99 protein-coding genes and 2 pseudogenes (2 of these 101 only partly in view) are annotated in these 115,343 nt (G+C 26.8%); 52 read left to right on the top strand and 49 right to left on the bottom strand.

Going from position 1 to position 115,343, the window contains the following annotated elements; translation table 11 throughout:
- Positions 1–749: the 3' portion of a CCA tRNA nucleotidyltransferase gene (locus AVANS_RS05695; RefSeq protein ID WP_239816926.1), read on the top strand. The gene continues 313 nt to the left of window position 1, outside the view; only the last 749 of its 1,062 coding nucleotides appear in the window; its start codon lies off the left edge, out of view; it ends in the stop codon at positions 747–749.
- The gene (locus AVANS_RS05690) at positions 742–1,212 is read left to right on the top strand and encodes a TrmH family RNA methyltransferase (RefSeq protein ID WP_239816925.1); all 471 of its coding nucleotides are present in this window, start codon (positions 742–744) and stop codon (positions 1,210–1,212) included. Before AVANS_RS05695 ends, AVANS_RS05690 begins: the two co-directional genes overlap by 8 nt.
- A gap of 137 nt (positions 1,213–1,349) precedes the next feature.
- Here the strand turns inward: AVANS_RS05690 and AVANS_RS05685 are convergent, their stop codons facing one another.
- The 3 genes from AVANS_RS05685 to AVANS_RS05675 all read right to left on the bottom strand — a co-directional run bounded on the left by AVANS_RS05685 (position 1,350) and on the right by AVANS_RS05675 (position 6,099).
- Complete coding sequence (locus AVANS_RS05685) at positions 1,350–2,381, bottom strand: cytochrome-c peroxidase (RefSeq protein WP_239816924.1); 1,032 nt, start codon at positions 2,379–2,381, stop codon at positions 1,350–1,352.
- 389 nt (positions 2,382–2,770) lie between these two features.
- The gene (locus AVANS_RS05680; RefSeq protein ID WP_239816923.1) at positions 2,771–3,520 is read right to left on the bottom strand and encodes a hypothetical protein; all 750 of its coding nucleotides are present in this window, start codon (positions 3,518–3,520) and stop codon (positions 2,771–2,773) included.
- A gap of 65 nt (positions 3,521–3,585) precedes the next feature.
- The gene (locus AVANS_RS05675; protein WP_239816922.1) at positions 3,586–6,099 is read right to left on the bottom strand and encodes an AsmA-like C-terminal domain-containing protein; all 2,514 of its coding nucleotides are present in this window, start codon (positions 6,097–6,099) and stop codon (positions 3,586–3,588) included.
- Between AVANS_RS05675 and mltG the strand changes: the two genes are divergently transcribed.
- From mltG to AVANS_RS05620, 11 genes are all read left to right on the top strand, one after another.
- Positions 6,044–6,994 (top strand): endolytic transglycosylase MltG, encoded by a 951-nt coding sequence (mltG, locus tag AVANS_RS05670; RefSeq protein WP_239816921.1) that lies wholly within the window; start codon positions 6,044–6,046, stop codon positions 6,992–6,994. The two genes, AVANS_RS05675 and mltG, sit on opposite strands and share 56 nt — an antisense overlap.
- Positions 6,995–7,076: 82 nt before the next feature.
- The gene (locus AVANS_RS05665; RefSeq protein ID WP_239816920.1) at positions 7,077–9,248 is read left to right on the top strand and encodes an NADP-dependent isocitrate dehydrogenase; all 2,172 of its coding nucleotides are present in this window, start codon (positions 7,077–7,079) and stop codon (positions 9,246–9,248) included.
- A 9-nt stretch (positions 9,249–9,257) separates the two neighbouring features.
- Positions 9,258–10,421 carry an ADP-forming succinate--CoA ligase subunit beta gene (gene sucC, locus AVANS_RS05660; protein ID WP_239816919.1) on the top strand — a complete coding sequence of 388 codons (1,164 nt, stop codon included), beginning with the start codon at positions 9,258–9,260 and terminating at the stop codon, positions 10,419–10,421.
- A 10-nt stretch (positions 10,422–10,431) separates the two neighbouring features.
- Positions 10,432–11,301, top strand: coding sequence for a succinate--CoA ligase subunit alpha (gene sucD, locus AVANS_RS05655; protein WP_239816918.1), 870 nt, complete (start codon positions 10,432–10,434; stop codon positions 11,299–11,301).
- A 42-nt stretch (positions 11,302–11,343) separates the two neighbouring features.
- Positions 11,344–11,646 (top strand): 4Fe-4S binding protein, encoded by a 303-nt coding sequence (locus AVANS_RS05650; protein ID WP_239816917.1) that lies wholly within the window; start codon positions 11,344–11,346, stop codon positions 11,644–11,646.
- Positions 11,647–11,648: 2 nt separating this feature from the next.
- Complete coding sequence (locus AVANS_RS05645) at positions 11,649–12,773, top strand: 2-oxoglutarate synthase subunit alpha (RefSeq protein ID WP_239816916.1); 1,125 nt, start codon at positions 11,649–11,651, stop codon at positions 12,771–12,773.
- Positions 12,773–13,627, top strand: coding sequence for a 2-oxoglutarate ferredoxin oxidoreductase subunit beta (locus tag AVANS_RS05640; protein WP_239816915.1), 855 nt, complete (start codon positions 12,773–12,775; stop codon positions 13,625–13,627). Before AVANS_RS05645 ends, AVANS_RS05640 begins: the two co-directional genes overlap by 1 nt.
- Entirely contained in the window at positions 13,624–14,196 is a 573-nt protein-coding gene (locus tag AVANS_RS05635) for a 2-oxoacid:acceptor oxidoreductase family protein (RefSeq protein WP_239816914.1), read from the top strand. Before AVANS_RS05640 ends, AVANS_RS05635 begins: the two co-directional genes overlap by 4 nt.
- Before the next feature lie 41 nt (positions 14,197–14,237).
- Complete coding sequence (locus AVANS_RS05630; protein WP_239816913.1) at positions 14,238–15,821, top strand: DASS family sodium-coupled anion symporter; 1,584 nt, start codon at positions 14,238–14,240, stop codon at positions 15,819–15,821.
- 116 nt (positions 15,822–15,937) lie between these two features.
- Positions 15,938–16,429, top strand: coding sequence for a flavodoxin domain-containing protein (locus AVANS_RS05625; RefSeq protein ID WP_239816912.1), 492 nt, complete (start codon positions 15,938–15,940; stop codon positions 16,427–16,429).
- 30 nt (positions 16,430–16,459) lie between these two features.
- Positions 16,460–17,407: a hypothetical protein gene (locus AVANS_RS05620; protein WP_239816911.1), complete on the top strand. Its 948-nt coding sequence runs from the start codon at positions 16,460–16,462 to the stop codon at positions 17,405–17,407.
- 357 nt (positions 17,408–17,764) lie between these two features.
- Here the strand turns inward: AVANS_RS05620 and AVANS_RS05615 are convergent, their stop codons facing one another.
- Both AVANS_RS05615 and AVANS_RS05610 read right to left on the bottom strand, forming a co-directional pair.
- The gene (locus tag AVANS_RS05615) at positions 17,765–19,711 is read right to left on the bottom strand and encodes a methyl-accepting chemotaxis protein (protein WP_239816910.1); all 1,947 of its coding nucleotides are present in this window, start codon (positions 19,709–19,711) and stop codon (positions 17,765–17,767) included.
- 168 nt (positions 19,712–19,879) lie between these two features.
- The gene (locus tag AVANS_RS05610) at positions 19,880–20,707 is read right to left on the bottom strand and encodes a prephenate dehydrogenase (protein WP_239816909.1); all 828 of its coding nucleotides are present in this window, start codon (positions 20,705–20,707) and stop codon (positions 19,880–19,882) included.
- A 66-nt stretch (positions 20,708–20,773) separates the two neighbouring features.
- Between AVANS_RS05610 and AVANS_RS05605 the strand changes: the two genes are divergently transcribed.
- A complete protein-coding gene (locus AVANS_RS05605) occupies positions 20,774–21,169 on the top strand; it encodes a trehalose-6-phosphate synthase (RefSeq protein WP_239816908.1) in 396 nt (131 codons plus the stop codon).
- Here AVANS_RS05605 and AVANS_RS05600 read toward each other — a convergent pair.
- From AVANS_RS05600 to AVANS_RS05580, 5 genes are all read right to left on the bottom strand, one after another.
- The gene (locus tag AVANS_RS05600) at positions 21,161–22,300 is read right to left on the bottom strand and encodes a tetrahydrodipicolinate N-succinyltransferase N-terminal domain-containing protein (protein WP_239816907.1); all 1,140 of its coding nucleotides are present in this window, start codon (positions 22,298–22,300) and stop codon (positions 21,161–21,163) included. The genes AVANS_RS05605 and AVANS_RS05600 overlap by 9 nt on opposite strands.
- A gap of 9 nt (positions 22,301–22,309) precedes the next feature.
- Positions 22,310–23,476: a sulfate adenylyltransferase gene (locus AVANS_RS05595; RefSeq protein WP_239816906.1), complete on the bottom strand. Its 1,167-nt coding sequence runs from the start codon at positions 23,474–23,476 to the stop codon at positions 22,310–22,312.
- Positions 23,457–24,323 carry a response regulator gene (locus AVANS_RS05590; RefSeq protein WP_239816905.1) on the bottom strand — a complete coding sequence of 289 codons (867 nt, stop codon included), beginning with the start codon at positions 24,321–24,323 and terminating at the stop codon, positions 23,457–23,459. Before AVANS_RS05590 ends, AVANS_RS05595 begins: the two co-directional genes overlap by 20 nt.
- Positions 24,304–25,473, bottom strand: a complete 1,170-nt coding sequence (gene ispF / locus AVANS_RS05585) for a 2-C-methyl-D-erythritol 2,4-cyclodiphosphate synthase (RefSeq protein WP_239816904.1) — start codon at positions 25,471–25,473, stop codon at positions 24,304–24,306. The genes AVANS_RS05590 and ispF overlap by 20 nt, the downstream gene beginning before the upstream one ends.
- Before the next feature lie 113 nt (positions 25,474–25,586).
- Positions 25,587–26,282: a LysR family transcriptional regulator gene (locus AVANS_RS05580; RefSeq protein ID WP_239816903.1), complete on the bottom strand. Its 696-nt coding sequence runs from the start codon at positions 26,280–26,282 to the stop codon at positions 25,587–25,589.
- A gap of 59 nt (positions 26,283–26,341) precedes the next feature.
- Between AVANS_RS05580 and AVANS_RS05575 the strand changes: the two genes are divergently transcribed.
- Genes AVANS_RS05575 through AVANS_RS05550 form a run of 6 tightly spaced genes read left to right on the top strand, consistent with a single transcriptional unit; the run spans position 26,342 to position 33,864 of the window.
- Entirely contained in the window at positions 26,342–27,007 is a 666-nt protein-coding gene (locus tag AVANS_RS05575) for a VacJ family lipoprotein (RefSeq protein WP_239816902.1), read from the top strand.
- A complete protein-coding gene (locus AVANS_RS05570; RefSeq protein ID WP_239816901.1) occupies positions 27,004–27,546 on the top strand; it encodes an ABC transporter substrate-binding protein in 543 nt (180 codons plus the stop codon). The genes AVANS_RS05575 and AVANS_RS05570 overlap by 4 nt, the downstream gene beginning before the upstream one ends.
- Before the next feature lie 44 nt (positions 27,547–27,590).
- The gene (locus tag AVANS_RS05565) at positions 27,591–29,807 is read left to right on the top strand and encodes an MMPL family transporter (protein WP_239816900.1); all 2,217 of its coding nucleotides are present in this window, start codon (positions 27,591–27,593) and stop codon (positions 29,805–29,807) included.
- On the top strand, positions 29,800–32,208 hold the full coding sequence (locus AVANS_RS05560; protein WP_239816899.1) for a hypothetical protein: 2,409 nt from the start codon (positions 29,800–29,802) through the stop codon (positions 32,206–32,208). Before AVANS_RS05565 ends, AVANS_RS05560 begins: the two co-directional genes overlap by 8 nt.
- Positions 32,201–33,451, top strand: a complete 1,251-nt coding sequence (locus tag AVANS_RS05555; RefSeq protein ID WP_239816898.1) for an adenylosuccinate synthase — start codon at positions 32,201–32,203, stop codon at positions 33,449–33,451. Before AVANS_RS05560 ends, AVANS_RS05555 begins: the two co-directional genes overlap by 8 nt.
- Positions 33,448–33,864 (top strand): flagellar FliJ family protein, encoded by a 417-nt coding sequence (locus AVANS_RS05550; protein ID WP_239816897.1) that lies wholly within the window; start codon positions 33,448–33,450, stop codon positions 33,862–33,864. The genes AVANS_RS05555 and AVANS_RS05550 overlap by 4 nt, the downstream gene beginning before the upstream one ends.
- A gap of 785 nt (positions 33,865–34,649) precedes the next feature.
- Here AVANS_RS05550 and AVANS_RS05545 read toward each other — a convergent pair.
- Positions 34,650–34,868, bottom strand: a complete 219-nt coding sequence (locus tag AVANS_RS05545) for a hypothetical protein (RefSeq protein ID WP_239816896.1) — start codon at positions 34,866–34,868, stop codon at positions 34,650–34,652.
- Positions 34,869–35,178: 310 nt separating this feature from the next.
- On the opposite strand from AVANS_RS05545, the gene AVANS_RS05540 reads away from it, so the two are divergent.
- Together AVANS_RS05540 and AVANS_RS05535 are read left to right on the top strand one after the other, a co-directional pair.
- Positions 35,179–35,502, top strand: coding sequence for a hypothetical protein (locus AVANS_RS05540; RefSeq protein ID WP_239816895.1), 324 nt, complete (start codon positions 35,179–35,181; stop codon positions 35,500–35,502).
- Positions 35,503–35,572: 70 nt separating this feature from the next.
- Positions 35,573–35,875 carry a hypothetical protein gene (locus AVANS_RS05535; protein ID WP_239816894.1) on the top strand — a complete coding sequence of 101 codons (303 nt, stop codon included), beginning with the start codon at positions 35,573–35,575 and terminating at the stop codon, positions 35,873–35,875.
- A 123-nt stretch (positions 35,876–35,998) separates the two neighbouring features.
- Here AVANS_RS05535 and ppa read toward each other — a convergent pair whose 3' ends face one another.
- From ppa to AVANS_RS05490, 9 genes are all read right to left on the bottom strand, one after another.
- Positions 35,999–36,514 carry an inorganic diphosphatase gene (gene ppa, locus AVANS_RS05530; protein ID WP_239816893.1) on the bottom strand — a complete coding sequence of 172 codons (516 nt, stop codon included), beginning with the start codon at positions 36,512–36,514 and terminating at the stop codon, positions 35,999–36,001.
- Between the two features lie 9 nt (positions 36,515–36,523).
- Positions 36,524–37,090, bottom strand: coding sequence for an adenylate kinase (locus tag AVANS_RS05525; protein ID WP_239816892.1), 567 nt, complete (start codon positions 37,088–37,090; stop codon positions 36,524–36,526).
- Between the two features lie 19 nt (positions 37,091–37,109).
- A complete protein-coding gene (locus tag AVANS_RS05520) occupies positions 37,110–38,720 on the bottom strand; it encodes a polysaccharide biosynthesis/export family protein (RefSeq protein ID WP_239816891.1) in 1,611 nt (536 codons plus the stop codon).
- The gene (locus AVANS_RS05515; protein ID WP_239816890.1) at positions 38,720–39,808 is read right to left on the bottom strand and encodes a capsule biosynthesis protein; all 1,089 of its coding nucleotides are present in this window, start codon (positions 39,806–39,808) and stop codon (positions 38,720–38,722) included. Before AVANS_RS05515 ends, AVANS_RS05520 begins: the two co-directional genes overlap by 1 nt.
- Positions 39,808–40,470 (bottom strand): ABC transporter ATP-binding protein, encoded by a 663-nt coding sequence (locus tag AVANS_RS05510; RefSeq protein WP_239816889.1) that lies wholly within the window; start codon positions 40,468–40,470, stop codon positions 39,808–39,810. Before AVANS_RS05510 ends, AVANS_RS05515 begins: the two co-directional genes overlap by 1 nt.
- Positions 40,467–41,228, bottom strand: a complete 762-nt coding sequence (locus tag AVANS_RS05505; RefSeq protein WP_239816888.1) for an ABC transporter permease — start codon at positions 41,226–41,228, stop codon at positions 40,467–40,469. Before AVANS_RS05505 ends, AVANS_RS05510 begins: the two co-directional genes overlap by 4 nt.
- Before the next feature lie 2 nt (positions 41,229–41,230).
- Complete coding sequence (locus tag AVANS_RS05500) at positions 41,231–42,415, bottom strand: capsular biosynthesis protein (protein WP_239816887.1); 1,185 nt, start codon at positions 42,413–42,415, stop codon at positions 41,231–41,233.
- Between the two features lie 81 nt (positions 42,416–42,496).
- Positions 42,497–43,903: a phosphomannomutase/phosphoglucomutase gene (locus AVANS_RS05495; RefSeq protein ID WP_239816886.1), complete on the bottom strand. Its 1,407-nt coding sequence runs from the start codon at positions 43,901–43,903 to the stop codon at positions 42,497–42,499.
- Positions 43,900–44,925: a glycosyltransferase gene (locus tag AVANS_RS05490; protein ID WP_239816885.1), complete on the bottom strand. Its 1,026-nt coding sequence runs from the start codon at positions 44,923–44,925 to the stop codon at positions 43,900–43,902. Before AVANS_RS05490 ends, AVANS_RS05495 begins: the two co-directional genes overlap by 4 nt.
- A gap of 38 nt (positions 44,926–44,963) precedes the next feature.
- Between AVANS_RS05490 and AVANS_RS05485 the strand changes: the two genes are divergently transcribed.
- A complete protein-coding gene (locus tag AVANS_RS05485; RefSeq protein WP_239816884.1) occupies positions 44,964–47,459 on the top strand; it encodes a CDP-glycerol glycerophosphotransferase family protein in 2,496 nt (831 codons plus the stop codon).
- Here the strand turns inward: AVANS_RS05485 and AVANS_RS05480 are convergent.
- The 15 genes and pseudogenes from AVANS_RS05480 to AVANS_RS05415 all read right to left on the bottom strand — a co-directional run bounded on the left by AVANS_RS05480 (position 47,453) and on the right by AVANS_RS05415 (position 62,722).
- Positions 47,453–47,767 (bottom strand): hypothetical protein, encoded by a 315-nt coding sequence (locus tag AVANS_RS05480; RefSeq protein WP_239816883.1) that lies wholly within the window; start codon positions 47,765–47,767, stop codon positions 47,453–47,455. The genes AVANS_RS05485 and AVANS_RS05480 overlap by 7 nt on opposite strands.
- Positions 47,768–48,728: 961 nt before the next feature.
- Positions 48,729–49,379 (bottom strand): annotated as a pseudogene (locus AVANS_RS05475) (capsular biosynthesis protein); the annotation flags it as partial.
- Between the two features lie 9 nt (positions 49,380–49,388).
- The gene (locus AVANS_RS05470) at positions 49,389–49,736 is read right to left on the bottom strand and encodes a hypothetical protein (protein WP_239816882.1); all 348 of its coding nucleotides are present in this window, start codon (positions 49,734–49,736) and stop codon (positions 49,389–49,391) included.
- An 896-nt stretch (positions 49,737–50,632) separates the two neighbouring features.
- Positions 50,633–50,935, bottom strand: coding sequence for a hypothetical protein (locus AVANS_RS05465; protein ID WP_239816881.1), 303 nt, complete (start codon positions 50,933–50,935; stop codon positions 50,633–50,635).
- A gap of 171 nt (positions 50,936–51,106) precedes the next feature.
- Positions 51,107–51,316, bottom strand: coding sequence for an HAD hydrolase family protein (locus AVANS_RS05460; RefSeq protein WP_239816880.1), 210 nt, complete (start codon positions 51,314–51,316; stop codon positions 51,107–51,109).
- Between the two features lie 14 nt (positions 51,317–51,330).
- Positions 51,331–52,062 carry a 3'(2'),5'-bisphosphate nucleotidase CysQ gene (gene cysQ, locus AVANS_RS05455; RefSeq protein WP_239816879.1) on the bottom strand — a complete coding sequence of 244 codons (732 nt, stop codon included), beginning with the start codon at positions 52,060–52,062 and terminating at the stop codon, positions 51,331–51,333.
- A complete protein-coding gene (locus AVANS_RS05450; RefSeq protein WP_239816878.1) occupies positions 52,059–53,441 on the bottom strand; it encodes a sulfotransferase family 2 domain-containing protein in 1,383 nt (460 codons plus the stop codon). The genes cysQ and AVANS_RS05450 overlap by 4 nt, the downstream gene beginning before the upstream one ends.
- 1 nt (position 53,442) lies before the next feature.
- Positions 53,443–54,030 (bottom strand): adenylyl-sulfate kinase, encoded by a 588-nt coding sequence (gene cysC / locus AVANS_RS05445; RefSeq protein WP_239816877.1) that lies wholly within the window; start codon positions 54,028–54,030, stop codon positions 53,443–53,445.
- A 9-nt stretch (positions 54,031–54,039) separates the two neighbouring features.
- Positions 54,040–55,755 (bottom strand): SLC13 family permease, encoded by a 1,716-nt coding sequence (locus tag AVANS_RS05440; RefSeq protein WP_239816876.1) that lies wholly within the window; start codon positions 55,753–55,755, stop codon positions 54,040–54,042.
- A complete protein-coding gene (gene cysN / locus AVANS_RS05435; RefSeq protein ID WP_239816875.1) occupies positions 55,752–57,125 on the bottom strand; it encodes a sulfate adenylyltransferase subunit CysN in 1,374 nt (457 codons plus the stop codon). The genes AVANS_RS05440 and cysN overlap by 4 nt, the downstream gene beginning before the upstream one ends.
- A complete protein-coding gene (gene cysD / locus AVANS_RS05430) occupies positions 57,125–58,027 on the bottom strand; it encodes a sulfate adenylyltransferase subunit CysD (RefSeq protein WP_239816874.1) in 903 nt (300 codons plus the stop codon). Before cysD ends, cysN begins: the two co-directional genes overlap by 1 nt.
- A gap of 11 nt (positions 58,028–58,038) precedes the next feature.
- Positions 58,039–60,528: a glycosyltransferase gene (locus tag AVANS_RS05425; protein WP_239816873.1), complete on the bottom strand. Its 2,490-nt coding sequence runs from the start codon at positions 60,526–60,528 to the stop codon at positions 58,039–58,041.
- The gene (locus AVANS_RS09585) at positions 60,521–60,994 is read right to left on the bottom strand and encodes a hypothetical protein (protein WP_275583442.1); all 474 of its coding nucleotides are present in this window, start codon (positions 60,992–60,994) and stop codon (positions 60,521–60,523) included. The genes AVANS_RS05425 and AVANS_RS09585 overlap by 8 nt, the downstream gene beginning before the upstream one ends.
- The gene (locus tag AVANS_RS09580) at positions 60,991–61,380 is read right to left on the bottom strand and encodes a hypothetical protein (protein ID WP_275583441.1); all 390 of its coding nucleotides are present in this window, start codon (positions 61,378–61,380) and stop codon (positions 60,991–60,993) included. Before AVANS_RS09580 ends, AVANS_RS09585 begins: the two co-directional genes overlap by 4 nt.
- On the bottom strand, positions 61,364–62,722 hold the full coding sequence (locus AVANS_RS05415; RefSeq protein ID WP_239816872.1) for a hypothetical protein: 1,359 nt from the start codon (positions 62,720–62,722) through the stop codon (positions 61,364–61,366). Before AVANS_RS05415 ends, AVANS_RS09580 begins: the two co-directional genes overlap by 17 nt.
- 257 nt (positions 62,723–62,979) lie before the next feature.
- Here AVANS_RS05415 and AVANS_RS05410 point away from each other — a divergent pair, with 257 nt between their 5' ends.
- Genes AVANS_RS05410 through AVANS_RS05400 form a run of 3 tightly spaced genes read left to right on the top strand, consistent with a single transcriptional unit; the run spans position 62,980 to position 67,740 of the window.
- Complete coding sequence (locus tag AVANS_RS05410) at positions 62,980–64,278, top strand: UDP-glucose/GDP-mannose dehydrogenase family protein (protein WP_239816871.1); 1,299 nt, start codon at positions 62,980–62,982, stop codon at positions 64,276–64,278.
- The gene (locus AVANS_RS05405) at positions 64,275–67,067 is read left to right on the top strand and encodes a glycosyltransferase (RefSeq protein WP_239816870.1); all 2,793 of its coding nucleotides are present in this window, start codon (positions 64,275–64,277) and stop codon (positions 67,065–67,067) included. The genes AVANS_RS05410 and AVANS_RS05405 overlap by 4 nt, the downstream gene beginning before the upstream one ends.
- On the top strand, positions 67,042–67,740 hold the full coding sequence (locus tag AVANS_RS05400; RefSeq protein ID WP_239816869.1) for a sulfotransferase family 2 domain-containing protein: 699 nt from the start codon (positions 67,042–67,044) through the stop codon (positions 67,738–67,740). The genes AVANS_RS05405 and AVANS_RS05400 overlap by 26 nt, the downstream gene beginning before the upstream one ends.
- A gap of 1,134 nt (positions 67,741–68,874) precedes the next feature.
- Here AVANS_RS05400 and AVANS_RS05395 read toward each other — a convergent pair.
- Together AVANS_RS05395 and aspS are read right to left on the bottom strand one after the other, a co-directional pair.
- Positions 68,875–70,797 (bottom strand): capsular polysaccharide biosynthesis protein, encoded by a 1,923-nt coding sequence (locus tag AVANS_RS05395; RefSeq protein ID WP_239816868.1) that lies wholly within the window; start codon positions 70,795–70,797, stop codon positions 68,875–68,877.
- 31 nt (positions 70,798–70,828) lie between these two features.
- Positions 70,829–72,586 (bottom strand): aspartate--tRNA ligase, encoded by a 1,758-nt coding sequence (gene aspS, locus AVANS_RS05390; RefSeq protein WP_239816867.1) that lies wholly within the window; start codon positions 72,584–72,586, stop codon positions 70,829–70,831.
- A 90-nt stretch (positions 72,587–72,676) separates the two neighbouring features.
- Here aspS and AVANS_RS05385 point away from each other — a divergent pair, with 90 nt between their 5' ends.
- From AVANS_RS05385 to AVANS_RS05325, 13 genes and pseudogenes are all read left to right on the top strand, one after another.
- Positions 72,677–73,513, top strand: a complete 837-nt coding sequence (locus tag AVANS_RS05385; RefSeq protein ID WP_239816866.1) for an NAD(+)/NADH kinase — start codon at positions 72,677–72,679, stop codon at positions 73,511–73,513.
- The gene (locus AVANS_RS05380; protein WP_239816865.1) at positions 73,510–75,030 is read left to right on the top strand and encodes an AAA family ATPase; all 1,521 of its coding nucleotides are present in this window, start codon (positions 73,510–73,512) and stop codon (positions 75,028–75,030) included. The genes AVANS_RS05385 and AVANS_RS05380 overlap by 4 nt, the downstream gene beginning before the upstream one ends.
- Positions 75,027–76,274, top strand: a complete 1,248-nt coding sequence (locus AVANS_RS05375; protein WP_239816864.1) for a response regulator — start codon at positions 75,027–75,029, stop codon at positions 76,272–76,274. Before AVANS_RS05380 ends, AVANS_RS05375 begins: the two co-directional genes overlap by 4 nt.
- The gene (locus AVANS_RS05370) at positions 76,274–77,032 is read left to right on the top strand and encodes a TatD family hydrolase (protein WP_239816863.1); all 759 of its coding nucleotides are present in this window, start codon (positions 76,274–76,276) and stop codon (positions 77,030–77,032) included. The genes AVANS_RS05375 and AVANS_RS05370 overlap by 1 nt, the downstream gene beginning before the upstream one ends.
- Positions 77,029–78,111, top strand: a complete 1,083-nt coding sequence (locus AVANS_RS05365; protein WP_239816862.1) for a lytic transglycosylase domain-containing protein — start codon at positions 77,029–77,031, stop codon at positions 78,109–78,111. The genes AVANS_RS05370 and AVANS_RS05365 overlap by 4 nt, the downstream gene beginning before the upstream one ends.
- Entirely contained in the window at positions 78,108–78,851 is a 744-nt protein-coding gene (locus tag AVANS_RS05360; protein ID WP_239816861.1) for a septal ring lytic transglycosylase RlpA family protein, read from the top strand. Before AVANS_RS05365 ends, AVANS_RS05360 begins: the two co-directional genes overlap by 4 nt.
- A 2-nt stretch (positions 78,852–78,853) precedes the next feature.
- Positions 78,854–79,330, top strand: coding sequence for an HAD hydrolase family protein (locus AVANS_RS05355; protein WP_239816860.1), 477 nt, complete (start codon positions 78,854–78,856; stop codon positions 79,328–79,330).
- 38 nt (positions 79,331–79,368) lie between these two features.
- Positions 79,369–79,821, top strand: coding sequence for an LPS export ABC transporter periplasmic protein LptC (gene lptC, locus AVANS_RS05350; RefSeq protein WP_239816859.1), 453 nt, complete (start codon positions 79,369–79,371; stop codon positions 79,819–79,821).
- Positions 79,806–80,258 carry a lipopolysaccharide transport periplasmic protein LptA gene (gene lptA, locus AVANS_RS05345; protein WP_239816858.1) on the top strand — a complete coding sequence of 151 codons (453 nt, stop codon included), beginning with the start codon at positions 79,806–79,808 and terminating at the stop codon, positions 80,256–80,258. The genes lptC and lptA overlap by 16 nt, the downstream gene beginning before the upstream one ends.
- Complete coding sequence (gene yihA / locus AVANS_RS05340) at positions 80,255–80,833, top strand: ribosome biogenesis GTP-binding protein YihA/YsxC (RefSeq protein WP_239816857.1); 579 nt, start codon at positions 80,255–80,257, stop codon at positions 80,831–80,833. Before lptA ends, yihA begins: the two co-directional genes overlap by 4 nt.
- On the top strand, positions 80,830–81,288 hold the full coding sequence (locus AVANS_RS05335; protein WP_239816856.1) for a hypothetical protein: 459 nt from the start codon (positions 80,830–80,832) through the stop codon (positions 81,286–81,288). Before yihA ends, AVANS_RS05335 begins: the two co-directional genes overlap by 4 nt.
- Entirely contained in the window at positions 81,285–83,087 is a 1,803-nt protein-coding gene (gene mrdA, locus AVANS_RS05330) for a penicillin-binding protein 2 (protein ID WP_239816855.1), read from the top strand. Before AVANS_RS05335 ends, mrdA begins: the two co-directional genes overlap by 4 nt.
- Positions 83,088–83,156: 69 nt before the next feature.
- Positions 83,157–84,118, top strand: a pseudogene (locus AVANS_RS05325) (putative transporter).
- Positions 84,119–84,132: 14 nt separating this feature from the next.
- Here the strand turns inward: AVANS_RS05325 and AVANS_RS05320 are convergent.
- Positions 84,133–84,669, bottom strand: coding sequence for a gamma carbonic anhydrase family protein (locus AVANS_RS05320; protein WP_239816854.1), 537 nt, complete (start codon positions 84,667–84,669; stop codon positions 84,133–84,135).
- Between the two features lie 54 nt (positions 84,670–84,723).
- Between AVANS_RS05320 and AVANS_RS05315 the strand changes: the two genes are divergently transcribed.
- Entirely contained in the window at positions 84,724–86,586 is a 1,863-nt protein-coding gene (locus tag AVANS_RS05315; protein WP_239816853.1) for a DUF1561 family protein, read from the top strand.
- Between the two features lie 4 nt (positions 86,587–86,590).
- Here the strand turns inward: AVANS_RS05315 and AVANS_RS05310 are convergent, their stop codons facing one another.
- Together AVANS_RS05310 and secA are read right to left on the bottom strand one after the other, a co-directional pair.
- The gene (locus AVANS_RS05310) at positions 86,591–87,349 is read right to left on the bottom strand and encodes a glycosyltransferase family 25 protein (RefSeq protein WP_239816852.1); all 759 of its coding nucleotides are present in this window, start codon (positions 87,347–87,349) and stop codon (positions 86,591–86,593) included.
- Positions 87,346–89,841: a preprotein translocase subunit SecA gene (gene secA, locus AVANS_RS05305; protein ID WP_239816851.1), complete on the bottom strand. Its 2,496-nt coding sequence runs from the start codon at positions 89,839–89,841 to the stop codon at positions 87,346–87,348. Before secA ends, AVANS_RS05310 begins: the two co-directional genes overlap by 4 nt.
- Before the next feature lie 69 nt (positions 89,842–89,910).
- On the opposite strand from secA, the gene lolA reads away from it, so the two are divergent.
- The 7 genes from lolA to AVANS_RS05270 all read left to right on the top strand — a co-directional run bounded on the left by lolA (position 89,911) and on the right by AVANS_RS05270 (position 100,174).
- Complete coding sequence (gene lolA / locus AVANS_RS05300; RefSeq protein ID WP_239816850.1) at positions 89,911–90,441, top strand: LolA-like outer membrane lipoprotein chaperone; 531 nt, start codon at positions 89,911–89,913, stop codon at positions 90,439–90,441.
- 3 nt (positions 90,442–90,444) lie between these two features.
- Complete coding sequence (gene aroB, locus AVANS_RS05295) at positions 90,445–91,476, top strand: 3-dehydroquinate synthase (protein WP_239816849.1); 1,032 nt, start codon at positions 90,445–90,447, stop codon at positions 91,474–91,476.
- Entirely contained in the window at positions 91,473–93,008 is a 1,536-nt protein-coding gene (locus AVANS_RS05290) for a mechanosensitive ion channel domain-containing protein (protein WP_239816848.1), read from the top strand. Before aroB ends, AVANS_RS05290 begins: the two co-directional genes overlap by 4 nt.
- Positions 93,009–93,017: 9 nt before the next feature.
- Positions 93,018–94,262 (top strand): tRNA (N(6)-L-threonylcarbamoyladenosine(37)-C(2))-methylthiotransferase MtaB, encoded by a 1,245-nt coding sequence (mtaB, locus tag AVANS_RS05285; protein WP_239816847.1) that lies wholly within the window; start codon positions 93,018–93,020, stop codon positions 94,260–94,262.
- Positions 94,237–95,766, top strand: coding sequence for an AAA family ATPase (locus tag AVANS_RS05280; RefSeq protein ID WP_239816846.1), 1,530 nt, complete (start codon positions 94,237–94,239; stop codon positions 95,764–95,766). The genes mtaB and AVANS_RS05280 overlap by 26 nt, the downstream gene beginning before the upstream one ends.
- On the top strand, positions 95,766–96,299 hold the full coding sequence (mog, locus tag AVANS_RS05275; protein WP_239816845.1) for a molybdopterin adenylyltransferase: 534 nt from the start codon (positions 95,766–95,768) through the stop codon (positions 96,297–96,299). Before AVANS_RS05280 ends, mog begins: the two co-directional genes overlap by 1 nt.
- A 71-nt stretch (positions 96,300–96,370) precedes the next feature.
- The gene (locus AVANS_RS05270) at positions 96,371–100,174 is read left to right on the top strand and encodes a hypothetical protein (protein ID WP_239816844.1); all 3,804 of its coding nucleotides are present in this window, start codon (positions 96,371–96,373) and stop codon (positions 100,172–100,174) included.
- Positions 100,175–100,620: 446 nt separating this feature from the next.
- On the opposite strand, the gene AVANS_RS05265 is transcribed toward AVANS_RS05270, so the two are convergent.
- From AVANS_RS05265 to AVANS_RS05235, 7 genes are read right to left on the bottom strand one after another with little or no spacing between them, the layout of a single operon-like run.
- Entirely contained in the window at positions 100,621–100,992 is a 372-nt protein-coding gene (locus AVANS_RS05265; RefSeq protein WP_239816843.1) for a flagellar basal body-associated FliL family protein, read from the bottom strand.
- Positions 100,989–102,275: an AAA family ATPase gene (locus AVANS_RS05260; protein ID WP_239816842.1), complete on the bottom strand. Its 1,287-nt coding sequence runs from the start codon at positions 102,273–102,275 to the stop codon at positions 100,989–100,991. The genes AVANS_RS05265 and AVANS_RS05260 overlap by 4 nt, the downstream gene beginning before the upstream one ends.
- Entirely contained in the window at positions 102,262–102,651 is a 390-nt protein-coding gene (locus AVANS_RS05255; RefSeq protein WP_239816841.1) for a hypothetical protein, read from the bottom strand. Before AVANS_RS05255 ends, AVANS_RS05260 begins: the two co-directional genes overlap by 14 nt.
- 10 nt (positions 102,652–102,661) lie before the next feature.
- Positions 102,662–103,825, bottom strand: a complete 1,164-nt coding sequence (locus AVANS_RS05250) for an ABC transporter permease (RefSeq protein WP_239816840.1) — start codon at positions 103,823–103,825, stop codon at positions 102,662–102,664.
- Positions 103,822–104,985 (bottom strand): hypothetical protein, encoded by a 1,164-nt coding sequence (locus AVANS_RS05245; protein ID WP_239816839.1) that lies wholly within the window; start codon positions 104,983–104,985, stop codon positions 103,822–103,824. The genes AVANS_RS05250 and AVANS_RS05245 overlap by 4 nt, the downstream gene beginning before the upstream one ends.
- Before the next feature lie 52 nt (positions 104,986–105,037).
- Entirely contained in the window at positions 105,038–106,810 is a 1,773-nt protein-coding gene (gene uvrC, locus AVANS_RS05240; RefSeq protein WP_239816838.1) for an excinuclease ABC subunit UvrC, read from the bottom strand.
- Positions 106,779–107,306, bottom strand: a complete 528-nt coding sequence (locus AVANS_RS05235; RefSeq protein WP_239816837.1) for a hypothetical protein — start codon at positions 107,304–107,306, stop codon at positions 106,779–106,781. Before AVANS_RS05235 ends, uvrC begins: the two co-directional genes overlap by 32 nt.
- A 149-nt stretch (positions 107,307–107,455) precedes the next feature.
- Here AVANS_RS05235 and nhaD point away from each other — a divergent pair, with 149 nt between their 5' ends.
- Entirely contained in the window at positions 107,456–108,751 is a 1,296-nt protein-coding gene (gene nhaD / locus AVANS_RS05230; protein ID WP_239816836.1) for a sodium:proton antiporter NhaD, read from the top strand.
- Positions 108,752–108,763: 12 nt separating this feature from the next.
- Positions 108,764–110,299: a glutamine-hydrolyzing GMP synthase gene (gene guaA / locus AVANS_RS05225; protein ID WP_239816835.1), complete on the top strand. Its 1,536-nt coding sequence runs from the start codon at positions 108,764–108,766 to the stop codon at positions 110,297–110,299.
- A 346-nt stretch (positions 110,300–110,645) separates the two neighbouring features.
- Here guaA and AVANS_RS05220 read toward each other — a convergent pair whose 3' ends face one another.
- Both AVANS_RS05220 and AVANS_RS05215 read right to left on the bottom strand, forming a co-directional pair.
- Complete coding sequence (locus AVANS_RS05220; protein WP_239816834.1) at positions 110,646–111,179, bottom strand: hypothetical protein; 534 nt, start codon at positions 111,177–111,179, stop codon at positions 110,646–110,648.
- A gap of 79 nt (positions 111,180–111,258) precedes the next feature.
- The gene (locus AVANS_RS05215; protein ID WP_239816833.1) at positions 111,259–111,903 is read right to left on the bottom strand and encodes a thiol:disulfide interchange protein DsbA/DsbL; all 645 of its coding nucleotides are present in this window, start codon (positions 111,901–111,903) and stop codon (positions 111,259–111,261) included.
- A gap of 122 nt (positions 111,904–112,025) precedes the next feature.
- Between AVANS_RS05215 and AVANS_RS05210 the strand changes: the two genes are divergently transcribed.
- The 3 genes in view from AVANS_RS05210 to AVANS_RS05200 are tightly spaced (at most 50 nt apart) and all read left to right on the top strand, a layout consistent with a single transcriptional unit that may run on beyond the window.
- Positions 112,026–112,595: a YceI family protein gene (locus tag AVANS_RS05210; protein ID WP_239816832.1), complete on the top strand. Its 570-nt coding sequence runs from the start codon at positions 112,026–112,028 to the stop codon at positions 112,593–112,595.
- Between the two features lie 50 nt (positions 112,596–112,645).
- Positions 112,646–114,583, top strand: coding sequence for a ribosomal protection-like ABC-F family protein (abc-f, locus tag AVANS_RS05205; protein WP_239816831.1), 1,938 nt, complete (start codon positions 112,646–112,648; stop codon positions 114,581–114,583).
- Positions 114,570–115,343, top strand: partial view of a M48 family metallopeptidase gene (locus tag AVANS_RS05200; RefSeq protein WP_239816830.1) — the 5' portion only. It continues 414 nt past the right edge of the window; 774 of the gene's 1,188 nt are visible here — the first part of the coding sequence; its start codon is at positions 114,570–114,572; its stop codon lies beyond the right edge, outside the window. The genes abc-f and AVANS_RS05200 overlap by 14 nt, the downstream gene beginning before the upstream one ends.

The following is a 115,343-nucleotide window of genomic DNA, read 5'->3' as shown; positions in this document are numbered from 1 at the left end:
ATAAAGGCTCTTTAAGAAGAGATTTTTGTATGAATACAATTATGATAAATATTTTTACTAAAGAAGTATTAGATTTACATAAAGGCATAAGAGATTGTAAAAAAAAGCTTATTAGAATAGTAAATTATGATACTTTTAAAGAAGACTCGCTAAGGGTTTTAAGATTTATTCAATTTATTGCAAGATTTAAATTAAAGACTAATAAAAAAGATTTAGAATATTTAAAAAAAATTGATATTTCAAATCTTAGCAAAGATAGAATTTATAATGAATTAATAAAATTATTTGAAGCAAAATATCCAGAAATAGGGCTTTATTATTTATATAAGCTTAATTTATTTGAAAAATGCTTTGGTTTTAATGTTAGTAAAGCTAGTTTTTTTTCAGTTTTAAAAAAGATTAAAGACAATAAAGCTTTAGTTTGTAAGGAAAAAAGATTTGCTTTAATGTTTTTTTATTTCATTGATTATTTTAATATATATTATCAATTAATGCCTTATAAAAAAATGCTTTTATTTTTAACAAAAGAGCCAAAAATTAGCATTATAGATGATTATAATTTATGCAAAATCGCTATTAAAATGCCCTTAAAAGAATGGTTAGGGCTTAATAAAGATATTAAAAAAAGAGCTTTAAAACTAGGAATTTATGATGATAAAATAAAAGTTTTATATGAAAACATAAGCTCAAAAGAAGAAGCATTAAAATGCGAAGAAATTGCTATCAAGGAGTATTTAAAAAATGTTTAATATAGTTTTAGTTGAGCCAAGAATTGCAGGAAATGTAGGCACAATAGGTAGAATGTGTTATAACTTAGGTTTTAAATTGCATTTAGTTGGACCGCATTTTTTGGACTTTTCAAGTAAAAAGATTATGCACGCAGGGCTTGATTATTGGGATAAATTAGAGCCTATTTTTTGGGATAATGCTAAGCATTTTTTAGAAAATAATGATATTTCAAAAATGAAATTCGCTAGCACAAAATCAAACAATGCCTATTTTAATGCTAGTTTTAGTATAGGTGATTTTATTGTTTTTGGGAGTGAGAGTTTTGGTCTTCCACAACCTGAAATTAAAGCTATTTTAGATGATAAAAATACTTTTTTAATTCCTATGAAAAGCTATGGAAGGTCGCTAAATTTAGCTCAAAGTGTAGCATTTTTAAGTGGCGAAGCTTTAAGACAAAATTATTCTAACTTTACTTTAGAATAAGCAAATTAAAACCTTAGAATTTGAATTAAAACTTTACATGAAGGATTATTAAACTTAAATTATTAAAAGCAAAATCCTAATTCAAATTCCTAATATTACGAATAGAATTAGGCTTAGGATTTTCATCCTAAGACTTTTTAATACTCTAAATCAGGCTTAATGGTTTTGTTTGTTGAAGCAGGTAGAGTAGGGTAGCTAATCTCTGGCATTTTACCTGTTAGTGATTTTAAAAACGAAATGATTAATTTAGTATCACTATCATTTATATCAATTCCTAGTTGGATTTTACCCATAGATTTTACAGCTTCTTCAAGTTCCCAAATCGCACCATTATGATAATATGGAGCTGTTAGTGCTATATTTCTTAGAGTTGGAGCTTTTATAAGTCCGTCGCTATCTCCTTTAAAATCTCCTATATTAGCGTATTGATATTTGTTAGTCACTTCAAATGCTTGAAGAGTTCCGCCAAGGTTAATTCCTGTATGACAAGCGGTGCAGCCTTTATCTATAAATAATTTTAGACCTTTTTTCTCATCATCACTTAAAGCTTTTTCATTACCATTTAAAAAATCATCAAATCTTGAAGGAGTGATTAAAGTTCTTTCAAATATTCCTATACTTGTAGCAATTAAGTCAAAATCAATTTTTACATCTTTTCCATAAGCTTGTTTAAATTCTTGAACATACTCAGGAATAGAAGTTATCTTGCTAACTACTTCGCTAGGAACTGCAGCCATTTCAACTGATGATTGAATAGGACCTTTTGCTTGATCTTGTAAATGACCTGATCTTCCGTCCCAAAACTGAGATGAGTTAAATACAGAGTTATAAACCGTTGGAGAGTTTAGATGGTGTGGGTTTGGCGACCATTTATGACCTGTGCTAGCAGGTATGCCATCTGTTCCACCAAGCCCTAGATTATGACAAGTATTACATGAGATTATGCCACTTTTTGAAATTCTAGGGTCAAAATAAAGCTTCTTACCTAACTCAACTCTTTCTTTTGTGGTTGGATATTCTACATAATCAGGTGCGTTTTGCTTGATTAATTCTTCAAGCTTTGCTTTATCGCTAGGAATTGCAACTAATCCTGCGTCTTTTGCAGCTTCTATTAAACTACTAGCATTTAAACTTGCTAATAAACTTAAAGATAACATAATTTTTTTCATTACTTTCTCCTTTTAAATAAAGTAGAAAAATTATAAAGTTTTTTAGATAATAAAAAATATTATTTATATAATTTTTTAAAAATTTATATTTTACTAATTAATAAAAAATCTTAATTACTCCATAAAAGTATTAAAATTTAAAAGAATTTGAAATAGGAATTAGAAATTATTCTTTCTCCTTTTTTAAATTTGTTTCACAATGTAAAGATTCTAATTCAGTAAATGTATAAGGGTATGCTCTTGTGTAAAGATAATATGCGTTAGATACAATATTTGCAATACTATGTATATAAATTTCATATGTTGGATATGCATTATAATAGTAAATCTTATAAACAAAAAAATAATCTCTTTCTTTGTAATTTATCGTAAAAATTCTTTGTGTAAGCTCATGAAAATCTGTTGATATTTTTATTCTTAATAGGATGATTGCAAAAATCTTTTTCTATAAACAAAATATTTCCAATTTCACCTAATAAAGCTAAGTAATTTTTATCATTTAAAATTACATCACTTATAGTTATACTTTTATGTTTTTTTATGTATTTTTTACCCTTAATTTTACTTGCAAAATAGAGCTCTCCATTTTTATCAACTTCATAAAAAGAATAACTCACATCGTTATCAACACCATAGATATTATCACGCCCTATATCTTTATAAACTTTTCTATCAAGCCCTAAATCCCAGCAGTATTTAAGAGCCTCTTTTACTTCTTGGCTTGAGTAAGGCTTAGCATCTACAATTTTTGGCTTTATTTTTATATCTTTGTATCTAAAAAAATCTTGCCAAAAATTATTTATTGATATCTCTTCACAATCTAGTGCACATTTACGCTTATAACACTCAGTTGAGTTTTCTTGAATTATTTTTATATGTTCTATTAATTCTTTAGGATAGGTTTTTGAGTTTTCAAGACTAGTGCTAAGCTCTTTTATTTTAGCTTTATAAGAACTTATAATGCAATTATTATCATCTTTACAATCACTAATATTTTTTAGAAATTCATCTTGGTCTTGCTTTATTTCTTTTGTAATATAAGGAAAGCTTTTATAAATACTATCTAGCTTTATTTTTAACTTATTTATTTGATATGAATAAATATTTGTAATTAGTAAAATAGCTAATATTTTAAGCACTTACTTTCCTTTAATATTAATTATTAGATTGTTTCGTAATTCCTAATTCAAATTCCAAAAATAAATCACCTAATTATTAAGTTTTTAGGCAAGGTTACGATATTTTTTAGCAATACAAAGGGACTTGTTAAAATATCTTTAGCTAGAGTAGTTTTATACTCAAGATTATCAAGACTTCCGCTGATTTTTAGCTGAGTTGCGATTTTATTATCCTTGCCACCTATAAAAATCTCTTTTACGATAGGAATATTGCTGATTATTTTATTTGTATTTTTTAAGGTAAAAATATTTAGAACAATATCTGCTGTTTTTGAATTAAGATTAATAATTCCTTTACCACTGCAATCAATGCTATAACCTAAGATATTTACATTTTCAATATTTATTAGGTTGTTTTTATGTTTAAACTCAATTGAGCCAAACTTAATTCCTAGACCTTTTTTTGTAAAACCAGGTTTATTTAAAGTCATAATGCTAGGAACGCTCTCAATAAACGCTATTAGATTTATATAGTTTTTTGTATTTGCTAGATATGCCCCTCTAATATTTAATAAACCCTCAAAATCATCAAGATTTTTACCATTTGCATCTAGGTCAATCTCTCCACTTATAAAGATTTCTTTATTTGTGATTTCATTTAATGTTTTGTGGCTTAGCTCTCTAATATAAGCTAAAAAACTATCTTTACTAATTTTAGCCGATAATTCTCCGCCGTTTTTAAAAGTAGCTTTTATCATAGTTTGATAATTGCTTTTATTAAGGTTTAATTTTTCAAAGTTAAGATTAAAATCTTTATAAAAAATCTTAGAATTAGTTAAATTAAGTTCTATGCTAGAATTATCGCTTTTATCATTATCTAGTTTATTTGCGTCAATTATTGCATTGTTTAAATTTATAATTGTTTTATTATTTTTTGAGCTAAGTTCAACTAATTTGCTTTTAGTTGTTATTTTTGTTTCATCTTTTTTAATGCTTATATAAAAATCATCTTTAATATATTTATAATTATTATCTAAATTATTAGGATTATTTTTATAGATATTAAAATCAAACATCGCATTAGTAATATTTACAAAAAATACATCATTTTTACTACTTAATTCAATCTCTCCATTGCTAAATTTTAAACTTTGAAGTTTTTTAGAATACGGCAACAAATCAATAATCTTGCTCTTAATCAGCAAATCATTGCCTAAATAAATCGTGGAATTTAGTTTAGGAAATTCAAGTGTTTTGGTGTTTAGATTAAGGTTTAATTTAGCACTATCACTAAAATTAAAATATTCTTTATAATCAATATTTAGATTTTTAGCTTCTATGCTTGCTAGTTTAGTTCCCGCATCTAGTTTAAAAACACCATTAGTTATTTTAATCTCGTTTGTATTTGCATCTCCTGTAACATTTACTAATTTATTATTTACGCTAACATTTACATTAGCATTAAATTTAAGATTATTAAAAGTATATGCTCCGTTTGATTTAACATTTACTAAAACATCATGTTTTTTATCATTTCTTAAGCTTATTTTTACATTTGCTTTTGAAGTTCCACTAGTTTGTTTTAAACCTAAAAATACATTATAAGCATTGATGATTTTTTCTATTCCTTCGTTATACAATACATTATTTGCTTGTATATTTATTAAAATATTAGGGCGTAATAAATTATCAAAATTAAGGCTAAAACTATCTACTTTAACATTATTTAAAGAACTTAAATTAGAGCTTGTAATGTCTAATTGCATATCATTTAATGCTAGTTTTACTTCTTTTGCATAGGCTATTGGAGCCTTATCGTTATATCTTACATTTACATTAGAAAATGTCCCATCTCCTAATGATTTTTCCAATTTATTATTTTTTATATAAAAGGCAAAGCTACCTTTAAAATTTTCAAATTTTACCCTATCTATAAGCCATTCTTTCATAATAGGCTTTAAATATTTATCAAAATGAGCCAAAGCTTTTTCTTGATTTTTAATTTCTAATTTTTCTATATCCAAAGAAAAATCATTTTTGCTATTAATTACATTTAATTTAGCATTTAAATCATTGTTTTTAGAATGCAAATAGCCTTTTATTTCTATGCTTTTTGCAATTCTTAAATCTCCATAAAAATACAAATCTTTATATCTCAAACTACTTATATTTATTAATAATTCATTTAAATATGGATTTATTATTAGATTTGTTTCAATGTCGTTGCTAGAAATATTTAAATGTTTTTGATCATAATAAACTTGTATTTTATCGCTATCATTTACTTTAATTTCTTTAATGTTTATATTTTGAAAAAATGCTAAAATTTGTTTAAATTCTTTTAAGTCTAGGATTTTTTTTCTAAGTGCATTGATGTTTATTTCTTCATTGTTGTTTGCTTTTTTGATATAAACTTTATTTGCATTTAATATTAATTTTTTATCAAGTTTTATATAAAGCTCTGTTATTTCAATATTTGGTAATTCTAAATTCCTAATTGAAATTCCGTTAGCTAATACAATTACAAAGGCAATTATTAAAAATATGAATATAAAAAGACTTTTTACTATTTTATTTATGTGTTTAGATGTTTTTTTCATCTTTATCCTAGCTATTTTGTTTTATTTATTGCAACCTGTGAAGTCAAACTCAGTAGTATATGTTCCGCAAGGCTCAAACGCAAAGATTATAACAAGTTTAAATAATACAAAATTGCAATTTAGCAAATTAGACCAATATTTATTATTATTTTTCGGACAACCTCAAAGTGGATGGATAGCAATATCAAAACCACAGCTTTTAAGATGGGAGTTTTTAAATGAACTTACGAAAAACAAAGCAGCCTTAGTAAATATTACATTAATTCCAGGCGAAACAAGTGAATATTTTTTAAGAGAAGTTGCAGCTAAAAAGCTTAACTTAAATCCTGATAAATTATTAGATGAATTATATTCTCAATCAAGTAGAAAAGAAGGAATGCTTACACCTGATACTTATTCAATTCCATTAGGTATTAGCGAAAGATTATTTATAAAATATTTACTAGATTTTACGAAAAAACGCAATGAAACAATAAGCAAAAAGGTTTTTGGAGATTATACAGAGTATAAATTTTATCGTTTTGTTATAGTTGCAAGTATTATTCAAAAAGAAGCAGCAAACGAAAGTGAGATGCCTATTGTAGCAAGTGTTATTTATAATAGATTAAATAAGGGCATGAAGTTGCAAATGGACGGAATGCTAAATTACGGAATGAATTCACATGTAAAAGTAACACCACAAATGATTAGAGAAGATAATTCAGAGTTTAATTCATATAAAAACTCAGGTCTTCCAAGTGTTTCAATTTGTAACGTTTCAACCCCTGCAATACTAGCAGCAATTTCTCCTGCTAAGACAAATTATTTATATTTTATGAGAGATAAAAAAACGGGAACTCACAAGTTTAACACAACTTTACAAGCTCACGAGCAAGAAGTAGCTAGACAAAGATAGTCTAGTTAGCTTTTTTATTCACTTACTTGCCATTTACCGAGTAGTAATACATTCCTTTAAATTCAAATTTAAAGGAGTTAAAATGAGTATTGTTTATACTTTCACAGACGAATCACCGGCACTTGCTACTCTTAGCTTTTTACCGATAGCAAAGGCTTTTTTAAAGCATGCTAATTTAGAAGTTGAAGTTGCAGATATTTCACTTGCTGCTAGAGTTATGTCTAGTTTTCCTGAGTGCTTAAATGGACAAAAGTGCGAAGATGCTTTAGCTCATTTAGGAGAGCTTGTTAAAAAAGATGGTGCTAATGTTATTAAAACACCAAATATTTCAGCATCAATCCCACAGCTTAAAGCTTGCATAAAAGAATTGCAAAGTAAAGGAATAAATGTTCCAAATTATCCAGATGAGCCAAAAAATGATGAAGAAAAGGCTATTAAAGAAAAATATGCAAAAGTTTTAGGCTCAGCAGTAAATCCTGTTTTAAGACAAGGAAACTCAGATAGAAGAAGCACAAAAGCTGTTAAAGACTATGCAAAAGCAAATCCTTATAAGACTAAAAACTTTAGTAAAGATAGTAAAAGCCTTGTAAGTTGTATGAATAGCGATGACTTTTTCTCAAATGAAAAAGCTGTTTTAGTTAAAGAAAATGGCACTGTAAGATTATTTAAAGTTGTAAATGGTGTAAAAACTGAACTAAAATCATTTGAAGTTGTAAGTGGCGAAGTAATGGATGCAACTTTTATGAATGTTGCAAAATTAGATGAATTTTATGAAAAACAAATAGAGCTTTGCAAAAAAGAAGATATTTTATTCTCACTTCATTTAAAAGCTACAATGATGAAGGTAAGTGATCCTGTGTTATTCGCTCATGCGCTTAAGGTATATTTTAAAGACTTATTTGCTGAGTTTAGTGATGAGTTTGCAAAATTAGGAATAAATCCAAACAACGGCTTAAGCGAACTTTTAAGCAAGGTTGAAAACTCAAGCAAAAAAGAGCAAATCCTAAAAAGATATGAAGAGATTTTAAATACAAGAGCTCCAATTTCAATGGTAAATTCTGACAAGGGCATAACAAATCTTCACGTTCCAAGCGATGTAATAGTTGATGCTTCAATGCCTGCAATGCTTAAAAATGGTGCTAAGTTATGGGATAAAAATGGCAATGAAATGGATACAAATGCAGTTATCCCTGATCAAACTTATGCAACTATTTACAAGGCTGTGTTAGATGATATGAGAGCAAATGGTGCAATTAATCCAAGCGTGGTTGGTTCGGTTAGCAACGTTGGTTTAATGGCTAAAAAAGCTCAAGAATACGGCTCACATGATAAAACTTTCATAGCTGACTTAGACGCTACATATCAAATAGAACTAAATGGCGAAGTTTTAATTTCACATGATGTTAAAAAAGGCGATATTTATAGAATAAATCTAGCTAAACCTGATGCGATAGCTAACTGGATAAAACTTGCAAAACAAAGATGTGAGTTAAGTGGCGAGCAAGGAATATTCTGGCTTGATAGCAAAAGAGCAAGCGATAGAATAATTATTGATTTGGTTAAAAAAGAATTAGGAGAAACTTTCTTAATCTTAAGTCCTTATGAAGCTTGCAAAAAAAGTTTAGAAATAATTAGAAGTGGTAAAAACTGCATATCAATTACAGGAAACGTTTTAAGAGATTATTTAACAGACCTTTTCCCAATTTTAGAATTAGGCACAAGTGCAAAAATGCTTTCAATTGTTCCTATGTTAAATGGTGGAGCAATGTTTGAAACAGGTGCTGGTGGTTCAGCTCCAAAACAAGTAGAACAAGTAATTACAGAAAATCACTTAAGATGGGATAGCTTAGGTGAGTTTTTAGCACTTCAAAGCTCATTAGAATTTGAAGGAAATAAAGGAAATGCTAAGGCTATGGTTTTAGCTGAAGCTTTTGATGAAGCAATTGCTTCTTATTTAAATGAAAATAAAGCACCTAGTAGAAATGCAAAAGAAAATGATAATAGAACAAGTCATGTTTATTTTGCAATTTATTTAGCAAATGCACTTGCTAAGCAAAATAAAGATGAAAATATGAAAAATCACTTCAAAAACATTGCTGAAAATCTGAATTCAAATTCTTCTAAAATTATTGAAGAATATATGAATGAAGAAGGAAAAGCTGTGGATTTAGATGGTTATTATGTTTTAGGCGAAGTAGCTGAAAAAATCATGAGACCAAGTGTTACATTTAATAATATTATAAAATCAATTTAAGGAGTAAAAATGAATATACACGAGTATCAAGCAAAAGAAATTTTTGCTAAGTTTGGTGTGCCTACATTAAAAGGTAAGGTTGCATTTAGTGTTGAAGAAGCAGTAGCTAATGCTAAAGAATTAGGTGGAAGTGTTTGGGCTGTTAAAGCTCAAATCCACGCAGGTGGTCGTGGTCTTGGTGGCGGTGTAAAAATCGCTAAGAGTTTAGATGAAGTTAAAATGTATGCTGAAAAAATCTTAGGAATGAACCTTGTAACTCATCAAACAGGACCTGAAGGAAAACTTGTTAGAAAGCTTTATATTGAAAGCGGTGCAAATATAGAAAAAGAATATTATTTAGCATTATTATTTAATAGAATGGAAGAAAAAATCACAATCATAGCATCAAGCGAAGGTGGTATGGATATAGAAAAAGTTGCAGCAGAGCAACCAGAAAAAATAGCAAAAGTTACAATTGATCCAGCAATCGGCTTTAAAATGTTTCATGGACTTGAAGTTGTAAAAGTTCTAGGACTAAATAAAGATGAAGGTAAAAAACTAATCACTTTCATTGATAAATTATATAAATTATATCTAGCAAAAGATGCTAATTTAGTTGAGATAAATCCACTTATAAAAACTGCTGAAGGTGAATTTTTCGCGCTTGATGCAAAAATGAGTTTTGATGATAGTGGTCTTTATAGAAATCCTGATATTGCAGAATTAAAAGATGAAACAGAAGAAAACCCAGCTGAACTTGAAGCTAGTAAATATGGCTTAAGTTATGTAAAACTTGATGGTGATGTAGCTTGTATGGTAAATGGTGCAGGTTTAGCAATGGCTACAATGGATATTATTAATTATAGTGGTTGCAAACCTGCAAACTTCTTAGATGTTGGTGGTGGAGCAAGTGCTGAAACGGTTGCAAAAGCATTTGAAATTATTATGAGAGATAAAAATGTAAAAGTAATCTTTATCAATATCTTTGGTGGTATCGTAAGATGCGATAGAATTGCAAATGGTGTATTAGAAGCTACTAAAACAACGCAAATTGATATTCCTGTGGTTGTTCGCCTAGATGGAACAAACGCTAAAGAAGCAAAAGAGATTTTAGACAATTCAGGTCTTAAAAATATTCACGCAGCAACAGACTTTGCAAATGGTGCTGAAATCGTAAAAAGCTTAGTAAAGTAAGGAGAAAATAATGAGTATATTGGTAAATAAAAATACAAAAGTAATAGTTCAAGGCTTTACAGGTAAAGAAGCTACATTTCACGCAGAGCAATGCATTGCTTATGGCACAAATATTGTTGGTGGTGTAACTCCGTTTAAAGGTGGAGAAACTCATCTTGGAAAACCTGTATTTGATACAGTTAAAGAAGCAGTTAGTAAAACTGGTGCTGATACAAGCTTAATTTTCGTTCCTCCGTTTGCTGTTGGCGATAGTATTATTGAAGCAGCTGATGCAGGTATTAAACTTGCAGTTGTAATTACAGAACACACTCCTGTAAAAGATATGATGTTTGCAAAAGCTTATGCAAATAAAAAAGGTATGAAAATTATAGGACCAAACTGCCCAGGAATTATTACAGCAGATGAATGTAAATTAGGAATTATGCCAGGCTTTATATTTAAAAAAGGAAATATCGGCGTAATTTCAAAAAGTGGAACATTAACTTACGAAGCAGCAAATCAAGTTGTTTTAGGTGGATACGGAATTACAACTGCAGTTGGAATTGGTGGAGATCCAATTATAGGACTTGCTTATAAAGAATTATTAGCTGAGTTTGAAAAAGATGAGCAAACGAAAGCTATTGTTATGATAGGCGAAATTGGTGGAAGCTTAGAAGTTGAAGCTGCTAAATTTATAAAAGAAAATATCACTAAGCCAGTTGTAGCATTTATTGCTGGTGCAACAGCTCCAAAAGGTAAAAGAATGGGTCACGCTGGTGCAATAGTTGGAAGTGCTGATGAGAGTGCTGCTGCTAAAAAAGAAGCTTTAAAGAGCTATGGCGTTCATGTAGTTGATTCTCCTGCAGATATCGGTAAAAAAATCAAAGAAATTTTAAAGTAATTTAAATCCTAGCCTTTGGCTAGGTAAAAGAAAGGAAAACAAATGGAAACTAACGCTCCTGTATGGGTTGATGAGAAAAGATGTAAAGCCTGTAGTATATGCGTAAGCTATTGTCCTATGGGTGTTATTGCTATGAGGGATGAGCCAAGTGCAGTGCTTGGTCAAATGATTGAAGTGGTTAATCCAGAATCATGTATTGGATGTAGAGATTGTGAAAATCACTGCCCTGATTTTGCGATTAATGTTGCTGATGCTAAGAGCTTTAAGTTTGCAAAACCTTCTCAAGAAGGCAAAGACAGAGCTGCAGCAATTAAAGCTAATAATTTTAAAAAGTTAAAGGCGTAACAATGAGAGAAGTAATATCAACAGGAAATAACCTAATAGCTCAAGCTGCAATTGATTGTGGTTGCACATTTTTTGGTGGCTATCCTATCACTCCAAGTAGTGAAATAGCTCATGAATTAAGCCATCTTTTACCAAAAAATAATGGAACATTTATACAAATGGAAGATGAAATAAGTGGAATTAGTGTTGCTTTAGGTGCTGCTATGAGTGGTGCAAAAGCAATGACAGCAAGTAGTGGTCCAGGAATTAGCCTTAAATCAGAGCAAATCGGACTTGCTTATATAGCTGAGATTCCAATTGTTATAGTAAACGTTATGCGTGGAGGACCTTCAACTGGCTTACCAACTCGTGTTGCTCAAGGTGATTTGTTTCAAGCTAAATCTCCAAGCCATGGCGATATGGCAAGTATTGCTATTGCACCTGCAAGCTTAGAAGAAAGCTATAATCTAACAATTACTGCATTTAATTATGCGAACAAATATTCAACTCCAGTGTTTTTATTAATGGATGAAACGGTTGGACATATGAATGGTAAGGCAATTTTACCTGAAATAAAAGATTTAAAAATAGAACCACGCCGTGAATTTACAGGTGATCCTAAAGAATATAAGCCATATAAAGCAGAAATGAACGAACCAGCTACTTTAAATCCATTTTTTAAAGGCTATCGCTACCATGTAACAGGACTTCATCATGGAGACATAGGCTTTCCAACAGAAGATGGAAAAATAGTTGATTACAATATGAAAAGACTTATAGGTAAGGTAAAAAATAAAGTTGATGAAATTGCATTATTTGAAGAATTTATGCTAGATGATGCAGATATTTGCATTATTGCTTATGGTAGTGTATCTCGTGCAGCAAAAGAAGCAATTACTAGACTTAGAGCACAAGGCTATAAGGTTGGTTTATTTAGACCTATTACTTTATATCCAGTGCATGAGAAAAAATTAGCTGAAGTTTGTTCAAGATTTAAAAAGATTTTAGTAACAGAGCTAAATATGGGACAATATTTAGAAGAAATTCAAAGAGCAAGTAAAAGAGATGATTTTGCTAGCTTACATAGAGCTAATGGTCGTCCTATTACTCCAAGTGAAATTGAAGCAAAAGTAAAGGAGAGTTTCTAATGTCATTTAATTATGATGAATATCTAAGAGTAGATAAAATGCCTACTCAGTGGTGCTGGGGCTGTGGTGATGGTGTTGTTTTAAAATGTATTATTAAAGCTATTGCTAAAATGGGCTGGGATATGAACGATGTTTGTATGGTTAGTGGAATTGGCTGTAGTGGTAGAATGAGCTCTTATGTAAATTGCAATACAGTTCATACTACTCATGGTCGTGCATTAGCTTATGCAACTGGTATAAAACTAGCAAATCCTACAAAACATGTAATCGTTGTAACAGGAGATGGCGATACAACTGCAATCGGTGGTAATCATTTAATCCATGCAGCAAGAAGAAATATAGATTTAACTCATATTATGATTAATAACTTTATTTATGGACTTACAAACTCTCAAACAAGCCCAATGACTCCGCAAGGATTTTATACGGTTACTGCTCAATTTGGTAATATTGACCCAAGTTTTGATGCTTGTGAGCTTGTAAAAGCTGCAGGTGCTAGCTTTATTGCTCGTGGTAATGTAATTGAAGCAAATAAGCTTGAGAATATGATTTATAAAGCAATGAGCCATGAAGGTTATAGTTTTATTGATTGCTTTAGTAACTGCCATATTAACCTAGGTCGTAAAAATAAAATGGGCGAAGCTGTTCAAATGCTTGATTGGATTAGTAATCGCTCAGTAGAAAAATCAAAATTTGATAAATTAAGCGAAGAAGAAAGGGTGAATAAATTCCCAACAGGAATTTTATATGAGAATAAAACTAAGCCTGAGTATTGCAAAGCTTATGAAGAAGTTCGCCGTGCAGCACAAGCAAATAGAATGGTAGATTTAAATGCTTTAGGAGGTGCTAAATGAAATTCCAACTAAGATTTGGTGGAGAAGGCGGACAAGGTGTAATTACCGCAGGAGAAATTTTAGCAGCTGCTTGGATGGAAAAGGGCGGAAGCAATAAAAATGGTGGTTATGCTATAAAAGCAAGCACCTATACTTCTCAAGTTCGTGGTGGTCCAACTAAGGTTGATATTATTTTAGATGATAATGAAATATTATTTCCTTATGCAGTAGAAGGAGAAATTTCTTTTATGCTTTCAACTGCTCAAAAAGGCTATGCAGGGTTTAAAGATGGCGTTTGCGAAGGTGGTATTATAGTAGTTGAACCAAACCTTGTAAAACCTAGCGAAGAAGATAGGAAAAAATTTAAAATAATTGAAATTCCTATTATTACAATAGCAAAAGATGAAGTTGGAAATGTTGCAACTCAATCAGTTGTAGCGCTTGCAATTGCTGTTTATATGAGTAAATGTATGGATATTGAAGCTGTAAAAGAAGTAATGTTAAGCCACGTTCCAGCAAAAACTCGTGATGCAAATGCTAAAGCTTATGATTTAGGTATTAAATACGCTAAAGAAGCTTTAGGAGAATAATTTAATTTCGCCCCTTAAATGGGGCTTTTTAAGGAAAACTTATGTCAAAGGACAAAATTCCATTAGCTATTTTATGTATATTAATAGCTCTTTCTTTTGTTTTTATTCCGGTTCCTGAAAGTTTAGTTTCTATAAAACAAGCAGCTTTATTAAAAGCTCATCCTGATTTTTCAAGTGAAAAAATATTTAGTTTAAGTTTAAGTGATGCTAGACTTGCATGGATTTATTTAGGTTGCTTTATAGCTACGATTTTATGTATTATCTTAAAGGTTATGCCACTTGGTGCAGTTAGCTTAATAGCTATTGCATTTGTTGCAATCAGCACAATTAGTGTGGGTGCTGATATTAGTGGTGCTGCAAGAAGCAAAGCTGCTATTAAAGATGCTTTAAGTGCGTTTTCAAATAGCTTAATTTGGCTTATAGTTATATCAATTATGCTTGCTCGTGGTATTATTAAAACTGGTCTTGGAAGAAGATTAGCGTTTTATTTTTTAAGTATATTTGGTAAAAAAACTTTAGGCATAGGATATTCAATTGCTTTAAGCGAAGTATTCTTAGCTCCTATTACTCCATCAAATACAGCAAGGGGTGGTGGTATTATTAATCCTATCGTTCAATCGATTGCTAAAGCTTTAGGTTCAGAGCCAAATAGTCCTACACAAAATAAAGCAGGAACATATCTTAGCCTTGTAAATTATCAATCAAATCCAATTACATCTGCTATGTTTATCACTGCAACTGCACCAAATCCACTTGTAGTAAAATTAATCTCAGATGCAACAAACGCAAACATTAGCATTACATGGGGGCAGTGGGCTTTAGGAATGTTTGTTCCTGGTATGTGTGCAATATTACTAATGCCTTTAGTGATATATTTTTTAAGTCCGCCTGAGCTAAAACAAACACCTGATGCAAGAGAACTTGCTAAAAAAGAATTAGCAGCTATGGGTAAGTTTAGTTTAGATGAAAAAATCATGCTTAGTATTTTTGGATTATGCTTATTTTTATGGGCTGGAATGCCTAGTAATTTTGCTAATTGGTTTGGCTTTAGCGAGTATTCAAAGGCTTTAAGTTTTGATCCTGCTAGTGTTGCTGCCCTAGGACTTGCGATTGCACTTTTAACTGGGGTTTTAAAATATGATGAATTATTAGCAGAAAAAACTGCATGGGATACTTTAGTATGGTTTGCTGCTTTAATTATGCTTGCAACTATGCTTGATAAATTAGGCTTAGCTGCGTTTTTAGGTCAAGAATTAAAATTAGCAGCTTCATCTTTAGGACTTAGCACTACTTTTATTATGATATTTTTTACCTTAGCATTTTTATATTCTCATTACTTTTTTGCTAGCACAACGGCTCATATTTCAGCGATGTTTTTAGTGTTTTATAAAACGGGGCTTGATTTAGGAGCACCGCCTATGCTATATGCTTTTATGCTAGCAGCCGCAGGAAATATTATGATGGCACTAACTCATTATGCGACAGGAACTGCACCAGTGGTTTTTGGAAGTGGTTATGTAAGTCTTAATAGATGGTGGATAGTAGGATTTATAGTAAGCGTTGTTGATATTGTAGTAATGATTTGCGTTGGCTTAGTATGGTGGAAAATACTAGGATTTTATTAATTTTTTTAAAGAATTTGAAATAGGAAATTCCTATTTCAAATTCCAAGACTAATTTAACACAAAGATTATCTTCTTTAGGCTAGAATAAAAACACAATTTAATTACAAGGAGAAATGATGAAAAAAGTTGGTATTTTTTACGCTACAAAAGGCGGCACAACAAAAGCTTTCGCAGAGCAAATCGCAGCAAAAATCGGTGCTGATGTTATAAATATTAAAGATGTTGAAATAAACGCATTAGCAGAATATAAAACTTTAGTTTTAATGAGCTCAAGCTATTTCTTTGGAGCACTTGCAGAAGATTGGGGAAGCAAGGTAAAATTATTAAATACTATTGATTTTAGTGATAAAAATGTAGCTATTGTAGGTGTTGGCGGACAAGAAAGACATCCTGATAGTTTTTGTTCGGGTGTAGCTGATTTTTATGATAAATTAGCGTTTAGTGGAGTAAGATTTATAGGTGAAGTTTGTTCAAGTGATTATAAATACACTTTCTCAAGACTTCAGCATGGAAACGCTTTAAGAGGACTTTGCCTTGATAAAGCTGATGGTGATAAAAACGAAGCAAGAATTAATGCTTGGGTTGAAAGTATCAAAAAATATTTATAATTTTAAGGAAGCTTAGCTTCCTTTTGAGTAATGAAAGCATTTTTTAAACACTTATATTTGATATTTATTTTTAGACTTTGTTATGATAAAAAAGGTAATTTTTTATTATTTTTATTTCAATTAATCTCAGCATTTTTTGTTTTTATAACTTTTTTTATAACGATTTTTTATAGCTTAGAATATATAAGCGATCATACAAAAAGCATTGATGAGCTTAAAAAGGCTGAAGGTGTATTGTATGATGTAGAGAAGATAGTTCATGAGAGAATATTTAGAATCTTTAGAAAAAGAACCTACATTATATGGCATTATAAAATGATTGATGATAATAAAAATCATAAGACCTTCATAGTAAGAGAAGATAAAAGCTATGCAAAAAATCTCATAGGGCAAAAAGTAATTATTCATTATGTTCCTAGTGTATTTTATCCAGAAATTAGGCAATTAGAATCAAATGGCTATATTTATGAGCGATACAGCGTAAGAGATGATTATGAGAATTTAAAGTATGTTTTCGCATTTTTTATATTTTTTACAAGTATTTTTTATATGCTAAATATCAAAGGAAAATACCCTAATAATTATGAATTACCACAGATAAGACATAGTATAAGGCTAAAGACTTTTAATAAATATTTTTTGATTTTATTAATGTGGTTTGTTTTTATAATTGCAGCTTTTAAATACAGCGATGAAATTATAATAATGTATTTTTTAACTATCTTAAATCTTATAATTACGTTAATTTTTGAGCTAAAATTTAATATTATTAGGCTTAATTTTTATGATGATTTTTTAGAATTTGAATGCGGATTTTGGCTTTTTAAAATCAAATCTATAAAATCATTTGATTTAAAAAATCTAATAATTACTACAAAATATTTAAAATTTAAAATCAATAAAGATGATTTAAATGATGAAGATTTAAAAGTATTTCAAGACTTTTGCCAAAACTTAATTTCTAAAAATTCTAAATAAAACAATCAAGCAAATTTCTATTTTGTAATTCTTTTTTGTTTTAACAAATAAATATAAGCTCAGAATATTTTCCTTTTATTCTTTTATATTTTTTCCAACTCTAATACTTCACTTTTTATTGTTTAGTTTGTGTGCTTGGATGTTTTGGTTGGATTGAGTTCCAAATTTATAATGATTATTAATAAATTTTACTTAAGCTTTTAAAGAATTTAAATTAAGAATTACAAACTAAGAATTTAAATTAAGAATTTGCTTTGATAATTTAAAAAGTAATTATGATTTAAATCTAAGTAGTTTATATTAAATAAAAGAAACTTCACTTAAGAAGTTTCTTTTAGCTTTTTAATGTAGTGTTTATTAAAACTTATTCTTCATTACAGATTCAACTGCACTGCTTGCCATAGAATCTACTTCATCTGATATCTTATTAGTATTATCAGCTACAACAACATTAGCACGTGTTAATTCATCTATACTGCTTATTGCTTCGTTTATTTGAGTAATAGCTTGAGTTTGTTCTTTAATGCTTTCGCTCATATCATTTATTCCTTGAGTTAATACATTAACACTAGCTTCTATTTCTGTTAAAGATTTTTGAGTACTTTCAGCTAGTTTTCTTACTTCATCAGCAACTACTGCAAAGCCACGTCCGTGCTCTCCTGCTCTTGCAGCTTCTATTGCAGCATTTAGTGCAAGTAGATTAATTTGCTCAGCAATGTCTCTTATCATAGTGATTACATTTTTAATGTCTTCTCCATTCTTAATCACTTCGTTTGATTTTTGATTTACTGCATGCATAGATGCACTCATTTCTTCTACTGCTGCTGCACTTTCTTGTAAGCTTGCTGCTTGCTTTCTTGCACCTTCGTTTATATCAATAACACTTGTTTTTAGTATTTTTGATTTTTCTTGTAGGTTTCTTGCAGTTTCAAGGTTTGTTTTTAACATATCTCTTATTTGCTTACCTAGCATATTAGTAGCAAGTTCAACCTTACCTCTAGCATTCTTTATTTCGTTTCTAAAGTCATTCTGACTATATTCATCAAAGATTTTTTCAATTGAGTTTGTATTAGCTCCTACTTTATCTTCTAAAGTATCAAGCATTTTATTTAATACATTCTTTAGTTCAATTAATTGTGGGTTTGCAGGATTTAGAGTAATTCTTGCTTTTAAATCACCGCTTTCAATTGCAGCTGCTGTTTGAACGCTTTGTTCTACTGCTTGGGTGTCTTTATCTAAAGAAGAGATTGTTCTTTCTATATTATCATTAATAGCTCTTGCCATTGCTCCGAATTCGTCTTTAGAGTTTAGGTTTATTTTACTTGCGTGTTTGGTTTCGTGATTTACTAAACTAAATACTTCTTTAAGACCTTGTTGGATTATGTCTAGTGGGCGTAGAGAGTGTTTGATTAGGAAGAACAAGAATAGTAAAATAATCACTAAAGTTGCGAAAAATAAAGTTATATTTTGCATTAAAAGTGAATTAAGAGTGGTGTTTAAATCGCTTGTTAGGTTTGTGCTACAAAACTTCCAGCCTATTGTTTTTGAATCGGTGCAAACTGCAGCCTTTTCGTCACCTTTAAAACTATAAACTACTGATTTATTATCCTTTAATTTTCCATCAATAATTCTTATAACGTCATCTTTTTTAAGCTCTAATTCTTCATTTGGATGCATTACAAACTCAAGATTTTTGTTATAAGCAAAAATTGTATTTGTATCAGAAAAATGTAGTGTTAAAACATTGTTTTTAAGTTCTTTAAATGCCATATCTCCACCAATTACTCCTATTACTTTTCCGTTTTTTGTAATTGGTGCTGATATTGTTACAACTTTTTCTTTTAATCTTTCATCAGGATATACTTCGCTACCTAAATACACTTTCTTTTCTCTAATAGCGTCTTTATACCAACCACGGCCTCTAGCATCTTGGGTTTTTACTATATAAGGCTCATCATTAAGGCTTATGTAATAAAACTTACCATTTTCTTCAAGTCCTATAAATAAAGCTGAAAATCCCGAAATACCTAGATTGCTTTTAAGCAAATCGTAAATATTTTCATCAGAATTATTTTCGCTAATCTTATTAGCTAAATTAGGTGCTAATTTGTCAATAAAATTCATTCTTGTATTAAAGTATGAATCAACATAAAGCATTGCGGCATTTAAGCCATTTTCTTTTGCTTTGTTCGTGTAAGCTAAAGAATCATTCCTTGAACTAGAATAATTCACAAAACACAAAATTACAAAGCAAATTACAAGTGGTATAGCAATTAATGCTGGAATTTTGTTTGTAAGTTTCATAAAATCTCTCCTTTTAAAAAAATACATTAATATTACAATTAAAGATTTTCATAATATTTAATGCATAAGAAATTTTAATTTGCCTAGTATAAAGGCAAATTAGCGTTTAAGGAAAATTGTTTATTTTTCTATTTTTAATTAATTTAATGTTTTAATATATAAATAATTTTATAAAATTTCTTTTAATTTATTTGCATTCTTAAGCCATTCATTTAATTTTTCAAAATCATTATTATTCATCATTTCTTTAAATTCATTTAGCTCACTTATAAATCCATCTAAAGCATTTAAAACATTTGCTTTATTTTCTTTAAATACACTTTCCCACATTGCTGGGCTACTTTTTGCAATCCTACTCATATCAGCAAATGAACCACCTGCTAGGTGTAAAATGTTTTTCTTATCTTCACAATCAAGCACATAATTTGCTAAAGAAAAGCTTATAACATGTGGAAGATGAGAGATGATTGCACTATGATGATCATGCGCACTTGCATTCATAAAAGTAATTTTCATTCCGATATTACTTAATAATTCTATGGTTCTATGTTGATGAAATACGCTTGTATGCTCGGTATTGCATAGAACACAAACTGCGTTTTTAAATAAATCAATTTTAGCAGCACTTGGGCCATTATGTTCAGTTCCTGCCATAGGATGAGCTAGGATAAACTGCTCTTTTAATTCATCATTAATTGCGTTTTGTATGCTTTCTTTTGTGCTTCCAAATTCAATAATAGTAGTTGTTTTAGGAATATCTTTTAATTGCTTTATTATTTCAATAATCGCACCAACAGGAACACATAAAAAGATTAAATCACAAGTCTTAATATCTTTAAACTCAATTATTTCATGAACTAAATTAAGTCTTAAGGCTTCTTTTTCATGCTCTTTGTTTAAATCAATGCCATAAACTCCACTTATAAATTTATTTTTCATTAAATTTAGTGCTAGTGAGCCACCTATAAGACCTAAACCTATAACAACTGCTTTCATAACTTATCCTTAATTAAGATTTTTATAGAGTAAATAATATAATATTTTTTTAAAAAAAGGAGTTTTATGTTTGATTTTATAGTGATTTTTTCTCATTTATTTACAGCTATTATTTTTGTTGGATATGTGTTTTTTGATGCAATTTTTTTAAGTAATATTAAAAATAATATAGAGATTAAAAAAGCTTATTTTAAAAGCTCAGGAATTATTTATGCTATAAGCTTTTTAATACTTATTGTAAGCGGAATTATCTTAGCTTTTAAAGAATTTGAATTCGTAAATAAGATTGCTTTTATACTTAAAATATCTTTAATTATTTTTATGTTCTTAATAACTATTCTTAGTATTTATTATGTAAAGTTTAAAAATAATAGAGAGCATTTTTTGGTAAAACACTCTCATTTAATAGCTTTGGTTTTATGTTTTTTGATAGTTTTATTGGCAAAACTACTTTTAATGTAGGTCTTTGTTTAGCTTTATAGCTTTTTTGTTAAATCCTACTTGAAGTTTTCCATTTGTTGAGTTTAATCTAAAGTGTAAAGCATTTAGACCTGATAGTTCTTTTGCTTTATAAATATTTTTTGAAAAATCAAAATTAGGATTTGCATTCTTAAGATTATCACATAATAATAATTCAACTTTACTACCTGCTAATATCGCAATTCCTGCATCTATTACACAATCATCACCTAAAACAATTCCTGTAACACTATTTGCACCTAATAAGCAGCTTTTACCAACGCTAATAGGAGTTCCATCTGTGCCACTTAATACTCCTAAAATACTTGCACCACCACCAACATCACTTCCTGCTCCAACTATTGCTGAGCTTGAAATTCTTCCTTCGCACATAACTGAACCTAGAGTTCCAGCATTAAAATTCACATAACTTGCACCTGGCATAATTGTAGTTCCATTTGCAAGATGTGCTCCTAATCTTACTTTTGAAGTATCAAGTATTCTTGTATTATCTGCTGGAATTATACTTTGTAAAAATCTTGGGAATTTATCTACAAAATCTATGATAGGATAGGTTTTACTAAATTTTAATTTTGCTTCATTTTCTCTTAAATATTCTAAATCATAAGGAATATTTCCACTCCATGCAAGATTTTTAAGCAAGCCAAACGCTCCATTTAAATTAAGCTCTCTAGGTTTAACGAATTGTCTTGATAATAAATGCAATTTTAAATATACACTTGGCATACTTTTAGGAGCTTCGTCTTTATTTATAGCTACTAAGAAAAATCTTTCTTGATCTATATTTTCTAAAGCTGCTTTTAGAGTTATTATATTTTCGTGTTTTTTACCATCATTATTAAAACATTCAAAATGCTTTAATATTTTTTCTAAATTATCTTTTGTAAGTTCTAAAACAAATTCGCTTTCATCTTTGTATTTTGCAAGGTTTAATTCTTTAAAAAACACACTAAAAGTTCCGTAATTTTGTAGATAATTAACATTTGCAAAATCTATATAAATTAGCTCTTTATTTAGCTGTGAAAAATATCCAACACCTACTGCAAATGCAAGTGGTTTGAAAAAATCTTTTTCATTTTGAACGCTTTCGCAAAAACTATTAAAATTATTCATAAATACTCCTTAAATCATATAACTTGTTTGATATAAAGTAATTAGCTCTTTATAAAGGTCTTCATCACTTCGTTTTTCAATAATACCATTGCTTGGAAACAATCCATCATAAATCATTTGAACATTTTTAAACCTATTAGGATGTAAATGTGCTAATAATTTAGCTGATATTTCTTTTCTTACTAAAACGGTTGGCGGAATAAGTCCTGAATGAAGCATTTCTCTAATCATTGAAGAGCGGTATTTTATGTGATGATGTGCTCCATGTGGGCAAGATTTTGTGCTTACCATAACATTACATTTATTGCAGAATACAAACTCAGGTAAGACAATTAATTCAAGCCCACTTTTGCGAGAAAGTTCATCAATTGCTGTGTGAGCTAAATTATTATCATAAAATAAGCCTAAACCTTGATGATTTTGTCCTATTACAAGCTTATTTGCACCAAATGAACTAGCTAATAAACATTCGTAATTTGGGTCAAGATAAGGGCTAAATAAATCAATATTTTTTAAATAAACTGGAAAAATTCTTTCAAGTGGCAAGAAATTTTTGGCGTAATACTCAAAGCATTCTCTTTTGGCTTCATAATTTAAAGAATTTGAATCATATCCTTCAACGACAAAAATAATTACTAAATCAGCTTTATCGATAGTCCATCTTAGCATTCTTTCATGAGCTCTTGTAATCGGATCAGCGTTAAGTAATAATGCTGTGATTTTTTTGGCATTATCTTTTGCTATTTTTTTATTTAATGCAAGTTTTACTTTTTTAAATTCATTATCAAATATTTCAATTTTACCTGATAAACAAGGGTTTAATTCCTTACTTAGCTTACAAGTGTTAGCATTAAAAATACTTGTATAAGCCTTATCGTTTTCAAAGGTGCAAGTTTTGGTAATTTTACCTACTATTTTATCGTTTAATTTAAGTGAAACTTCTTTATCAAATACGCAATTATTTAGATTTGAGTTTAGCTCAAAACTAGGAGAAAAGGCTAGGGTACAGGTTGAGATATTTTCGCTTATTGTGTTTGTATTAAAGGCTTTAAATACTTCTTCTTTATTTGGCAAAAACCCGTTTGTATTAAAGGAATTAATCTCAATTAAGCTTAATATACTTAGTTCTTTTTCGCTTATATTTATTTCTTTTATTTTATTTTTTATTAATTCCATATTTTCTCCTTTTTTCCCAAAGTGATTTTCTGCTAATTCCTATTTTTTTGCTAAGTTCTGTATCTGAGTAGCTTTTTTGCCAGTTTAAAATCACGTTTTTGATATAATCATCAACCGTTAAAATCTCACCTAAAGCTAAGGTGTTTTCATTATCTTCTAGCTCAATTATATTAAAGCCTTCAATATCTGCATTTCCGTTTGTATGGAATATAAAATTTTGACCCTTGCTAAGCTTTAAGATTTGCTCTAATTTTGAGCCTTTTAATACTTGAAAATTAGTAAAATATCTAATATCTCTATCGCCTACTAATAAATTATTAAGATTAAAAGAACTGCTTAAATCAGTAAAATGAATATTTATATTATGTGAAAAAGCATAGTTAAATACATAGCTATCTGCTAATATTTGTTTATTTGTTTTAATTAGGGTTGGAAAAACCATTTTTTTAGCTGCGTGTATTTTTGAATCAATTATTGATTTTATATATCCACTCAAAGCTATATTTTGTGATTTTAACTTATTGTAATTATAAAAATAATTAATTTTTCTAATTAATTCTTCTATCATAAAAGGCTTTTGAATATAATCATAAGCCCCTGCTTCAATAGGCATACTAACAGTATCACTACTAACATAAGAAACTAGCAGTAAAATTACGCTATTTTTGTGGTTTTGAATAACTTTTATAAAATTTTCTATATTTGTAGATAGTAAAATAACATCATAATATTTATTTTTTATATCTTTAAATTCATTTGCAACTTCGCAAACATAACCTGCATCATTAAGCTTTAAAGCAATGCTTTGAGCTAAATAAATTTCATTTTCAACTATTAATATCTTCATATTCGCTCCAATCAAATAGTTTCATATTCACAACTGCACTTACACTAATTCCTTCGCATCGTCCTACAAATCCTAGTCTTTCAGTGGTTGTTGCTTTTATATTAATATTTGTAATGCCTAATTCCGAATTCAAATTCCTTAACATTTCTTGTTTGTATTTTAAAAGCTTTGGCTTTTCAGCACAAATTGTAATATCTGCATTAATTAATTCATAACCATAAGCTTTGCATTTTTCATAAGCTATTTTTAGTAATTGCATAGAATTAGCATTGTGATAAGTATCATCATCGGGACTAAAAGCTTCTCCTATATCTCCTAAACCACATGCGCCTAATATTGCATCAGTTAATGCGTGAGCTACAATATCTCCATCTGAATGTGCTTTAAGAGCAAAATCATCGCTAATTTTTACTCCTGCTAAGATTAATTCATTATTTTTATTATCATCGTTTAGCTTATGACCTACATTTGAATGGCAAAACTCATGTACATCATATCCAAATCCTACGAAAGTTTCTTTACTAGCACTTGCTAGATTTAGTAATTTTAATTTTTTTAAATCACTTTTATTAGTTAATTTAAAGCTTAATTCATCACCTAAAACACATTTAATTTTGCCATTATTCGCTAGTATTGCTGAGCTTTCATCTGTGAAGTTTTTTAAATTAGCAATTTTTAAAGCTTTTGTTTTGCTAATTTGTGGGGTTTGAACTAATTTCAATTCATTTCTATTTAAATAGCATTGCTTTTCTTCGTTATAAATAGTATCAACAACTTTAATTGCAGGAAATAGATTATCATAATCTTTTGCGTGTAAAAACAACTCACTTAAAACTTTTTTACTAACATAAGCTCTTGCAACATCTGTAATTAATACATATTCGCTTTTTACTAATTCTAAGGCATTTTCAATGCTTTCAAATCTTTCTTTACCGCCTCTTACATAGGTATATTTTGGCTCTTTTAATTCATAAAATTTAACTTCATCACAAACTATTATAATTTTTGAAAAATTTGCTAATTTTTCATAAGTTCTTGCAAGGTAAAGCCATAAAGGTTCTTTGTTTATATAAAGATTTTGTTTTTTACAAGCTAAGCCAAATCTAGTAGAATTTCCAGCAGCTAATAAAATTAGCGTTGTATCAAGCATAATCATCCTTAAAATTTAATTTTGTGTTATTTTTTAACAAAATAAAATTAAAACTTATCTAAAATGTAACATTTTTTAATTTTACTTTATATATTTGTTACATATAGTAACATTTATAAGGATACTATTATTTTTTTTGCTGGAATTTGAAATAGGATTTTGTCATTTACAAAATAAGTTTTGTTTAGTTTTTTCTTATGTGCTAAGGCTTTTAGATATTGTTTATTAAATTCTAGAGTAAAATATACAAAATCATCAACTTCATTTATTTCTTTTATTATTGCATAAAATCCATTTTCGCCGTCTTGCTCAAGCTCTATAAAATTAATTTTAAAAATTAAATATATTTCATCAAATACTTTTAAATCCAAATCCTTAAGAGCGTTTATTGAAATATTTACATTGATTAAATCTTGTTCTATTTGGCATACTAGATTTATATAATTTTTATTATTTTTGATTTCTTTTATTTGTGCTTTTAATTTGTTTTGAGCTGAAGTTTTGAGATTGAAATCATCATTTAATTTATTTTTGAAAATGCAAAATTCATCATATTTATTTAGTATTTCTTTGGCAAATTCGCTTAAAACTGAGCCTTGTTTTCTTGAATTATTTAAAAATAAAGGCATTTTAGAAGCTTTATTTATTTCATCTAGGCTATCCCAAGCATTTTTGTATGAAATTCCAATATTTTTGGCTGCCTTGCTTATGCTTTTATCAATTTCAATTTGTTTTAAAAGCATAATATGTTTTTTTGTAATTTTGATATTTTCATTTAAAATAAATTCGATTTCTAGATTAATTTTCATATTTTTTTCTTAATTGTTTTTTGTTATTATTTGCCAAAAATACTAAATAGCGAGTAATTATGGTTAAAAAAATATTTCTTATATTTTTAGTGTTTGTTTCTTTAAACGCTAATGATTTTGATGATTTTGAGGCTGAATTTGAACAAAATGAAAGAGTTGATAAATTTTACTCATACAATCGCTTTATGACAGATTTTAATTACGCTGTTTATAATATGAGCTTAAGACCACTTAGTAATATTTATAATGCTATAACTCCACCTATTGTAAAAAAAGGTGTTAATAATTTTTTTCATAATTTAGGAGCGCCTTTAAGATTTATTAGTTTATATTTTAGTGGGGAATTTAAAGCAGGAACTGCTGAATTAGGAACTTTTTTAGGAAATACAATTTTAGGTTTTGGTGGAATTTTAAGACCTTATAAATATGAAAAAGAAAGTGATTTTGGCCTAATGCTTGCTAGATGGGGAGTGCCTGCTGGAGAGCATATTGTATTGCCATTCTTAGGACCATCAAATGTAAGAGACGCTTTTGTTTTACCATTTGATTATGCACTAAAGCCTAGTCTTTATTTAACTAATAATGCTAGTATTAGCGTTTCAACTTTAGGACTTGTTGATAAAACAAGTAATAATTATTTGTTGATTAATGAAGCTTATAAAAGCGTAAATCCTTATATAACAATAAGAGATTTTTACGAGAAAAATAGGAAGGAATTAGAATGAAAAAATTACTAATTGTAGCTTTAAGTATTGCTAGTTTATATGCTTATAAATTAGATACTTTTAAAGAAGATATCGCAGTAGATGTTGGTAAAATCCAAGGTATTTTTAAAAGCGAAAGTGCAAATAAAAGTCAAGATTTATTTGAGTTATTAAAGGATAATTTAGATATAGATTTAATGACAAAATTAGTTTTATCAAAATATGCTAACGAATTAAGTGCTGAAAAATTAGCAGAATTTAAGGTTATTTTTATTGAGAGATTAAAAAAGGATTTTTCAAGTAAGATTGATTTAGTAAAAGGCAGTAGCTTAGAATTAGTTAGCACAAATATTGATGATAAGAAATGCCAAGCTAATATGAAAGTAGATTACGAAGAACAAACAAAAGAAATGGTATTTAAGTTTAGAAAAGTTGCAAATGAGTGCAAATTATACGATATTGATATACTTAATACTAGTTTAATTACAAGTTATAGAGCTCAGTTTTTAGATATTATAAAACAGAGCGGAATTAATGCTTTATTTGAAAAACTTAAATGAATAAAGTAATATCCTTTCTTATAAAATATTCAAAAATTATTTTTATGATAACTCTTGCTATATGCTTAGGGTTATCATATTATTCAACAAAAATTCAAGTAGAAGCAAAATCTACAAGCTTTTTTTTAGAAGACGATAAAGATTTAAAGTTATTTAATGAAAGTATTAAGACTTTTGGTTCTCAAGATTTTTTAGTATTAGCATATAAAAGCGACAAAGATGTTTTTAACGACATAGCAAAACTGCAAGAAATAGAAAAAAAACTACTTAAAATTAAAGGTATAAAATCAACCCTTAGTATATTAAATGCACCTTTATTTTTAAGCGATGAAAAAAGCATAAATGATGGAGCAAACTTAGTTAAAGCAAAAGAAGAAATTAGCAAAAACGAATTTTATTTAGGTAATTTAGTAAGTAAAGATTTTTTAGTAGCTGATTTTTTAATATTTGCTAATAACCCTGATGAGCTTATAAAAACTCTTAAAGATTTTGCGAATGAAAATGATTTAATTTTAGGTGGAATGAGCGTAATAGCAAGCGATATGATAGCTTATGTTAAATCAGATTTATATGTATATGGAATAGGGCTTTTTGTATTATTATCATTGGCTATTTTTATATTTTTTAGAAGTTTTTATTTTGTTTTTATATGTATGTTTATATGTTTGATATCTTTATTTAGCACAACGGGAATTTTAGCCTTAATAGGGTATAACATTACGGTTATTTCAAGTAATTATGTGGCTTTAGTTTTAATAATAACTATTTCAGTAATTGTGCATTTATTATCGCACTTTTCAGAGCTTTTAAATTACAATAAATATAATGATAGAACTACCAATGTAAGACATACTTTATTAGCTAAAGCAAAGCCTAGTTTTTTTGCAATTTTAACAACCGTTGTTGGATTTTTAAGCCTTGTATTTTCAGGGATTAAGCCAATTAGCGAGCTAGGTGTTATGATGAGTATAGGAATAAGTATAAGCTTGTTTTTATGCTACTTGTTTTTACCTTATTTATTGTTAGCAAAAAAAGATTTTAAAAATGTATATTTTGCAAAAGAGCCAAAAATCTTATTATTTTGTGCTAAAACTGCGATTTACCATAGAAAAATCGTTTATTTTGTATGCTTAATTATCATAATTTTTGCTAGTATTTCTATACCTAAGTTAAGTGCTGAAAATAGCTTCGTAAATTATTTTAAAGATAGTAGCGACATTAAAAAAGGTCTTTTATTAATTGATGAAAAATTAGGTGGAACTCTACCTTTAGATGTGATTATTAAATTTAACGATGAAGATGAAAAAGAAGAAGATGAATTCGCTGAGTTTTTAGAAGATAACGATAAGTATTATTTAACTCCTTCAAAGGTTGAAGTATTAAAAAAAGTTCATAATTTCTTAAAAGAGCAAGAATATGTTGGAAGTGTTTTAAGTCTTTATTCTTTACTTGATTTTGCAAAGACAATAAATCAAGGAAAAGATATAGATGGATTTTTATTAAATATCTTACAAAACAACCTTGATGAAAGCACAAAAGCTCAAATAATTTATCCATATTACAATGAAAAAACAAAAGAATTTAGAATAGGAATTAGAATGATTGATAGCGATAAAACGCTAAAAAGAGCTAAATTCTTAAGTGATTTAAAAATTAATCTAGCAAAACTTACTCAAGATGATAATATTAATCTTCAAGTAAGTGGAGTAATGGTTCTTTATAATAATATGCTAAGTTCTTTGATTAGTTCACAAGTAGATACTCTTAATTTTGTTATATTAAGTTTATTTGCATTATTTTTAATAATTTTTAGAAATATAAGATTTAGTATTATAGGAATAATTGCTAATTTAATTCCTATTTCACTACTTTTTGCGATAATTGCATTTAGTGGGCTAAGTCTTGATTTAATGAGTATTACAATAGCTGCTATTTCAATAGGAATAGGGGTTGATGATATTATTCATTATGTTCATAGATTTAAAGAAGAAATTAAAAGAAAGCCTTTAAATGAAGCAATAATTGCAAGCCATCAAAGTATAGGTTCGGCTTTATATTATACTACTTGCACTATTGTTTTAGGGTTTTGTTTGATGATGAGTTCAAATTTTACCCCTACAATTTATTTTGGCTTACTGACTGTTTTAGTTATGATTTTATTATTATGCGGTTCTTTATTTTTATTACCATCACTTATTATAAGCTTATATTTTAAGGGATATTTTAAAAATGAATTATCAAAGAAGGATTTAAGTGCTTAAGTTTAATAATATTATTTGGTTATTAAGAAAGAATTTTTTTATTACTTTTATTCTATTAGTTTTAGTTTTATTTTTTAGTTTATATGTCAATTTTACAACGATAAATGATAAATTAACTGATAACAATAAGTTGATTTCACATAGTATTCAAAACTCTATTAAACAGCATCAAATAAGACTTGATTTATATTCTAAAGCACTTGAAATCAATCCAAGTTTAAAAAAACTTGATTTAAATACTTTTTCGGCATTTTATTATTTAAATGATGCAGGTGAAGTTATTGATAAAGTTAGTATTGATTCAAATGATCCGCTTAAAAAGTTTATTGAAATTAATTCAAAAAAATTATTTGATAAATCAACTTATGTAAGTGAATTAATAGTTACAAAAGACCAAAAAGCTAGCATTTATTTTGCTAAGAAATTAGAAAATAGTAAATATACATTTTTAGTTGCAAAATTAGAATTATTTGATTTGTTAAAAAGTGTAAATAAGTTTAATACGGATTATATTTTAGTAGATTCTTTTGGAAATGTTTTATATTCAAGTGATGTATCAAAATTAGCTTTACTTGAAAATATAAATGAGTTTAATTATTACTGGTACTTATCAGGTGTTTATCAAACAGATAGGAACTTTTCAAATATTATAAAAGAAGTAGAATATAGTGGATTTAATGTAAGAAGTTTTATTTCTATATCTGAATACTTGAATTATTATTTTATAATAAGTGCGTTTTTGCTTATTATTTTAGTAATGTATTTTTGGAATTCATATCTTGATTTTATGCTAATTAGAAAAGGTTTGGTTAAACAAGTTAAGTATTGTTATGAATTGCAAGGTGCGAGTGATATTGATGAGTTTCAAAATTTTGAATTAATTGAAGGTTCGGATTTAATTGACTTGCAAAAACAAACTGCATTTTCAGTATTAGAATATAAGGATATTAAAAAAGAATATAGAGAATTAGAACAGCGTTTAAGTTCTATGTTTAGTAAAAGTACAATTCCTATGCTTATGATTGACGCTTTTACGGGAAAGATTTTTAAAGCAAATCAATCGGCATTAGATTTTTACAATCAAAAAATTACAAGTATGTCTAAGCTTAATTTATATATGCTAGGTAAAAAAGAGCAAAAAGATTTAACCACTGATCCTATTAATTTTGCGAACAATATGCAAAACTCTATTAAAAATCAAGGTTTTTATATACAAACAGAGCATTATGTAAATGGAGAAGATTTTAAGGAAGTTAAAATATATCCTTTCGTAATGAGATCTGAGAGATTTTGTTATGATATTTTGATGATTTTAGATACTAATATGGTTAGTAAAAGTTACGAAGTTATTAAATCTCAATATGAAGCTTTGGAAAAAAGTTTTATTATTACTATGAATTTTACCTTAAAGGGTGGAAAATTAAAATTTAGAAACTGTAGCAAGAATATAGATAGGATTTTAGGATATTCAGCATCTAGTGTTGTTTATTTTAAAGACCTTTTACATGAAAGAAGCTATCAGTCTTATTTAGAATTTTTAATAAAACTTAAAAACTTAAAAGATAATAGTTTTTCAAATTATTCAAGAGTGATTGAACAAGTATTATATTTAAGACAAAACAATGGAAGATATGCAGAATTTAAAGCAAGTTTTAATATTTCAAAAGATTATAATTATGATAATAAACAATCAAAATTTTTAAATATCATAGCTCATTTAGCATTATTAAGACAAGATTTATTAGATGATGAAGTAAGAGAGCCTATATCATTTAGCGATATATACAAGCAAACAAATTCAATTATAGGTATATTTGATAAAGACTTTAAATGCTTAAATGCCAATAAAGAACTAAGAGCATTGCTTGGATTATCTAATACAAATCATCAACTATATTTAAGTGATATGATAGCTAAAAATTACGAGCAAATTGCAAGAAATATGCAAGAAGGTAAAACAAGCACATTAAAAGATATTGTTTATTTAAAAGATATTAATAACATACTTCATTCGTGCAAATTAAGCTATGTAGTTACAAAAAATTCAACAGGTGATAATATATATTGTTTAATTTTTAAAAAAGAATATGATTTAGCAGAATTAGATAATTTTATATTATTTTGTAAAGACAAGAATATAAATAATCTTGATAGCTTATATTGCGATTATTATTACAAAGTTATTGGTGGAAGAATAAATAATAATGAGTCTTTTGATAATTTAAATTATGATAAGTTTTTAAGTAATTTGAATAAAATTAATATTACTAATGAAGAATTAGAAATAAAAGTAAATTATATGAGAGAATTAGTAGAATTAATCAAGCAAAAGAATAGAGATAGAATTATGCAAAAATACGAAAACGGATATAATATTTTTATAGGAGACATTTATGAGTAAAGCTGATATTTTAGTTGGTATTCAATGGGGCGACGAAGGTAAAGGTAAAGTTGTAGATAAGCTATGTGCTAATTATGATTTTGTTTGTAGAAGTGCAGGTGGACACAATGCTGGTCATACTATTTGGGTTGATGGTGTTCGCTATGCGTTACATTTATTACCTAGTGGTATTTTACATGAGCGTTGTAAGAATGTTATAGGAAATGGTGTTGTTTTAAATCCTGAAGTTTTAATTACAGAAATGGCACAATTTGATAATTTAGAAGGTAGATTATTTATTAGTGATAGAGCTCACCTTAACTTAAATTATCACGCACAAATAGATATAGCAAAAGAAAAGTTCAAAGGTGATAATGCAATAGGAACGACAGGTAAAGGAATTGGACCTTGCTATGCTGATAAAATTTCAAGAAGTGGTCATAGAGTATGCGAGCTTTTAGAGCCTGAGAAATTATGCAATGCAATATTAAAAGATTTTGTAATGAATAAACCTTATTTAGATGCTTTAGGAGTTAGTGCTCCTGATGCAAATGAGCTTTTAGCAAACCTAAAGCGTTATAAAGAAATGTTAGCTCCATATATTTGTGATACTACAAGACTTATTTGGAAGGCTTTAGATGAAGATAAAAAAGTATTGCTTGAAGGTGCTCAAGGAAGTTTATTAGATATTGACCATGGAACATATCCGTATGTAACTAGCTCAACTACAATTGCAGCAGGTGCTTTAAGTGGTTTAGGGCTTAGTCCATATGAAGCTGGTAAATCAATAGGGATTGTGAAAGCTTATACTACAAGAGTAGGGCATGGACCATTTCCAACAGAAGATAAAACAGAGCAAGGCGAAAGAATTGGTGAAATAGGCAAGGAAATTGGAGTTAGCACAGGTAGAAAAAGACGCTGCGGATGGTTTGATGCAGTGGCTGTAAGATACACAGCTAGATTAAATGGCTTAAGTGAACTTGCTTTAATGAAGTTAGATGTTTTAGAGAATTTTGATAGCATTAAGATTTGTAAAGCTTACGAATATAATGGAGAAATTATTGATTATGTTCCAGCTGATTTAGAAAATGTAAAGCCTATTTATGAAAGTGTTGATGGGTTTGGTAAGATTTATGGTATTAGAAGATATGATGATTTACCTGCAAATGCAAAAAAATATATTGCTAAAATTGAAGAATTAGTAGGTGTAAAAATTAAAATGATTTCAACTTCTCCAGAGCGTGAAGATACTATCATTTTATGAAATTCAAGCAAATTTTAAATGTCAAAAAACAGGCTCTGCAAAATGCAGAGCTTGATTTAAATAAAGCAAAACTTAGAAAAAAATCAGTAGAAAACGAATTAGAACTTGTAAAAAACGAAATAAATAAATTAAAAGAACCAACAACCTTAAATGAAATGGTTTTAGTAAATGATTTTATACAAGTTAATCTTCTAAAACAAAGTCAGTTAAAAGAAAAATTAAACCTTTGCGATAAAGAAATAAGCCATTATAATCATCTTTACAAAAGAGCTTCGCTAGATTATGAAAAAATTAAATATTTGTATGAAGAAGAATTAAAGCAAAAGAAAAAAGCTTTAGAAAAAAAACAAGCTTTAGAATTAGATGAAATTGCTACAATGAGATTTTTTGCTAATTCACAAAGTAATAATTAAATTCTAAATTCAAGTTCTTTTTGTTAAATATGAAATTTTATTTAGCAATATTAAAAACAACGTAGTGTTTTAAATTGTGCTTAGTAGAGCAAAAATAATTTTTAGAAAAATTAGAATTTTTAAAAAAATCATACACAATTGTCTAAAAACCTAGCAAAAATCGGCGAAAACATCTATTTTTAAAGATAAAAAACCTAAAAAATAAAATTTTTTCCTTTCGGTGGGGGGGGGCGGCGAATTTTTAAAAAGTTTAAAAAAATCTAGTGGGGCGAGTTTATAAAATATGCTTTTAAATTAACAAAAAGCTATCTAAAATCGTTTTAAATATAAAAGTAGTATCTTAGTATGTTTTTGTAAAGATTTTTGATTTTAAGCGTAATTTTGAGAGAATTTTAGAAAGTTGTGAAACTGCACGGCGAGTTTTACTAAATCTCTTTAAGCTTTTGCTAAGCCGTGCTAGTTTATAATTTTCTAAGAGTTATTTTTTAAAGGTGCTTTACTTGAAGTTTTTTAAAGCTTTAAGTAAAGCGATTAGTAAAACGATTAAAATAATGTATTCTATCATTTTACACCTCCAAAGTGAAACCCAATTTTAAGTTTTTCAAACATAAAACTATTAGCTTTTTAACTTAAAGGTAACGATATTTTACCAATTTTTCCTTAAAATAAATTTAAATTTTTTATAAAATTAATCGTTTATTAACTTTAGTATGGTATGCGATTTTTTTAAGTGGGGTGGCGAATTCAAATTATTAAAATTAAAGAATTTGAATTCGGAATTAGAATTATTCTATTTTTTCAATTTCAAAAACTTTATTCTTTATATATTCATAACTTTTTGCTTTTTCATAATTGTCAAACCACGAAACAACCCAATTTGGTGGAGTTTTATCTTTTCTATTCCAATTGTAAATCGTACCTACAGGAGTATCTATTAATCTTGCAAAATCATCTAAATTAAGTCCATTTTTTTTAAGCCTATCGTTAAATTCTTTTTGAGTCATATTTTTTCCTTTTTTTGAAAATTTGTGAAGATAGTAGCATTTTTATATATATTTGTCAAATAATCAAAAATAATTAAAATATTTTGATAAATTATCTATATTTTAAGTTTAAATTAAGTTTATTATGTTACATTTCGTTCAATTTGTTTTTAAATCAATATTTTTTATAAAAATTTGATTAATTAACAAATATATATTAAAGAAAGGAGATTGTCAAATGCCGTAAAAAAACAAAAAAAGATTTTAAAACGGGTAAAGAAAACGAGTTGCCTTAAAAAGCTAAAAACCAAAACAAATAAAAGGATATAAAATGAATTATTTAGATAGAACTAAATTAAGCGTAGAAACAAGACTAGCAAGAGAAATTAAACACGAACTTGCTAGTAAAGGTGCTACTTCAAAAGTAGCTAAAAAACTTTTAGGGTTTTTTACTCAAAACAAGTTAAACATTTGCGAGTATCAAGCTAAAAACAATTTTAGCCTACATCAAGTGCTAAAAGCCGAAAAGCTAATTAGCACGGATTTAATGGTGCTTTTTAACGATGAGATATTTATTGAAAACATCTCATCTTTAAAACCAAGCGAAAACATAGAAAATCATATGTTTTCAGCAATCAAAAGGCTTTTTGCTTAAGAGCCTTTTAGCCCTTGTTACGAGCAAGGGCTTTTATTTTAAGCAAAAATTATAAATAAAAGGATAAAAAATGATTTTTCAAGCAATAGCAAAAGAAATAACCTTAATAGAAAACGAGATTGTTATAAGATATTTAAACAAAGATAAGATTTTTATAAACATAATTGACAAGCAAATAGCTTTATATCTACACGAAAAAATACAAGATGAAGATATAAACGAATTTAGCATAAAAACAATAAGCGATATAGAAAAACAAGAACTTATTAAAATAACACAATCAAAAAATAATACAAAATGCTTTTACGCAAACTTTAGCGAAAAGCAAAAAGCCGAAGATATAGTAAAAGCTTTATGTGAATTTGCAATATAAAAAAATAATATGTTTTTAATTATTTTATTTTACTTAGATTAAAGATAAGGCTTTTTATAAATAAAATTAATGGAATTTGAATTAGGAAATTAAATTTTAAAAGCAGCTAAATAGCTGCTTAGATTATTTGTAGTTTTTGATTGATTCTTCAAGTATTTTAGTAGCTTCTTCTATGCCTTTAAAGTCTTGAACTTTTACCCATTTACCTTTTTCTAATGCTTTGTAGGTTTCAAAGAAGTTTTTGATTTTTGCTAATTTGTGTGGTGCTAAATCATCTAAAGATTTAATATTATCATAGCTTGGATCAATCTTACTTACAGGAACTGCAAGCAGTTTTTCATCCATACCGCTTTCATCTTCCATAATTAAAACACCTATTAATCTGCAAGGAATCACTGCTCCTGCTTGAACTGGGTATTCATTCAATACTAGCACATCAACTGGATCGCCATCTGCTGCAAGTGTATTTGGAATAAATCCGTAGTTTGCTGGATAAAACATAGCTGAATACATAACTCTATCAACCATGATTGCTCCACTCTCTTTATCTAGTTCATACTTAATATTTGATCCATAAGGAATCTCTATAACTGCGTTTAATTTCTCTGCATTTCCACTTTTAATTTTTGTAATATCCATTTTTACTCCTTAAATTCTGTTTTTGATTTCTTTGCTCATATCAGCAACAATTTCTTCGATTGTTCTTTCGCCATTTATTTGAATATGAAGATTTTTTGCTTTATAAAAATCTAAAATATCAGCTAAAGGCTCAGTATAAACTTTCATACGATTATAGAATACTTCTTCGTTATCATCAGCACCTCTTGCACGACCTAAAACTCTATCTTTTGCTACTTGTTCGCTTACATATACTTCTATAACTGCACTTAAATTAACTTCATTTGAGCTAGCTAATTGCTCATCTAAAGCATACATTTGTTCTACACTTCTAGGATAGCCATCGATTAAAATAACATCACTAGGAGCTTTTTTAAGGGCACTCATAATTGTATTTACTACTATTTTTAATGGAACTAAATTTCCTTTTGAAATTAATTCATTAATTTGCTTACCTAATTCACTTCCACTTGCAACTTCAGCTCTTAATAAATCGCCTGTTGAATAGTGAGTGTAATTTTCATTTTTTGCGATAATACTAGCATCAGTAGTTTTTCCACTACCTGGCGCACCTATTATTAAAAATAATTTTTTCATATTTTTTCCTTTCGTAAAATTAAATATCTAAAATAACTTTTGTTGCTACTGCGATTTGATACAAGATTTGACTAATTACGCTTGTAACTTGTAGGTTATAGGTTTCAACTTTAGGTAAAACTAATATCGAATCACCTTCATAAACTTTAGAATTTTTATCCGAGCTAAATGAGCTTAAGCTAATTTTATCAGCTTTACCATTTGCATGTATTAATAATACTCTTTTTTTATCAGCTCTTGAGTTTATATCTCCTGCCATTTTTAAATAATCTTTAATTTTAAGTTTTTCTTGATGAACAAAAGCACCTGGTAAGGCAACTTCGCCTTGAATAACTACTAGATTATTTTTGCTTGGGATATTTATAATATCATCGTTTTCAAGTACGATAGATGAATATAATTTCTCATCATCTATTACTATTTGACCTTTTGGTTTAATATTTCTTGCTCTTTCAATAAATTTTAATATATTTGTAGCCCAATTATCTCTAATTTTTGCTTCTTCAGAAGTTGCTGAAGTTGTTGTAAGAGCTAGAGTTTCTAATTCTTTAAGTTGTGCTTCAATTAGCTTTTTTTGTAAGCTTGCTACACTTTTTCTATAAACTTGAACTGCTTTTATATTAGATAAATCGTTAATATTTAAAAGATCAAGTGCTTGTTGTAATGTAGTGCCTTTATCAAGAACTAATGAATGTAAGCTATTATGCTCGCCTTCTATTTTGATATTGATTTTATCAGCTGTATAATCAGGTCTAAATTCAACTTCATCAGCATTTTTTACTAAAACTTCATTAAATTCACTTTTTTTGTAAGCGTTTATAAGAAGTTTATTGTTTTCATCATAGCTTTTAATAATAGCATTTGTTGCAGTAGGCTTAGCATTTGCTAATACCGCTAAATCTTGTAAGGTTTTTAGATTAACTCCAAGTTCAAATCTATATGGCTTTAAAACATCACCGCTTACACTTACATAGCCATTTATTTGATGAACTAAGATTACATCTCCATTTTTAAACATAGAATAATCAAGTTTTCCATTTAGTAAGAAGTCATATAAGTCTATTTTTTTAACTAGTTTATTATTTCTTAAAATTTCAATATTTCTAAAGCTTCCATATTCAAGATTAATTCCGCTTGCTTTATCTATATATTGAATTAAAGAATCAGAGATAAGTCCTTCGTAAAGTCCTGGCTTATTTACATTTCCTGTAACAAAAACTGAAATATTTTGATATGTATCCATATCTGCGTATGAATAAACATTTGATTTGTAAGTTTGTTTTACTTTATTTTGTATAACATTTACTAAGTCTTTATTGCTAATACCTAATAAATGTATAACTCCAACTTGAGGTATAAAAATATTTCCTTGAGAATCAACGCTTGATTTTTGTTGCAGTTCTACTGCTCCCCAAAGCTTGATATTTATAACATCTCCTATTGCAATTTTATAATCAGGATTATAAATATGCTTGCTAAATTGTTTAAAATTACCTGAAAATAAATGAGCTCCAAAGGTATTTGATTCGGCTTTAACTTCTACATTTGTTTCTTTAGTATCTGCAAGATTTGAAACATCTACTGCAAATAAATATAAACTAGTAAATAATATAGAAAATATTTTTTTCATTAATATCTATGCTCCTCAACAATTGAATATGTAAATTTAATAATTCCAAAAATTAGTGTTAATATAAAAAACACTGAAAATACATCATAAATTACATTAGGATATACTGCAATTTCTGATAATATAGGAGATGAAATTATAATCACTTGTTTTAATTTCTTGTTAGCTTCTAGCCTTGATTTTTCATAAGATGCTAAGGCTAATTTATAAGCATCTTCAGCAAATTTTAGTTTAAAGCTAAGGTTGCTAAAATCAATTGCTAAGTAATTTAATTTATCGTTTTTATCTTTTGAAGTTAATTTATCACTTTCTTTTTTTAGCTGTGATTTTAGTGCGTTTATTTCTGATTTTAAAGCTTTAACTTGTGGAGTATTTGCATTAAGATAGCTATTTAGCGTAGCTAATTCTACTTCTTTTGCTATTATTTTTTCTTCTATTTGAGTTTTTATTGCTGATTGAGTTTTTGCTTGAGTTATTGGATCAAGCATAGAATTTGAATTCTGAAATTCATTTATTTCTTTTTGAATATTACTTAATTCAAGGTTAGCTTTTTCTAATTCTTCTTTGGCAAAATTCATTTGTTCTCTTGCTATTTTGTGTGATATTTCGTTTATGAAATTTTCGCTTTCTTTTAAAATAGTATCCGCTATTTTTTTAGCATCTTCTGGATTAAACGCACTTACACTAACGCTTAAAAGTCCAGTTAAATCATCATAAACTATTTTTATTCTGCTTTGATAATATTTTAAAAAATCTTCTTTTATATCAAGGTCTTTAAGTAATAATTCATAATCAATTTTACCTTCATACATAGATTTAATATCAATATCTTTTTGTAAAATTGTTAGCATGTCGTATGAATTTATGTATTCTTTAAGATACATTAAATCTTCTTTAGATGAGCTTGTAAGTCCTATTATTGGAATTAGGCTTGAAGTATCAGTTGAAGTGCTTGTTGATTTTACTCCTAATATTGCTGTGCTTTCATATCTAGGGCTTGCTAAAAAAGCAAAGTAAATTAGGGAAATTAAGCTTAAAAGTAAAATTATCTTAAAGCTTGTAATAAATTTTATAATTCTTTTTTTCATTAGCAACTTTCTTTATATTTATTAATACCAACTTCCACATCATCATAGATTGTGGCTGTTCCGTTTTCTAAGAAAACTATTTTATCACACCAAGTTTTTATTTCGTTAATATCATGTGAAACCATTATTACTTTAGATTTTGAGAGTTTTTCTTCATATGTTGCACGACTTTTTGCTCTAAAAGATGGATCACCAACCGCACCTGCTTCATCTATGAGATAGTAGTCAAAATCAAATGCCATACTAAGACCAAAGGAAATTCTACTTCTCATACCCGATGAATAGCTTCTAATTGGTTCATCAAAATAATCTCCAAGCTCGGCAAATTCTTTTACATATTCTATTTTTTCTTTTAATGCTTCGCCCTTATATCCATAAACACGAGCAATAAATTTTATATTATCTCTAGCACTAAGGCTTCCTTGAAATCCACCTGCAAAGCCAACTGGCCATGAAATGCTTTTATCTACTATAACTTTTCCACGATTAGGAATATCAAGACCACCTAAGATTCTAAGCATAGTAGATTTTCCAGCACCATTTTTACCCATTAGTCCGATAGAACAATTATCAGGAAAAGTGAAATTTAAATCTTTGAAAATATAGTGCCTTTTTTTATTATTTAAAACAAAGTATTTTGTAATATTTTCAAGCTTAATCATGCAGTTCCTAGCTCCACTCTTCTTTTATAATATATTCCAAGGCTAAAGAATAATAATACCAAGGTACAAAGCAAAGGATATTCAATATTTATTTGTGCTACAACAGGGTAGGTTTCAAAATAATTTTCTTTAAATAGCTCAATTATATGTAAAATTGGATTATAAGCTAGAAAATCAATAAGCTGATTAGGTATTATCCATAACGGAAAAATAATTGCAGAGCTAAAATACATTATAGCCAACAAATAATTTATTACATTCTTTATTATATCTTTACCATGGAACAATACAGCAAACAATAAACCTAGTGAAAATGCAAAAATTACAGTCCATATAAAAATTAACAGCGAATAAATTAAATTATTTGGTTTTACATTATAATCTAAGAAGTATCCAGTAATGATTATCAATATACAAAAAGCTATAAAGTAAATTATACCTTCAAGCAATGCTCTTGCCAAGAAAACATGTATGGGTCTAACTGGTTTATATGTAAATAAACTTCTGTTTGCATCAATTCCATTCATTATAAAATTAACAATATTTCTAAACATAAAAAACGGAACCATTCCTGATATTAAAAATAGTGAAAATGGAACTTGTGGCAAGACCTTATCTCTAATCATTGTAAAAATTATTAGCATAAATAAAATGTGCATCATAGGTTCAAATATAACCCAAATATATCCTAAGGTTTCATTTTTACCAAATCTAGTTTTAAGTTCCCTTAAAATAAGCGCGTTTATGATATGCCACATTTTTAATTTCCTATTTCAAATTCTTTGAAATTTAAGTAAAAGTTTGCATTATATTGATTGTTTTTTAATAAATATCCTTGAAATTTCAAGCATAAATCATAATCGCTTACAAAATTATGTGCATTTTGCCAAAAGCTATCAAGTGATTTTTTATAAACAAGTGCATCTATATCATAAATTGCATTTCCTAAAGCAATAGTAGGGCAGTTATGATAAAGTGCTTGCATTCCAACCGTGCTATTTATACAAATACAGCCTTTTGCATTTCTTAATAAAGTTGGCAAATGCCCACGATGTATATAAAATACTTTATCGCTAATTCCTAGTCTTTTTGTAAGTTCATTTATAATGTTTGTATAATCAGTATATGCTATATCTAGTGGATGATGTTTAAAGATTAAAACGCTTTTTGATTTGCTTTTAGCAAAAGATTTTATAGTTTTTACTATAAATTTTTTCATACCTTTATCTTTAAAATGCTTTCTTATCTGGCTATCATTGTGAACTTGAAGAACTGCTAAAAAGTATTTTTTATGATATTTTTTAGCTAGATTATCTACATTTTTTTCTTTAAAATAATATTTTGCTTTTCTGTAAAAATGCCTAAACCATCTAAAAAGCTCCATAACATTTAATGGTCTATGATAGTTTTTATTATTGTAAAAACAGGCGAATATTATGCTAAAAGTATAATAAATTAAGGCATATAAAGCCATTATGTTAAAGCTTGATTTAAATAGTTTTGAGTTTTCCTTATATATATTTAATTGTTTATAATCATTTTTATTTTTACTCATTAGCGAGTTTGCATTTACGCCGTTTAGCTCACATGTTATGTAATTTGGTCTTAAATAGCCTTCTTCAAATACATAGATTTTAATATCTTGTCTTTTTGCTAAATTAATTGCTATTTCATGAATTGGGCGAGTATCTCCAAATAATATAATACAAGTTATATTGTTGGTTTTATAAAAATTATCTAAGTAAGATTTTAGGTTACTTAAATTATCTTTATAATTATATTTAGATGGATAGAATACAAAGTCTCCCGCAGTAAAATTAATCTTATAAACTTTATTATTTTCAGTTAAGCATTTGCTAAATCGCTTAAAAAATGGACCTAATGGGCCTTGTAAAAATAAAATATTTTCATTATTAAATTTATTAATTAAACTACCTATATTCATACTAACTTTTCATAATATATTAATACCCTTTAAAGGGTATTTTAAAATTTAAGATTATATTTACTTAAACTTATTTAGTAATTAATTCTTAATAATTTCATTTAAAAGTTTATATGTAAAATCACTTATTTCTTTTAGATTTTCTTGGCTTACGCTTTCAAATCTAGCTACTAAATAAGGACTTGTATTACTTGCACGAAGTAATGAAAATCCGTTTTCAAATTCCAATCTTACTCCATCTATTTCAATAAGTTTAGCATTTAGATTAAGAGATTTTGTTTTTTCTTTATAAGTATTTATGATATTAAATTTATCTTCTTCTTTTACTTTTATTTTTATCTCATCACTTGAATAACTCTTAGGTAATTTATTTAAAACTCCTATAAAATCAGGATTTTTTAAATAAAGTTCAATAATTCTTAGCATAGAATAAATTGCATCATCGTATCCATAATATTTGTCATTAAAGAATACATGTCCGCTAAGTTCAGCTGCTAGGTCAATATTTTGCTCTTTTATAACTTTTTTGATATTTGAATGACCAGTTTTACACATTGTGCAAGTGCCAAGCTCATTTATTTTATCAAAAATTATTTTAGAGCATTTTACTTCGCAAAGGATTTTAGGATTTTTAATATCATTTGCAAAAAGATAACAAAGTTCATCGCCTTTTATAATCTTATCTTTTAGAATACAAACAACCCTATCAGCATCGCCATCAAAGCCAAAGCCTAGTGTAGCAGTATTTTTAACATAGCCATTTTTATAAAGTGGAGTAGGGCAAGGACTTCTAAAATCACTAAAATTAAGCTCATTTTTAATAGCAAATAGATTTTCTTCATGTGTTGGATCTGGTTCATGTGCTTTAAATTCGCCATCAAATTCACTAAAATAATGAGCATATTTGATATTTAGAGTATCTAAAATATTAGCTACTACTTTACAAGCTGCACCACTAGCTGTATCGATTGCTAGATTTAAATTAGCGTTTTTAAGATGAGCAAATTCTTTTTGTAAAAATTCAATATATTTTGTTTTTATATCTAATTCTTCATATTCAGTATCTTCAATCTTATTATCAAAATCTTTTAAGTAGAGTGCCACTTCATCATAAATATTTGCAAGTTCAGTTGCAAAAAAACTTTCTTTATTAATTGTAATCTTAAAGCCATTGTATTCTTTAGGATTATGTGACGCTGTTATCATAATATTTGCATCAATTTTGCAAGCATAATTGCTAAAATATCCAAGTGGAGTAGGAACAAGTCCTAATGAATAAACTTTGATTCCAGCTTTGTTTAGTCCATAAATTAGAGCATTATTTAAGACTTTATTGCTAAGTCTTGTATCATAACCAACACTTACACTTTTTGCATTTTTATTTAGCATAATTTTGCCTAAAATAAAACCTAAAGCCTTGGTAAAACTAGGGTTAATCTCAGTTCCAAATATCCCACGAATATCGTATTCTCTAAATATGTGTTTCATTTGTATTTCCTTATTTTAATATCTTTAAAAAATTCTTTTGGTCTAGTAATTAATTTTCTTAATTTTGATTTAAAATTTGATTTTTTATTATTTTTATCATAAGAATATAAACCTATGCTATTTTGAATATTGTATTTTTTACACAAATTTTTTAGATAACTGTCAAAATCAAATTCTTTTTCAGCTTTCCAAATATTTTTGTTTTTACTATCATATTCTTTCATTTTGCTTACTAGCAAATCTTGATTATTTGATTTTTTAAAATAAAAATTATCAAATAATGGCCTATCATGCCATCTATGAACCAAAAATAAATCTTCAAAGAATAATGGTAAAGTATAATATGCCATGTATTTTCTAAATCCTTTAAGATTTGCAACTACATTGGAGGTTTCATTAATGTAATAATCATCTGGTTTTTTTGAATGAGGATTATTTGCAATTAATCTATGAACTAGTTCCAAGTCTTCACCTCCATGCCCTTGGAAATTTATATTAAATAAACCTATATTTTTTAAATATTCTTTATTGATAATCATAACAACACCATTAAGACCTATGTTTTCTACAAATTTTCTTGAACCATCTAAATAGCTATTTTTTAATATTTGCAAATTTTTATTTGTTTCAAATTCTTTTGTTCCGGTTTGGCTTAAATATACAAAAGGAATTAAAATAAATTTTTTTATACTAGTTTCTAATTCTTGTTGTATTTTATTTGATAATTTAATGAAAAAGTTATTGTCATTTGATAAATCTATATCGTAAAATAGTATATATTTTTTACTAGAATACATTATGGCTTCATTTCTTGCTTGTGCTGGAGAAAATGGGTTTTGATATTTACTTTGTATGATTTTTATGTTTGGATAATTAGAAGTTAGTATTTTGTCTTTGCTTGCATCTGAGATTATAAATTCGTAATTTGTGTTTTTAAAATACTCAATTAGTTCTAAAGCTCTTTTATATATAAAATGATTTTTATTTTTATAACATACTGTTGATATTATACTAATTTGCATTTTTATCCTAAAATATTGAAAATTAAATAAGGTTTATTATGACATATAAATATAAAATTACGCATTTAAAAGAAGTGTTTTATGATTTAAAGATTAAATTATCTAAAAAACAAATTTTAAAATTACCTTATAAACCCTACTCAACCTACACAATAGTCTTAGCTGTTTATAATGTAGAAAAATATTTAGATGATTTTTTTACTTCAATCATAAATCAAACAATAAGGTTTGAAAAAAGTATATTTTTAATAATGGTAGATGATGGCTCAACTGATAATTCAGCTAGTATTATTAAAAGATATCAAAAGCAATATCCAAATAATATTACTTATATTTATAAAGAGAACGGCGGTCAAGCAAGTGCTAGAAATCTTGGACTTAAATATGTTAAAACTCCTTGGATAACCTTTTGTGATCCAGATGATTTTTTAGATAAAGATTTTTTTAAAAATATAGATATAGAAATATCAAAAAATAAAAATCTTGCAATGGTAAGTGCAAACATAATCTTTTATCATGAAAAAGATAATTTTTATAAAGATAATCACCCTTTAAATTTTAAATTTAAAAATAGAAAAGCTATAAAAATTAAAAATTTAGATAAAAATATCCAGCTCTCAGTTGCTACAGTTTTAATTAAAACCGAATTAATTAAAGATTTTAGATTTAATGAAGACTTAAAACCTTGTTTTGAAGATGCTAAATTTATAAATGAATATTTATTAGATAATTTAGATAAAGATGCAATTTTTATAGAAAACGCTAGATATTTTTATAGAAAAAGAGCTGATGAGAGTTCTACACTTGATAAAAAATTAAAAGATAAAAGATATTTTTTAGATGTTCCATCTCGTGGATATTTAGCCCTACTTGAGCACACACAAAACAAACTGGGATATATTCCTGATTTTATACAGCAAACTATTATTTATGATACTTATTGGATGGTAAAGGATATTGTATTAAAACCTTTAAAGGTAATTAAATTAAAAGAATACGATGAATTTATAACCATCTTTGAGAAGATTTTTTCTTTCATTGATGAAAATAATTTAAATAATTCAATTTTAGGTGGTTTTTTAAAAATAGGTATTTTAAATAAATTTAAAGATATTCAGATTGAAGCTTGTGAATGTGAATTAGAAAAATATACTAATGAATATTTGATTTTAAGCTACTGTTATATAAAAGATAGTAATGATTTTAAAATTTTTATGAATAATCAAGAATGTAAAGTTGATTTTGTAAAGATTCAACAAATTGATTTTTTCAAAGATATGTTTGTTTATAAAAAAATAATTTATATTAAAAATGATTTTAAAATCAAAAATATTGAAGTTGTTTTAGATGATAAAAAGCTCACAATAAAAGATAATAGTTTTTATAAAATAAAACAGTTATTTTATAAAAGATTTACTTCTACAAATATTATAAATGAAGGTTTTGAATTTTATGAGTATTTAAAAAACGAGCAAAATCTTAATATCAATGAAAACATTTATAAAAGCATAAAACAAAGATTGTTTTGTAAAGATAATGAGCTATGGCTATTTGCTGATAGAAAATATAAAGCAAATGATAATGCAGAGTATTTTTATGAGTATATTAAAAACAATTATCCTAAGCAAAAAATTGCTTTTGTTATAGATAAAAATTCAAATGATTTTCAAAGGCTTAAAAATAAAGGTTTTAATGTAGTTTCTAGCTATGGATTTTGGTTTAAATTAACACTTTTTAAAGCTAAAAAAATTATAAGTTCACATACTGATAATTACTTATTAAAAGGGTTTGGAAAATATACTTTATTTAATAAACATTTTATATTTTTACAGCACGGAGTTACTAAGGATAATATATCAAATTGGCTAAATTCAAAAAATATTGCGCTTATGATTACAGGTTCAATTTATGAATATAATTCTATTACAAGTGATTATTCCAATTATAAATTAAGCTCAAAAGAAGTTGTACTTACAGGAATGCCTAGGTTTGAAAAACTTATTGAAAAAAGCAGGGCGATTAAACAAGAAAAAATGATTTTGATTTTTCCTACTTGGAGAGAATATTTAGCAAGTGAGATAGATAAAAAAACATATAAAAGAAAGAAAAATGATAATTTTTATAATAGTTTATATTATAAAAATTATAAAGAACTTTTAACTAGTAAAGAATTAGAATATATGTGTAAAAATAGTGGATATAAGGTAGTTTTTATGCCTCATTTTGCAATGCTTGAGTATTTATATGATTTTAAATTATCTTCTTACATAGAAGTTATAAATATGCAAGATATTGATATTCAAGAATATCTATGTAAGGCTAGTGTTTTAATTACAGATTATTCATCAATTGCTTTTGATTTTGCTTTGCTTAAAAAGAAAGTTATATATTTTCAATTTAGCGAAGAAGAGCAGTATAACCATATTTATAATAAAGGCTATTTTGATTATCATAAGCATGGTTTTGGTAGTGTTGATTTTTATATAAAAGGCTTATATAAAAATTTATACAATGTTGTTTTTAAAAATTATTGAGTATTATCTATATCTCTTAGTATGATAAAATCTTTATTTATTTGATAATCAATCGGTATATTTTTATTATTAATTACAGTTAATTCTAAATTATTTAATACATGCGAAGAATGAAAAGCTAATAAATCACATTCATTAATATATCTAGGATCTGCTACTGGTATTCTTTTAAATATATTTGAGGATGTAAAGAAATATGTGTCATCAATTTCTAAATTTAGCATCTTTGTTTTTTCAAATTTATATAAATTAAAAAAGTTATCAATTTTCAAATCTTTTTTAAATAGTAAATCAGGTCTTATAAACATAATACAATCATAGGTAATATTAGATTTTTCAACTAAAGATAATGCTTTTTTCTTGATATTTTTTGCCTATGAGTATTTTTAGGAAGAGTTTTTATAAGCAATTCTTTTGGTTTATAAATTTCGTTAATTCCATTTCTAATACACAAATCAACATTAATTTCATTTAATTTGTTATTGAAACTATATTTTTATAATACCAAATACATAATCTGCACTCATTTAATCCCAAGTATGAATAAAAATATTAATATCATAACCGTCAATTATATTAGCATCTACTATGTGTTTATAAAAATTTATATATGTTTTTCAAACATTCTTAGATGTCCAAATAAATAAATTGCTAATTTCTTTTTTATAAAAATTTGATCATATATGCTATTATATATACTGCATTCTTGTATGTTATATAATTTCTGCAAGATATTAACTAAATCTTCATATTTATATTGATGAAATCTCGTCTTCAATTCTATTGTTGTCGGTTTGTCAACATAATTAATATAAAAACTTTTACTAAATCATGGTTTGCTTCTATTAGTCTATTTAAATTTTCTTTACCATTTATTTTAAAAGAATAATAGTTTAAACATATAGGAATTTGAATATTTTCTGTGTTTCTTTTATTAATAGACAATATATTAATTTTTTTAATTTACACTTGCCTGTATAAACAATTATTAGCTTTTTATGGTTAACACTATTTTGTATACTAATACCAATTCTTTCATTTTCATCTAACCAAGTCATTTTTTAATACAACATTGCCAGTCACTATCTGTATTAACGTTAATGTTTACTTTATTATTAACATTAATTTAGTGTTAATATCAATTCTATTAGTTTTAAAATCATTTATTATTTCATTAAAATTCATTCTTTTTCCTTTCAAGTATTGCTTCATATTCTTTTTTCTTTTCTTTGGGGTTCCACAATAAATAATTTCGTTTTGTTTTATTTAGTAGTATTTGATTATTTTTTTTTATTTTTATAAGATAGTTATATATAGGTGCTATGTAATATTCATTTTTTTTGAAGTTTCATTTTTATCTAACATTGTTTGAAAAATTTTTATAAAATCTTCCGAATTTTTAAAATAATAAAACCCACTACTGCATAAAGATGATATACATTCTTTTTCTGTTGTTTTTAAAACTAAGTTATTAGTATCAGGCAGAATAAATTACCAATTATCTCCATCTGCTTCAAAAACTTCTAAATATCCATTACAATTAGTTAAAATTTCTTTATTTGGCAACTGAAAATTCGGTCTTATTGTATCTATATTAAAAATTAAAATTTCATCTTTTATATTAGCTTTTTCTAATACTAAATGTACAGTATGTGCTTGACCTAAAGTATCAAAATCAAGTTCAATAATTTTATAAGTTTTTAAATTTAACTTTTCACATTCTTTAACAATAAAATCTTTAGTACCATAGTCTTTTTTACAAATAAATAAAAAATTACAATCATCAAAATATTTATTAAAACTATTAATCGCTTCATAAAATAAAGTATTGTTATTTATAGGAAGCATATATTTTGGTGCTTTATATCCTACTTTAAAAAATCTACTACTAAGTCCTGCCATTGGAAATATTATTGTCATGGTAATTCCTTAAATTTTTATATATAATCTTATTACGTTTGCAAGTAAGACATGTTGTTTTGTTAAATCATCACTATGAAGTGGAAGCATTGATAAAAAGAGTTGGATTGTAATAATATAAATCTCATTAATATCAAAACAATTTTGAAAAATTTCTAAAAATTTATCTTGTATTTCATTAATATTATTATCAATATATAATTTAAAATCAATTATATAATTATCATTTGTGTTTTTAAATTTTAATTCATAGTGTTTTGCTATTATAAAATCATGTAGCCCAATAATTGAATGAAATAACTTGACATAATCATATGAACTATTTCCATATGGTGTTATGTTGTTTTCAAAATCCATACCCCTAGGATCAATAGTTTTTACAGAAGCAGATTTAAAATTATATAAAATATTGCTAAAACAAAAATCTCCATGAATAAAACTATTTTGTTTTTATTCTATATAATTACTATCAATATCTTTTATAATTTCATTTATGCTAATATTTATTTTTTGATTATAAATAATATTTTTATCAAGATTAAAATTAGTCTCTGTAGAGAATTTTGCAATCTTTGTTGTGTTTTTAACTTGTAATTATAATTAATAATTTTGTTTATTGTATTGCTGTGTAAAGTATTTAGCAAATTCTTTAAGCTTGAAAATATTCTTTCTTAAGTAATTATGTTGATTTTTCCGAAAACATAAAGTTATGATAATGTGTTTAAATAAAGATATTCGGTATAGCATTTATTGTCTTTTAAATAAAAATGAGGTATATAAAGACAATTCTTTTGGTAAAGAGCTAAACCAATTTTGTTCTGCTGTTATTCTATTATCCATAGAAGAACTTTTACATACATAACCGTTTATGGTTTTCAATGAGTTAAATGCTCTTTCTGTGGTTATAGTTTTTTAGTATTGAAATAATTTGTAGCAATACCACAATCAAGCCAGGTTTGATTTATGCTCAAGTTAAAATTATATGTTTTTGAATAGTTTGATAGTGTTTGTTTGAAATCATAATTACATTTAATTAAGCATTTTAAAAAAAATAATTTATGTTCTGAATTTCAAAGAAACCATTTAGTATATCTTTAGTATTTAATTCATGATTATTTTTTATATTAAATATAGGTTTTTTATCTTTAAGTAGATAAGTCCAATTATAATTATTATTGCTTCTTGATATTCCTATGCTATTATCCAAAAATTCAAACTTTAAAAAAATGTATCTCTATGTAAAGTTTTTAAACCTATTTTAAATTTGTATCAGTTAAATTTAAGCAAATTGCTTGAGATAATGATTGTCCTAATATTAAGTTTCCATCTAGTCTTATAATATTTATTTTAAGTTCTTTTAACTTTAAGCTATCATATTTATTAAGCTTATAACTTTTTGGTATAGTTAATATAATTTTATCATTTATGTTTTTAAATAACAAGGATTGATATTCATATAATTTTTTTCCACCTATTGGCAAAAACGATGGTGGTACTTTTCCAAATTCTATTTCTAGTTCCGGATTTACATAACGAGTAGAGGTTATAATAATCATTTAAACCCCTCCCCACATATTAAAAGAATTTATATTTAATAATTATTGAATTTCTTCATAGTTTTTAGTTATAAATTCATTAGATCTAATAGCTTTATCGTCTATATAAACCCTTCATCTCCACACCATGGTTTTTATCATAAGGAACATTGTGCTTATTTAGCTATTCTATTATTTTTTTGGCAATGTGTTGACATTTATCTTACCTATACTTCCTTTATAGGTTTTCATATTTCTACTTGTATTGATAATTATTTTAAATCCCATTCTTTTATATTCTATTAGTTTTTTAAGCATTTCTTTATTAACTGGTTTATTTTCGTATTCATAATCTGTATCAATCGTTATTGTTCCATCTAAATCTACTATCAAAGTTTTCACGATTTATCTCCTATCTACTCAACTATAAAATATGGGTTTAATAATTTTTCTTTATTGTATTCTAAGGTCTTTAAAGTATTGTAATCATATACTTTTTTACCAGCTTCTTCTACTATTGCTTGTGCAGCTGCCGTATCCCATTCCATAGTATGTGCAAGTCTTGGATAACAATCAGCTTCACCTGATGCAACAAAGCAAAGCTTTAGTGAGCTTCCAATTGATATAAATTCTTTATTAAGGTTAGTGTTAATATTATTTATAAAATTTAAAGTTTCATCATTTAAATGAGATTTGCTAGCTACAATTTTATAAGTGTCATTATTTGTTATCATTGGTAATTTTATATCGTTTTTATAAGCTCCTTGATTTTGCTTAGCGTAAAATATCAAATCAAGTGCAGGGGCATAAACTATACCTAATATTGGCTTATTTTTATAAACTAAAGCTATGTTTATTGTCCATTCTTTGTTTTTGTTTATAAATTCTTTAGTTCCATCAATAGGATCAATTAGCCAACAATACTCCCAGTTTTTTCTTATGTTATAAGGTATATTTTTGTTTTCTTCCGAAATAATTGGGATGTTATATTTATCAAGGTTTTTGCATATATATTCATTTACTAGTAAATCAGCTGCCGTTAATGGACTTTTATCTTTTTTGTAATATATGTTAAAATCTTGATTAAAAATTTCTAGAGCTTTTTTACCTGCTTCTTTTACAATAAATATTATTTCTTCAATATTCATTTTTTATCCTTATTTATCATTTGTTTTTGTAATTTCTTAATATCAAAAGGCAAAGTAAATATTTTAAACTTATACCAGTTAGAAAATGAAGAAATTATAAGTTCTCCTAATTTATATTCATAGCTTTGCTTTAACTTTAAAGCTTCGATATAATCATAATATTCATATAATTTAATCCTCTTTTTTTTACTTACCCCCCCCCATATGATATGGTTTAGGTATACCAAAAATACCACAAATGGCATTGATAACAAATTAGCATTTTTTACACACTTACCTAATTTGTATGCTAAATGGCTTTGTATTCTTTGTGTAGCAGTTCCATACTCTAAAAAAGAGTTTATTACATTTTCCTTTTCTTGCAGCTTTTGTTTATTAATTGAAATGATTTTTTCTTTATCTTTTATAATTGTATTTTTATTTAAAATTTCTTTTTCAAGTTCATTTATTATATTTGTTTTTGCAAGTATAATTTTTTCCTTTTCTTCTAACTCTTGCTCAATACTTAATATTGCTTTTTTTTGTTGTTCTATTTTCTGTGTATTATTTGTGATTATTTTTTCTTTATCTTTTATAATTGTACTTTTATCTATAATTTCTTTTTCAAGTTCATTTATTATATTTGTTTTTGTAAGGATTAAAATATCTTTTTCTTTAAGTTGTTTACTTTTATAATACTCTTCTAGCATTAATTTGCTTATATGATTATTTTTAGCTTTTATTTTCGTGGTTAAGTAATTAGTGTTCGTTATACTATTTAAGAAATGATTATCTGGATCTATATCATAATCAAAAATCTGAAAATCTTTTAAATAAATATTTTTTACAATTTCATATGTTTCTTTATCATAATAAGTTCTAAAGTCATTATGTTCGCTTTTATTAGCCCATACCATGGTTCTAGTCATATTTAATATATTTAGGATTTTTTCAAAATCCGAATTTAAATTCTCATAAAATCCTACAAAATTTACTATTATTTCATCTTGTTCGTTGCATAAAAATTCGTGTTGTGGTATGAAATGGTAATATTTTAAAATTTCATTTTTTATATTTTCATTTTTTAAATCTAAAACAAAATCCCTAAAGCTTTCATATTTATTTAAATGAATTTTAGACCATTCTAAATCATTTCCACCAGCTCCACCGTTTTTTAAATAATGATAGGCTGAACACATTCTATCGTAAGGATTTCTTACAAAACCAAATGAAAAATATTGATAAAATTTATTTTTATCTTGTTTAATATAAACAATTGCTTTTTTATGACCTACTAGCCATTTATCTGTTTCAAAAATTACTCTTTCTATGCTAGTTCCTGCAACTTTAGGAACATGAATAAAAATACAGCCATATTTATCCTGAAAATCTTTAAACACTTTATTTCCTTAAAATATTATTTTGTAAATAATATATGATTTTTGCTACATTTTTTTCTAATTCGTCAACGTAAATTGTAATTTCTGCTTTATCTGGTGATTCATATGGGCTTGTAATTCCTGTAAAATTTGTAATTTCTCCATTTCTTGCTTTTTTATAAAGCCCTTTAGGATCTCTTTGTTCACAAATTTCTAAAGGTGTGTTTATATATACCTCTATAAATTCATTTTTATTTACTAAGTTTCTTGCAAATTCTCTTTCCTCTTTAAAAGGGGAAATGAAGGCGCTAATTACAATAAGCCCACTATCTAAAAATAGTTTACATAAATGTGCAATTCTTCTAATATTTTCTACTCTTGATTTTTCATCAAAACCTAAATCGCTATTTAGGCCATATCTTATATTATCTCCATCTAGCAAGTACGTGTGATAACCAAGTTCATGCAATTTAACTTCTAAAGCATTAGCTAGTGTAGATTTTCCACTACCACTTAAGCCTGTAAGCCATACAATACAAGGATTTTGATTTTTTATCATAGCTCTTTGTTCTTTTGTAATGCTTTGATTGTGCCAAGTTATATTATTCATCTTTTCTCCTTAAAAATTAAAGAAAATAGGCGTAGCAATAATAACTACTAGAGAATATATTATTGAAATAACCCAGCCTATTTTAAAAAAGTCTTGCAACTTGTATCCACAAATAGAACTAACCATTAAATGAGTTTGATAACTATGTGGAAACAAAAAAGCAGCGCTAGCACCATAGGCAACCGCAAAAATAAAAGGAGTAGGGTTTACATTAAGTGCTATTGCTGTGCTTAATGCTATAGGGAATGATAATGCAGCTGCAGCATTGTTTGTCATAATTTCTGTTAGTAGTAATGTAAAAATATAAATTCCAATAAAGCTTCCATATATTCCATATGAACCAAATATATTAGCTATAAATACACCTAAATCATTTGCAAGCCCACAATTTACTAATACTTTTGTAATAGCTAAAGATGAGCCTATTATTATAAAAATTTCTAATGGAAATTGGCGTTTTATTTCACTTAAGCTTATTATCTTAAAAGCTAGTAGTAAAATTAAAAATATTATTGAAGCTTTTAACAAAGAAATAAATTCTAAAGCAGATACAATAATGGTTATAATAAAACCAAAAAATACTATTAAACTTTTAAAATTATTTAATTTGTTATTCTGATTAATATTAGATAAAACATGGAAATTTTTCTTGATATTATCCCTGTTTTTAAAGTCTTTTCCGATACTTAAAATAAGTCTATCTCCAACTTCTAACATAGAATTACCTATTTTTGTTACATAAGAATTTCTTTTTCTAAATGAAACTATACTTGCATCAAATTTTGTTCTAAAATTACTTTCTTTAACGCTTTTACCTACCAAATTTGACTCTTGACTTATGACTACTTCAACTAATTGCAATTCATTGAGTTTTATATTTTCTTTACCTATCGATATACCTTTAAATTTATTTAAAATACTAATATAATTTATATTCCCACTAAAAATCAAAATATCATTTTCTTTTATAATCTCATCTTTACTAACTGGATTTATAGCATAATCATCTCTTTGTATTTCAAATAAGAATAAATATTCTAATTTTCTTAATTTGTTTTCTTCTATACTTTTTCCTATTAATTCGCTATTTTTTAAAACTTTTGCATTTATTATATGATTTTGTTCCATTTTATTTTCATTTTCATAATTAGGCAAAAGTTTATTAAATATAATTATACCTAAAAGACAAAATATAGATATCAATACTCCAACATAAAAAAAATCAAATATTTTTAAACTAGGTAGCTCATTTTGCACTACGAAAGAATTAACTATAAGATTTGTAGAAGTTCCTATTAGTGTCATAGTTCCACCAAGTATTGAAAAATAAGATAATGGAATTAATAATTTTGATGGTGCTTGAAATTTATTGTTTTTTATGGCCCCCATAAAACTTGCAACAACTGCGGTATTGTTTAAAAATGCAGAAATTGACATAGAAATTACACCTAGTTTTAAAAGTGAAATTATGTAGTTTTTACTAATCATTATTTTTGATAACAAGTCTATAGCTATGCTTTTTTCTACAGCAACAGAAATAAGTAAAAGCATAACCAAGGTGATTAATGAACTACTTGTATAAGACACTAACCAAGAATTTAAATCTAAATATCCTACAATGTAGTAAAAAACAGCAATAAAGCCAAACAATATTGATGGCCTTATTTTGCTAAAAATTAAAAACACTATTAATAACAAAAGAGAGCTTCCTACAACTATCTTCATATTTTTTTACACCCCCACTCAGGATAAAACTCTCTTATATAGTTATTTAGCTCAATTTCAGCTTTAGAATATTGTTTATAATTTTTACTAGTGCTTGAAATTTTTTCAATCATTCCAGCGGCTAAAGTTTGATTTGTGTATCTGTCGATTATTATAAAAGAGCCTAGAGTTTTGTTTTGTTCATAAGTTTTTACGGCAATTTTTTCTTCTAAGTCAATTTTACATAATGCTATATCATTTAAACATAATTCATCACAAGCTATATCTGAAAGAGTATTTATATCTTTTTTATATTCTATTTGATCAAATTTTATAGGAGTGATATTATTGGCTAATTTTAATAAATATCTATTTGATAATTGCATTTTAGTTTCATTCATCCAAATCACTGTAGCTAAAAAACTATCAGTAATATTTACTTTATTTTGTTTACTTGCTATTATATTACCTCTAGAAATATCTAACTCATCTTTAGTTACTAGCGTAATAGCTTCTAGATATTTTGCTTGTTCTTCTTCTTTCATGGTTTGTGCCTGTATAATGCTTTTTATAGTCGTTTGTTTATTTGATGGTAAAACCATAATCTCATCATTTATTTTTATTTTACCACTTATTACACTACCACAAAAACCACGAAAATTAGAATTAGGCCTACTTACATACTGTACAGGTAATAAAAAATCACTATCATTGGCTTTATATAGTTCTAAGGTATTTAATAGTTCAAATAAAGTTTTTCCTTTATACCATGACATATTAGGGCTTTTGTTTACAATATTTTCACCTTTTAGGGCTGATATTGGTATAAAACTAACATTTATATTGTGTTTTAAACATGGCAGAATCTCTTGATATTTCTTGCAAATATCAGAAAAAACATTTTCGTTATAATTTAATAAATCCATTTTGTTTATTGCTATAATAAACTGCTTAATTCCGAGTAGTGAAGCTATATAAGAATGCCTTTTAGTTTGTTGCATAACTCCTTTTTGCGCATCTATTAATATAATAGCTATATCAGCTGTACTTGCTCCTGTTGCCATGTTTTTTGTGTATTGTTCATGACCTGGAGTATCAGCGATTATAAATTTTCTTTTTTCAGTGCTAAAGTATCTATAAGCTACATCAATGGTAATTCCTTGTTCTCTTTCACTTTCAAGCCCATCAACTAAGAGTGCAAAATCAATATCTCCATTTGAAGTTCCATAATTTTTACTATCTTTCATTAAAGAATTTAGTTGATCTTCTAAAACCATTGAAGAATCATAAAGCATTCTTCCTATAAGTGTTGATTTGCCATCATCTACATTTCCACAAGTTATAAATCTACAAAGCTCTTTTTCTGTGTGTAATTTATTTAAAATATTCATTAAAAATACCCTTCTTGTTTTTTCTTTTCCATACTAGCTTTTTCATCAATATCAATCAATCTTCCTTGCCTTTCGCTAGTATTTGATAATAACAACTCTTGTATAATTTTTTCAATACTATTGGCATTTGAATTAATTGCACCAGTTAATGGATAACAACCAAGAGTTCTAAATCTTACTAATTCTTTTTTTGCATTATTTACTAAATTTTTAGGAACTCTATCATCATCAATTAATATTTTTGTCCCCATATATTCAGTAACTAATCTTTCTTTCGCTAAATATAAACTAGGTATTTCTATATTTTCTAATAAAATATAACTCCAAATATCAATTTCTGTCCAATTGCTAAGTGGAAAAACTCTAATAGATTCTTCTTTAGCGTGTTTTGCGTTATAAATATTCCATAATTCAGGTCTTTGACTTTTAGGATCCCATCTGTGGTTTTTATCTCTAAAAGAATATATTCTTTCTTTTGCACGAGATTTTTCTTCATCTCTTCTAGCACCACCAAATACTGCATCAAATTTATAAATATCTAGCATTTGCCTGAGTGCTTCTGTTTTTGCAATATCAGTATGCATAGAAGAGCCATGTATGAATGGTGATAAATTTAACTCATCTATTTTAGGATTTGAGTATACTATTAATTGCATACCCATTTCTTTTGCTTTTTTATCTCTAAAATCTATCATTTCTTTAAATTTCCATTTTGTATCAACATGCACTAAAGGTATTGGTGGAACCGCCGGATAAAATGCTTTTTTTAATAAATGCAACATAACCGAACTATCTTTACCTACGCTATACAACATAGCAGGATTTTCAAACTCAGCTATTACTTCTCTCATTATATAAATAGATTCAGCTTCTAACATTCTTAAATAATTACTTGCTTTCATTACGAGCCTTTTTAAAATTTAAATAAAAAATATTTCTTAAAGTTTTTAATTATTTTACTACCTAAAATATACTGTTTTGGTAAATTTATTTTATCTATTGAGATATTAGATTTGTTTAAATTAACAAAATATACTCTATTAGTTTTGTAATTTTTATAAATATTTAAATAGTCCTTAAGTACAAGTAAAAATCTTATTTTTTTTCTTTTTACCCAATATAAGTACGCTCCAATCCTATATGCTAAATGTAGTCTTATCTTTATATCATTACTGGAATTGATATTGTATGTCTTTAGTAAGTAATCGTTTATAAAAATTAGTTTTTTTATATCTTCCTCTTTATATTTAAAAAATTTCATCATTTTGATTGTTGTAGCTAAATAATATCTTAGTATCATTTTTGATAACTCAAAATAGTGTGGTTTTTTACTAAAATATTGCATTAGCAAGTATGTAGTATTGCAATATCCACTGAAATTATAATATTCTTTAGCAAGACTAATATCTTTAAATAAAAATTCATGATATTTAGCTATGTGCTTACTTGGTTTTATAGGAGCATTATTAAAATTACATGAGCTTCCGTTTCTTACTCTATAATTATAAAAGCACTTTTTGTACATTTTAATATTATTAGCTTCTAAAAACAACATAAGTCCAAAATAATGATCTTCAGCATAGCCATGTATAGGGAATTTGAAATTGAGTTTTTTCATATAATTAAAATCAATCATTCCATCTACCATAAAAGCAAATTGGCATATTTTACTATTAAGCATATTTTGTGCAAATTCTCTAGATGTAATTATATCTTTTTTTATATTGCTAAATTTACTCATTCTATTCCATTTAGGAACTTCGCCGTTATAGTCTTTATCTGCAAACATTTTAAAATCAAACCATATTATTTCACAATGTTTTATATTATTTATACATTCTTTTAAGCAGTTATATTCAATCGTATCATCACCATCAATAAACATCACATAATCAGTAACTATACTTAAACAATCATTTTTTATATTGCTTTCATTTGTGTATATTCTTATGTTTTTATTGTGTTTAAATACATAATCATTTTTATTTTGCCATATCACATTATAATTATCATACAATAATTCAAGTCCTAAATTTCTACTTTTGCTTTGCCCTTCATTTATCTTATCTATAATTATAATTCTATTATCTATATTTGCATAGTATTTTGCAATATTTAAAGTATCATCGATGCTACCATCATTAATAAGAAGTAGGTTAAAGTGCTTATAGCTTTGATTCAGTATAGAATCAATACATTCTACTAAATATTCTTGTATGTTATAAATTGGCATAATTATGCTGATTTTTTTATTTTTTAAATTTTTATTATTTTGCAATATATTCTGATTAGAGTTTTCATACTTATCTACTAATTCAGGAAGTAGATTTAAAGCTTGATTTTTTACACTTAATGGATCAATATCGTAATTATTTATTTCTTTTAGCCATCTAATTAAAGGTCTATAAAAAATCTTTATAAATTTATTTTTTAATTCATTATTGATATTTAGTCTGAAAACGTCATTATGTACTTTTATTGCAGTAATTGCCAAAGAAGCATCTTTATAATATTGCTTTGCTTTAATAATGTCTTGGTTAAACAAGTCATACAAATAAGCAACAGATTTTGAAAGATTACTAATATTTATTTTTTCATCATAAGCCATTATGCTATTTGGTCTGATTCTATAAACATAAAGTTGTTTATTAAGTATATAGATTGATTTTGCTTGTATAAATAGCATTTTGCCGTAGTAATGATCTTCATGAATAATATCATTAATAAATTCTAATTGTATATTTTGCAAATATTTTAATGACACCATACCATGTCTTCCAAACCAAAACATTCTTTTATCATTTTGCTCTAGTAAAGTTAGCCACTCGTTAGCATTTATTTTATAGCTATGTTGGATATTGTATTGTTCATGATGCGTTTTTTTATCTTGTTCTTTTACTCCATCATAAAAAAACTTAAAGTCAAACCAAACAATATCATTATCTCTAGCAACTTTAACACATTCATAAACTGCATTATTTACTAAATAATCATCAGAATCTAGATATAAAATATAATCAACATCATTTATTTGAACTATTGGTTTTTGTGAATAAATATGCTTCAATCTATGTTTATCATTATTTACGATATCTGCTTTTATTAAGCCATCTTGCAAAATGTTATTTTTTATTTGGTATTTTTTTAACAACCAATTTATTCCAACATTTCTAGCATTGCCTAATCCACCATTTTCTTTATCAATTAATATTATTCTTTTATCAATTTTGGTAAATTCTTTAGCTATGTTAAAAGAATTACAATCAGTACTACCATCATTAATTAGTATAATATCTATATTTTTATATGTCTGATTTATTACTGAGCTTATACATTCTTTTAAATAATTTTCAACGTTATAAATAGGGATGATAATACCTACTTTTATATCTTTATCATTCATTTTTATCCTTTGTAAATTTAGTATAGATATTCAAAATTAATGATCTATTTAAAATTGATAAATCTAATTGATTAAATATTTTTTCATTTATATTAATACTATTTATAAAATCATCTAATTTAATTAATCTCCCATATCTATTATATTTTTGAGCTTTTATGTATGGAAAATGATAATTATTTAATTCAGTTCTCAATACTTTATGATTTTTTGTAAGCTTTAAATTTTCAATAAATCTATTACAAATAAAATCTTTAAAATTTAAATTAGTATTTTTAATCAACCAATGATCTACGACATCTCTCAATACTAAGTTTTTATTGTATGTCTCTATATAAACTTCGTTATCTTTAATTATAAAATTTATTCTAGGTATAGAAACCACATCATAATCACTTTTTACCAAATAAAACATATTAAATAATTTTTTTGCATCATAGATATGATCACAATCAATTTTTATCATCCATTCATCCTTAGGTATGAAGTTTTTAACCTAGTTATAATAAGTAGATAATTTATTATCATATTTAATGGGGGGGGGGTAATACTAGTTTGGATATTATAAGGGTATTTATAAGCTTTAAAAGTAGGAAATTTATTGCAAAAATTTATTATAATCACTTCGCTTCCATCGGTACAGTCATTATATCCTATAACACCTCTTTGGATGGCTGGAAGTATAGAATATAAACTTTCTTCTAAAGTATTTATTTCATTGCAGATTCTAATGAAAGCCCAAGGATTTAGTTGTGATTTTGCGTCTTTGCTTCTAGCATCTAATTCAAAATAACCTTTATGTGTTGTATTAGTTTTATGATGCTTGTAATATATCTCATTTGAATTTATCATAATTATTTTTATCCTTTAATAATTTTAATCCTATAATGTAATTTCTATATGATTTAGTATTTTTAATACTTTCTTTATTTATTTTTTTTAAGAGCATTTTTGTGATTTTATTATCATAACAAAACAATAGTGTTGCAATGTATTTAAATAAATATAGGATATTAAATTTGTTTTTTGTAAAATTGTTTATGTAATTACCTAATTTATAAGCTTTTGTGTTGCTTAAAAGAATATCTATTTCATCTTGGGTTAAAACATTATTATTTTTTAAAAAATCAATGCTTTGTTTTAATTGTGTAATTGCTTGATTTTTTTCTTTTACAAAATCTACAATAAATGCTTTAGTATTAAAACTTAGTATATTATTATTATGATCATTAAAATTTTTATAAGTAAAATATTGCTTGTGATTGAAATATGTAGAAATAATATAATCATTATCTTGTTTATAGAATTTTCTTATATTTTCAATAATACCATTGTTTAATTTGTAATTATGTTTTTTATCAGTAAAATATTTGTTTATATATCTTACTATATCACCTCTTAAAGGATTTGATTTGTTATTAATAAACATCGGAAGTTCTTTGTTTAAGTATAGTAATAAATCTACACCATAGGTATCAAGCGCCTCATTGCTATTATCAATTTTATTAAAACTATCAATATTATCAATTTCAATTTTATCTAAGAAATCAGATATTAAATCTTGATTTTTAAAGTATTTTTTATCAAAAATTGTTGGAATTATATTATCTAATCCAAAAACTTCTTGCCAAATTTTTAATGTGTTTTTATGGTCACAAATAAACTGAAAATGGCTTATATTTTTTCTAAAACCATCTTTAAATTCTAAGTCAAAACTATCCTTTAACTCAAAATCAAATTTTTCATCAATTTCACTCCATTTAATTGCTTCAGAGTAAAGTGAATTAATTAATTCTCCTTGTTCTCTTAGATAGATTATTATTTTGATATCATTAATCCCTAGTTTATGCAATATTTCTTTAAGTTGTATTAGCTCTTCTTTTGTTGTTAGCCTTGAATGTATTAATTCTGAAGTAAATAAAATTTTTGTTTTTCCTTTTAATTCTTGTTTTAACTCATTGAATAGATTATTTTTATAATTATCAAAATCTTCTTTTTTTAAAATATTATTCGTAATCCTAAAAGAATCTATTTTATTTTCTTGATAAGCCAAAACTGCTAAAGGCCAATGATTAAACCCTAAAGAATTTGGAATACAAATATGTTTTTGAAGTTCTTTTTTGTTTTCTTTTATAAAATTTTGTATGCTTGTAGAGCCTGTTTTTTCAGTTCCTATGTGTAAAAATGCTTTCATAAAATGCCTTAAAATTAAAACATATATAATTTATATTTATTTAAAATTGAAAAACTATTAATTTCAATACAAATAAATCTATATCAAAACTAAACTAAAGAGCTATTAAACAATTTTTTTCTTAATTAAAGTTAATAAAAATAAATTTGTTAGTTTAATTAAAAGTCATTTATAACATAGATATATCGAGCTTTATCAAATTTGCATAAAAATAAAATTTATATTGAAAATAATAGTTTTTCAATATTTGGAGTTTTATGAATATAGTTATCATAGGAACAGGCTACGTGGGTTTGCCTAGTGGTGTTGGTTTTGCTAAATTAGGTCATAATGTTGTTTGTGTGGATGTTGATGAAAGTAAAATCAATTCTTTAAAGGAGGGTAAGCTTCCAATTTATGAAAATAATCTTGAAGAAGCATTTTTAGAAGTAGTAAATAAAAACCTAACATTTAGCACATCGTATTCTTGTATAAATGAGGCTGATATCGTTATATTAGCAGTTGGAACTCCGCAGTCAAATGATAGTGAAAAGGCTGATTTAAAATACATTTTTGCAGCAACAAACGAAATTTGTAAAAACTTAAAAGATAAAAATAAATATTTCATATTAGCTACTAAATCAACTGTTCCTGTTGGAACTGGAGATAAAATAGAGCAAATTATACATGAAATCAATTCTGATATTGATATAGTATCTTTACCTGAGTTTTTAAGAGAAGGATACGCTTTAGAGGATTTTTATAATCCTGATAGAGTTGTAATAGGAAGTAACTCCGATAAAGCAAGCGAGGTATTGAAGGAGCTATATTCTCATATAGATAATGATAAAATTTTAATAACTTCTAGAAAATCAGCTGAGCTTATCAAATACGCATCTAATTCGTTTTTAGCAATGAAAATACATTTTATAAACGAGATGGCTGATTTTTGTGAAAAAAGCGGTGCAAACATAAGCGATGTTGCACTTGGAATTGGACTTGATAGTAGAATTGGCGGTAAGTTTTTAAACGCTGGTCCTGGATATGGTGGGAGCTGTTTTCCTAAGGATACTTTAGCAATGCTTGGAATGGCTAAAGAATTTGGAGTAGGAATTTCACTAATAGAAACTACCATTAAAGGAAATAACGATAGATTTAAAAAGATTGTAAATAACATTAAAGATATGTTAAAAGATATTGATAGTCCAAAAATAGGCATTTTAGGACTTGCTTTCAAAAATGGCACCGATGATTGTAGACAAAGTCCAGCGATTGAAATTACAAAGGAATTGATTAAAAATTATCAAAATATAAATGTATATGACCCAAAGGCTAATCAAAACGCTAAAAGTATTTTAAATGAGAGTATAAATTACACAAACTCAATTTATGAATGCGCTAAAAAATGCGATTTATTAGTGGTTTTAACTGAGTGGGATGAGTTTAAGGATATTGATTTTTCAAAGCTTAAAGATTGCGTAAGAGTTAAAAAAATCTATGATACTAGAAACATAATAAACTTAAATGAAGCTAAAAAATATGGTTTTGACGTAATAAATATCGGGGTTAAGAATTGAGCCAAGAAATTATAGTGGTTAAAAACACCGAAGGCGACCCTGATACAAAAGCTAAAATTTTAATCAAAAATAAAATTGATTATACTCCAAAAGTATCAGTAATAATCCCAGTATATAACACTGAAAAATATTTAAAAGAATGTTTGGATAGCGTAATAAATCAAAGTTTAAAAGAAATAGAGATAATATGTGTGGATGATGGCTCAACCGATAATTCGCTAGAAATCTTAAAAGAATACGCAGCTAAAGATAATCGCATCACAGTCCTTGCTCAAGAAAATCTATACGCTGGAGTTGCAAGAAATGCTGGTATGATGGTAGCTAGTGGGGAATATTATCATTTTTTAGATAGTGATGATTTTGTAGAAGATAATATATACGAAAAATGTGTTGAAAACAATAAAAATTATGACATTATAATTTTTGCAAATAATGTTATTGATGAAAATACGCAAGAATTAATAAGAGTAAATAAAGCTAGCATAGATGAAAAAAATAAAAATTTTATACAAACAAATCCAAATGCCTGGAGTAAGTTATTTAATAAATGTTTTATTCAGAGTAGAAGAATAAAATTTGAAGGTTTAAAAATAGCTAATGATTTAACTTTTACTTATACAGCATTAGCTCTTGCAGATAATATAAAATACATAGATATTCCTTTAATCTCATATAGAGGTAACCAAAAACATAATTTAACAGCAAATAGAGGAGATAATATAGAATGTTTTTTTAAGGCTATACAAAAATTAAAAAACAATCTAAAAATATATAATGTTTTTCATAAATACAATAATACTTTTTATGATAGAATAAAGGCATCTTTAAATTATGAATTGAAATTTTATAAACATACTTATGATGAATTAAGACAAGTTATGTTTAAGACTTTAGATAATGAGCTATATAAGTTATTGATATGTGATTTAAAGCCAAAAATATCTATAATAATAGCAGCTTATAATGCAGAAAAATATCTCAAACAATGTCTTGATAGTGTTACAAATCAAAGCTTAATAGATATAGAGATAATTTGCGTAAATGATGGTTCAAGCGATAATTCTTTAGCTATCTTATATGAATATGCAAGACTAGATACAAGAATAAAGATAATAAATCAAGAAAACCAAGGATTATCAATTTCAAGAAATAATGCTTTAAAAATAGCAAAAGGTAAATATATACAATTTGTAGATGCTGATGATTATATAAATTTAAAAGCTTGTGAAAGAATTTATTTACAAGCTATTCAAAACGATTTAGATATTTTAATGATAGGCGGTAATAATTTTGATAATTATGGCAATATTACGGAGAGTGCTTATAATAGTTTTTTATATTTACCAAATAATTTTAAGGAAGTTTTTAATTATATTGATTGCAAAGATTTTATAACAAGGATTGCTGTTTCTTCTTGTTTAAACATTTATAAAAATGATTTTTTAAATGCTAAAAAAATCAAATGGATAGGTAAAAAAATATGTTATGAAGATAATTTATTTTTCACTGAAGCCTTATTTAAAGCAAATAGAATAGGGGTTTGTAAGGAAAAATTATATTTTAGAAGAATTCATAATGAATCTATTACACAAAATATAGAGAAAAACTTTAAAGATAAGATAGAAATAAATACTAGATTGTTTGAAATGTTATTTAAAATAACATCTAAAGAATATTTAGATTTATATATAAAATCAAGATTAAATATTTTATATAGTGATTATATAAAAATTGGCAATGAAAAATATATGTCAGATTTAAGTAATTTAGTGAACTTAATATTTAAAAAATATAACTATTCAATTCCAAATATAATGCAGTTTTTGCTTAACAAAGAAGAGTATTATTTTAAATACTTAAAATCAAGCAGAATTGACATAAAAAATTATGGTAGTAAAGACAATGAAATAAATATTATTGAAAATATTACTAATGTTAGGGCTATTTCAACTAAAAAAAGCAATGGGTTTAGTCTTACTTGTAAGACAAATAGTTTTTGTTTTCGCGCTATTAAAAGCGGAAAGTTGATAATTGATTTATTTAATACTAAGGAAGATATAACCTATAAATCAATTAAATTAAATGGTAAAAATCTTTTAAAATCTTCACTTATTTTACGAAGTGGTGATGAATATAGAATAAAAAAACGTATATGGGATGGTAAGCAGTATAAACTTGAATTTGATTGTATAAAAAACAGTGAAATTAAACTAGATATAAGAAATGTAAGAACTAACTCTAATAATATAGAGTTGATAGATAGTTTAATTAATACTAGCATAAAAACTCCTATTTGGTTTATTGATAGTAAAGGTTCAGGTTGTGTATTAGAAAACTGTAATTTTAAGGATTATTTTAAGGTTCAGATTGTTAATGATGGAGAATTAATGCTTAGGTTTATGGGGGTTGATGCAAAATTTAATAATGAAAGAATTCCATTATATGTAAATTATCAGTCAATTAAAATAAATGGAAAAGAGATTTTAAGTAATCCTATTGTGGTTTGGCATGATAAAGTTTTTGTTTATAAAAAGAAAGTAAAAAACAAAGAAGTTATAGAGATTGAAACTACAAAAAAATATTACAAATATTCAAAAAAAGAATTAAACAACATAGTTAGCAAATTAATAAATAATGATGCTGATAAATTAATCATTGATAAAGTAATAAAAATATATGAAAAAGAACAAGGCAAAGAAGAAAGTATTATCAGTAGAATTAAAGAATTTTTTAAAATGATAAACTTTAATTTAAGGAAAAAAAATGACTCAAAAAGAATTGCAAAGTAAATTTAATATTTCATACTTTACTATGAATTATCTTTTAAATATTTCAAGCAAATATAAATATATATATTTTGAAACACCAAAGGTAGCTTGTTCTACAATTAAAAGAACACTGCAGGAATTAGAAGATATACACAATGTGCCTAGAAGCCCACACGATAAAATCAATTCACCTTTAAAATCACCTTTAGATATAGAAAGTGGAGTGGAAATTTTTGATGAGTATTTCAAATTTTCTTTTGTTAGAAATCCATATACTAGAATTTTATCATGTTATTTACAAAAATTTTGTAATGACAATTTGGAAACTAGACTAAAATTTTTATCAAAATTAAATATCAATAAGGATATTAAGCTAAGTTTTAATGATTTTTTAAAAGCCTTAAAAGATATACCATATAAAAAGTATGACATACATTATATGCCACAATATTTATTGCTGGGGGGGGGTAATTTAAAATTAGATTATATTGGAAAATTTGAAAGATTTGATATAGATTTTCAAAATATTTTATTTAAAATAATAGGTGTAAATAATTTGAGTATCTCAAATATAATTTGGCATAAAACTAATGCAAACACTTTGATTGATAATTATTTAGATGATGAAAGTATTAAAATGATAAATGAGATTTATTCAAATGATTTTTTAAATTATGATTATAGTTTTAAATAATTTCGGAGACATAAATTGAATATATATTTACACATTGGAACACAAAAAACAGGAACTACAACAATACAAAAAACGCTTACAAAAAACCATGATATGCTACAAAATAATAGTATATCATACCCCAAGTCGCTTGAACAAAATACCTCTCAATGGTCAATAGTATTTTTGGGCTACAGTGATGTAAAGGATTATTATTTTTGTACAAAAAATAATATTTACAATAACGATAGTCTTGAGTAAAAATAAAAACAAATTTTAACAAATCTAGAAGATGAAATTAATAAAAATATATGCGACAATATCATTATTTCATCAGAATATATACATTCAAGATTAAATAAGGAAGAATTAATAAAGTTAAAAAATAATTTAAAATCAATTAATTTTAAAAAACCTGAAATAGAAAATGATATATTGCAAAAAATAGAGCTAAATAGGGGAGGGTAATAAAGATAAAAATTATTCTTTACATAAGGGAGCAAAATGAAGCTATTAAATCATCAATTTCAACAGCTATAAAATCTGGTAAATATTTATCAGATTTTAATAATTTTAATATGTTTTATTATTATAATTTATTTAATTATAAAGAACAAATTCTAATGTATCTTGTTATATTTGATGATGTTATTGTGTGATTATATGATAAAGAAGCTGATCTTGAAAAAGACTTTTTAAATATTTTCAATTTAAATTACCAAGAATTTGAATTGTGTTTTTTTGAAAATTCTAAGCTTGATTTAATAGGTATGAATTTATTAAATATTATAAATAAAGAATTTCCATATTTTAAAGATAAAAATAATAAAGAAAGAATAGAACTAAACCATTATATAGAGTTATATTTAAAAGAAAATAAAAAATTTTCTATAGTTTACCTAAAGAAGTTATTTATAAAAACAAAGAATATTTTGATGATATAAATGAGTTCATCTGAATAAATTATTTTAATAATAAAAAAGCTTTTTAATGATGTAAATTGTACTATAGATAAAGAGAAATTAATTTTTAATGATGATTTTAGAGAAGTTATAAATATAATATCTAATTTTTTATAGCTATATTAAAAGATAAAAATAAAAAAATAATAGAACTTGAAAATAATATAAAAAAGTAAATTTGATGTTTAGTTACTTATTTTAATATATTAATTATTAGATATTTTATAGCTAGTTTAGTTTTTACTAAGCTTTTAGTTTTAATATGTATGTATTTTGGATATAAAATGATAACTCCAGCAATTAATTCATTTATACTTAATTTTCTATTTCTTCTATATAAAATTTCTGGGGTTATGTTTTTATCAATTGTAAGACCCCAACCGGCGTAAAATGGTGCTCCGTAAGTTACTACTACTTTATCACGGATAAGTGCGTCATAGCCTGCAGTTGATGTGATAGTATGTACTTCATCACAGGCTTTTATACAACTATCAATGCTAATATCAGTTATGATTTCATCACAGTATTGGAGGATAATTTTTTCATCTTTAAGACCCTGACGATTACCAGCTACTACATCAGGATGAACTTTATAAATTATATAAGCTTCTGGGTTTTCAGCCCTAACTTGCTTGATAAGTTTTAAAGAATCATAGCCTAAACCACCACATTTTATAGATGCATCATCTTCAACTTGTGCTGGGATTAGTATTGTTTTTTGCTCTCTTTTTGGTAATTCTTTGTGTTTTAAGCAGTTATATTTAGAAAACGAATTATCTAAGATTAGTTTTCTAATTTCTTTTGCCTCTTGTATTAACTCATCGTTAAAATCAATATTTTTTAGAATGTATTCTAATCTACTAGGAGTGTTAGGATCAAAATAAATTCCTATATCATCAACAACTAATGAATATGCTTTAGTTAAATTTGAGCCAAGTCCAATTGAGCGTATGAAACCATCTTCTACTATGCTAACATTCTTAAAATACTTTTCAAGTTCATTTTTATCGTATTTTTTACCCCAAATGAATGCTTTATCATGTTGCGTAATTTTATATCGCTTTAAAGCATTTAAAGAGTTCATAAAAATTATTTTATTATTATCTGATTTAAAAAAATGTTTTGTATGAGCTCTTTTCCATAAAGAAAAACCAAAGAAAAATAATCTTCCTGAATTAGCCTTATAAATTTCTCTAAACTGAACTACAGTTTTCATAGTATCAAATATATCTGAAATCTCTTCAGAATATAGGTTATAATACTTTGTATATAAAAAATACATTGCATAAAATATTTCTTCAATACTTCTTGTCTTAATCCTACGTTCGCATTTTTGTTTATCTTTTGTAAGCCCCCATCCTGCATAAAACGGCATTCCATAACATAAGCATTCACATCCACAAAGTAAAGCTTCAAATCCCATTGTTGAAGTCTTTGTATAAACTTTTTTAAAGTTTTTAAGAAGACTTATTGGATTATAGCTATCGCTTATAATTTCACATTCTTTTGGTATTTTATTTATATTTATATCGCTTTGTTTTTTGCCGCTTAGCACATCTGGATGAATCTTTACATAAACCTTAGAGTTAGAATTTTCTCTAATCGCATCTTTTATCATATCAAGTGAATTAATATTATTAGCTAAGCCGTATTTTAAAGATAAATCATTAGCACTTTGTAAAATTACCAAAACATTATCTTTATTTCCTAATTCAAATTCTTTGTAAGCATTATTGTATTTGCTTATATTATTATCTACTAGATATTTTATAGCTTTTTTTGCTTGTTCTAATTCATCTTCGCTAAATTTATAAGTATTTAAAATATTTTCTAATCTACTTGGATTTGTAGCATCATAATAAATCCCAACATCATCAAATACTAATGAAAAGCTATTTTTATCGCTAATACCAAGCCCTAAAGAACGAATAAGACCATCTTCAAGTAAGCAAAATTTAGCATTATTTTTTTTAGCTAAATTCTCAGCTATTCTTCCACTTTCCTTTCTTCCCCAACCATAATAAATACCATTGCAGCTTGCATCACGCCAAGAAAGATTTAAAAAGTTTTTAACATTTTTACGAAGTTTATATTGTTTAAAATATCTAATAACCATAGTATCAAAAGCCCCTTTTTAGGGGCAAAAATTATTTTTTACTTTCTTTTAATGCAATGTGTAATTCATTAAGCTGAGAATAAGCAACTTTGCTTGGCGCATCAGTCATCAAGCATTGTGCTCTTTGAGTTTTAGGGAATGCTATTACATCTCTAATTGAGCTTGATTTTGTAACTAGCATTAATAATCTATCAAGTCCTATCGCAAATCCACCATGACTAGGTGCTCCATAACTTAAAGCATCTAGTAAGAAGCCAAATTTTTCTTTTTGCTCATCTTCGCTAATTCCAAGTAATTTAAATACTTTTTGTTGGATATCACTTCTATGAATTCTTATACTTCCGCCACCAAGCTCAACTCCGTTTAATACTATATCATAAGCAACAGAACTTATTTCATCAATTGGTGCATCAATATTCTTTGGCATTGTGAATGGGTGGTGCATTGCTGAATAAGTACCATCATCGTTTTGCTCAAACATAGGAAAATCAACAACCCATAAAAACTCAAATTTATTTTCATCAATGATTTTTAATTCATTTGCTAAAAATAATCTAAATCTTCCCATATAATCCAAAACAGTTTTTTTAGCACCAACGCCGAAGAACACTACATCTCCTACATTAAAATCTGCTTTTTCTTTTAAGAAATTAATAAGTTCAGCACCTTCATCATCAAAAAACTTAGTTAATGGTCCTTTTGGTCCATCCTCTTTCATTTGAATAAATGCTAAACCTTTAGCACCAAATTTTCTTACATACTCTTCAAATCCTTGCATTTGGCGTTTTGAGAAAATATTATCTCCATTTTTAACAACGATTGCTTTTACACGATTTTTCTTAGTATCCTTTGCAGGCTCACTAAAAATAGCATTATTTGATTTTGCAAAAATATGTGCTACATCAATCATTGGCATATCAAATCTTAAATCTGGCTTATCACTTCCATAGCTTTCCATCGCGTCATTATAAGTCATTCTTCTTACATTTTGTGGCATTGTTATGCCAACACTTGCAAATGTTTCTCTTAAGAAAGTTTCAGCATTTTGCATAACCATTTCTTGATCGCAAAAGCTCATCTCAACATCTATTTGAGTAAATTCAGGCTGTCTATCAGCTCTTAAATCTTCATCTCTAAAGCACTTTGCGATTTGAAAGTATTTATCAAATCCTGCAACCATTAAAAGCTGTTTGAATAATTGTGGGCTTTGTGGTAGTGCGTAAAATTCACCTTCATGCACACGAGATGGAACTAAATAATCTCTTGCACCTTCAGGTGTAGCTTTTGTTAAAATCGGAGTTTCAACTTCCATAAAGCCTAATTTTGTTAGAGCATTTCTAGCTGCTGTTGTAATAATTGAACGCTTTTTGAAATTATCTAATAATTTTGGATTTCTAAGGCTTAAAAATCTATATTTAAGTCTTAATTCTTCATTAACATTTAAATCATTTATATCAAAAGGTAGTGCTTTTGCAGCGTTTATTAATTCAACTTCTTCGCAAACTATTTCTATTTCACCAGTTTTTAGTCTTGGATTTACTAATCCTTCTCCTCTAGCTCTTATTTTACCTTTTGCGCTTATTACGTATTCATCTCTTAAAGTGCTTGCAATTTCATGAGCTTTTTTGCTAATTTCCGGATCGCATACTAATTGAATAATACCTTCTTTATCTCTTAAATCTAAAAATACAACTCCACCATGGTCACGATATGAATTAACAAAACCTGCTACAACTACTTCTTCATTAATATTTTTAATACTTAGCTCAGTGCTATAATGTGTTCTCAATTTTTTTCCTTAATTAATGATTTTTTATAAAATTATATTGTTTTTTACTCAAAAATTGTAAATTTATAATAAAAAATATAAGAAAAGATTATGAAAAATAAAGAAATTAAGAAAATTATAATATTTTGCAAACTTGGTTTAGAAGATAGTTCTGAGCTAAAACATATAAAAAATTTTTTAGAACATAAAAAAATAAAATATTCTCTATATATAAATAATAGAAAAGATAATATTAATTTTGATTTAGAAAATGTAAGTTTATTAATTTCCTTAGGCGGAGATGGAAACATTATTTCAGCTTGTAGGTATTTGGCTAATACAAATATTCCTGTTTTAGGTGTTCATGCTGGAAATCTAGGCTTTTTAACGGAGTTTCAAATCAAGGAATTTGAATTAGGAATTAGCGATTTTATAAATGGCTCTTATAAGCTTGAAAGGCCTTTTTTATTAAGCGTTCAAATAAAGTTAAAAAATGGAAAAGTCTTACAAAAATATGCTTTTAATGACGCAGTATTTAATAGAGCAAATCATTTATTATTAGCTGATATTAAGACAAGTTTTAAAGGAGAAATTTTTAATAATTATAATGCCGATGGACTTATAATCTCAACTCCAGCAGGTTCAACCGCATATAACCTTAGTGCAGGTGGTTCTATTGTATATCCACTTAGCCGTGTTTTTATGCTAACTCCTATATGTTCTCATTCGCTAACTCAAAGACCTATTGTCCTTCCTAAAAGCTTTTTTATAGATGTAATTAGTTCAAACTGCACTCTTAGTATAGACGGACAAGAAGTATTTAATAAAGATGAATTTATAAGTGCTAGAATAGGACTTAGCAATGTAAGAGCTAATATTATTAGGAAAAAAAATAGTTCTTATTTTAAAGTTTTAAATGAAAAGCTACATTGGGGAGAAATAAGATGATAGAAAGATTATATTTTACAAATAATATAACTTTTGATGAACTTAATTTAGATTTTAAAAATGGGCTTATTGTTTTTACAGGTTCAAGTGGGGCTGGAAAGTCGGTGATTTTTAAAAGCATTTTAGCAGCTTTTGGGATTTTTGAAAGCACTGCAAATCTTTTAGAAATTAGCATAGATGATAAGATTAATGATGAAAGTATAGAAAATGCTAATCCTAATGTTTTTAGAGTAAAAAAAGATAAAGTAACAAGATATTTTATAAATAATCAAGCAGTATCAAAAAAAATAATGAGCGAATTAAATGCTAGTAATATTCGTTATTTATCGGCTAAAAATTATGATGATTTTGAGCCTAGTTATTTGCTTAAAATGCTTGATTTAGTGGTTATAAAAAAAGAAGCAAATTATGAAAATATTTTAAATGAGTATAAAAATAATTTTAAAAAATTAGATGAATTAGAAAAAGAATATAATAAATTATGTGAAGATGAAAATAAAATTAATGATTTAAAAGAATTATTAAGCCTAGAAATAAAAAAGATTAAAGAAATTAATCCAAAAAAAGGCGAATATGAAAAACTTCTTGAATTAAAAACTAAATTATCAAGAAGAGATAAAATAGAGCAAGCTTTAAGCAAATCAGAAGGCATATTTTCTTATGAAAATAGTGTATTAGAATTATTAAGATTAGCTAATATTGATAGTGAATTTTTTGTAAATGCTATGAGTGAGCTAAATGATATTTTCAATGATTTAAACAATGAAAGCAGTGATTTAAATATAGAAGATATTTTAAATAGACTTGAAAAACTTCATTATCTTGTTAAAAGATATGGCAGTGTAGAAGATGCTTTGATTAGTTTAGAAGAAAAAGAAAAAGAATTAAATATTTATGAAAATATTGATTACGAAAAAAGCCATCTTGAAAAAGAGCTAAAAGTATTAAAAAACAAGCTTTTAAGCGATGCTAGAAATATTTCTAACATAAGAGCAATTTATCTTAAAGAACTTGAGTGCAAAATTAATGATTATCTAAATTTGTTATACTTAGACAAAATTGCTCTTAAGCTAGTGGAATTTGAATTAGGAATTAGCGGTATTGATAGATTTGAAATCAGCCTAAATAAAGCAGGGTTTAAAGAGATTAGTTCTGGTGAATTAAATAGATTAAGACTTGCGTTTTTAGCTAGTTTTGCTGATTTTATTGATTATGCAAATGGTTATATATTCTTAGATGAAATTGATGCTAATTTAAGTGGAAAAGAGGCTATAAGCATAGCAAATGTGATAAGTAGATTAAGCAAACATTATCAAATTTTTGTAATAACTCATATGCCTTGGATTTGTGCTAAAGCAAATCAGCATTTTTTGGTAAGTAAAGAAAACAATAAAAGCTTTGCAAGAGAGCTTAAAAAAGATGAAATTGCAAATGAGCTTGCAAGGATGATTAGTGATGAGAATATTAGTCAATCAGCCTTAGATTTTGCAAAAACCATATTAGAAGGAAAAGAATGAAATTATTATTAGTAGATGATAATAAAATGTTAGCTAAAGCAATAGCAAAAAAAGTTAGTGGAGCATTAAATTGTGAATTTGATATAGCTTATGATTTTGCAGAAGCTAAAGAATTAATAGATAACAATGAATATTTTGCTGCATTGCTTGATTTATGTTTGCCTGATGCTATGCATGGTCAAGTTGTTGATTATGCGCTTTCTAAAAAATTACCAAGTATTATTTTAACTGGTCTTGATGATGATGCTACTAGAAAAAGCTTTATGGATAAAGATATAGTTGATTATGTTTTAAAAGAAGGTAGTGAGTGTGTTGATTATATTATTGATATTATAGAACGCTTACAAAGAAACGAAAATACAAAAATAATTGTTGCAGAAGATTCAATGGCTATGAGAAATATTATTAAAAATATTCTTCAAGCTTATAAATTTCAAGTATTTCCAGCAGCACATGGAGCAGAAGCTTTAGGATACTTAGAGCAACATCCTGATGTAAAACTTATTTTAACAGATAAAGAAATGCCAGCAATGAGTGGTGAAGAGCTTATTAAAGAAGTTAGAAAAGAATATAATAAAAATCAATTAGGCATAATAGTTCTAACAGCTCACGGAAGCGATGATGTAGGTGTTAGAATGTTAAAATCAGGTGCAAATGATTTTATTCAAAAGCCATTTTCAAGAGAAAATATGATTTGTAGAATCAATAATAGTATTGATTTGATTTATTATTCAGAGCAATTAAAAGATGCAGCTGCAAAAGATTTCTTAACTAAACTAAATAATAGAAAGAGCTTTTTTGAAGCTACAAAAGATTATTATTCTAAAATAAATGATGATGTAGATTTTGCTGTTTTAATGATAGATATTGATAAATTTAAAAATATTAACGATACTTTAGGCCATGCGGCAGGAGATAGCGTAATAGTTCAATGCGGACAAACTTTACTTGAGCAAGTAAAGGGCGGAGATATGGTTGCTAGATTTGGTGGTGAAGAATTTTGCTTACTAATAAAAAATATTAAAAAAGAAGATGCTATTAAAATGGCAGTTAAAATTAGAAGCGCAATAAAATCAACTCCTGCTATTTATTTAGATAAAACAATCAACTTTACAGCTTCAATAGGTGTTGCAGTTGGCTCTAAAAAATCAGAAATTGAAGAAATGATTAAAAAAGCTGATGAAGCTTTATATGAAGCTAAAAATAACGGCCGTGACAGGGTTGAAATATACAATGGTGATTGATGTATATTATTGATACACATACGCATTTAGATGATGATAGATATGATGATATCTTAGATGAAGTTTTAACCAATGCAAGTAATGATGGGGTAAAACTTCATATAATCCCAGGTGCTGATATAAAAACTTTAAAAAAAGCTTCTAATATTGCTAATAAATACGATAATGTTTATTATGCAGCAGGGGTTCATCCTTATGATATCACTGATTTTAATTTAGATTATTTAAAAAGTTTTTTAGATGATAAAAAATGTATAGCAATAGGCGAATGTGGATTAGATTATTACAGAAGTCCTAGCGAAGAAGAAAAAGTCTTACAAAAAGAAGTATTTATTAAACAAATTGAGCTTTCAATAGAAAAAAAACTGCCGTTAATTATACATATAAGAGATGCGAGTGCTGATTCACTTGAGATTTTGAAAAGTTATAAAGAAGCTTTTGGAGTTTTGCATTGTTTTAATGCTAGCCCAATATTGCTTGAATTAAGCGATAGATTTTATTATGGAATTGGCGGTGTTTTAACATTTAAAAATGCAAAAAATTTAGTTGAAATACTTCCTAAAATTAGATTAGATAGGTTACTTATTGAAACAGATTCGCCTTATCTTACCCCACATCCTTTTAGAGGAACTTTAAATGAGCCAAAGTATTGCACATTGGTTGCACAAAAAATGGCAGAATTATTAAACAAATCAATTGAGGAGATAACAGAGCTAACAACAAATAACGCAAAAAATTTATTTAAAGGATTAATTTGAAAAAGTTTATATTATTAATAATGATAAATATTTGTTTATTTGCTAGTTTTTCGGTGGATAAATATGATAAACAAGAAAAAATTTTAAAAAGCATTGATGTAGATGTTAAATATTTGCAAGATCAATCATTCATGGAGATTTTTTATGACATGAGTGAGCGTGAGGTGCTTTATTTTACAAAAGTTTTAAATGAAGCTAATATGAATATTCCTATCATTAAAGCAATTTTAAAAAAAGAAGGCGTTCCTGATGTATTTTTATACCTTGCAATGGTTGAGAGTAATTTTAAAACAGATGCAAGATCAGGTGTAAAAGCTACTGGAGTTTGGCAGTTTATGGAGCCAACGGCTAAGAATTTTGGCTTAAGAATTGATAAATTTGTTGATGAGAGAAAAGATGTGGTTGCTGCTAGTGTAGCTGCTGCAAAATATCTACATAAATTAAAAGATGAGTTTGGCAAATGGTATTTGGCAATTTTTGCATATAATTGTGGAAATGGCTGTGTTAGAAAAGCTATTAGAAATGCGGGAACAGATGAATTAAATGCTTTGCTTGATGAAGAGCAAAAATATTTACCTAAAGAAACTAGAAGATTTTTTAAAAAGATTTTAAGCACAAGTTTAATAGCTGAAAATGATATTGCTAAATATGGAGATATTTATTTATTAAATCAAGTTATGGCTTTAAATATAGGCAAGGTTGAAATAAAACCAAATGAAAGTTTGCAATTAGTAGCAAATAAAGCAAAAATGAGCTTATCAGAATTAAAAGAATTAAATCCACAATTTAAAGGTAATTACGCACCTCCATATCCATATTATGCATATTTGCCAATAGAAAAAATAGCTAGTTATAAAGATAATAAAAGCTCAGTTAAATATGCTAAAAATAGTATAAAAAATGTTATAAGTTATAGAGTAAAACAAGGCGATACTTTATATGCAATTGCTAAGAAAAACAATGTTAGCACAAGCACTTTAAAGGCTTATAATAATTTAAAAGATGATAGAATTGGAATTAATCAAAATCTATTAATTCCTATTTTAGATTTTGATAATAGCAAGGAGGCTAAAAATTGAAAAAGTTTTTAGTATTTGCTAGTTTTCTTGCTTTATTTACTGCCTGTTCTAGCACTCCTGCTGCAAATTACGGAGTAGCTAAACCAAATACTCCTGCAACTATGAGGCCATACACTATTAATGGAAAAACTTATTATCCTAGCAAGGTAAATATAGGTGATACTGAAAGTGGAATTGCTAGTTGGTATGGACCAGGTTTTCATGGCAAAAAAACTTCTAATGGCGAAACATTCAATACTAATTCAATGACAGCAGCTCATAAAACCTTACCTATGAATACTATGGTAAGGGTTGATAATCTTGAAAACGGAAGAAGTGTAATCGTAAGAATTAATGATAGAGGTCCATTCGTAGCCGGTAGGATAATTGATTTATCAAATAAAGCAGCGCATGAAATCGATATGACAAAAAAAGGAACTGCTAGAGTAAAACTTACAGTTTTAGGCTTTGATCAAGTTAATTTTAAAAACCAAATTCCTAATTCAAATTCTAGTTTTTCACAAGCTCTAAATAGTGTAACAGGTGGCGATTTTATGATACAAATAGGAGCTTTTAAAAATTCAAGCAATGCTTATAATTTAGCTCAAAAATACGCAAATTATAAAGGTTATACAAGTAAGGTTTTAAACTCAAGCGATGGATTTTATAGAGTGTTTTTAAAAGGATTTAGAAGCGAAGAAGAAGCTAGAGATTTTATTAATTTAGCTAATTTTTTAGGTTCTTTTATATTTAGGGAGTAATTATGATTAAATTAGTAATTTTAGATGTTGATGGATGTTTAAGTGATGGAAAGATTATTTATTCTCCAAAAGCTGATTTGATTAAAGAATTTAATGTAAAAGATGGAGCAGCTATTTTAAAGGCAAAAGAACTTGGTATGAAGTTTGCAATTATTACTGGAAGAAGTTCTGATGTTGTATTAAATAGGGCTAAAGATTTAGGAATTGATTATGTTTATTGCGGCATTAAGGATAAATTAACTTGTGCTAAAAGCTTGTTAGAAGAATTAAATATAAGCTTTAATGAAGTAGCTGCGATAGGCGATTATTACAATGATTTGGATTTATTAAAAGCTGTTTTTTTACCTTTTATACCGAATGATGGTGTTAGAGTATTTGGAAGAGTTTTAAATACAAAAGGTGGAACAGGTTGTGTGCATGAAATGTTAGAAATTATTTATAAAGAAAATAATCAAACAAGGCAGTGGCTTAAGTGTTAGTAAAAACCTTTAATATTATTTTAGTTTCAATGTTATCTATGCTTTTTTTTATTATTATTCAAAAGCCTTATGAATTAGACAAGATGAATTATAAGCTAGATTTTAAAAGCCTTGAAGCTAATGATATCATAGGTTATGAGATTGATACAAAACTAAAAACTCTAGCCTATGCAAAGCAATATTACAAAATAGGCAATCAAGATAATTTATTAGATTTTGAAGTTAAAAGCTTGGATAAAGAATTAAGCGCTTTAAAAGCTACAAAAGAAAATGATGAAATAATTTTAGAAAACAAGGTAGTTTTTAAAGATAAAGAAATTAATTTAGAAAGTGATTATGTAAAATATTTAAAAAATCAGCAAATATTAAGCTCAGATACCAAAACCAAAGCCACTTATAATGGTAGTTTAATTAATGCTAATTCTTTTAAATATGATTTAAAAACACAAAAGCTTGTATTAGAAGAGGTAAATTTATGTATAGAAAAATAGTTATTGTTTTATTTTTCGTATCTAGTTTATTGGCGCAAAAAATTGAAATAAACGCAAAGTTATTTGAAGGCAGTAAAGATAATCAAACAGGTGTTTTTAGTAAAGATGTTAGTATAAAACAAGGCAATGATTTTTTAAATTGTCAAGTTTTAACAATAAAAACAAATAAGGATAACAAAATCTCAAGCTATGAAGCAAGAAATGTTACAAGCTTTTCAATTACTATGGCTGATAGTGTTTTTAAGGGTAGGGCTGATAAGATTTTTTATGATGTAAATAAAAACTCTTATGAGCTAAGTGGCAATGTAAAAATCAAAGAAAATAATAAAGAACTAGTAGCTGATTATATATATATTAATCAAAAAGATGGAACTTATAAAGTTAAGAGTAATAAAGAAAACAAACCTGTTAAATTAATATTTGAGATAGCAAAATGAATATAGTAAGTGCGAAATTTTTAATATCATGTGAAAAATATTTTCAAACACAAGAATATGATTTAAGTGAAATTGCTTTTTTGGGTCGTTCAAATGTCGGCAAAAGCTCACTAATCAATGCTTTAGCAAATCATAAAGGCTTAGCAAAATCATCATCAACACCAGGAAAAACTCAATTAATTAATTTTTTTGAAGTTACATTTGCCGATAAAAAACAATTAATTTTAATAGACTTACCGGGTTTTGGTTATGCTAGAGTTTCTAAGGATAAAAAGGCAGCTTGGAATAAAAACCTAAATGAATTTTTGCAAAAAAGAAAAGAAATAAAATGCTTTATTCATTTAATTGATTCAAGGCATGATAATTTAGACATTGATGAAGGAGTTTTTGATTATTTACAAGACTTTATAAGCGAAGAGCAAGAGTATATTAAAGTATTTACTAAGATTGACAAATTAAATCAAAGCGAATTTTCAAAATTAAAAGCTAAATATAAAGATGCTATTTTTGTTTCAAGTTCAAATAAAAAAGGAATTGATAAATTACAAGCAAAACTATATGAGTATATAAAATGAAAGAAAGATTAAATCTAAGTTATTATTTAGGTTTTTTCATTCTATTTTTTTACCAAATACTTTGCTCTATTGTGTTTTTATTACCACCTTTGTTTGGTGTATTTTTTGTTTATTTAATCATACATTTTAATAAAAAAGGCTTTGATAGGACAAGTTTATTTATAATTTTATATTTTTGTTTTATTGAGCTAACTCATGGCTTATTTTTATTCTGTACTACTATTTCGTTTTTAATTTTTTATTATTATTTTTATAATAAATTAATTTATAAATTAAAAAATAGAGATATTTTAATAATACTTTTCATAATTTTTGTATATGGATTTAATCTAATTTTAAACCTTGCATATTCATATATTTTTGAAGTAGGGCATTTAAATTACGATATTATTTTTATTTATTATATTTGTTTGGAATCGTTGCTAGCCATAGTGCTTTTTAGGGGAATTGTTTGAGATTAAAATTTGTTGTATTTGTAATACTAAGTTTTTTTATTTTATTAATAGCTAGGGTTTATTGGCTTAGTATTTATAGCAACGATTATTATGAAGAATTAGCTTTAAAAAACTCAACAAAAGAAGAACTAATAGCTCCTATTAGAGGTGCTATTTTAGATAGAAATAACACCCCTTTAGCGGTTAATCAATTAGGATTTTCTATATCGTTAAAACCTCATCTAAAACAAGATGATTTAAATAACACTATTAATAAATTACAAGAATGTTTGAGTGATATTGACTCTGAAAAAATTACTAAAATTTATAAAAGAGAAAATAGCTACTATAATCAAGATGAGATTGAAATTATTGATTTTATAGAATACGAAAGCTTAAATAAATGCTATTTTAAGCTCAATTTAGATGAAAATATTTTAATAAAAGCTAGTTTTAAAAGATTATATCCATATAATTCTTTAGCAAGTCATATTATAGGTTATGTTGCAAGAGCAAATTCTGATGATATGGTAAGTAATGATGTAGTAAAAGTTACTAAAAAAATAGGAAAAACCGGAATAGAAAAATACTATGATGAAATTCTACAAGGAACACCAGGTAAAAAAGTAACAAAGGTTAATTCTATAAACCAAGAAGTAGAAGAAATAGAGTTTAAAAAGCCTATTATGGATAATGATATTAAGCTTACAATTGATATTAGAATGCAGCAATTTTTAGACGAATTGTTTAAAAACATGAGTGGTTCAGCTGTTATTTTAAATATTGAAGATGGCTCTATTTTAGCAGCAGGTTCATATCCTGAATATAATCTAAATCCATTTGTAACAGGCATTTCTCAAGAAGAATGGGATATGATGATACAAGATTTAGACCATCCTTTCACAAATAAGATTATAAATGGTCGCTATCCTCCAGGCTCGGTTGTAAAAATGGGTGTAGGATTATCGTTTTTGCAAAGTGGAAAAATTGATGCAAGCACGACTTTTACTTGTGCAGGGACATTTAATTTTGGCGGAAGAAAGTTTAGATGTCATAATACAAACGGACATGGGGTAATGGATTTAAAATCAGCTATTAGGTCAAGTTGTGATGATTATTTTTATAAAGGAAGCTTAAGGGTTGGTATAGCTGATATTAGTGCAACCTTGTATAAATTAGGTTTTGGTAAAAAAACAGATGTGGATTTACCGCTTGAAAGTGTTGGAATTTTACCAAATAAAGCTTGGAAAAGCTCAAGATATAATCAGCCTTGGTATCAAGGAGAAACGCTAATTACTAGCATAGGTCAAGGCAATTTCTTAGCAACTCCTATGCAAGTTGCTGTTTATACTGCAAAACTTGCAAGTGGATATGAAATAAAACCACATTTTATAGATGAAATTAATAAAGAAAAAATCGTATTTGAAAAAAAGGACATTTTTACACCTAGTGAAAAGCAAGATTTAAAATATTTGCGTTTAGGAATGTTTGATGTTGCAAATAATATTAAAGGAACAGGTTATAAGCCTTTGTTAGAAAGTAAAATAACTCTAGCAGCAAAAACAGGAACAGCACAAGTAGTAGGAATATCTCAAAGCGAAAAAAAGAGAATGAAAGAAGAAAATATGGAGTATTACACAAGAAGTCATGCTTGGATGAATGCTTATGGTCCTTATGAAGAGCCAAAATACGCTGTTGTTGTATTGGTTGAGCATGGAATGCATGGGGGCGCAACTGCAGGTCCTATTGTTGCTAAAATTTTTAATAAATTATTAGAACTTGGATATATTGATGAAAAGTATATTAAAGCTAAAAAATAACAAGAATTTGAAATAGGAATTAAAACTAAATTCCTATTTCAAATTCTTTAATTTAAATCAAGGTTTATTATGTTTAAAGCTTTTTATTTTTCAAGAAAATGGGTTATTTGGGCTTGGGGTGGTAGTTTATTTATTTTATTAGCTATTTATTCTCAAACTTTATTAAATGTAGAAATTAATAACTGGTATAAAAATTTTTATAATATCTTACAAAACGCTCCACAAAATAGCACTTATGAGCAATTTATGAATGATTTGATAAAGTTTTTATTTATCGCTTTACCTTATGTGCTAATTGCTACATTAACTTCGTTTTTTTCAAGGCATTTTGCTTTTGCTTGGAGAGAAGCGATTACTTTTTCTTATCTTAAAGCTTGGCGAAAAAATAATGATTATATAGAAGGTTCATCGCAGCGTATTCAAGAAGATATATACAGATTTGCAAAAATTGTTGAGAGTTTGGGGATTGATATTATTAAAGCTTTTATGACCTTAATAGCTTTGTTCCTATTTTATATACTTTAGGAACTAATTTGGTTTTACCGTTTTTTAGCAATCAATTCGGGCTTATAATTTGGGCTTTTACAATGAGTATCGGTGGGCTTATGATATCTTGGTTTGTTGGAATAAAGTTGCCTAATTTAGAATATAACAATCAAAAAGCAGAAGCAGCATTTAGAAAAGAATTAGTATATGCAGAAAATGATAGAACAAATCATGCTTTACCTGAAACAATGCTAGAGCTTTTTACAGGACTTAAGTTTAATTACAAAAGATTGTTTTTACATTATGGATATTTTGATATTTGGCTTTATATGTATGAACAATTTATGGTTATTTTTGCTTATTTGCTTGTTGGAGAGAATTTATTTTTAGGAATTATCACTCTTGGGGTTTTAGTGCAAATTAACAATGCTTTTAGCAATGTTCGTTCAAGCTTTAGTGTGCTTACTAAAAACTGGACTACCATAACTGAATTAAGAAGTATTCATAAGCGTTTAAAAGAATTTGAAGAACATATTAATTATTAAGAGCTTTTTTGCTCTTAAATATATTTTTTACTAAGCTCTACATATTCTAAAGCTTGATTTTTAATAGCTTGTATTTCATCTTCACTTAGAGTTCTTGTTAGCTTGGCTGGTGAGCCTTGTATAAGTGAGTTTGGTGGGAAGGTTTTATTTTTTGTAACCAAAGAATTAGCACCTATAATTGAGTTTTCTCCTATATTTGCACCATCCATTATAGTGCTACCCATTCCAACTAAAACATTTGAATTAATAGTGCAAGCATGGATTATACAGTTGTGTCCTATTGTTACATTATCACCTATAATACAATCAATTTTTGGGCTAATTTCTTTGCCTTCACTATCCTTTAAAGCCCTTGCTACATGAATTGTAGAATTATCTTGTATATTTGTATTTTTACCTATTTTTATACTTGCTACATCAGCCCTAACAACAGCTCCAAACCAAATAGAAGAATTCTCATCTATAAAAGTATCGCCTATAATGCAAGAATTATAGGCGATAAAAACTTGGCTTGAAATTTTAGGATAAAAATTATCGTATTTTATTAACATTAACTCTCCTATATTATTTTTTTATTTTAATAATAACAAAAAAAAGGAGATTTGATGAAAAAGATTTTTATACTTTTTGCTCTAAGCCTTACGCTTTTTGCACAAAGTGTAGCACAAAATAGAGCAAATAAGATTCAAGACGCAAGACTTTTTGTAAAAGCTTGGGATGGTAATGTATTTTGTCTTGGGCCAAAAATAGTAGGAGATAGAACATTGCTTGCAATGTTGCCTTGCAAGGATGTTAGAACCTCAAGATATGATTTATATAAAAGATTAGCTTTTAGATTTAATGATAACTGGCTATGTGCAAGTTTAAGTGATGATATGAAAAGAAACAGAAAAACAAGTGATTATGTTGAGCTTAAGCCTTGTATTTTAAATGATGATTCTCAGTGGTTTAACATAAAAGATGAATTCAGTTTAAGTGCTTATCCTAAGACAAAAATTACAGAAAAAAACTTTTTAGTAGTTGCTACAAATAATAATTTTGGAAATAAATTAAATATATTTAAAGAAGTGATGAAAGAATGGCTAGAGGCTACTCCACCACCTGTAAATTATGCTCTTAAAACTCCGATTTATTTTCTAAATCAAACGGGCTATAAAGTAGAAAGATTTTATTTAAATAAAAACGGAGCTAGTAAAACGCCATTTAATTTTTATTATGATACCTTTACAGGAAAAATAGCTGTATATAATCCTAAAAGTGCTAGTTTTGAATGTCTTGAGAGCAATTTAAATAATAAAGACTTTACTTTTATAGGATTTAAAAAATGTAATTTTGAAGAAAGAGTTAGTAAATTTGCTTGGAATTTTAATTTATTTGAAAATTCTTTTATAGTAGATAGCAAAAATAATTTATTAGATGTTGCAAGAGGCGGAGATTTTGGTAAATTATTTATAGTAACTAAAAAATATTATAAAGAAAATTTAGCAGCTAGCAAGCAGTCAAATGGTCAATTTTTCTTTGATTCAAGTGTTTATCAAATAAGAAATTATAATGCTAAAAATGCTACATTTAGTGCTAATAAATGCGGAAATGAAAGAATATTTAAAAGAGATATTAGAAGTGATGCTTTAGCTAATTTTAATCCATTGTTAGCAAATTGGAAGGATAGACTATTAAGAATCGCAAGATCTACCGATAGTAGTGGTGATTCAAGTGGTTTATGTGGAATTTGCATGCTACAAACTTATGAAATAATTTCTTTACTTACTCATGCTTATGTTGAAAATCCTGATTTAGAAAGCTCTAATATAGGTTTATTATTTGATTATGCAGACCATACAAGTCCTTTTATCTCATTTCAAAGACATAATCCTGCATCATATAATTCAATGCAAGAAGCACTTGGTTTATGGGGAGGAGAGCTTGTGTTTGGAGAATCTTTATATTCAAGAGGTGTTAGAGCTATGTGGGCGCTTACTAGTGGAGTATTGCCTTGGCTTGAGTGGAGTTTAAGTTCTATTAGTGAAGAAGGAGAAATTGATAATCAATTAAGAAGATTATTTAGCGCTCCATTGGGATCTTTATTTATAGGATTATTAAACTTAGAAAATGGTAGAGCTCATGCTGTTCCTATCATAGCTACTAATGCAGGAATTGTAGTAATTCCAACAAATGCAGAAAATATAACAGAAGAAGAATTTTCAAGCTTGATTACTCCTTCTACAAGTGTTTATAATCTAAGGGCATCTTTAAATGCACATGCTAGATATAATATTACAGGCTTAACTCTAATTGGTTTAGTTGGTAGTAGAGAAAGCGAATTAGGTGGAGTGTTAAATCAATATGATTGCACAGGAGATGGTAATCATAGAAGAGGTAATGGAAACTTCTTAAATCCAAATAATGCAAATGCTTGTGGTTTTGGAAGATGTGATTTAATGGAAGTTGATTTTACATTTAGCAGTTAAACTGCTAAATGTAATCTTTTGGCTTTTTAAGCGACGGAATAAAATAAAGTATTTTTTGTTTTATAGTTTTTATAATTTTTCCAAATTTAGATCTTTTTTTAATACTATTTTCATTAATGGTGCTTTGAAAATTAATATCTACATTAACAATTGTAGGGTAAATTGCATAAACATTAACATAGTTAGTATTTGAAGTGTAATGGTCTGCTGCTATATAAATTTTTTTCATTTTTTCTAATAATTTTAGAGCACCTTTTTTATTTATATAATACCCATGTGTTCCATTACCTCTACCTATTATTTTTCTAATAGTCCATTTGCCAATTTCTTTTTTATACCTTAATGAGTACGGAGTATTGATGGTATATCCATCATCTCTATATTGTTGCCAATAATGTCCTAAAAGTAATAAATCTAAATCGCTAGGTAAATTATTTATATAATTTATAAAATTAACTAAATCATCATTAAATTCTGCATCATCTTCTAAAATAATAGCTTCTTTTAAATCTCTTTTAACTATTTCTTCATAACATTTTTTATGACTTAGTGAGCAGCCAATTTCTCCACGATTTAATGGTTTTCTAAGATATTTTAATTGCTCTTCTATTGGTGCTACTAATTCATTTATCTCATCTTCGCTTAATGCTTTACCATATACTGCAGGTATTATTTCGTAATCAAGCCCAAAGCTTTCGCAAAGGGCTGTTATTTTTTCTCTTTTTTCAATGTCTTGCTCTAAATTTATTATAAAAAATTTCAAGCAAAAACTCCTGTTTTAGGACCACTTTTACCACAACAATCTTTATATTTTTTACCACTTCCACAAGCGCATAAATCATTTCTTGATTGTTTTTTGCTTATAATTTGCTCTTCTTCTATAACTTCTTCTTGAGCTCTTAGTTGAATTATTAATAATACTTTTATACTTTCACTCTTAATTCTTTCAACTAATTCCATAAATAGATTGTAGCTTTCTCTTTTATATTCTACTAATGGGTCTTTTTGATTATATCCACGAAGTCCTATACCTGTTTTTAAAATATCCATTTGGTATAAATGCTCTCTCCAAGCTCCATCTAAAACTTGTAAATATAATAATTTTTCAATTCTTTCTCTTTCGCCATCAGGCACTATGCTAAATTTATTTTTTAACATAGTAAGAATTGCGTTATTAATTACGCTTTTACTTTCTTCAAGATTTAATGTCTTTAATAGTTCAATATCAAGCTCTAAATTAATTTCATTTTTAAATAATTCTATTAGATTTTCAGCACTTATTTCATGTAAATTGTTTATTAAATAATCAACATATTCAGCTACATTTTGTTCTACTTTTGTATCAATATCATAATTTGCATCAAGCAGTTCATTTCTATATTTATATATAGTTTTTCTTTGTTCGTTTGCTACATCATCATATTCAAGTATGTGTTTTCTACTTTCAAAATGAAGATTTTCAACTTTCTTTTGAGCGCTTGCTACTGCACGAGTTACAAGAGAGCTTTCTATGCTTTCTCCTTCAGCAATCTTTAGCTTTGTAAAAATTGCTTTTAATCTATCTCCACCAAATATTCTAAGTAAATTATCTTCAAGGCTTAAATAAAATCTAGAAATTCCAGGATCGCCTTGTCTTCCCGCACGACCCCTTAATTGATTATCAATTCTACGGCTTTCGTGTCTTTCTGTTCCTATTATATATAAACCACCTAGTTCTCTAATCTCATCGGTAATTTTTATATCAACTCCACGACCAGCCATATTTGTAGCAATAGTTACTGCTCCTTTTTTACCAGCATCTTTAATAATTTCTGCTTCATGAGCATGGTTTTTAGCGTTTAATACATTGTGAGCGATTTTTGCTTTTTTTAAGTATTCATGTAAAAGCTCACTTTTTTCTATGCTTGCAGTTCCTACTAATACAGGTTGTCCTTTTGCGTTAGCTTTTTTTATCTCTTCAACAACGGCTTTAAATTTTTCATCTTGAGTTTTATAAATTAAATCATCCAAATCTTTTCTAATTACAGGCACATTTGTTGGAATACTTATAACATCTAAATTATAAATTTGAGAAAACTCAGTAGCTTCTGTTTGAGCAGTTCCTGTCATACCTGCTAATTTTTCATACATTCTAAAATAATTTTGATATGTAATATCTGCTAGAGTTTGGCTTTCTTCTTGGATTTTTACACCTTCTTTAGCTTCTAATGCTTGATGAAGTCCCTCGCTAAAGCGTCTTCCTTCACTAATACGACCTGTAAATTCATCAACTATCATTACTTCGCCATCTTTAACTACATAATGAGTATCTTTTAAGAATAAATTATTTGCTTTAAGAGCTTGGTCTAATTGATGAGCTAAAATAGCATTATCAAGGCTATATAAGTTATCAACTCCAAATAATTTTTCAGCTTTAGAAATTCCAGCTTCAGTGATTAATATAGTTCTATTTTTTTCATCTGCTATAAAGTCTCCACTTGGTTTTTCTTTAGGATCTTCTGGAGCAACCCCCCTTATCATTTGCTTTGCTACTTCATTAGCTTTAATATAACCATCAAGAGTTCTATTGGTTGGACCTGATATAATTAGCGGAGTTCTAGCCTCATCAATTAAAATACTATCAACTTCATCAACAATAACAAAATAATGATTTCTTTGCACCTTATCAGTCGCTTCAAAACACATATTATCTCTTAAATAATCAAAACCAAATTCACTATTAGTTCCATAAACTATATCGCAATCATAAATAGCTTTTCTATTTCTATGGTCATTACTTACTAAAATTCCTACGCTAAATCCTAAGAAATTATAAATAGCACTCATTTCATTAGCATCTCTTGCTGCTAAGTAATCGTTTGTAGTAACTACATGAACACCTTTTTTTGTCATTGCGTTTAATACAACAGGCAAGGTTGCTACAAGAGTTTTTCCTTCTCCTGTTTTCATTTCTGCTATGCTTTTATCGTTTAAAACCATACCACCTATTAATTGAACATCATAATGTCTAAGTCCTAGAGTTCTTTTACTTACTTCTCTAACTATTGCAAATACATCTTCTAATACCAAATCTAAATTCTCATGATTTTCTAAAACTTTGTTTTGTAGTTTGTTAAATTCAGCTTTTATTTCATCATCGCTTAATTTTTGATATTTTTCTTCAAGTGCGTTTATTTTTGATACTCTTTTTTTGTATGCTTTAAGAAGTCTATCATTACGAGTTCCAAATATACATTTTGCTATACTTTTAAACATTTAAATTTACCTCTTGGTTTTGATTTTTGAATATAATTATATTTGTTAAAATAAATAAAAGGATATTAAATGGATATTAAAAAAATCTTTTTGCTGTGTGCTTTCAGCATTTTTGCATTTGCATTTAAAATTGATAATATAAATTATAATAGTTTTAAAGCTGATTTTACTCAAGTTGTAGTTGATACTTCTAATAAGACTTTAATATATGAAGGAAAATTTTATTATAAAAATGACAAAAGCTTATGGCAATACTTAAATCCTGATGAAAAGCGTGTTTATATAAATAAAGAAAAAGTTGTTGTTATAGACGATGATTTAGAACAGGTTGTGATAAGTAAAGAAGAGATTGATTTAGAAAATATATTAAAAAATGTAGTTTTAGATAAAAAAGACAAAAATACTTTGATTTATAAAGCTAATTATCAAAATGTGATTTATTATGTTAAAGTCCTTAATGATGTTTTAACAAATATTAGTTATAAAGATGAATTAGATAATCAAGTAAGTATTGATTTTACAAATACTAAAATTAACACCGATTTAGAAGATAGTTTATTTAAGTATGAAATCCCAAATAATTACGATATTATAAGGTAGAACATGATAATAGATATTGATTTAAAAGATAAAGCTTATAAAGTTTATATAGATGAAGCTATTAAAATCAACAAAGATTATGCGATTTTAACAAATACAACTTTAGAAAAATTATATTTAGAAGATGTAATAAATAAAATAGGTAAAAAACCAAAAGTAATTATAGTAATTCCTGATGGCGAGCAATATAAAAACATTGATAGTGTAAATTACATTTTAGATGAATTATTTAAGGCTGAAATTAGTAGAAGTGATTTGCTTGTTAATTTAGGCGGCGGAGTAATTAGCGATATAGGTGGCTTTGTTGCTAGTATTTATAAGCGTGGAATAAGTCATATAAATATAGCTACTACATTACTAGCAAGTGTAGATGCTGCAGTGGGTGGTAAAACAGGAATAAACAATAAATATGGAAAAAATCTAATAGGAACTTTCAAGCAACCTAGTGCTGTTTATATTTATACAAATTATTTTAAGACTTTAGAGCAAAGAGAGCTTAGTGCTGCTATGGCAGAAGTTGTTAAAATGGCTTTATGTTTTGATTTAGAGTTTTATAAGAAACTAAGTGCTTTAAATTATGAAAATATATTTGAAAATATCTTAGAATTTGTTGAAAAATCAATCAAAATAAAAGCAAATGTTGTAATCAATGATGAGTTTGAAGATAATCTTAGAATGAAATTAAATTACGGGCATACATTTGCTCATGTTATTGAAAATGAGACAAATTACAATACTTATTTGCACGGAGAAGCAGTTTCTATGGGTATTGTAATGGCTAATAGATTAGCTTATAATTTAGGGTTTATTTCAAAAGAATTTGAAATAGGAATTAAGAATACTTTAAATAATTTCAAACTTCCTACTGAATACAAAATTAATTCAAAAAATAGTTTTTATGAAGGCTTTTTTCAAGATAAAAAAACTCTAAGTGGAAAGATTAATTTTATTTTATTAGACAATAAAGAAATGAGTATTATTAAAAACGACATTAATCAAAAAGTTATTTTAGATACTTTAGGAGAATTTGAATGAGATTTTTACTTGCGATTTTTCTTTTATTTGGTTTTGTTATAGCTGAAGATGAGTTTAGCAAAAACCTTGAAAGTATTTATAATCTTAAAGAAAAACTACATAAAATAAATGATGAATTAAAAGAAAATATCACAATAAAAAATTATAAAAATTACCAAGAATATTTAAAACTAAAAAACGAATTAAAAGATGCAAATGATAGCTTAATTAAAGCTAAAAAAACTCAAAGAGAACAGCTTGAAAGCAAGATTAAAATATTAGAAGATAAGCTTAATGTATTAAAAGATTATGAGACTTATAGCATAGTAAAATATTTAAATCTTCCAAGTGAGCCAAGTGAATATAAAAAGATTTCAAATATTTATTTAGTTCTTGAAGGATTATCAGAGCGTAAGCAATTGCTAAATGAAAATAAAGAATATGAAAGTAAACTAAAAGACTTCACAAGCTTAGTTTCAAAAGTAGAGCAAAAAACAAAGCTTTTACAGAGTTTATATGAGCTTGAACCTAGCGAGAATTTAAATCAGGAATTAGCATATTCAATAAAAGAGCTAAGCGATTATAAAAGCACCTTAGAAAACATAACAAATGCTTATGAGATATTTAAAGTAAAGGTTGCAAATAGTATTAAGCTAATTAATGCAGATATTAAGAAGCAATATGATAGTGCAATTAAATTTATAGCTATTATTATTTGTATTTTTATAGCTAGATATTTAGTAGGTTTAATTCTTAGAAAATATGTAGATGATAAAGATAAGGTTTATACTTCTTTTAAGATTTTAAATATTTTTACATTTATTATAGTAACTATGTTTTCATTATTTTATTTTGTTGAAAATATTAGTTATTTAGTAAGCGTTTTGGGTTTTGCATCAGCTGGTCTAGCTATTGCTATGAAAGATATGTTTATGAGCCTTTTAGGTTGGGTTACACTTCAATTTGGAGGCGGATTTCATGTAGGTGATAGGATAAAAGCTACTAAAAATGGAGTTACTTATGTAGGAGATATTATTGATATTTCTTTACTTAAGATGACTATATATGAAGATGTTACATATACTACTTTTTTAACAAATCGTCGTGCTGGAAGGATTATTTATATTCCTAATAATTATATTTTTACAGAATTAATTTCAAATTATAATTATTCTTATATGAAAACGGTTTGGGATGGAATAGACATTGTTCTTGATTTCTCAAGTAATATTGAAAAAGCAAAGCAAATAATCTTAGAATCAGCACAAACCCACACTCAAGCATTTAGTGATAGTGCAAAAAAAGCTATTCAAAAAATGAGAAATCACTATCAAATGAAAAACTCAGGAACAGACCCAAAAATATTCGTAATGCTAGAGCAATACGGAGTGAAAATATCTATTTGGTATATGGCAAACTCAAGAGAAGCTTTAAAAATGAGAAGTATAGTAAGTGAAGAAATAATAAAAAGATTAAAAGAATGTGATGATATAAAACTAGCATTCCCATCACAAACTTTGTATTTAGATAAAAGAACAAACCAACCATTCTAAAGGAAAATAATGAAAATATATATTAAAACTTTTGGTTGTAGAACCAATATTTATGATAGCGAACTTATTAAAAGCTATATAAAAGATAACGAAATAATAAACGATGAATTAAACGCTGATATGATAATTATTAATTCATGCACCGTTACAAATCAAGCCGATCAAGGCTTAAAACAATACATAAGACATATAAAAAACCATAATCCAAATACGAAATTTATTTTAACAGGCTGTGCAGCAGCTAGCATTGGTAAAAGCTTATATGATAGTAAGATTGTAGATGGTGTAATGGGTGCATCACTTAAATCAAATGTAAATAAATTCATATTAAATCCAAAGGAATTTGATTTAGGAAATTTAAAATTCATTGATGAAAAAATCGTTAGTAATTATGAAAATCACACAAAGGCATTTGTAAAAATTCAAGAAGGTTGCGATTTTGCATGTAGCTATTGCATAATCCCTAGTGTGCGTGGCAAAGCAAGAAGTCTTGAAAGTAAGCAAATCATAACTCAGATAAAAACACTAGCTAATAATGGTTATAAAGAAGTAGTTTTAACGGGCACAAATATAGGAAGCTATGGCAAGGATATTGATTTTTCTTTAGCAAAATTATTAAAAGAAATTAGCAAAATAGGTATAAAAAGAGTTCGCTTAGGAAGTATTGAGCCGGTTCAAATTGATGATGAGTTTAAAGAGCTTTTAGATGAAGATTTTTTAGAGCGTCATCTTCATATTGCCTTGCAACACACAAATGAATATATGCTAAAACTTATGCAAAGAAGAAATAAAGCTTATAAAGATTTAGAATTATTTGAATTTTTAGCATCTAAAGGCTATGCTTTAGGGACTGATTATATAGTAGCTCATCCAGGCGAAAGTGATGAGGTATGGGCTGATGCTATAAATAATTTTAAGAAATTTCCTATCACTCATCTTCATGCTTTTATTTATTCTAAAAGAGATGGCACAAGAAGTGTAGAATTGGCAAAAACCTTAGGTGAAATAGACAAAAATACAGCAAAAGCAAGGCTTTATGAGATTAAAGAAATTACTAAAATGAAAAATTATGAGTTTAGAAAACAACAAAAAGATTTATTAGTTTTAGTAGAACAATTTAAAGACGGATTTTATCAAGGATATGATCAGTTTTTTAATCTAGTAAAAATTAAATCAGATAAAGATTTATTAAAAACTTGGATAAATATAAAAGATTACGAGGTTCAAATTGACAAAACAACAGCCATTTACTAAAAAAATAAAAATTATTATCGTTTGTATTATCGCAATTATTATTGCTTTAGGCGTATTTTCTTTAACTAAAAAAGAGCAAAATATATCTATAAATGAGTTTTCAAGCTTAGATTTAAAAAATATAAATAATGCATATTTATATGAAAATATGCTTTATTTTTCTATAAATAATAAAGATTATAAAATACTAGCAAATGATGAAATTATCAAAAAAATCTTAAATCATACAAGCATAGAAAATAAAGTAGAGTTTGATTATTCAATAATCTTGCTTTTAATAATGATAGGTGTTTTTATATATTATCTAATGTATATTAGAAGTCTTAGCACAAAACAAGGCTCAAGCTCTCATCCTATTAATAATATGCTAAAGCCAGAATTTAGATTCGTAATTAAAACCGATAGCAATTTTAATGATGTAATAGGGCAAACAAAGGCAAAAAATGAGCTTAGAAAATTAAGTGTTTTATTTAAGAAAAATAATTCAAGTTTTGTTAAAGGAGTTTTGCTAACAGGAGCTAGCGGGGTTGGAAAAACTATGCTAGCAAGGGCTTTAGCTAATGAATGCGGAGTGAATTTTTTATATCAGAGTGCTAGTAGTTTTAATGAGATTTTTGTAGGACTTGGTGCAAAAAGGGTTAGAGAATTATTCGCAAATGCTAAAAAACTTGCACCTTGCATAGTATTTATTGATGAGATTGACGCACTTGGAAAACAGCGTGGAAATGCCTTAGCAAACGATAGTGAAAATACTTTAAATGAGTTATTAACTCAAATTGATGGTTTTAGCGAACTTAAAAATGTTTTAATAATAGCAGCTACAAATAGAGCTGATGTATTAGATAATGCCTTGCTTAGAAGATTTGATAGGAAAATTCACTTTACTCTACCTACTTATAACGATAGGCTAGAGTTTTTAAAGGATTTAGTGGCAAAAGATTTGATTAGCCCTGATTATAATTTAGATTATTTAGCTTTTATTTCAAGGGATTTTAGTGGGGCTAGTTTTAAGAGTTTAGAAAATGAATTAAGACTTAAAAATAAGCTTAGTGAAGATGAAATAATGCTTGAGATTTTAAATATAAAGCACGGAATTAGTGAAGATTTACATTTAAATGAGAGCGAAAGATACATTCAAGCAATCTATCAAGCAGGCAAAATCACAATGGCAAAGATTTGTGATGCTAGATTAGTTTATGCTGATTTATTTCATTTTGAATATTTTTATCCAAATGAAAATATAAAATCATTCTCAGAAATCAAAAACGAAATAAAAATTTTATTATCAGGAATGCTTGCTAATGAGATGTTTTTGGGTGAAAATTATGATAATTTCGCTAAAGATAATGAAAAAATCCAAAAATTAAGCAAATTTTACATGGAATTTGAAATAGGAATTTTAGAAGAAGAATGCAAAGAATTTTTAAAAGCTTATGAGATAGATATCAAGCAATTAGCAGATGAATTAACGCAAAAAGAAAGAATATTTTTTAAGGATAAATAATGGATATTGTAAAAATTGGAATAATTACTAGCTCAGATAGAGCAAGTGCAGGTGTGTATGAAGATATTAGTGGAGAAGAGATTAGAAAAATTATGAAAGAATATTTATTAAACGAAATAGATTTTAAATATTCGCTAATCCCTGATGAAGAAAAATTAATAAAAAATGAAATTATCAAAATGGCTGATGAGTTTAAATGCGATTTAATCTTTACAACAGGTGGCACAGGTCCTGCTATTAGAGATGTTACCCCAGAAGCTACAAGAAAGGCAATCGAGCGTGAATTACCAGGCTTTGGAGAATTAATGCGTGCAAGCTCACTTAAAATCGTTCCAACGGCAATTCTAAGCCGTCAATTAGCTGGAATTAGGGGTAATTCATTAGTGATTAATCTTCCAGGTAAGCCAAAAGCTATTCGTGAATGTATTGAACCAATCTTTCCTGCGATACCTTATTGCCTAGACTTAATTGAAGCAGCTTATATAAATGAAAGCGAAAACGCTCCAAAAGTCTTTAGGCCAAAGGCAAAATAATGCCCTTAAGGGAAAATTTGTTTAATGAATAAATTTATAATTTAATACTTTAATTAATTAAGGAGAATAATATGAATAAGAAAATTGTGTTTTCATTAGCTGTATTATCAGCCTTTTCATATGTAAGTGGTGTCTATATAGACGATGACATTACTTGTAAAGACAATAAAAATAGCAACTTTAATCAGTGCGCTAAAATTAGGTGGCAGTTTAAACTTGGAAATCCAAATAGCCAAGATCATATTGCTAATTTTGATAGTTGTCTAAAAGCGTATGATCCAAATACTGGTGATGAAAGAGGTAGAAATTCTTTTGATAAATGTACAAGACTTGGAAAAGCTCACGATAATTTTTATGTTCAATGTATTAATCAAAGGGGTGTTCCTTTAGCTGAGCGTTCTGAAGACTTTCATAGAATTAATTTACTATCAGATAAATTTAAAGCTAAATATGATGCCTTAAGAGTATGTTCAATTCAACATTTTGATGCAAGGAAATATGATATATGCAAATATTTTGAAAGTGCACGAGGTGATTGTGGTAAAAATGATTTTGTGAAACTTTATCAAAATTTAGTAGAAAAAACTTTGAATAATAATCCAAGTGATTATTGTAAAGGTGTTTTAAAGCAAGAATTAGATGATGTGAAACTGTATAGAGAAAAGGGTATTAAGCGTTCTATTGTTGATTATCCTGTATATTTTCCATATTCTTTACCTGATATAATTCAGATAAGAAAAAATAATATTCAAAATTTTGAAGTAGAAGCAAAATTTAATGTTAGAACAGAAAAGAAGATTATTCAAGATTATTATAAAGAGTTTGTAACAGATACAACAGGAAGAATTGAAGTAGAATCAAATGCAGCTAAGACATATACAAGAACGCTTATTTATTTCTTAGAGCAACCTGATGTTGAGTGGCAAGTAGAAAACTTTGCAAAATATATTGTTGGAAATGATGCTGCACACAATTGGTCTAAAGGTTTAGGTTGGCTTGATTGGGGTAGCCATGATGGTAAGGTAGTAGATTCTGATAACAATAAAATCATTCAAATTGACGGAAGAACTTTTAACGGTGCTCAAGGTGCGGGTAACGTTTATGAGCATTTCTTAAATTATAGAAGCAAGTATCTAGACAATAATGAAGAGCTAAGAAATAAAATTTATGAATATTTATTCTTAAAAAATTCAAGAGTAAGACCAATTACAAGCAATTATTTTAGAGATTATCCAGAAAATTATAGAGAAGGTGGTAACTTAGGCGGACCTAGTAAGTGTTATAACTATGACTTACAACAATTTAAATCAGAATATTCTAGAGCATCTTATTTTGATTATCAGAATTTAAATGATTTTGTATTTAATAGTGGAGCTCCTGAATTTCAACCAAAAAAATATACTTTTAGTATCCATAAGAGCTTTGATAACACGAAAGGTATTTTTGAAGAAGGTAAGAATACTAAATTTAGCATAAATGTAAGACCATCTTTTGATAATACTTCTCCATTTTACGATAATAATCCTACCGGAAATGAGGGCGGTATTTATAACAATATAAAACTTAAATTTTATGCTGATGCTGATAGTTTGTTTATTACTGACATAGCAAATCAAGACAATAGAAATCTTTCTAAGCCATTAAAAGTAAATGATTTAGATAATGTATATATTGCTCTAAAAAATCATGGTGATAGTATTCCAGTAAGAAATGCGGGGACAAAATACTATTTAAGTCAGTTTACTATGAGTAAAAGACAAATTTCAGATTCAGATGGTGCAGTTGATGGTAAGCTTATAAATATTGAAAACACAGATCCAATAGAGCTTCAAATCCAAGAAGGTATTAATGGTTTAGGTCTTAAGTTTGATCAAAATGCGTTTTATAAGCTAGTTGGTATTTCTAAAAAAGAAATAGAAGATGGTAAAACTTATGAAATTACTTTCAAGATCAAAACAATAATAGATGATAATGGAATTTACAAAAGACCATTATTTGAAGAAGATAGTAATAGAATAATCAAAGGAAAGCAATTAGGTGAAGTTAAAATTATTTTAGGCCATGGACAAATGCCAGGTCTTTCATTTGGAACAGCTTATACTAATGTAAATAATGGTAAAGTTGTTGATGGTAATAGAATTGCTTCAAATGTAGAAATTGCAAATCAAATTTATACAAGAACTAATAATCAGTCTATTTACTTAGGTATTAAAAAAGCTAATGTACCAACTTTATATAGACAATATATAAGATTTTTAGACTCTAATAATAATCCACTTAAAGTTAAAGTTTATGGAGTAAATGGTAAATTATTGGATAAAAATAGTGAATGCCAAGGATATTTTCCTTTAGAAAATAAAATGGTTTTAGAATTAGATAAACTTTCAGTTGGACAAAATTACAAATTAAGTTATGAAGTAGCTGAATATGATACTATTGATGAAGCTTGTAATATTTTAGGTCAGAGATATTCAAATGAATTTACAATTAGACCTGAAAAAATTGAGTATAAAGTTGCAGGAAAAGATGAATTTCAAAAGAATACTGGTAAAGTAGATAGTAATTACACAGATAATAATGTAATATTTACTTCTAATATGAAAGATGATAAATTTGGTATAGGTATTGCGGAATTAAGAGTGACTTATGCTGATACAACAAAAGGTGTAAAAATATTTAATTTAGAAGATATAAATACTAATTTATTAAATAAGGTTACTAATACAACAACTTCGTTTGTAGATTTTGATAAGACTAAAGGTGACTTTGCAATTAAGACAATTTTCCCTATGGTAACAGATGCTAAGATTTTATTAGCTGAAAATAAATTCACTCATGAAGATTTAAAAAATGGTTTATGTAATAATAATGATAGGGCGCTTTATAAAGATGAAGCTAATAAAATTGAGTTAGATGGTAAGATAAATTGTCAAACTCCAGGAAATGAAATTAGCGTTAAATTTATAGCTAATCAAAGCTTTAGCTTAGAAAAAGACACAATAGGTAATGATATTAAGGCTAGTGTTACAAATACTAACTTTATTAATTATGTTCCATTTAGTGATTTAGATAATGAGAGATTAAGAATACCTTTACAGATTGCTAACACAAATAATGGTTCATATTTTTATAAGAAATACGATAGTGATAGCGTAAAAGCAGAATTAAATATAACCTACGCAGAAGAGCCAAAAGACCTTAAAAAAGTTATTATTAATGCTACTTCAGATTTAGATGTTAAAGTAATTAGCCAAAACCAATTTGAGCTTTCAGGTTTAAATAGAAAATTTGATGATAAATTAGCAGCATTAGATATTACAAACAAGCTAAGCGCTTACAGTGAAGGTGATTTTGATGCGAAAAACTTTGCTAAGCTTGAGTATAAGATAGGTTATCCAAAAACTTCTAGTGGTAAAGCTAATTTAGAAAAGGAATTTGTTATATCAAATGCTGATTCAAAAATCACATTTACAAGTGGTAGTGAAGAGCCAAAAAATAATATCTTAGATAGACCTTATAGATTTGCTTATACTGGTTTATTCTTTAAGGACATTAGGGTAAATAACAAGAGTGCAAATGGTTATAATATTGAATCAGGTAATGCAGGTTTATTAAAGTATGTTGAAAATAAAGGCTTTAAACCATTAGAAGGACACTATATTAATAACTTTAATACACTATATAATAGTGCAATAAGTTCATTTAATTTAATTTCTGATTATTCTCGCTCAAGTTTAGCTGGAAATAAATATGAAATACCAAATAACTTAAAGCATAATCAATATGTTAAAGATACAATTAGATTTGACATAAAAGATTCAGCTTATAAGTATTTAGATTCATTCTCTACATTTACAATAGAGTTTATAAAATAAACAAGCCCTAGCCAAAAGGCTAGGGTTATACAATCTCTTCAATTTTTTATAATAAAACTACTTAAAATAAGACTTTTAATTCTTTAAATTTCAATGTATATGAGCAAAATTATACTGAAATTCCTATTTCAAATTTTTTGATTTTTTGCTTGAAATTTTAATGTAATTTTGTGGGGCAAAACTACATTAAAATCCGTAAAGATAGCGTTAAAATCCATCGAACTGCGAAGTGGGTTATAGATTTTACTTGTCTTTACCAAATAGTAGTGATAGAAAAAAAGGTGAGGAAAGCTTACGGAAGTGGGTGAGAAAGACTACCATCAAGTTTTCCTACCACTTCCATAAAAAAGTATTCTAAACTTTAAAAAAAATACAATTTGAAATTCCTATTTCAAATTCTTTGATTTTTTGATTGAAATTCTAAGGAATTTGAAATAGGAATTTGATTAAAGTAAATTAGCGTCTTTTAGTATTTCTTTTATAGCTTCGGCACTATCTTTGCTTTTTAGATTCATTATTAAAATATCATCAATATTTACTGAATACTTTTTGCCTGCGTATTTGATAATAGTTTTTTTAAGATTTTCTTTACCAAGTTCTGTAAATAAGTCTTCATAATAATAACTTGATATAACCATATTTAAGCTATCTTGTATGAAGTCTTTTTCATTAGCTATATTATCGCCAATCACTTTTATGCTTAAATTAATTTTCTTTAAGCCATTTGATTTAGAATATAAATCGGTTTCAAAATTACTTATTTCAATACTTCCTGCCATAGCAACAACGCTTACTAAACTAAAAACAAATTTTTTCATATTTGTTCCTTATCGCAAAATTGATAAAACTGCTTTACTGCTAAATTAGCCTTAGCCTTAATTCTAAATAGATTTTCGTATGATTTTTCGCTACCATTGAAAATTATTTTAAAATTACTTGGATTTGAGCTTCTTGATAATGCTACATAAAGCTGTCCTTGAGCAAATATTTTATCACATTTACAAATTAATTTATCAATACTCATTCCTTGGCTTTTGTGAATTGTTATTGCATATGAAAGTTTTAGGGGAAAGGCTTTTAAAATCGCATCAGGCTTTTTATCAATTAAGCTAGGATTTATTCTAAAACTAGCTGCAATTTCTGGATCGCTAAAGTATAAAAACTCTCTAGGATTTACTGAATAAATATATTGATTAGACCTAATTTTCAACTCTTTTTCTTTTTCATCATAGGCGATTATCTCACCTTGCATTCCGTTGTAATAATTATCAAAATTATATGTAAAAATAACCTTAGCACCTATTTTAAAAACAAATTCTTCTTCAATAGGTTGAGCTCTTAGCCATTGCTTAAAATCATTATCTAATTCTTCATCAAATTCTATATTTTTCTTAACACTAGCATTAAAAGAATATTCTTTATTATTAATAGCTTTTAACTTAGCTATATTGATATTTTTTGCTTCTTCGTTTGTGCCACAAATTATCGTATAATCATCATAGTTATTTATATCATCTTTTATTTTGTATTGCTTAAAATATTCAATGCAATTATTTGTAATATTTCCTATTCTAATGCTTCTTAGATTTTCATAAAATTCTTTATCGCCCATTCTATGCTGAGTAATTAGCTCAATTACTTTGAAATTACATTCTTGCCAGTATTTTGAGCAAAAAGCATAATTGCCATCAGATTTAACAGGCTCAAGCTGATAAAAATCTCCAACTATTAATAATCTAATATTGCTAAATCCAAAAAGTCTTGAATAAATCATATCAAATACATCGCTACTTATCATAGATATTTCATCAATGATGATTAATTCTATTCCTGATAAGGATTTATATAATTCTTGCAAGTCATCTTTGCTAGTTTTAAGCTCGTTTATGTTTCTTGCAAGGCGAAGTTTAAAAAATCTATGAACCGTATCTCCGCCGATATTTACAGCAGCAAGTGCAGTGCTAGCTAATACTATTGTCTTAAAAGCATTGCTTTTAATAATCTTATCTATGGTATAAGATTTGCCAACTCCTGCACCACCGGTTAAAAATACATTTCTTCCTTGTTTTAATAAGTCAATTATATACTTACTTTGATTCATCAATTATATTTACTTTATAGTTTTTTGTGGTAAGCGCATTAAGTCTTAACATTAAATCTTCATAAGTATCACCATCATAAGGATAAAACGCCACACATTCTTTTGCCCTTGTATTTAAAAAACTATAAATTTCATTGCTTATGTTTTGAGTATTTTCTTTGCTTGCACCAGAAAATAAAATAATTATCCCGCTTTCTAGCTCAAAAACACAATCGGTTTTTCTTAAAATACTTGCAATTACTTTTCTATGTTCTTCATCAGGACTTTTTATAAAAGCTAAGCAAAACTCAAAATCTATATCATAAAAATATCTATAAATATTCGCTGTAAAAAAATCAATAATTTTTTTCATTTCTTCTTTTTTAAAAATTTGCATAATTTCTCCTTTATTCATTTCTTAAAGTTTTTAATACATCTATTTTACTAGCTTTATACGCTGGATATAAAGATGAAAGCATTACTATAATACTAGCTCCAAAAGTGATTGTTAAAAAATCACTTAAGCTAAGATTTATAGGTAATTTTGCACTACCATATACATCAGCAGGAAGCGAAATAATATCAAATGTATCTAAAATCCAAAGTCCAAAAAAGCCTAATAAACAGCCAAAGATAATGCCTACAAAACCTATAAAACAACCTATTGCAAAAAAGGCATTTTTTACTTCTTTTTTGCTAGCACCTAGGGCTAATAATAAGGCTATTTCACTTCTTCTATTTAAAACAATCATAAATAAAGAAGTGATTATATTTAAACTTGCAATTATTACTATCATCATTAGTATAAAAAATAAGGCTTTTTTCTCTAAATCAATTGCGCTTAAGATATTTCCGTTTTGCTCCCACCAACCTATGAAAAAATATCTATCATTATATTTTGCTTTTAGTTTTGAAATATCTTCTTTTGGATTATTTGTATCTATATGAATACCTGTTATATCTGTATTTTTTAAAACTTTTTGTAAGTCTTTAATATCTACATAAACATAAGAATTATCATAAGCATTTAAGCCTGAATGAAAGGTTGAACCTAAATAAAAACTCTTAATATTTGGACTTATGCTAAAGGCATTAGCACTTAAATCGGTAAATATTAAGTGTAATTTATCGTTTTTATTAGCTCCTAATCTATTTGCAAGACCATTGCCTAAAATTGCTTGGAATTTGAATTCGGAATTAGGAATATTTAAAATCTTATTAATTTGCTTTTCTTTTTCAAAATCAACCCCAAATACAACAGCACCATGCATAGTAGAATTAAATCTAATCGCTGCTTGTGTTTGAATAAATGGGCTTATTTTATAATCTTTACTAAGCTCGTTTATTAAATCTTCATCTATTAAAACACTTCTTGGATATAAAGTAATAGGGTAGTTCATAGTAAGTAATTTATCCATAAAGCTCTTATTCATTCCGTTCATTACTGCCATAGAAATGATTAGAACACAAACGCCAAGAGCAACACCAACAAAAGCAAGTAGCTTTGTAATCATAATAAAAGGCATTGATTTATCAAAGCGAATGTATTTAAATAATAAATATTTTGTCATAAATTATCTTTAAGAGCTTTTGCTATTTGGGTTTCGGTTGCATCTTTTATTATTAAATCTGCAAAATCTAAATTCTTTTTAGCATGTTTATTGCCTAAAAATAAGATTATGAAAGTTTTTGGATTTTCGTATTTGATTTTGTTTATTTGGCTCACTAAATTTTCATAATCAAATAATAATGCCTCATAACCTATTGCTATTATTTTGTAATTATTATTTAATTCATTTATAAAGGCACTTATGCTATCTACTTTTGTATTTAGCTTTGCGTGTTTGTTTGCTATGTGGTATAAATAATCAGTTTGTATATCTGAACTTAAGAATATTAAAACATCGTTTTTAAATTCTTGTGTTTTGCTCTCTACTTTATAATCACTTAATAAAGTAATCAAGATATTTTTTAGTTTTATCTTGCTAAATGGGCGTTTTAAATAATTATCTTTATTATAATTATCACTTAAAATTATTGTGTTTTTTGTCCTGTAATCATAATCTTCATCAACTATTACACAAGAATAACTTGAAAAATCACTAATGCTATTATAAAAATCTACATTTATTTCATATTGTTTTAGTATTGTTTTTAGCAAGAAATTTTCTAATAAATCATTATTTAAAATAGCGATTTTAACTCCGTTAAAACTAGGATTTAATTCATTTTCAAAATTATCATAATTTGTTTCATAAGAAATCGTTGTTTTTGTTAATGAATAAATGTTTTGAATACTATCATCATTGTGCTTTTCTATTAGCTCTCTTATTTGATTTAAATTATTTTCATTTGTATATGATAAAACATTGTTAATATTTTTAAGCTCTTTAGCACTGCTATTTAAATGCTTTATTAAAAACTCATTGTGGTTTTGTAAAGCCATCATTTTTTGCTTTATTTTGCCTACTTCATCTACTATTAATCTAAGATTTTTATTCAAATCTAAATTATCGCTATTAGCGCCTAAGCTTTTTAATATTTCTTTTAAAATATTTATTTTTTGATTTGCACTTTTTTTTCTAATAAGTGCAGCTATAAAACTTACTGCGTTAAATATCAAAATCACTGCCAAAATGATTGTAAAAATCGTTTGATTTAGCAAATTTTCTACAAACAAACTAGCTATTAAAATAGCACATAATAATATATTAAACAAACTTGGAAACACAAAAATCCTTTATATAAACTATAAGCTAAATTATGGCTATTAGATTAAATGATTATTTAATATTTTTACTAATTTTAGAAGCTACATTTTTATTTGTAACTTTTGCTATTTCATCAAAATCAGCCTTGTAAATGTTTTCATAATTTTCATAATATTTTAATAATTTAATAATATTTGCTTTTGAAATGCCAAGTTGTTCTAATTTTGACGCTTTTAAATCATTTTTGCGTTTTGCGTTTTGATGAGTAGTGATTGCAAATCTATGTGCTTCATCTCTTAGTTTTTGAATAAATTGTAAAATCTCATCATTTGTTTTAAGCTCATATACTTTATCTTTAAAATACAGCTTATCACGAGCCGCACCTTTTGCTCTATGTGCTAGATGATTTAATTTTTCTTTAGAAATTGCTATTACATCTACATTTATTTCATTTTGAGCTAGAAGTTCATTTGCTAAATCAAGCAAAGCCTTTCCGCCATCAATTATCCACAAATCAGGACTTGCTAATTCGCTAAAAGAATTAATTCTTCTAATAAGCATTTCTTGCATTTGTTCATAATCATTATTACTTGTAAGATTATATCTTCTATAATTTTGCTTATTAAATTCATTGCTTGATAAATTATAATTTATCATAGCACCCACAATAGCTTCTCCTTGAAAGTGAGAATTGTCAAAAACTTCTATAACATAAGGCATATTTGTTAAATTAAAAAAGCTTTTTAATTTAAACAATAAATTATTTTCTTGTTTTTTAATATTTATTAAAGAGTTATTTTCTGCTAATTCTATTAGCTTTTTAACTTCATTTGTTTTTGCTATTTTTATGCTAACTTTATGATTTGCTAATTTGCTTAGATATTCGCTTAATAATTCTTTATTTTCATTTTCTTCTTTTATATAAATATTATTAGGAATTATTCCTTCTTTGTAGTTTGCAAACAATAATTGACTTAAAAAATCGCCTTCTTTATTTATGATTTTTTCATTAATTACGCTTACAACTTTTCCATGATTAATCACAAGCCTTGTGCTTGATAAAAACTCGTTATCACTAACTACTGCAAAGACATCAAAGCAAACATCTTTTGCTAAATCTACTTCAATTTCCTGATTTAAATTCTTAATATGATTTATCATATCCCTTATCTTAGCTGCTTCTTCGTAGTTTTCGTTTTCTGCGTATTTAAACATTTTTTCATTTAGAGTTTTTAGCATTTGCTTTGGGTTTTTTAAAGCTTGTAAGGCTTGTTTTAAAATATTTTCATATTCAAGCTTTACATTAAACTCGCAAGGTGCTAAACATCTTGACATATCATAAAAAATACATCTTTTTTTACAGCTTTTCATTTGTCTTAAGGGATAACATAAATATAAAGCTTCTAATAAATCTTTTGCCCCACTAGCATAAGGTCCATAATATTTGGTTAAAGAATCTTTTTTAACCTTTCTTGTGATTTCAAATCTAGGGTAATCTTCTTTTAAATCACAACAAATATAAGGATAAGTTTTATCATCTCTTAATAAAATATTATATTTTGGATGCATTTGTTTTATTAGCGAATTTTCTAATATTAAAGCATCTAATTCACTACTTGTTTGAGTGTATTCTAAATTATTTGCTTCTTCAATTAATTTTATAATTCTAGGAGAATTTTTAGGATTAGCTCTAAGGCTTGGCGTAAAGCTAAAATAACTTCTAACACGCTTTTTAAGATTTTTTGCCTTCCCTACATAAAGCAAAGTATTATTGTGATAATACCTATAAACTCCTGATTCATTTGGTAAAGAATTAATTTTGTCTAATAGATTTGATTTTTGCATTTGTTTTTTTAATACTTTCTTTTAAATTATCCACTAATATTTGATGTTCTTTTAAATTTGCGAGATTATTAAAATCTTCGCACATTAAATCTTTTAATAAAATTTTTGGTCTTTTTGATTTTTCGTAATCTATATAAGCGTTTAAAATTGCATTTGAATTTATTATTATTTCATCATTTCTTAGATTAAGAACATTTGCTTCAATAGGCGAAAATCTTTTATAATTATTAATATGGTTTAAAATAGCTCTTTTTGTAGAATCATTTCTTATATCTTGAGCTAGGGTTGGATGATATACTCTTATTCTAAAATAATTCCTATCAAATTTCGTATATACATCGCATACGACACCTTTTTGAGTTAATTTGTATTTAATATCGGGTGGCATACTTAAAATAAATAATTTTAATTGTTTATTAAGTTTTAAAAATAAAAGGTTTTTATTATGAGCTGCAAGTTCTTCATGAATATTTTTAATATCTTTAAATTTAGTCATATTGTTTTGTTATTTGCCTTAGTTTTTTCTGCTTGTGGATATAAAAGCGATCCTGTCTATTATGATAACAAGTCAACGCAAACACAAAAATTACCTTTTGTTGAATTAGAGTAAATAATATCTAACATTTTTTAAAAAAAGGAGCTTCAATGGAAATCACATTTTCATGGGCGGGAATTTTATGTTTGGTGATATTTATCATCGGTTATTATTTTATAGCAGCTGAGGATAAATATCATATAAACAAAACAAAACCTGCAATATTTATCGGAACTTTAATGTTTATTATTTTAGGTATGTTTTTAGCAATTAACGGCAAAAGCACCGAGCCTTTAGAAGAAGAAGTAAAGGCTTTGATTGAAGAAATTGCTGAAATTGTATTTTTCTTAATGGTTGCTATGACTTATATTGAGGCATTGATTGAGCGAAATGTATTCAATACATTAAAATATAAACTAGTTACTAAAGGCTATACTTATAGAAAATTGTTTTGGCTTACAGGTCTTTTAGCATTTTTCATCTCTCCAGTAGCTGATAATCTAACAACAGCTTTAATTCTTTCTACCGTTTTACTAACAATTGATAGCGAGAAAAAAGAGTTTTTGGTTCCTGGGGCAATAAATATAGTTGTAGCTGCTAATGCAGGTGGTGCTTGGAGCCCATTTGGAGATATTACAACTCTTATGGTTTGGACAGCTGGTAAGAGCCCTTTTATTGATTTCTTTGCTTTATTTCCTGCTAGTTTTATTGGTTGGTGGCTTACTGCATTTTTACTAAGTCGTTATGTGCCTAATGTTAAGCCTAATTTTGATACTAAATCAATGGAAGTTGAATGTATTAAAGAAGGTGGTAAGGCTATTATTTTATTAGGGGCTTTAACAATTGCTAGTGCTGTTTTAATGCATTCATTATTTGGCTTACCTGCTATGTGGGGAATGATGTTTGGCTTATCATTATTAAGCATTTATACATACAGATTTAATGTATCTCGTGGTAAAAAAGATATAAATATTTTTCATTATATGACTAAAATTGAGATGGATACATTATTATTCTTCTTTGGTATTTTAGCAGCTGTTGGAGCATTACATTTTGCAGGATGGCTTGCGTATGCATCTAAGCTTTATGATATTGCTGGAGTTACTACTACAAATATCGGAGTAGGGCTTTTAAGCGCAGTTGTTGATAATGTGCCTGTTATGAGTGCAGTTCTTAAAGCAAATCCAAATATGAATATAGATGATTGGCTTTTAGTAACCTTAACTGCTGGAATAGGTGGCTCATTAATTAGCTTTGGCTCAGCAGCTGGAGTTGGTGTAATGGGTAAAATGCGTGGAATTTATACATTTGGATCACATATGAAATATGCTTGGACTATTTTGTTAGGTTATATTCTAAGTATTATTATTTGGTGGTTACAATTTGAGTATTTTGATTTATATTAGGAAAGGAATTTAATGGAAAAAGCAGATATTTTAGTGCTTGACTTTGGGTCGCAATACACCCAATTAATTGCCAGAAGGCTAAGAGAACAAGGAGTTTATACTCTAATTTTACCTTTTAATATTAGTGCAAATGAAATTAAAAGCTATGAGCCTAAAGGTATTATTTTAAGCGGTGGTCCTGCTAGCGTTTATGCAAACGATGCTTATTTTTGCGATAAAGAAATTTTTGATTTAGGATTACCGATTTTAGGAATTTGCTATGGAATGCAATTGATGGCTCATCATTTTGGAGCAGTTGTTGCACCTGCAGGCCATAAAGAATATGGTAAAGCTAAGATTAGTGTTCAAGAAGATAGTTGTTTATTTAAAAACTTACCAAAATCACAAGTAGTGTGGATGAGCCATTCTGATAAGGTTGAGAATTTACCTGCTGGATTTAAAACAATAGCAATTAGTGAAAATAGCCCATTTTGTGCTTATGGAAATGATGAGAAAAAAATGTATGCACTACAATTTCACCCAGAAGTGCAACATAGTGAATTTGGTAAAAATATCCTTAAAAATTTTGCAAAATATGTATGTAATTGCGAAAGCGTTTGGAATATGGGTTCATTTGCTAAAACACAAATTGAAAAGATTAAAGAGCAAGTTGGAGATAAAAAAGTTCTTTGTGCAATTAGTGGTGGTGTAGATAGTAGCGTTGTTGCTGCGCTTTTAGCAAGTGCTATAAAAGATCAAACTATCTTAGTTTTCGTAGATACTGGACTACTTAGAAAGAATGAAAAAGAGCAAGTAGAAAATATGCTTAAATTAAAGTTCGGTATAGAACTTAATACTATTGATGCTAGAGAAATCTTTTTGACAAAATTAAAAGGTGTAACAGATCCAGAAACTAAGCGTAAAATTATCGGAAATACTTTCATTGAAATATTTGAAGATTTTGCAAAAAAACAAGAAGGCGTTGAGTTTTTAGCACAAGGAACTTTATATACTGATATTATTGAAAGTAGCGTTGTAGGTAGCTCAAAAACAATTAAAAGCCATCACAATGTAGGCGGCTTACCAGAAAAAATGAATTTAAAATTAGTTGAGCCTTTAAAAGAAATATTCAAAGACGAAGTAAGATTACTTGGACTTGAACTAGGTCTTACTAAAGATTTAGTATATCGTCATCCTTTCCCAGGTCCAGGTCTAGCGATTAGAATTATGGGTGAAGTAAATGAAGAAAGCTTAAATATTTTAAAAGAAGCTGATGATATTTTCATTCAAGAACTTAAAGCTAATGGCTATTATGATAAAACATGGCAAGCATTCTGCGTATTATTAAATGTAAAGAGCGTTGGAGTTATGGGAGATAATAGAACCTATGATAATGCAATAGCTCTAAGAGCAGTAGATGCAAGCGATGGAATGACAGCAACATTCTCGCATCTACCTTATGAATTACTTGAAAACGTAAGTAGAAGAATCATAAATGAAGTTAATGGAATTAATAGAGTAGTTTATGATATTTCAAGTAAGCCACCTGCAACTATTGAGTGGGAATAAGATTTTTAATTTCTTAATTCAATAATTTGAATTAAGAAATTTATGTTTTATATATTTTAAATTCCTATTTCAAATTCTTTTGATTTTCTAACTAAAATTATCTTTTTTTAGTGCTTTGTATTTATGTAAAATTCAGGAATTTGAATTAGGAATTAAGGTTTAAGCTTACATAATGATTAGCTAATTTTAAAGCTAATTTCTATTTCAAATTCTTTTGATTTTCTAACTAAAATTATCTTTTTATGCTTTATATTTATGTAAAATTTAGGAATTTGAATTAGGAATTAAGGCTTTAAATTTGTGTAATAATAAAGCTAATTCCTAATTCAAATTCCTTAAAATAAGCTTATTTTCTATCTTGTTTATAATATATTTCGTTTATTTGATTATCTTGCAGTTTTATTGCTATATCAACTGGGTTTTTATAAATAGTATCTTGAAAATACAGTATATTATTTTTTTCATTTTTTCTAAATCCATATTTTTTTAGATATTTAAGAATTTCATCGTTATTTTTATCTAGTAACATAGCATTGAGTTCTTTTGTAGTAACTTCATTTATTATGCAATATTTTTGATTTTCAAAGCAAGTTTTATTAGCATTTATGATTTTTGCTATTAAGTCATTTGGCTCTTTTATAAAATATTCATAGTATTTATAAGCAGAAACTAAAGCTAAAATTATTAAAAAATATTTATTAAATTTAATTTCATCTAATCTCTTTTTTAAACTTCCATAAGCAGTAGAAAGCAAAATCGCAGATACAAAATAATAAGCAAAATCAAAGCCCATAAAAAGCTCAATTAAGCCAACAACTACGCATAACCAAGATAAATAATAAGATAAATATTGTAAAAGTTTTATAAGTTTATATTTCATTTCGCTCTTTCTTTAATTCAAATACCAAAATCACAAGAATTTGAATTAGGAATTATTTAGGATTTACCTTAGTAAATCCTTATTTTAGTTTTGAAAGTTCTTCAATTATATCAATTAAATCTTGTGGAGATTTTGCGTGAGCTAAATTGATTACATATTTTCCATTAACGATGAAAGCTGGAGTTCCATAAGTATTAGCTATTTCATCAGCTGCATCATTTACGCTTGCTAAATACTTTCCTTCTGGGCTTTCTATGAATTTTTCTAGTTTTTTCTTTGAGATTTCAAGTAGGGTTAAACCTGCTTTATAAAATTCATCAGGGTTATTATTCCAAGTATTTTTATTTTTAAATAAATCTATAAAATAAGCACTTGCTAATTTGTGATGTAAGCTGTTTTTATCAACTAGACTTAATTTATTTTTTTCATCTTGATATTTTGCATAGTTTAATAAATTAGCCATTTCTTTACCAAATTGTCCCCAAGATTTAACCATTAAAGACTTGATTTCAAGATTAGGTAATTTTTCGCTAATTAATCCTAAAGTATTGTAATTATGGTGTAAATAACAATGCGAACATTGATAAGACCAAACTTCAGTTAAAGAATTATTAGAATTTGAAATAGGATTTTCAAGCACATTGTATTCAACACCTTCGCTTAGAGCAAATAGGTTTGAGCTTAATATTAAAGCAAAAGTTATTGTTTTTAATTTTTTAAACATTTTTTCTCCTTAAAAAAATTGCATTAATATATAAGATTTTAATTAATAAAAATTTATTCCAAATGATAATGATTAACATAATTTAGTATAATTTCATCGCATTTTAAAAAAAAGGATTAAAAATGAAAAAGTTATTTTCTTCAATTATCGCAACAGCGATTTTAAGTTCAGGTGCTTACGCAATTAATATTGATGAAGCTAGCGTTAAAGCGCATTTCGTTGGCTTTAAAATGGCTAAAAAACTAGGCGTTCCTGGTGTTATTGATGATGCTAAATTTGAATTTGGTAAAACAAGTGGTTCGGTTGTAGATATTTTAAACGAAGTTAAAGCTAGTTTAGATTTTGCTAATGAAAACACAAAAGATAAGGTTCGTGAAAATAATATCCATAGAACATATATTGCAAATCTTAAAAATAGCAAAATTGAAGCAAGTTTAAAAGACGCAAAAGGTGATGAAACAAATGGAAGTGTAACAGGAGTTATTACTTTTAATGATGTTACAAAAGAAATTCCTATGACTTATAGTGTTGCTGATGGTAAATTAGTTGTAAAAGGCGAAATCAATATGAGAACAGATTTTAATACTGAAGATGCTTATATTGCACTTTCAACAGATAAGCAAATTGCAGCACTTCATGGTAAAAAGACTTGGGAAGAAGTTGAAATTTATTTTGATGTAGATGTTAAATAATCTTTAAAGGCTAGAATACTAGCCTTTAACTTACTTTAAGGATTATTTAATTGATTTTAATTGATTGTATTGATATAAGCAAAAATTACGGCGAAAAAGTTATTTTAAAAAATGTAAATTTTAGTATAAATGATGGCGAAAAAATCGCAATTATAGGTAAAAACGGGCAAGGCAAATCTACATTTTTAAAAATAATTACAAAAGAAATTGAACCAGATAATGGCAGAATACTTATAAATTCTAGCATTAGCTTTTCTATGCTTTCTCAAAGTATTAATAATGATTTGGATTTAAGTGTTGATGAATATATTAAGCTTGAATTAGGCGATATTTTTAATGCCCTAAAAGAATATAATGAAATAAATGAAAAGCTTGCAACTAAGCCAGATGATAAAGAATTGCTTAAAAACCAGCAAATTTTATTTGAATTAATTGAGAGCAAAGATGCTTGGAGTATTGATAGCAAGATTGCAAGAGCTTTAAAAGAATTTGAATTAGGAAGTTTTTTAAATAGAAGCTTAGCGTCTTTAAGTGGTGGAGAGCAAAGAAGATTAAGTCTTGCTTGTATGTTGCTTAAATCTCCTGATGTTTTAATACTTGATGAGCCTACGAATCACTTAGATGTAACTATGTGTAAATATCTTGAAGATATGTTAAAAGCTAGTAAAAAAAGCGTTATATTTATAAGCCACGATAGATATTTTATTGATAATGTTGCAAGCAAATGTGTAGAAATTGAAGATGGAATTTTAAGAGAATTTATGGGTGGATATAGCGATTATTTAAAGGCAAAAGCAAGGCTACTTGAGAGCTTAAATAAAAGCTATGAAACCTTAGTAAAACAGCTAAAAAGCGAAGAAGAATGGCTGCGTCGTGGAGTAAAAGCTAGACTTAAGCGAAACGAAGGAAGAAAAGAGCGTATTTTTAAAATGCGTGAAGAAGCTAAGAAAAATCCTAGTATTTTAAATAGGCTAAGAGTTGAGCTTGCCCGTGCAAGTGATATAAAATCAAATCCACTAATAGCAAATAAGAAAAAAATGCTTTTTGAATTACACGATATTAGTTTAAGATTAGGTGAAAAGCTATTGTTTAAGCCATTTAATGCAAGGATTTTGCAAGGTGAAAAAATAGCAATTGTTGGTAAAAATGGCTGTGGAAAATCAAGCTTTTTACAAATCTTACTTGAAAAATTACGTCCTAGTAGTGGGTTTATTAAAAAAGGCGAGATTAATATAGGATATTTTGACCAGAAAAAAAGTGATTTAAAAGATGATGAAACTTTGATTGAATATTTTTGTCCAAATGGCGGAGATACTATCAATGTAAAGGGCTTTAATATGCATGTATATGGATATTTAAAGCATTTTTTATTTCCAAAAGAGCAATTAACTTATAAAATCGGCTCACTTAGTGGTGGCGAAAAAAGTAGGGTGGCTTTAGCAAAACTCTTTACAAAAGATTATGAAGTATTAATTTTAGATGAGCCTACGAATGATTTAGATATAGCTACAATTAATATTTTAGAGCAATATTTAATGGATTTTAAAGGGGCTTTAATATTTGTAAGTCATGATAGATATTTTACAGATAGACTTGCTACTAAGCTTTTTGCATTTTCAAATCAAGAAATTAGCATAGAAACTATGAAATTTAGCGAATTGCTAGAATTAAACGATGAATTAAACGAGCTAAATGAAGAAATAGAAAACGATAAAATAAAGCCAAAGGAAGTTGAACGCAAAAAAAGCGTAAAATTAAGCTATAAACAAAACAAGATTTTAGAAGAACACCCAAGTAAAATTGAAGAAATTGAAAAAGAGATTAAATTATTAAACGAATATTTAAGTGATCCAGCTAAATATGAAAAATACGGCATATTAACATTAAATGAAAGGCTTGAGAATTTGAATTCGGAATTAGAGCTTTTAGAAAATGAGTATTACGAAGTTTTAGAACTTGCACAGGAGTTAGAAAATGCTAATAATTAGTATCATTAGTCTTGTTTTTATAATTGAAACATTACTTAAATTACTTGAGATAAATCATATAAAAACCAAAACAAATAAAGGTTTTTTAAGCGATGAACAATTTGTAGAGTTTAAAAATATTGCGATAGTTGAATATAAGTTTTCAATTCTTAATAATTTTTTAGCTTTAGTTTTAAATTGCGTGTTTATATTAGTGCTATTTAAGGTATTAAAAGTTCATTTTGAGCCTAATTCATTGCTAGATAATACTATTTTAGTATTGCTATATTTTGTGATTAATTCTTGCATTCTAACTTGTGTAGATTTTTATAAAACTATGGTTGTAGATACCAAGCATGGCTTTAATAAAAAAACACCTTTTATGTATTTTAAAGACCTTTTAAAATCACTAATTTTATTAGTAATTATAGGTGGAGCTTTGGTTTATATTTTGCTTTTTGCAATTGCTAAATTAGGCGAGTTTTGGTGGATAGGTGGCTTTGCGATATTATTTATCTTTAGTCTTTTAGCTATGGTTGTTTATCCTAATTTTATCGTGCCTATGTTTAATAAACTAAGTCCTATTGAAGGCGAGTTAAAGGACAATATTCAAGCGTTATTAAATGATTGTGGTTTTAAAAGCAATGGGGTATTTAGCATGGACGCAAGTAAGAATGATACAAGGCTAAATGCTTATTTTGCCGGTATGTTTGGAGCAAAAAAGGTAGTTCTTTATGATACTTTAATTAATGCTATGAATAAAAATGAATTATTAGCTGTT

The sequence above is a fragment of the Campylobacter sp. RM5004 genome, assembly GCF_022369455.1.
Taxonomy (GTDB): domain Bacteria; phylum Campylobacterota; class Campylobacteria; order Campylobacterales; family Campylobacteraceae; genus Campylobacter_E.
Note: the sequence above shows the minus strand (reverse complement) of the source record. Positions and strands in the feature narration are given on the sequence as shown.

Coding starts and splice junctions, on each gene's coding strand:
- AVANS_RS05690 (WP_239816925.1), top strand. CDS start 742: ATGTTTAATATAGTTTTAGTTGAGCCAAGAATTGCAGGAAATGTAGGC.
- AVANS_RS05685 (WP_239816924.1), bottom strand. CDS start 2,381: ATGAAAAAAATTATGTTATCTTTAAGTTTATTAGCAAGTTTAAATGCT.
- mltG (WP_239816921.1), top strand. CDS start 6,044: ATGAATATAAAAAGACTTTTTACTATTTTATTTATGTGTTTAGATGTT.
- AVANS_RS05675 (WP_239816922.1), bottom strand. CDS start 6,099: ATGAAAAAAACATCTAAACACATAAATAAAATAGTAAAAAGTCTTTTT.
- AVANS_RS05665 (WP_239816920.1), top strand. CDS start 7,077: ATGAGTATTGTTTATACTTTCACAGACGAATCACCGGCACTTGCTACT.
- sucC (WP_239816919.1), top strand. CDS start 9,258: ATGAATATACACGAGTATCAAGCAAAAGAAATTTTTGCTAAGTTTGGT.
- sucD (WP_239816918.1), top strand. CDS start 10,432: ATGAGTATATTGGTAAATAAAAATACAAAAGTAATAGTTCAAGGCTTT.
- AVANS_RS05650 (WP_239816917.1), top strand. CDS start 11,344: ATGGAAACTAACGCTCCTGTATGGGTTGATGAGAAAAGATGTAAAGCC.
- AVANS_RS05645 (WP_239816916.1), top strand. CDS start 11,649: ATGAGAGAAGTAATATCAACAGGAAATAACCTAATAGCTCAAGCTGCA.
- AVANS_RS05640 (WP_239816915.1), top strand. CDS start 12,773: ATGTCATTTAATTATGATGAATATCTAAGAGTAGATAAAATGCCTACT.
- AVANS_RS05635 (WP_239816914.1), top strand. CDS start 13,624: ATGAAATTCCAACTAAGATTTGGTGGAGAAGGCGGACAAGGTGTAATT.
- AVANS_RS05630 (WP_239816913.1), top strand. CDS start 14,238: ATGTCAAAGGACAAAATTCCATTAGCTATTTTATGTATATTAATAGCT.
- AVANS_RS05625 (WP_239816912.1), top strand. CDS start 15,938: ATGAAAAAAGTTGGTATTTTTTACGCTACAAAAGGCGGCACAACAAAA.
- AVANS_RS05620 (WP_239816911.1), top strand. CDS start 16,460: ATGAAAGCATTTTTTAAACACTTATATTTGATATTTATTTTTAGACTT.
- AVANS_RS05615 (WP_239816910.1), bottom strand. CDS start 19,711: ATGAAACTTACAAACAAAATTCCAGCATTAATTGCTATACCACTTGTA.
- AVANS_RS05610 (WP_239816909.1), bottom strand. CDS start 20,707: ATGAAAGCAGTTGTTATAGGTTTAGGTCTTATAGGTGGCTCACTAGCA.
- AVANS_RS05605 (WP_239816908.1), top strand. CDS start 20,774: ATGTTTGATTTTATAGTGATTTTTTCTCATTTATTTACAGCTATTATT.
- AVANS_RS05600 (WP_239816907.1), bottom strand. CDS start 22,300: ATGAATAATTTTAATAGTTTTTGCGAAAGCGTTCAAAATGAAAAAGAT.
- AVANS_RS05595 (WP_239816906.1), bottom strand. CDS start 23,476: ATGGAATTAATAAAAAATAAAATAAAAGAAATAAATATAAGCGAAAAA.
- AVANS_RS05590 (WP_239816905.1), bottom strand. CDS start 24,323: ATGAAGATATTAATAGTTGAAAATGAAATTTATTTAGCTCAAAGCATT.
- ispF (WP_239816904.1), bottom strand. CDS start 25,473: ATGCTTGATACAACGCTAATTTTATTAGCTGCTGGAAATTCTACTAGA.
- AVANS_RS05580 (WP_239816903.1), bottom strand. CDS start 26,282: ATGAAAATTAATCTAGAAATCGAATTTATTTTAAATGAAAATATCAAA.
- AVANS_RS05575 (WP_239816902.1), top strand. CDS start 26,342: ATGGTTAAAAAAATATTTCTTATATTTTTAGTGTTTGTTTCTTTAAAC.
- AVANS_RS05570 (WP_239816901.1), top strand. CDS start 27,004: ATGAAAAAATTACTAATTGTAGCTTTAAGTATTGCTAGTTTATATGCT.
- AVANS_RS05565 (WP_239816900.1), top strand. CDS start 27,591: ATGATAACTCTTGCTATATGCTTAGGGTTATCATATTATTCAACAAAA.
- AVANS_RS05555 (WP_239816898.1), top strand. CDS start 32,201: ATGAGTAAAGCTGATATTTTAGTTGGTATTCAATGGGGCGACGAAGGT.
- AVANS_RS05550 (WP_239816897.1), top strand. CDS start 33,448: ATGAAATTCAAGCAAATTTTAAATGTCAAAAAACAGGCTCTGCAAAAT.
- AVANS_RS05545 (WP_239816896.1), bottom strand. CDS start 34,868: ATGACTCAAAAAGAATTTAACGATAGGCTTAAAAAAAATGGACTTAAT.
- AVANS_RS05540 (WP_239816895.1), top strand. CDS start 35,179: ATGAATTATTTAGATAGAACTAAATTAAGCGTAGAAACAAGACTAGCA.
- AVANS_RS05535 (WP_239816894.1), top strand. CDS start 35,573: ATGATTTTTCAAGCAATAGCAAAAGAAATAACCTTAATAGAAAACGAG.
- ppa (WP_239816893.1), bottom strand. CDS start 36,514: ATGGATATTACAAAAATTAAAAGTGGAAATGCAGAGAAATTAAACGCA.
- AVANS_RS05525 (WP_239816892.1), bottom strand. CDS start 37,090: ATGAAAAAATTATTTTTAATAATAGGTGCGCCAGGTAGTGGAAAAACT.
- AVANS_RS05520 (WP_239816891.1), bottom strand. CDS start 38,720: ATGAAAAAAATATTTTCTATATTATTTACTAGTTTATATTTATTTGCA.
- AVANS_RS05515 (WP_239816890.1), bottom strand. CDS start 39,808: ATGAAAAAAAGAATTATAAAATTTATTACAAGCTTTAAGATAATTTTA.
- AVANS_RS05510 (WP_239816889.1), bottom strand. CDS start 40,470: ATGATTAAGCTTGAAAATATTACAAAATACTTTGTTTTAAATAATAAA.
- AVANS_RS05505 (WP_239816888.1), bottom strand. CDS start 41,228: ATGTGGCATATCATAAACGCGCTTATTTTAAGGGAACTTAAAACTAGA.
- AVANS_RS05500 (WP_239816887.1), bottom strand. CDS start 42,415: ATGAATATAGGTAGTTTAATTAATAAATTTAATAATGAAAATATTTTA.
- AVANS_RS05495 (WP_239816886.1), bottom strand. CDS start 43,903: ATGAAACACATATTTAGAGAATACGATATTCGTGGGATATTTGGAACT.
- AVANS_RS05490 (WP_239816885.1), bottom strand. CDS start 44,925: ATGCAAATTAGTATAATATCAACAGTATGTTATAAAAATAAAAATCAT.
- AVANS_RS05485 (WP_239816884.1), top strand. CDS start 44,964: ATGACATATAAATATAAAATTACGCATTTAAAAGAAGTGTTTTATGAT.
- AVANS_RS05480 (WP_239816883.1), bottom strand. CDS start 47,767: ATGTTTATAAGACCTGATTTACTATTTAAAAAAGATTTGAAAATTGAT.
- AVANS_RS05470 (WP_239816882.1), bottom strand. CDS start 49,736: ATGGATTTTGAAAACAACATAACACCATATGGAAATAGTTCATATGAT.
- AVANS_RS05465 (WP_239816881.1), bottom strand. CDS start 50,935: ATGATTATTATAACCTCTACTCGTTATGTAAATCCGGAACTAGAAATA.
- cysQ (WP_239816879.1), bottom strand. CDS start 52,062: ATGAATATTGAAGAAATAATATTTATTGTAAAAGAAGCAGGTAAAAAA.
- cysC (WP_239816877.1), bottom strand. CDS start 54,030: ATGAATAATATAACTTGGCACAATCAAAGCATTACAAAAGAACAAAGA.
- AVANS_RS05440 (WP_239816876.1), bottom strand. CDS start 55,755: ATGAAGATAGTTGTAGGAAGCTCTCTTTTGTTATTAATAGTGTTTTTA.
- cysN (WP_239816875.1), bottom strand. CDS start 57,125: ATGAATATTTTAAATAAATTACACACAGAAAAAGAGCTTTGTAGATTT.
- cysD (WP_239816874.1), bottom strand. CDS start 58,027: ATGAAAGCAAGTAATTATTTAAGAATGTTAGAAGCTGAATCTATTTAT.
- AVANS_RS05425 (WP_239816873.1), bottom strand. CDS start 60,528: ATGAATGATAAAGATATAAAAGTAGGTATTATCATCCCTATTTATAAC.
- AVANS_RS09585 (WP_275583442.1), bottom strand. CDS start 60,994: ATGATAAAAATTGATTGTGATCATATCTATGATGCAAAAAAATTATTT.
- AVANS_RS09580 (WP_275583441.1), bottom strand. CDS start 61,380: ATGATAAATTCAAATGAGATATATTACAAGCATCATAAAACTAATACA.
- AVANS_RS05415 (WP_239816872.1), bottom strand. CDS start 62,722: ATGAAAGCATTTTTACACATAGGAACTGAAAAAACAGGCTCTACAAGC.
- AVANS_RS05410 (WP_239816871.1), top strand. CDS start 62,980: ATGAATATAGTTATCATAGGAACAGGCTACGTGGGTTTGCCTAGTGGT.
- AVANS_RS05400 (WP_239816869.1), top strand. CDS start 67,042: ATGACTCAAAAAGAATTGCAAAGTAAATTTAATATTTCATACTTTACT.
- AVANS_RS05395 (WP_239816868.1), bottom strand. CDS start 70,797: ATGGTTATTAGATATTTTAAACAATATAAACTTCGTAAAAATGTTAAA.
- AVANS_RS05385 (WP_239816866.1), top strand. CDS start 72,677: ATGAAAAATAAAGAAATTAAGAAAATTATAATATTTTGCAAACTTGGT.
- AVANS_RS05380 (WP_239816865.1), top strand. CDS start 73,510: ATGATAGAAAGATTATATTTTACAAATAATATAACTTTTGATGAACTT.
- AVANS_RS05375 (WP_239816864.1), top strand. CDS start 75,027: ATGAAATTATTATTAGTAGATGATAATAAAATGTTAGCTAAAGCAATA.
- AVANS_RS05370 (WP_239816863.1), top strand. CDS start 76,274: ATGTATATTATTGATACACATACGCATTTAGATGATGATAGATATGAT.
- AVANS_RS05355 (WP_239816860.1), top strand. CDS start 78,854: ATGATTAAATTAGTAATTTTAGATGTTGATGGATGTTTAAGTGATGGA.
- lptC (WP_239816859.1), top strand. CDS start 79,369: ATGCTTTTTTTTATTATTATTCAAAAGCCTTATGAATTAGACAAGATG.
- lptA (WP_239816858.1), top strand. CDS start 79,806: ATGTATAGAAAAATAGTTATTGTTTTATTTTTCGTATCTAGTTTATTG.
- yihA (WP_239816857.1), top strand. CDS start 80,255: ATGAATATAGTAAGTGCGAAATTTTTAATATCATGTGAAAAATATTTT.
- AVANS_RS05335 (WP_239816856.1), top strand. CDS start 80,830: ATGAAAGAAAGATTAAATCTAAGTTATTATTTAGGTTTTTTCATTCTA.
- AVANS_RS05320 (WP_239816854.1), bottom strand. CDS start 84,669: ATGTTAATAAAATACGATAATTTTTATCCTAAAATTTCAAGCCAAGTT.
- AVANS_RS05315 (WP_239816853.1), top strand. CDS start 84,724: ATGAAAAAGATTTTTATACTTTTTGCTCTAAGCCTTACGCTTTTTGCA.
- secA (WP_239816851.1), bottom strand. CDS start 89,841: ATGTTTAAAAGTATAGCAAAATGTATATTTGGAACTCGTAATGATAGA.
- lolA (WP_239816850.1), top strand. CDS start 89,911: ATGGATATTAAAAAAATCTTTTTGCTGTGTGCTTTCAGCATTTTTGCA.
- aroB (WP_239816849.1), top strand. CDS start 90,445: ATGATAATAGATATTGATTTAAAAGATAAAGCTTATAAAGTTTATATA.
- AVANS_RS05290 (WP_239816848.1), top strand. CDS start 91,473: ATGAGATTTTTACTTGCGATTTTTCTTTTATTTGGTTTTGTTATAGCT.
- mtaB (WP_239816847.1), top strand. CDS start 93,018: ATGAAAATATATATTAAAACTTTTGGTTGTAGAACCAATATTTATGAT.
- mog (WP_239816845.1), top strand. CDS start 95,766: ATGGATATTGTAAAAATTGGAATAATTACTAGCTCAGATAGAGCAAGT.
- AVANS_RS05270 (WP_239816844.1), top strand. CDS start 96,371: ATGAATAAGAAAATTGTGTTTTCATTAGCTGTATTATCAGCCTTTTCA.
- AVANS_RS05265 (WP_239816843.1), bottom strand. CDS start 100,992: ATGAAAAAATTTGTTTTTAGTTTAGTAAGCGTTGTTGCTATGGCAGGA.
- AVANS_RS05260 (WP_239816842.1), bottom strand. CDS start 102,275: ATGAATCAAAGTAAGTATATAATTGACTTATTAAAACAAGGAAGAAAT.
- AVANS_RS05255 (WP_239816841.1), bottom strand. CDS start 102,651: ATGCAAATTTTTAAAAAAGAAGAAATGAAAAAAATTATTGATTTTTTT.
- AVANS_RS05250 (WP_239816840.1), bottom strand. CDS start 103,825: ATGACAAAATATTTATTATTTAAATACATTCGCTTTGATAAATCAATG.
- uvrC (WP_239816838.1), bottom strand. CDS start 106,810: ATGCAAAAATCAAATCTATTAGACAAAATTAATTCTTTACCAAATGAA.
- AVANS_RS05235 (WP_239816837.1), bottom strand. CDS start 107,306: ATGACTAAATTTAAAGATATTAAAAATATTCATGAAGAACTTGCAGCT.
- nhaD (WP_239816836.1), top strand. CDS start 107,456: ATGGAAATCACATTTTCATGGGCGGGAATTTTATGTTTGGTGATATTT.
- guaA (WP_239816835.1), top strand. CDS start 108,764: ATGGAAAAAGCAGATATTTTAGTGCTTGACTTTGGGTCGCAATACACC.
- AVANS_RS05220 (WP_239816834.1), bottom strand. CDS start 111,179: ATGAAATATAAACTTATAAAACTTTTACAATATTTATCTTATTATTTA.
- AVANS_RS05215 (WP_239816833.1), bottom strand. CDS start 111,903: ATGTTTAAAAAATTAAAAACAATAACTTTTGCTTTAATATTAAGCTCA.
- AVANS_RS05210 (WP_239816832.1), top strand. CDS start 112,026: ATGAAAAAGTTATTTTCTTCAATTATCGCAACAGCGATTTTAAGTTCA.